This window comes from Pseudomonas sp. (assembly GCF_040514055.1).
Lineage (GTDB): Bacteria > Pseudomonadota > Gammaproteobacteria > Pseudomonadales > Pseudomonadaceae > Aquipseudomonas.
The window spans coordinates 1-90,881 of sequence record NZ_JBEVDL010000080.1 but is presented as its reverse complement, the minus strand read 5'-3'; the positions used below and the strand labels follow the sequence as shown (position 1 = coordinate 90,881).

Genomic DNA, 90,881 nt, shown 5'->3' with positions numbered 1-90,881 from the left:
CGAGCGGATGGGGGTTTGTTTTTGCCCGCGGAAAACGCCTCGGCCCGCGGGCGGCAGCGTAGGGCGGCCTCGGCGCGTCGTCCGGCGCCAGCCCGCCAACCGGGTATCGAGGGTATCGGCCCGAGACGGGCCTCCCACAACGCCCGCTCTTACCGTTTTACGACAAATGGTAGTTTTACCCTACCCTCGGTTAGAATGATTTTCCTTTGTCCGAGCCTACCGCCATGCCCGACACGGCCGAGTCCGGTGACCTGTCCGAGCTTCCTCTGGAAGCTTTGGTGGCCTGCCACGAGTGTGACCTGTTGATGCTCAAGCCGGCATTGGCCTTGGGTGAGCAGGCGCGTTGCCCGCGTTGTGGTTATGAGCTCTATACCCACCGACATCAGGTGGTCAAACGTAGCCTGGCATTGGTGCTGGCGGCGTTGCTGCTGTATATCCCGGCCAACTTTCTGCCGATCATCAGGCTGAACCTGCTGGGGCAGTCCACCGAGGACACCCTCTGGAGTGGTGTGCTGGCCTTGTATAACAGTGGTATGCAGAGCGTGGCCGCAGTGGTGTTTCTCTGCAGCATGGCGATTCCATTGCTTAAGTTGCTCTGCCAACTGTTCGTGCTGTTGAGTATTCGCTGGCAGTTCGGCCGCAGCTATGGCTTGCTGCTCTACCGTCTTTATCACCACATGCGTGATTGGGGAATGCTCGAGGTGTATTTGATGGGCATCCTTGTGGCGATCGTCAAGCTGGTCGATATCGCCGATCTCAGCGTGGGCGTGGGGCTGGTCTGTTTTGTCGCGTTGATACTGGTACAAGTCTGGTTGGAGGTCACCATGTCGCCGCACCAGATCTGGGAAGCTTTGGCAGGGGAGGATGAGCATGCGAGCGCTTGATGCGGGGTTGCTGCTCTGTCACGAATGCCATCAACTGAACCCCCAGGATGCCGACGTCGAACATGGCCAGACCTGTAGCCGCTGTGGTGCGCAGGTCCACCCCAGACGGCCCAATAGCCTCACTCGGACCTGGGCCCTGCTGTTGACCTCGGCCTTGTTGTATATCCCGGCCAACCTGCTGCCGATCATGTCGGTCAGCTCCTTTGGCAAAGGCCACCCGGACACCATCATGTCGGGTGTCGTCACCTTGGTACAGTACGGCATGTTACCCATCGCGGCCGTGGTGTTTATCGCCAGCATCGTGGTGCCGACCTTCAAGCTGGTGGGGATCGCCCTGTTGCTGTATTCGGTGCAACGGCATCAACCCATGTCGGCTCGCCAACGCATCCTGATGTATCGTTTTATCGAGTGGATCGGCCGCTGGTCGATGCTGGATATCTTTGTCATCGCCATCCTGGTGGCGCTGGTGAATTTTGGCAGCCTGGCGCAAATCGAAGCCGGTGTCGGCGCCGTGGCGTTTGCCAGCGTGGTGATCCTGACCATGCTCGCGGCTGTAACTTTTGACCCTCGCCTGATCTGGGATAATACGGAGTCGGATGCCGACCATGACTGAGCTGCCACGTGCGAAAATTCGTCCTGCTTCCAATTGGTCGGCCATTTGGGTGTTGCCGTTGGTGGCCTTGCTGATCGGCGGCTGGCTGGCCTGGCGCGCCTACGACCAGGCGGGTATCGAGATCCAGGTGCTGTTCCCGACTGGTGAGGGTATCCAGGTCAACAAGACCGAGGTGATCTACAAGGGCATGCAGATCGGCAAGGTGGTCGGCCTGGCGCTGGATGAGAAAGGCGAAAATCAGGGGGTGATCGCCACCCTGGAAATGAACAAGCAGGTCAAGCTCGCGCTGCGTGCCAACAGCCGCTTCTGGCTGGTCAAGCCCAGCGTGTCCCTGGCAGGCATCACGGGCCTGGAGACCCTGGTGTCGGGGAATTACATTGCCGCCAGTCCAGGCGATGGCGAACCCGCGACCAAGTTCAAGGCACTCTCCGAACCGCCGCCGCTGTCCGATACGCTGCCCGGCTTGCACCTGACGCTGAAGGCTGAACGGCTGGGCTCGCTCAACCGCAACAGCCCGGTGTTCTACAAGCAAATCCAGGTCGGTGTGGTGAAAAGTTATGTGCTCGGCGAGGATCAGCGCACGGTCGAGCTCAAGGTGTATATCGAGCCGCTCTACGCCAATTTGGTGCGTAAACACACGCGGTTCTGGAACGCCAGCGGCATCACGGTGGATGCCGATCTGTCGGGTATCAAGGTGCGTAGCGAGTCGCTGGCCAGCATCGTTGCCGGTGGTATCGCGTTCGCCACGCCGGAGCATCGGCAGGACAGCCCGCCCACCGATCCGAGTCTGCCATTCCGGCTTTACGAGGATTTCGACGCAGCCCAGGCCGGCATCAGGGTCAAGGTCAAGCTGAGCGATTTCGAAGGGCTGCAGGCCGGGCGCACCCCGGTGATGTTCAAGGGCATTCAGGCCGGTACCCTTAAAACCCTGAAAGTCGACAGCGACCTGACCTCGGCCACCGCCGAGTTGATTCTCGACCCACTGGCCGAGGATTATCTGGTGGAAGGCACCGAGTTCTGGGTGGTCAAGCCGTCGATTTCCCTTGCCGGTATTACTGGCCTCGAAGCCCTCGTGCGTGGCAACTATATTGCAGTCCGCCCGGGTGAGAAGGGCAGTGCGCCTAGCCGCGATTTCGTCGCGAGGACCAAGCCGCCACCCCTCGACCTCAGCGCACCCGGCCTGCATCTGGTGCTGTTGAGTGAGAATCTGGGATCGCTGGAGGTCGGTAGCCCGATCCTGTTTCATCAGCTCAAGGTCGGCTCGGTGCAGAGTTTCCAGTTGTCGCGAGATCGCCAGCAGGTAGCGCTCGGGGTGCATATCCAGCCGGAGTACGCCCAGTTGGTCAACAGCTCGACGCGTTTTTGGAATGCCAGTGGTATTACCCTGACCGGTGGCCTGTCGGGTATCGAGGTCAAGAGCGAATCCTTGCAAAGCCTGCTGTCGGGTGGCATCTCCTTCGAGACGCCCGACCCTCAGGCCGCGGTGACCGATCGCCGGGTGCAGCGTTTCAGTCTGTACGCCAGCCGCGAGCTGGCCTTGCAAAAAGGCGTACAGGTGCAGCTTCAGGTCGCCAGTGGCGATGGCCTGCGGGCCGGTACACCGATTCGTTTCAAGGGATTGGACGTCGGCAAGGTGGAAACGGTGGCGCTCAGCGAGGACTTGCAGTCCGTGCAACTGACCGCCCGCATCACCGAAGCCGAGGGGCGCATTGCCCGTGTCGGCAGTCAATTCTGGGTGGTCAAGCCGGAGTTGGGCTTGGCGCGTACGGCCAACCTGGAGACGCTGGTCAGCGGTCTCTACCTGGAAGTGCAACCTGCGGCCAAAGGCGCACCGGTGCAGACGCGCTTTAGCGTACTGAGCGCGCCGCCCACGGCCTCGAACCGCGAGCAGGGGCTCAAGCTGGTGCTCAGCGCGCCACGTCGCGGCTCGATCAAGCCCGGGGTGGTGGTCAGCTACCGTGAGGTGCCAGTGGGTAAGGTCACCCATTTCGAGCTGGGGCCGACCTCGGATCGGGTGCTGGTCAGCGTGCTGATCGAGCCCCGTTACGCACCGCTGGTGCGCAGCGGTAGCCGATTCTGGAATGCCAGTGGCATCGGGGTGGACGCCAGCTTGTTCAAGGGTCTGAAGGTGCGCACCGAGTCCCTGGAGGCCCTGCTCGAAGGGGGTATTGCCTTCGCCACGCCGAACAATCCGGAGATGGGCGGCCCGGCCCAGCCGGGTCAGACCTTCACCCTGTTCGACGAAGTCAGCGACGACTGGATGAAGTGGGCACCGAAAATCGCCCTGGAAAAACCCTGAGCTGAGCGCCGGACCCGCCAGGCTGCTGGCTGGGGCTATATAGTATCGGACCCGCGAAGGCGCGGGTCCGCAGGCCACCCCGGCCGTGATTACTTCTACGCGGGCTGCTCGACCTTCGCCGTTTCGTGGCGCCGGATATATTTCCAGTCGGCTTCATCGATATAGATACCGTTCGGGCCGCTGCCGCCCTCCAGGTCGATGGCCACATGGGCCGACACCTGGGGTTTCACGCTGGCCAGAATGGGCACAAAACCCAATTGCAGGCTGGTCTCGATCAACGCTTGCTGGTTGCGCTCGTCGATGTCCGCCGCTTCGTCCAGGTAGTAGGGCAAGCGAATACGCCCGGCCTGCTCACGGTCCATCAGGTGCAGCAACAGGTACATGTTGGTCAACGCCTTGATGGTCATGGTGGTGCCGTTGGACGCCGCGCCATCGATATCGGTGTGGACCACAGGCACGCCGCCGACCTTGGTGATTTCAAAGGCCAGCTCGAACAGGTCCTTTAACCCGAGCTGGTTGTGGTTGGCGGCCACCAGCCGTGCCAGGTACTCCTTGGCTTCTTCGTTCTTCACATCCTGGTCGGCGCTTTGCTGCAGGTCGAAGACCGACAGGGTCTCGCCTTCCTCATACTGGCCGGCGCTGTGGATGATCTGGTCGATGTGCTTGAGCGCATCCTTGTTGGGCGCCAGGGTGATACGGAAGCTTTCCAGGTTGGACACCTGACGTTTGTTGATCTCGCGGTTGAACAGCGCCAGCTGATGCTCGAGATTGTCGTAATCGCTGCGGATATTGCGCAGGGTACGCGCGATATCGGTAACCGCCGCGCGGCGCGCCTTACCCAGGGTCAGGGCTTCGTCCTGGCGGTGTGCATAGGCATTGACCAGCAACTGCAGGCGGCGTTCGACGTCTTCCTCGCTGTCGAACTTGGCCACGCCCTTGAGGCGAATCTGCGCGTAGAGCGCGTCGATCTGCCCGTCGATACGCTGCAACCCCTGCCAGGCGTCCTGGTAGTCGTTGAGCAACGGCAACAGGTTGTCCAGCGAGTCGTCCACCGGGTCCATAAAGGGCGTGCCGAAGGGCAGCTCGGCGGGCAGCAGTTGACGCCGACGCAGGGCGTCTTCCAGGGTCCGCTCCTTGGCGTCCAAATCGGCCAGTTGCCGGCCCACCAGTTGCAGACGGGCGGACAGTTGCTGGACCCGCTCGGTAAAGGCGTCGCTGGCACGGGTCAGGCTGTCCTGAGCGCCTTCCAGTGCGGCCAGGCGCTCGAGCTTGAGTGGCTCCTCGGCCGCCAGGGTTTGGCTGCGACGGAAGTCTTCCAGGGCCTTCTGCGCATCCAGTACCTGCTGGTAGAGGGACTCTGTCTGCGCCTTGCTGGCCGCACGATCGGCGGCCACGGCATGTTGGGTCCTGAGCTGGCGAAGCTCCTTGTCCAGGCGTTCCTTCTGGTCACGCAGCGCGGCGCGGTCGGCCAGGGCTTCGAGTGCCGGCGGTTCGATCTGGGACAGGTCGATGCTCAAGCCAGGCACTTCGAAGCGTTCGCCCTTGAACGATGCCAGCAGGCTTTCCAGCGAGGCGACCCAGCGGCCGTCTTCGTCCAGGCCGATGCCCTGCTCGCCGAGCGGCAGGCTGAACAGCGCACCGTTGAACAGGCGCATCAGGCGCTCGACGTCCTGCTGGGTGAACTCCTCGCGCAGGCGCGCGTAACTGTTGTTGTCGGCGTGTTCGAGCTGCAACTTCACCGCTTTCAAGCGTTTTTCCAGGTCGCGCAGCCGTTGGTCCAGGTCCTCGGCGGAAAACTGCCGGGATTGCGCCAGGGCGCCGGCCAATTCGTCGTGGGCATCCTTGGCGCTCAGCAGCTGCTGCTCCAGCACCTGGGCGTTATCGACCAGGGCGAAACGATTTTTCAGCACCGCCAATTCACCGAGCCAGCGCTGCAGCTCGCTGACCTCGCGCTCCAGGCGCATCAACTCCTGGGTGCCGCCGCGTTGTTCCTGCTGGAGGCCGTCCTGCTCGTTGCGGTAATGCTCGTGCTGGACCAGCAACTCCTCGCGCCGCGCACTGCTGTAGTCGTGCCAGGTGCCGAGCAGGCTGTCGAGCAGGGGCGACAGGCGATGCAGCTTGCCGCGCAGGCTTTCGCGCTGGGCCACACCCGCGGCCAGGGCCTCGACCAGCGGACCGGCGGCCACCAGCGATTGATAGTCCTGTTCCATGCGCCGCACGTCGCGGAAGGCTTCCTCGCAGGCGGCGATATAGTCGACGTTGCCCGAACGCAGGCTGTGCTCGAAGGCATCGAGGAACAGCTGCTTGAGTTTCGCCGCGGTGATCTCGCGCATGTGCAGCAGGTTGATAAACAGCGCGCGGAAGGTCTTCAGGCTCTGTTCGCTGGTCGAGCGCAAGGGGATCAACGTCAGGTCCAGCGGGATCGAGGTGTGCCCGCCGACCAGCAGCCGGCGCAGCTCCTCGGGTTTGATCTCGTAGGCCTTGAGGTTCTCCCGCTCCAGGTTGGCGAACAGCTCACGTTGGCGCAGGCAGGTACCGTTTTTCTGGTAGTGGGCCAGGTCCAGGGCGCCGGCGTAGGCGAAGAACTGGTGGCCGAAGCCTCCCCCTGGCCCACGCCCGGCCACGCCAATGACATGGGGGCCGTGGGGCAGGGCGACTTCCACCAGGATATAGCTGGTGTCGCTGGCGAAATAGAATTTACGCGACTGTTCCAGGCTGTACTTGCCAAAACTCATGTCCGACATGCGCGCCAGGATCGGGAACTGCAGCGCATTGATCGAGGCGCTTTTACCCAGGTTGTTGGCGCCGTAGACCGACAGCGGATGTTCCAGGGGAAACAGGCCCAAGCTGTAGCCGGCGGTATTGAGCAGGGCGAAGCGACGTATGCCGTAGCGTTCCGGGTTCATCGGTCGAGCTCCTGCAGGGCGCGTTCTTCGGCGAGGGCGCGGGTCAGCGCCTGCTCTTCGGATTCATCGGGGTATTCGGCGTCAGCTGTTGTGGTATCACGCAGCGCCACCGGGGGATCTTCGTCCAGCTGCTGCTCTTCAAGGACCTGGATGGCGTCGCCGCTGTCGTCGTCGATCAGCACCGGGCTCGGCAGCGGCAGCGCGCTGTGCAGGCTGGCGGCCAGGTCGCGGTCCTGCTGCACCGACAGACAGACGTCGAGGAAACGGTGCATCGGCGGCAGGAAGCGGTAGACACCGTTTTCTTCCGCGGCGAAGCCCAGTTGGCTGATGCGCCGCAGCACCTTTTCCTCCAGCTCTTCCAGGGTCTGCACTTCGGCTTGCAGAAACAAGTCGCGGTACTTGTCCAGCAGCGCCGGCAATTCGTCGCGGCCCAGGCTACCGCCGTCCAGCACGGCCAGCGGGTCACGGCCCTGGTCGGCGAGGTGTTCGACCAGGATAAAGGTGAACAACGCCAGGCGCTGGGCGGTCTTGTTCACCTGGGCGCCGCTTTGCTCGGGCACGAAGTAATAGAAACCACGGCTGTCGCACACCAGCTCGAAGCCCTGGGCCTTGAACAGGGCCCGGTACTGGTCCTGCAGGTTGGACAGCTGGCTGTACAGCTCGGTGTCACGTCGGCTGATGTGATAGCCCTTGAACAGCTCGCGGAAGATCGGTGCCAGTTGGGTCAGTTCTTTCAGGTCGATATTCATGCACAAGGCTCGCAGGCACTTTTTAAATAGGGGCGTTGGTCAGCGCTGGGCGCTGGGCGGGTGCAACCCGCGACGGCTCGCTTAGCCATTCGCCGGGCCCACCAGGGCGAAAGAGCTCAGGCTGACCTGGTGCTCGGCGGTCAGGTAGTCGCGCCGCTCCAGGCGTTCGCGGCGAAAGCGGCTGTCGCGGGACAGCCGCGAAAACCAGTAGAGCAATTCGTCGGTGGCGCCTTCCGGTTCCTGCTCCAGCAGCCAGCTCATCAAGTCCGGCAGCGGCAGGGCGTCCTGGCAGCGGTCGAGCATCTCGCGCACGGTGCGCGGCGCACGCGGCAACTCGCTCTTGCGCGTGCCACTGGCCTTGGGGAACTGCGCCGGTTTGGCCTCGAAGCGCGCCAGGGCGTAGACATAGGCCTCCACCTGGCTGGCGCTGCCGAGAAAGGCACTCTGTGGCCGGGTAAACAGCGCCAGGGTGGCCTGGGGCACCGCATCCAGGCCCTTGCGCCGGATCGCCGCCAGCGCCAGGGCGGCGCCGCGGGTCACGGCGTTGTGCCGACGCGCTTCTTCACGCAGCGGCAACAGCAGTTCACGGGCGCGGCGCAGGGTCAGCTGGGCGGTGGTCTGCATCTCCAGGATGCGCGCGTGGGTGCGCAGCAGCAGGTCGTCGTCGACCAACTGGCCCAGGCGCTGCTGTTCACTCATCAGGCGCAGCAGGACCTGCTCGACTCGGCTGACGCCCTGCTCGAAGGCGCCGTCGGCGTTGACCAGTTGGATCATCGGTTCGACGTACTCGTCCCAGGTTGCCAGCACCTCGGCATAACGCTGGCGTAAAGGGATTTGCCGGTCACTGGTCTTGGCCCGCTCGGCCACGCCGACCAGGGCCTGCTCGTCGTTGCCCAGCTTCTTCAGGACGTCGCGCACGCGCATGTCCAGCAGCCGCAGCTGGCGGGCCAGGTCGTTGGCGTCACGGATCTCGAAGGCATCCTGGATATGCCCGGCCAGGCGCTCCAGGTGGCGCAGGTAGGCTTCGATCTCCAGGCACAGGCCCAGGCGGTGTTCGCGGCGCAGGTAGGCGAGGAAATCGTGGATCTGCGCGTTGAGCTCGAAGCGGTTCGGACTCTTTGCCACCGGTACCAGGATATCCAGGCGGATCCACTGGTCCAGCAGTGCGGTCACGTCCAGCGGCGTCTGCAACTGGGCGGCCAGTTGCAGGCGCAATTCGGCCAGGCTCAGGGTGCCTTGGTCGAAGCGCTCGCACAGCGGCTCGAGCAGGGTCCAATGTTCGGCGAGGGCGCGCAACACGCGCTTGGGTTCGATCATCGGGGCACGGCTTCCGCAGGGTAAAAGCCGCGATTGTACTGAAAAGCCGGGAGGGCGTCAGAGCCCACTGATCAGGGGCCGGTTTGTCCGTGCGAGCACCGACCCCGGTGAGCGTCGTCCCGGCAGTCGCGGCCTCAGGCACCCTTGGCCAAGTGACAAAATGCGGCACATTGCGACTTTCGCCAGGTGTGCGCCACCGGCTTGGGCCCTGTCGGCGGGGTTTCTGGCGGGGAGCTGGAGTGATGGCACGGCTTCTGCAGTGACGCTGGACATGAGACTAGAGTTGAACCAACCCATGCCCACTTCCTCCGCCGCGTATGCCCAGGCTCGCTGGGCAGAACTGCAAGATCAGGACGATCTGGACTGGAACCTGGACGCCATTTCCGACCGTAGCGAGGCGATTGCATTCTTGCAGCGCTTCGAGAATCGGCTGTGCATCTATTCCGGTTATGTGGAAAAGCTCTACAGCAACTACAGCTTTGTGGTGCCCAGCGAAGCCCGGAGCGGTATCACCATCCTGCCGGACGAGCAGGCGTGGCACGACACCTTCAGCGATATTCCCGCCAGCGCCGTGGAGCCCACCGGCATCCATATCATGCCGGGCGAGACCATGGGCCAGACCGGGCTGTATCTGAAGGTGCCTGGTGAACATCGCCTCACCGCGTCCCAGGAGCTGCCTTTCCAGCAGGGCCTGCGCCTGCTGATCCAGCGCTACCTGGCCAAGGACGATTTTTTCCTGCCGGTACTGGTCAAGGGCGACCTGCGTGAGTACGAAGCCCGCATGCCGTCACTGCACCTGCACCGGATCAACCTGAAGAAACTGGTGAATTGCTCGCAGCTGAGCATCAACAGCCTGAAAAGCGCTGTCGCCGACCATTTGATCGGCCTGTTCCGCCAAGGAACCCCGGGCCAACTGGCGGGCTGAGGCCCGCTCGATCCGCCAGTGCGCGACCCGCGCCGGCCCTCCATCTGTCACGCCAGCGTTGCCTCCTTGCCCAGCTGGGGCCCTCGGTAACAGCTGCGTCTGCCTTTGCTCTGCAAAATCCCGGTCGGGCGCGGCATTACTCGACTATGGGTTGGGCCGCGCCCGGTCCAAGCTTTCTTATAGTGGCCACCTGAGTTGACGCGGCCAGCGCCCGGCCGCCATAAAAATAAAAGGAACTCGCCATGCGTGCCGCTCCTCGTCTGGTCGAACTGGTTCTCGCCGGGTTGTGCGCCTGTTGGCTGGCGCCGGCCCATGCCAGACTGGTGGAACTGGAGGACGGCGAGTTGTCCGAGGTAACCGGGCAGGCCTTTCTCAACCTCACCACTGACGCCTATAACGGCATGAACTTCACCCGGCTCAATTTCGGCATGGACGTGGCCACGCAGCTGAACATCAACAAGCTGCAATTGGGACTCTATCCGCGATCGGGCGAGGCGGCGGGCACGGCCGATATCGATATCAATAATTTTGCCTTGGGGTCGGTCAACGATACGACCGGACAAATCAACCCGTTCATGATCAAAAACCCGTTTCTCGAGCTGGCCTACAAGGACAACAAGGTCGTGGGTGTCCGTCTGGGATTTGCCGAGGCGCAAGGCCACCTGTCCGGGGATATCAATCAGGTGACCGGCAATATTGCGGTGGATTTGTACGGCAAAGGCAGTTACCTGGCGACCCAGATGAACTGTGCCTGGTTCGACTTGATCTGTGCCGGCGCCAAGGGACTGGTGGGTAGCGCCTACGCCAACAGCGATTTCAGCGCCCAGGCACAGTTGGTGAATAACGGCGGTGACAGCGATCCCGCGCGGGCTACCATGATCGGCATGATCGATGGGCAGAAGCTGTCCATTCCCGCAGGGTCCGGTTTCGACAATTTCCTGCTGAGCCTGTTTTCTTCCAGCAACTGTGAATTGCTGAGCACCACGACCTGTTTTCCGCTGAGCAATTACGGGTCTTTCCCGGTGGGCAAGTTCGACGCCACGAATCAGCAGTTCGTGCAGGCGGCCAAGGGCGTATTCCTGTCCATGCAGAGCCAGGACATGCAGTGGAAGGACCAGCAGGACGCGGGCAAATTCATCGTCGCCCTGGCCGGTGCCTTTATGAACCTGCCGCGCAATGCCGACGGCACCGCGGCGATCACCACCAGTTTTCAGGAAGCCTTCAACGGTATTCCACGGGTGGATACCTGCCTGGGTCCCGCCGGAAAAGGGTGCTGAACATGAACGTCGGTCGGTTGGGCGGGTTGCTGCTGGGGCTGGCGGGCGTTGCCCAGGCCGAGCTCAAGGTACTGGACGATACCGAGTTGGCCGAGGTCCAGGGCGCCGGCATCGGATTTGTACTGGAAAATGTGCTGATGGACGCCAGTCAGGCCACCATCACGGTCAACGACATCACCAACGCCGCGGGCCAGAACGTGCCGATCTCGGTCAAGGAGTTCTACTTCGGTGCCGCGGGCAGCAACAAGGGCGCCAACCTGATGCCGGTCAGCATTGGCCGCCTCAACCACCCCTTCGAATTCAACCTGGCCAAGGGCGAGGCCCTGCGTACCCTGCGTGACGATGGTCAGTGGGTGCAAACCACCCCGAGCAATGTGGCGGTGCTGGAATTCAAGTTTCCCGAGCGGCTGACCGGCGCGGCCGGGCAACCCTGTGTGGCGGGGTTCGCGGCGGCGGGCAGCAGTTGCTCCAGCCGTGCCAGCGAGAAGGTCGATCTGGGCATCCGCTACGACTTCCAGGTGGCGGCCGGGCGCACCGACGTGCTGAATATCGATATTCGCGAGCTGACCATGGATGGCTCGTACCTGCGCCTGTGGGGCGACAAGGGGCGGGCGCAACTGGTCGGTGAGATGCGCCTGAACCTGTTTGCCAAAGGCCTGGAAATCACCTCCTGTGCCACCGGCACCGCGGGCTGCAGCACGGCGGCGGAGCTGACCAACAAGACTCTCTACCTGGGCAATGGCTACGCCAACATCGCCCTGGGTTACGGCAAGTCGCAACCGCTGCTGTTCGACGTCAGCAGCAATGGTCAGTTCGTGCTGGAGCTGCCCAATCCGGTGGCCGGTGGCGCGTCGGCCAGTCAGCGTAATGCTCTGGCCGCGGATTTTTATGCCAATGCGCCGCGCACCTCGATCCTGATCGACAGCTTCAAGAACGGTACCGGTTTGCCCGCCAGCGGTGGCTACAACTTTGGCCGCAGCGAGATATCCGGGATGAGCTTCAACTACCTGAGGGTGACCAGTCGTGATCTCTAGGCGGGGGTGGAGCATCGGCTTGGCGGGGCTCGCCTGGGCCTGCGCCGCACAGGCCGAACTGCAACCGCTGGCCGACAGCGCGCTCGGCGAGTTCAGTGGGCGCGGTGGGGTCTACCTGTCCGGCGAATTCAGCATCAACAAGGACGGCGGCGTGCTTTGGAGCACCCCGTCGAGCAACTTGCCCAGCAGCTGGACCGCCGGTCAGCGCAGCTGCGCCACGGCGGGGGCCGCGACCGCACAGGGCTGTGGCATGCGCCTGGCGGTGCGGGCCGAGGAGGGCGGCGGCTGGTATGTGCTGGACAATATCAAGGGCATTTTCAGCTTCGAGGGCCTGACCCTGCGTACCCGGCTGGTCAACGGTGGATTTGGCGGTGACGGCCAGGGCTTCAACCGCGATGTGCTGGAATTCGGCTTGCCTGACGAGGTCAAGTTCAAGGACGCCAGTTTCACTTTCGCCGTGGCCAACCAGGGCGGCTGGCGTAACCGCGCCACCAGCCTGGCCAATGGTGGCGATCCCAGCTATCAGCAGACCAACCTGTTCTCCGCCAAGGTCGATGGCAGCATTCGCATGCAAGGCAACGTGCTGGTGTTTCCCACGCCATGAGGGGTCAAGGGTGGTGCGCGCTGGGGCTGCTGGCCGGGTGTTTCAGCGGCAGCGTGCAGGCCATGCAGCCGCTGGATGACGACAGGCTGTCGGCGGTGACCGGCCAGGATGGCATCAGCCTGGAGATCAGCGGCGGTGGCTGGTCGGCGGGCCGGCTGGACCTGACCCAGGACGGCCAGACCCTGAGCGCCACGGCCCTGAGCAACCGGCCGCAGAGCGGTGCCAGTAGCACCACCGCCATTAGCGTCGATGTGGTCGGCGATCACCTGCAGATCGACCACCGCTCGACCCCCCAGGTGTTCAGCGTGGGCAGCCTGGGCTTTGCCGGCAGCGACCGGAGCTTCGGGGCGTTTCGGGCGTTCTACACCCTGGGCGGCACCCTGCGTCTGCGCGGGGGCGGTGCCAGCGGCGTGACCGGCTTGGCGGTGGACGACAGCCGCCTGTCCCTGACCGACGTGACCTTCTACTACCGCGACAACGGCTACGACCTGATCGTCAAGGGGCTGTCCTTCGAGACTTACCTGAATGACGTCTACCTGGACGTGGTCTCCGGTGGCAGCGGCAGCGAGATCCAGCTGAGCCTGGGCACCTCACGGTTTGTCGGCTCGATCGCCGCCATTGGCCTGGACCTGGCCCAGGGGGATCCGACCCCCGGCGTGGCGGTCACCCCCAGCGCCCCGGACTTGCGCGACGCCAATGCCGGCCGCAGCTTTGGCCAATTCAATATGGACCTGCGCTTGGGCGGCAGTATTCGCCTGGGCAGCGGTGGGGCGAGCGGCGAGGGCCTGCGGATCAAGCCCGATGTCAGCATCGCCGACAGCCTGTTCCAGTACCGCGATGAGGGCGTGTTGCGCGCGGAACACTTCGCCGGCACGTTGCGCAGCATGGCCGGTATCACCTTCGACCTGGAGCAGGACGTGCGCGGCAGCTTCGTGCGCCTGGCGTTCCAGGACCTGCGGGTCAGCGCCAGCCTGGGCGGGCTGATCCTGGGCAACCCGAACAACCCTCGGCTGGGCAGCCTGGCCTTCGACCTGAATTTCCTCGACCAGGGCAATCGGCAGAATTGGCTGAAGCTGCGCCCGGGCGGCGACCCGCACTCGGGGACCCAGGGGCTGAGCGGTGACCTGAGCTGGAACCTGGTCGACAGCTCGGTCTCGCTGACCGATAACGGCAATAGCCTGTGGTTCAGCGGCTTGCGTACCCATGGTACGGGCCAGTTCAGCCTGGATGTCACCCGCGGTTGCGCCGGCGGGGCCAGCCCTGGCTGTTACGCCGGCACCCACGGCGACATGAGCCAAGGCAACTACGACGGCCATTTCGACGGCTTGCGTTTTGGCCTGAGCGGCATCAAGGGCAGTTACAGCTTCGATGGCCTGCGGGTGGGTCGGGTCGACGCGCCCCTGCAGGGGGGGACCGAGCTGCTGGTGCTGATGGAAATTTTCCCTGCCTATGATTTCACCCTCAACGGCCAGCTGACCCTGCAACCCGGTGGGCACAGCGGCGACGGCTTGCGCTACAACGCCGACTTCTATGTCAGCGAGGCTAATGCGGCGGTCACCGTCGACGAGAGTGGCAAGGGCCTGTGGCTGGCGGGCACCGACTATGCCATGCACTACCGCGACGGTACGCTGGATATCAGCAACAACGGCGTCGAGCTGCGCAAGGGCAGCTACTGGTCGAAGCTGGACGTGCATGACCTGCGCTGGGGCGATCGCGCCAGTGGTACCAGTCTCGGGCGCCTGGTGCTGCAACGTTACGAGCAGGGCTCGAGCATGACCCTCGCCTCGGGCGGCGCCGGTGCGCTCTGCGTCGGTGGCAGCGGTGCCTCCGCCAGTGCCTGCGCGGCCAATGGCGGGCGCTGGGAAGACCGCGGCAACGAGGGCTTGTCGGTCAAGTTGAAGAATGTCTTCGTCCGCGACACCAGCATCGAAACCAGCAGCAATGGCGTGGCCACCGACGAGAAGCGCAACCAGATCATCCTGGAAACCAACCGGGTCAACGGTGTGAACGGTACCGGCAGCCAGCTGGTGGTGGACAACTTTCACACCTCCGACGGCAACCCCGCCTCACCGGAGGCCAACAGCTACGGCTTCAACGCCGACCTGAGCCTGGACGTGGCGCCGACCCGCGTGCGCATCGAAAGTGGACCGAATGCCGGCGGCTACGTCACCCCCGATCCGTTGGGGTTTGCCGTAAGCGGCCGGGTCCACTTCAAGGAGATTAACGTCGACCGGGTGCAGCATGTGCATCCCACCGGCGGCGCCGTGACCGCCATGTACGGGCTCAAGGCGCAAAACGCCGATATCCGTGCCAACCTGACGGCCACGCCGATCAACTGATGCCGCGTGGCTGCCGACTGGCACGAATCTCCGGCAGGTCGCTGCGTTGCAGGTACAGGCGCAAGGGCTCGCTGATATTCAGCCGGTCGTCCAGGCGCTGGTCGAGCAGGATCTGCAGGCGCTCGCGCTCGAGGGTCATCACATCATGTTCGACCTGTGCCCAGACGAACTCGCTCGCCGGGGTGATGCTGTCGTCGGCCACGTCCATGCCAAACGCGTCTTCGCTGAATCGCACGATATAGCGGCCGATCTTGCGGTTGTAACCGACAAACCCCTGGAGGCGATCAGCCGCCTCGCAGATGCGCGCAGAAGTGATTGCCATGGTAATCCTCCCCAGGCGGTAATGGGATTGGGCAGCACCTGCGTGCTGACCTGAGAACGGCATGTTAGGGCCCTGCCAGGCGCCGATGCATTGCGCCAGGTCAATTTACCTGGGCTCTGCCTCTACAGAGTCGCAGGGAAAACACCGGTTCGCAGGCCGCCGCACTTACCCCCAAACCCGGTGCATGGAACTGTGGATAAACTGTGACGGGTCGGCGCCAGGTCAGGTGTCGCGGGGTGTGCGGCGTGTAGGTCGTTTTTTGAACATTATCAGCTACTTAAGAAAAAGTTGCGCACACAGGCGGTGCAGCGATCTGTGGATAACCTGTGGGCCTTGGTCGCCAGCCCGCCAATGGCGTGCGCTGCGGCGGTTTGGTTGTTTTCTGATCGATAGGTGAGAGGAATATTTCAACGGTGGGGGGCCCGAGTGATGCGCCCAAGGCGCTCCTCCGTCATTCCCGAGAAGGGGCTACGTCTCGGCCTCGGGAACACGTGATTCGTCAGCGCCGCGATGCCTCTCCTCCGTCATTCCCGCGAAGGCGGGAATCCAGGGGGTTGAGCGTGTCGGGAAACGGGTCCACTTCGACTGTCTCTCATGGGCCATCCCTGGGGCCGACGTGCCGTCAGATCTGGATACCCGCCTGCGCGGGTATGACGGGGTAGGGGGCGATACGTCTGGACAGGTTCACGGAGGCGCGCTGGCGGTGCTCTTTCGTAATTTAATAATCGTCCGCCCCCGCGAAGACCTACGCCTCGGCCTCGCGAAAACGCTTATTCGCCAGCCTCGCGCAGGCTCTCGTTCGTCTTCTCCACGAAGGCGCTTTTCCGTCAGCCTCACAAAGTCTCTCCACCGTCACTCCTGCGAAGGCGGGAATCCCGGGGGTTTAGCGTGTCGGGATACGGGTCCACCTCGACCGTCTCTCACAGACAATCCCCCGGAGCCGCCGTGTCGTCAGATCTGGATACCCGCCTGCGCGGGTATGACGGGGTACGGAAGACGTTACGTCGACACAGGGCGCTGGCAATCCCCGGCAAAACCCCCGGCTTTGTCCGGTCATTTCGGTGCCGGGTCTTTCCGGCTGCGCGGTTTCCAGCGACAATTCCCTTTCTAACGTGCCGGCTGCCACAAGCGGCCGGCACTATCAGCCTGACCCCGCTCGCACACACGAGGGGGCCGCGAGGAGCCTGGCATGAGCAGCAACGACCGCGTCATCATATTCGACACCACCCTGCGCGATGGCGAGCAGAGCCCCGGAGCCTCCATGACCCGGGAGGAGAAGCTGCGCATTGCCAAGACCCTGGAACGCATGCGGGTCGACGTGATCGAGGCCGGCTTTGCGATTGCCAGCCAGGGGGATTTCGAAGCGGTCAAGGCCATTGCCGACGTGATCAAGGACAGCACCGTGTGCAGCCTGTCGCGGGCCGTGGATGGCGATATCGATCGCGCCGCCGAGGCGCTGGCCGGTGCCAACTCCGGGCGTATCCACACCTTCCTCGCCACCAGCCCCATCCATATGCAATACAAGTTGCGCATGCAGCCGGACCAGGTGGTGGAGCAGGCGGTCAAGGCGATCAAGCGCGCGCGCAACCTCTGTGCCGACGTGGAGTTCTCCTGCGAGGACGCCGGTCGTTCGGAGATCGATTTCCTCTGCCGGATCATCGAGGCGGCCATCGACGCCGGCGCACGCACCATCAATATCCCCGACACCGTCGGTTACGCCATTCCGCACCAGTACGCGGCCATGGTCGGACAGCTGCTGCAGCGCATCCCCAACGCCGACAAGGCGGTGTTCTCGGTGCACTGCCATAACGACCTGGGGCTGGCGGTGGCCAACTCCCTGGCCGCGGTGGTGGCGGGCGCGCGTCAGGTCGAATGCACCATCAACGGCCTGGGCGAGCGCGCGGGCAACGCGGCGCTGGAAGAGATCGTCATGGCGATCAAGACCCGCGAGGACCTGCTCGGCGTGCAGACCCGCATCGACACCACGCAGATCCTCAGTGCCTCGCGCCTGGTCTCGAGCATCACCGGTTTCCCGGTGCAGCCGAACAAGGCGATAGTCGGCGCCAATGCCTTCGCCCACGAGTCGGGTATCCACCAGGACGGGGTGCTCAAGCACCGCGAAACCTACGAAATCATGAGCGCCCAGTCGGTCGGCTGGCACACCAACCGCATGGTGCTGGGCAAGTTGTCGGGGCGTAACGCCTTCCGCACCCGCCTCGAGGAACTGGGCATCCAGCTGGCCGGCGATGCCGAACTGAACGCGGCCTTTGTCCGCTTCAAGGCGCTGGCCGACAAGAAAAACGAGATCTTCGACGAGGACCTGCAGGCGCTGGTGTCCGATACCCTGGCCGCCGACGTGCCGGAGCATTTCAAATTGCTGTCCCTGGACGTGGCCAGCAAGACCGGTGAAGTGCCCCAGGCCCGCCTGGTGCTCAGCGTCGAGGGGCGCGAGCAGGACGCGGCGGCCCAGGGCTCGGGCCCGGTGGATGCCACCTTCAAGGCCATCGAGTCGGTGGCCCGTTCCGAGGCCAATCTGCAGCTCTATTCGGTCAACGCCATCACCCAGGGCACCGACTCCCAGGGCGAAGTGACGGTGCGCCTGGAAAAAGGCGGGCGCATCGTCAACGGCAATGGCGCCGACACCGATATCCTGGTGGCTTCGGCCAAGGCCTATATCGATGCGCTGAACCTGTTGCAGGCCGGCGGCAAGGCCCACCCGCAGGTGACCGGCGTTTGATCGGCGAGTCGCGGCGTCTGGCCTACCTGAGCGCCATGCAGGTGGACAGCTGGTTGCCGCGGGTGGTGCTGCCGTTCGCGGCGCCATCGCCCCTGCGTTGGCAAGCGCCGGACGAGCCGATCGAGGCGCAACCGCCAGCGCCGGCGTCAGTAGCGTCAGTTGGCACAGCGGCGCCGACTCCGATCGCTCCCCAGGCCACGGCGGCAGCGCCGGTCACCGACGAGCCGCGGCCACGGGTCGAGGTACCGCGTCCGGTGGCCAAGGTAGTCGCCACCCTGGTGGAGCAGACCACCGCCGCCCCGGCCAGAAACCCCGCCGTGGCGCCGCCGCGCTTTGCCCTGCAGTTGCTGCGCGCCGGGGATTGCGTGTTGTTGGTCGAGTTGCCCACCGGCGAAACATTCACCAGCCGTGATCCGGCGTACCTGCTGCTCAAGGACTTGCTGCGCGCCGCCGGCCTGCCGGACAGCCCGCAGCTGCTCGGCGAGCCGGTGCGCTGGCCGCTGCTGCAACGCGGCGCCCTGGATCAGGGCCCGCAGGCCGCGCTGGAGTATGTCCAGGGGTTTATCGGCGCGCAGCTGGAGCAGGCCGGCGAATGCCGCTGTTTGTGGCTGGTGGGCCTGCCTGCCGTGCGTTTCGCCGGCGAGGCCGATGCCGGCGCCTACCACCGTGAATTGCAGGTCGAGGGCCTGGGCAACGCCTGGGCCGTCCCTGGGCTGGAAGCCATGCTCGACGAACCCTTGATCAAAGCCGAAGTGTGGCAGGCCATGCGCCGTGTGATGCGCCGTTGGAAATCTGAAGAATGAGTGATGCGTTGTCGTTCCGCCCCATGACCGAGCAAGACCTGGAGGCGGTACTGAAGATCGAGTACGCCGCCTTCAGCCACCCCTGGACCCGCGGGATTTTCCAGGACAGCCTGAAATCCTATGACTGCTGGCTGATGTTCGAAGGCCAGCAACAGGTGGGCCACGGGGTGATCAATGTAATCATCGACGAGGCTCACCTGCTCAATATCACCGTCAAGCCCGAGAGCCAGGGCCGCGGCCTCGGCTTGCGCCTGCTGGAGCGGCTGATGACGCGCGCGCTGGAGCTCAAGGCCGGCGAGTGTTTTCTCGAGGTGCGGGCCAGCAATCAGGCCGCCTACCGCCTGTATGAACGCTACGGCTTCAACGAAATCGGTCGCCGGCGCGACTACTACCCGGCGCCCGGCGGCCGGGAGGACGCGCTGGTGATGGCCTGTACCTTGCTCGACTGAGCCCAGGCCGCGGGTTACTTCTCCACCGGACCGGGCTGGCGGTCGCGGCCCGAATTGACCGGTTCGTCGCTGGCCAGTTCGGCTTCCTCGGCCTCGTCGAGCCCATCACCGGCACCGATCTCGTCGAGCCCGACTATGTTCAGGTCCTGGTCCGCCGGGCGGCCCTGACCCGGCTCGTCGGGCGAGCGCGCACCGTCATCCCTGATCAGGGTTTCCGGTGCCAGGTCATCGGCCGTGGGCTGGTGATCAGCCACCGAGGCGGCGGTCAGCCCGGCCTCGCGCACCCGTTCATCATGGAAGTCCTCATCGATAATGGCCCGCTCCTGATCGGCCGGCGGATCGCCGATCCGGCCGCGGGGAGGGTCGTCGGGAAAGGACAGTTCGCGCATCGAGCCCATCTGATCCTCGAGGTCGTCGATAGGGGCGGGTTGTGGCGCGTGTGGGGCACGACGCGTGGTCATGGCAGGTCTCCGATTCCAGGGATACTGAGTGGTGGACCGGGTGGGAGGGGGATGATTCCGCCTTTTTCGCCGACGGCAGCCTGCTCGCCGAGGTGCAGGCGAGCGGCTACAGGCGCACAACGGCCCGATAAGCTACCGCGTTAGACGCGATCGGCCGCTGCCCCAGGCCCTCCCTTGTCGCATAATCCCGCTCCAGAGCCGCCCGCAGAGGCGTGCACCTGTTCGCGCCCGCCCAAGGACAAGCCGATGCGCCTGTTTTACCCCCTCTTGCTGGTCAGTTGCCTGTTCGCCGCCACCCAGGCCGGCGCCGCCGAGCGCAGTTTCACCATCCTCCACACCAATGACTGGCAATCGCGGCTGCTGGGGTTCGGGCCGAACAACGAATACAGCCCGGCGACCGCCAACGACGACGGGACGGTCGGCGGCGTGGCGCGCCTGTCGACCCTGCTCAAGGCCCGCCGGGCGGCAGCGGGGGACCAGCCGGTGCTGCTGCTCGACGGCGGCGACTTCACCATGGGCACCTTGTTTCACACCGTCACCCGGGAAATCGGCGGCGAGCTGCAGCTGATGACCGAACTGGGTTATGACGGCGCGACCCTGGGCAACCACGAGTTCGACTTCCGCCCGGCCGGGCTGGCCGCCATGATCAATGCCGCGCTCAAGGCCAAGGGCAGCGTGGTGCCACTGCTGTCGAGCAACCTGCGTTTCGACCCGACGCGCCAGGACGACGACAGCCTGCAGGCGCAGATGACGGCGGGGCGCATCCTGCCCTACAAGGTGTTGGAGCGCGGTGGCATCCGCTTTGGCCTGTTCGGTCTGCTGGGCGAAAATGCCGTGGCCGTCAGCCCGATGATCAAGCCGCTGACCTTCGCCGACCCGGTGGAAACCGCCGCCGCCATGGTCAAGGTCTTGCGCGAGCAGGAGCGGGTGGACGTGGTGATCCTGCTGTCGCACATGGGCGTCACCCAGCAGGCCGACGGCAGTTGGCGCGGCGAGGAAGTGGAACTGGTGGAGCAGGTGCCCGGGATCGATATCGTCGTCGGCGGCCATTCCCATGTCGCCCTGCCGCAGCCGATCCTGGTCAACGGCCATACCCCGGTGATGCAGGCCGGCTCGGAGATCCAGTACCTGGGCGAGCTGCATATGACCCTGGGCGAGGACGGTGCCAGCCGGGTGGTGGATTATCGCCTGCACCCGCTCAACGACCAGACGCCCGGCGATACGGCCATCACCGCCCAGGTCGACGACTTCAAGAAAGTGGTCGATACGCAGATGCTGGCGCCCAAGGGCTACCGTTTCGACCAACCCCTGGCCAAGGTCGACCAGACCCTGGGCCGGGCCTACGAGGAAACGACTCTGGCCAACCTGGTGACCGATGCGCTGCGTCTGGGCACCGGCAGCGACCTGGCTTTTACCGGCAACGGCACCATCCGTGACGACCTGATCAAGGGCCGCGACGGCGTGCAGGATGTCAGCGACCTGTTCCGTATCGCGCCTCTGGGCATCGGCCAGTACGATGACGCCCCGGGTTATCCGCTGATCAAGGTGTATTTCACCGCCCGCGAGATCAAGAGCATCCTCGAGGTATTGCTGCTGGCCTACCAGCTGCGTGACAGCGACAGTTACTACCCGCGGGTCTCGGGCGTGACCTTTAGCTACAACCCCTACCGGGTGCCCTTCGATCGGGTCAGTCGGATCGCCATCGGCGATGCCGTGAGTGGCTACCGCGAACTGGACCTGGACGACCCGCGGCTGTTCAGCGTTGGCGCCACCAGTTACGTCGGCAGTTTCACCTGGCTGATCGCCGACCTGACCCATGGTCTGATGCAAGTGGTGCCCAAGGATGCCCAGGGCCAGCCCCTGGCGGCGATCGAAACCGCGATTATCGATACCGATCCGCAGCGCGCGGGTATCCAGGAGTACAAGGAATGGCAGGCGCTGCTCGACCATATCCGCGCACTGCCGGACCTCGATGGCGATGGCCTGGCCGATATTCCCACCACCGGTGCGGCCGCCGAGCACCGCATGCTGAGAGCGCCCAGCTTCAGCCCGCAGGCGATGTTCGGCACCGCCGGCGCGCTGCAGTGGGGCGCCTGCGGGCTTGCCCTGCTGCTGGCCGGGCTGCTGCTGTGGTTGCTGAGTTGGCCGCTGCGCCGGCGCGTGAAGAGCGCCGCGCGGGCCACTGCGGCCATCCGGAATGCGTCCGGCAGGTCCGAGTAATCCACTGTGACCTCTGCCGGCAGCGACTTGTCATACCCCGTACGCGCAGCCTATGGTGGGCATCGGGTTTTCAAGGAGCATCGGCATGAGTGATCTGCAGCACCTCTTCGACAATAACGCGCGTTGGGCGGAAGCGATCAAGGAGGAGGACCCGGAGTTCTTCGCCAAACTGGCCAAGCAGCAGGTGCCGGAGTACCTGTGGATCGGCTGCTCGGATGCGCGGGTGCCGGCCAACGAAATCGTCGGCCTGTTACCCGGCGACCTGTTCGTGCACCGCAATGTCGCCAACGTGGTGTTGCACACCGACCTCAACTGCCTGTCGGTGATTCAGTACGCAGTGGACGTGCTCAAGGTCAAACATATCCTGGTCACCGGCCACTACGGCTGCGGGGGCGTGCGCGCCTCCATGCGCGACGGCCAACTGGGCCTGATCGACGGTTGGCTGCGTACGATTCGCGACCTGTACTACGAATACCGTGAGCACCTGGCCCTGCTGCCGACCGAGGAAGAGCAGGTCGATCGTCTGTGCGAACTCAACGTGATCCAGCAGGTGGCCAACGTCAGCCACACCACCATAGTGCAGAACGCCTGGCACCGCGGCCAGCCGCTGTCGGTGCATGGTTGCATCTACGGGATCAAGGACGGGCGCTGGAAAAACCTCAACGTCACGGTCAGCGGCATGGACCAGCTGCCGCCTCAATACCGCCTGCGCCCACTCGGGCAGAGCTGAGGCGCCGGCCCCGTTCAGGGCAGCGACAGCACCGGCAGGCCGAACTTGGCCAGCAGCAGGTTCAGGGCCCAGGCGCTCAGCCCCAGGGCGAGGCCGCCGAGCCAGATGCCAAGGGCGATCTGCAGTGCCAGGTTCTGCCCCTGGCGGGGCGCGCGGGCGCTGTGGCTGGCGCGGTAGAACGGGTCAGGGTCGACCTGATCGTCTTCGCGGGCGCTGAAGCTCTCGAGCCGATCCCGGTTGTCGCGTTGCATAGGGCGTCCTCTGAAAAAATGGTTGGCCATGGTGCACGCTTTGACGGGGGAATGCCCAGTTGGTTGCGTGCGGGCGCAGCCCATCAGCCCAGCAGCCGAACGTCGGGGCGGCGGCCATGGCGCCGCTTCAACGGCGGCACTTCGTCGGCCATGCCGCCGCCGCCATGGGGGGCTGGTGTAACGTGCCAGATCGGTCGAGCGCTTACGCCTGTCAGGCGCGGCTCGCCGTCGATCCACGGAGTCACTTCAGCACGGAGGTTGAATTCACCATGACCCTTAGCCACTGCACGCACCGCGACCATCTGATCATCGCCCACCTGATCGAGTACCCGGGCATCCCTACGCCCTGGGCCGGCGGATGCCGCATCACCGCCCCCAACGGCCGGCAGAGTCGGCGACTGCCACTGCCCCGCGCCGCCGCCTTTCTCGCCGAACTGGACAGCGCCAAGCGCGCATCCCTGGCCCACGGCAAATGGCTGGTCGATCAGAGCCTGGATCAGGGCAAGGTCTTGTTCTAAGAACAGGCTGTAGGGCCTGTGGACAGGGTGTGCATGGGTTGCACGCAGAGCGGCCCATGGGGTACCGCAATCCGTCTTCCACCACCAGCCCCCTGCCACCACGGTGGCAGGGGGCCGGTGTTTCGCGCCTTGCCTGGAACCCTTCTTCGCGGCACGCGCCTCGCGATGGTTAATGTCCACAGGCTCTAGGCGGTACTCGCCCTCGACAGGTGGTGGTCACCGCTAGCCGACATACCGGTCGCCGGGCCGGGAAATGTCAGGCACTCGCCGTCCGCCGGAATCTGCAGTCGGTTCCTCAGCCCGGCTGCCTGTGCTGCCGCGGCCAGCGCCTGGCGAGTGACCGGGCAATGGCTGAGCGCCTCCAGGTGGTTGGCCACCACCTGGCCGTGCGCCAAGCGGGTAAAGGCGAGCACTTCCTCGACGCCCATGATGATGTCGTGACCGAGGTCGAAGCGCGCGCCACCGGCCGGTACCAGGCAGACGTCCGGTTGGTGGCGCCGGACGAAGGCCTCCACGGTTGGCGTGAGCACGGTATCGCCGGCCAGGTAGAGGCTGGGTTCGTCCGGCAGTTCGATCAGGTAGCCGACGCCATGTTCCATCAGCCGGCCGACCCAGCCGTGCCCGTGGGTGCAGCGGACGGTGCGGATCTGGCCGCCGAGAAAGGCGCTGGGTTGTGCGTGGTCGTCGGGCAGCGGTTGTGCGTTCAGGCCACGCGTGCGCAGGTAGGGCGCGTCATGGGGCGTGCAGATCACCGGGGTCTGTCGCTCGCGCAACCAGCGCTTGGCACTGCGATCCAGGTGGTCGAAATGGCCTTTCTGGCAATGGGTGATCAGGCAGTGGGTGACCGACTCCAGTGCCGCGGGCGTCGACTCGGGCAATTCGACCCGCGGGTTGCGCTGGCGGGCGCCAAACAGCCGCAGCGGTGGCAGGCTGTCCTGGGGTGCCAACATGGGGTCGACCAGTACCCGGTGGGGGCCGAACTGCAGGATAACGGTGGCGTTGCGCAGGTGGTGGATATGCATAAGAGGACCTCTGTGAACCTGACCCCATGGTGTCAAGCCACGCTCCGCCTCATAATGGCAAGAATGGACATAATCAATTCATTTTCTGCCAAGGCTGGCTGCCTGCGCATCGGCCTGTTGCTCTATCCCGGGTGCATGCCTGCCGGTCTGCTGGCCTTTGCCGACCTGCTGCAGGCCGCCAACCGCCGCGCCGGGCGAACGCTGTTCGATCTGCACTACGTGGCCTTGCAGGTCGGCGCGGTCGAATGCGCCCATGGCGTCTCGCTGCTCGCCGGCGAATCCCTGGCGCATGCGCGCCTGGACGCCGTGTTGCTGCCCGGGTTCTGGGCCGAGTCGCTGCAGCAGGTCAAGGACTGCCTGCTGGCCGAGACGCCCCTGGTGCGGGCCCTGGCCGCCTTGCCGCGGCGCTGCCAGCTGTGGAGTTATTGCACCGGGGTGGTGCTGCTGGCCGCCAGTGGCCGCCTGGACCGCGAGCCCGCTACCGTCACCTGGTGGCTGGCCGACAGCCTGGCTCAGCGCTTCCCCAAGGTGCTCTGGCAGCCTGAGCACAACTGCCGGGTCACCCCTCGCCACGCCACCGCCACCGGGGTCAATGGCTACCTGCCGATCGCCCAGGCCCTGATCGAGCGGCATCTGAGCCAGACGCTGGTGCGCGACCTGAACCGGCTGATGGTGTTGCCGCGTCCAGCCCGCAGCCACGGCGCCTTTCAGGCACTGCACCGGATCGAGCAGGCAGATCCTTTGCTGGCGCGCCTGCAGGGGCTGGTCGAGCAACTGCCGGCCGACGGCATCACCGTGCAGGTGTTGGCCGAGCGCCTGGGAGTGTCGGCCCGCACCCTGGCGCGCAAGGTCGCCGCCGAAACCGCTTCCAGCCTGGCCGCCTACATACGCCGGATCAAGTTGAACCAGGCCAGCGAGCGGCTGCTGGGTACTCGTGCACCGGTCAGCCAGATCAGCGCGGAACTGGGGTTTAGCAGCGACTCCAACCTGCGGCGCATGTTCAAGCAACTGACCCAGCTGACACCCGCGCAGTACCGCCAGCAGTTTGGACGTGACTGAGGCAGGCCCGGTTAGGTGTCAAGCTGCGATCAGCCGCCATGCCTAAGCGCCGGGCTGCAGCTATTAGCGGATGGCCTTGGCGATGACCATTCCGGAGAAGCCTATGGCTGAGTCAATGCGCCAGGCCTTGTACCCCAATCGTTCCAATTCGAGCGCATAGCCCTGGGGGCTGCCATTCCACAGCGCCAGACCATGCCAGTGGTGCCATTGCGTCAGTTGGGTGCCCATCTCCTCGATAAACGGGGACAGGGGTACTTCGTCGATAGCCGTGAGAATGGCGCTGGCCGTATGGGTAAAGTTATACAGGGTCACCTCGGAAAAGGTGATCACTGACGCTTCTTTCTCTATGTCCGGGTAGTCATACAGCAGATGCAGGACGATGGTTTTTCCAGAGTCGGACACCTCATATCGGGTGAGGTGGAAGTCGTGGTAGCGCATGGTCACTCACCATTTGGGGCGATGAACGCGACCGGTCTGGCCGCTGCCGGGGCGAACCAGTACCAGGTCTGGGGCTGTACGCGCGTGGCTCAGCTGGTTGCCAGGGCGGTCGTGGCGGGGGGCAGCAGGGCTTCGGCCGGCAGGATCATGGGCACAAAGACCACGCCGTTCTTTTCCTGCGCGTCGCCCTCCTGGCGAAAGCCAAAGGCCTGATACACGGGCACCGCGAAGGGCGATGAGTTGACGGTGAAGGGGCTGGGCGGCTGCTGCTCCAGTGCTTCGTCCCGCGCCCGCCGCCAGAGCGTCCGGGCGATGCCCTGGCCCTGGGCCGCGGTGGCGACGAACAGGTGGTGGACATGGCGGCCGTCGCGCAGCGCGATCAGTCCCAGCAGCTGCCGCCCATCCCAGGCCAGGGTATAGCAGTAGGTCGGATCGGCCAGCACGCGGGTGATGGAGGCCTCGCCGAGACTGGCCAGAAAGGGCGCGCTGCGCGGGTCCGCGGGGTCGCTGAGGAAGACATTCGCCAGGCTGAGGATCAGCTGGCTGATGGCACCCGCATCCGTCGCGGTGGCCTTGCGGTAATCGATGGCCAGCATCTGCCGTACTCCTTGTGTGCCGTCGAAACGTGCTTGCTGAACGCAGCAGTAAAGGAGATATCGGTGTTGAGTTCAACCATCCGGTGAGCCGTTCACGGCGCTGGTTCCGTCTCGGCACTGGCGACACTATTCGCGCATTGGATTCGGCGGCTCACAGCCTGTCATTGAAGCCGCCCCGGGTATGCCGATCTCCTGCATAAACTCCTCGAAAAACCGCTGCAAACGCCGCTGCCTGATGGCGGCCAGGCGCGCGCCCTCGGTGGTCTGGAAACCGGCGCTAAGGGTCAACAGCTTGGCCGGGAAGTGTTCGATGGCATAGCGGCTGTCCTGGTAGTCGCGCCCCATTGCCCACGGGTTGCTCAGGTCATACAAGGCCGAACCCAGGCGCCCCGCCACATAAAAACAACGGGCCACGCCGAGCATGCCGAGGGCGTCCAGGCGATCGGCGTCCTGCAGGATTCGCGCCTCCAGGCTGGTCGGCTGGACCGCGGCGGAAAAACTGTGGGCGTGCACCGCATGGGCCACCGCGGCAACACGTGGCGCCGGCCAACCGAGCGCCGCCAGCATCTCGCTGGCCCGCTCGGCCGACAGGCGCGAGGCCTGGGCGCGCAGCGGCGAATTCTTGTCCACCGCCACGCAGTCGTGCAGCACCGTGGCGGCCAGCAGCACCTGCAGGTCGCCGCCTTCCTGGCCCTGGATCAGCCGCGCATTGTTCCAGACCCGCTGAAGGTGCGAGTCGTCGTGGGAGCCGTCGTCCTGGGGCTGCGGAGCCTGGCGCAACAGCAGCTCGGCGAGGGGCTGGTAGGGTGCAAACGGCTGATCGGTCATGGCGTAGCGACTCGGGGCAGGGGCGGCTGGCTATTGCCAGCTTCTGGTGGTGTTGCTGGACAAGCAAAACCTTGCCCACCCTACTGGCGTGGGCCAACAAGCTCTGGGCGATAACGCTGTGCTTATCCACCAAACTCCTGGGCGAGGATCTCGAAAGCGCTCGGCGTATCGTCTGTACGGGGCCTATGGGTATTACTGGCGTTGCAGGTGGAATACGCGCTGCTGGCCCCGTTCCAGCCAGGCGATACGCGGGCCGTCGACGGCGACGATATCCAGGGTCGACGGCTTGGCTTTTTCCAGGACAATGGTCTTGCCGTTGCAGCGGTAGCGGCTGTCCACGTCGACCAGGCCCATCTGGATATGCAGGCTGCCGTTTTTCGCGAAAGTGAACTCCGACGGCATGTCTTCGGCCACCTTGGGGCCGCCTGTGCTGGCACTGGTATGGGTAACGCGCCAGGTGCCCGGCAGGTCGACATCACAGGCGGCCTGGGCCGACGACAGCGTGAACAGGCCGAGCAGGGCGGCGGCGAGTCGGTTGATCGGCATGGTGGGTCCTCAAGTGATGCGCAGGTTGGCGCGAAATGGGCAGCCTAGCAAAATGCCAGTGCTGCACGCAGCTGTCGAGGGCGCCTTACCAGCTGAACAGCCCGGCCCGGAATGCGGCGTTGCAGCTGCCCAGGCGCTGGTCACGGATAAAACGCACCACCGTCCGAACGGCCTCCCGGCGCGCCACCTCAGGCCGTGCCACCAAGGCGAAGTGACGCTTGGCGGGAATCGGCAAATCGAGCACCGTGACCCCGGCAGGAATCGGAAACAGCGCCAGGCGCGGCAGGATCGAATACCCCAGGCCCTGCTGGACCAAGGCGGCGATGCTGCTGTCTGTTTTCAGGGTGCGCGATAACCGCGGCGCGAAACCCGCGGCCTGGCACTGCTCGAGCAGCAGCCGTGCCCCCGCACAGTCGAGCTGGATATAGGGCCGCTCGCCCAGCTGCGACCAGCTGACGGGCATCGCCAGCCCCCAGGCGGTGGGAGCCACCAGCACATAGTCATCGGCGGCCAGGGCATGGGCCACCCAGCCCTCGGCGATGGGCAGCTGGGCGATCCCGAGTTCCGCACGTCCTGCCTCGATGGCCTGGGTGATCCCGTCGCGGTCCTCGAAGCCGTCGTCGATGTCGATGCGTATGTTCGGGTACTCGCGGGCCAGCGCCGCCAGCGCTGGCGGCAGGATATGGGTGCTGACGCTGCGAAAGCAGGCGATGCGCACCTGGCCGCCAAGGGCCGTCGAGGCCTGCGCCGTCTCGACCAGACCCTGGGTCAGGCGCAGGATCTCGCGGGCGCTGTCGATCACCCGGTGGCCGGCGTCGGTGGGCACGCAGCCCGTGCGGGAACGCACCAGCAAACGCGTCCGCAGCGCGGCTTCGAGTTCCGCGATGGCATGGCTGATGCGCGACTGGGTGCAACCCAGCTCGGCCGCGGCGGCACTGAAGCCACCGGCATCGGCCACGGCCAGCAGCATCTGCAACTGGTTGAGTTTCAATCCCTTCACTACGATCGAAATCCTTCATGGATGCGTGGCCACTATAGGGTTTTTCGGTAGCCGCCACCACGCCGCCACCGCAGCATGGCGCCGGGTACTGTTGCCCAGCCCAGGATCTTCGTAAATGAACCGACTCGCGCGAAACGCTGTGTTGATGGTGATCGATGTACAGCAGGCCTTCGATCATCCGCGTTGGGGGGCTCGCAACAACCCTGCCGCGGAAGAGCGGATTGCCGCCCTGCTGCAGGGCTGGCGCGACAGCGGTCGCCCGGTCGTGCATGTGCAGCACCGTTCGGCCCATGCCGACAGCCTGTTCCATCCCGATCAGCCAGGGTTCCAGTTCAAGCCGCAGGCGCTGCCCTGGCCGGGCGAGCCGCTGCTGCACAAGGCGGTCAACAGCGCCTTTATCGGCACCGACCTCGAACAGCGGCTGCGCGCGCTGAAGGCCGACAGCCTGGTGATCGTCGGCCTGACCACCGACCACTGCGTTTCGACCACGACCCGGATGGCCGCCAACCTGGGGTTCGAGACCTGGCTAGTCAGCGATGCCACGGCGACCTTCGAGCGGCGCGGGCCGGATGACCAGCTGTTCAGTGCCGAGCAGATGCACGCCACCGCCCTGGCCAGCCTGCATCAGGAGTTCGCCCAGGTGTGTGGCAGTGCCGAGCTACTCGAACGTTTGTAGGGGGCCTGGCACGCCGACCATCTGGCCATCTGGAAAGACCATGGCCGTGGTTCAGGCGCAGGTGTCCGTGGCGGCGCTGGCCGTAGGACGACTCATGGCCCATTGCACCGCCAGGATGCTGCCGAGCACGGCGATCAGCCCCAGCAAGGGCAAGCCGCCCAGGGTTTGACCGAGCAGCGCCCAGCCGAGGATGACCGCCACCAGCGGACTCAGTAGCCCCAGCGAAGACACCGCCACCGGCGACAGCCGGGCGATGCCGCGGAACCACAGGACATAGGCCAGCAGAGCGCCAAACAGTGACAGGTAGAGGTAACCCAGGACCTGCGTCAGGCTCAGCGGTGGCAGTGGCGGATCGATCAGCAAGGCCACCGGCCCTAGCAGCAGCCCGCCGAGCAGCAACTGCCAGCCGGTGAAGGCCAGCAGCGGCAGTACCGGCCGCCAACGACGGGTCAGGTAGGTGCCGGCGGCCATGCAGGCGGTACCGGCGAACGCGGCGAGTATGCCGAGCGGATCCCAGCGCGAACCGGGCGACAGCAGCAGCGCGGCCATGCCCGCCATGCCCAGGGCACTGGCCCCCACGGCCAAGCGCGCCGGCGGCTGCCGATCGCAGGCCCAGAGCAATCCCATCACCAGCAGCGGCTGGAGGGCGCCAACCACCGCGGCCAGGCCGCCAGGCAGTCGATAGGCGGCGACGAACAGCAGCGCTTGGAAAAAGCCGATATTCAGCGCGGCGAGCAGGACCAGTCGTCCCCATTCCCCGCGTTTAGGCCGTTGTCGGCTGACTAGCACCAGCAGCAGGCCGGCGGGCAGGGTGCGCAACAAGGCGGCGGTAAAGGGCAGGCCGGGCGGCAGCAGCTCGGTGGTGACGATATAGGTCGACCCCCAGATGGCCGGTGCCAGTGCGGTGGTCATTATCGCCCACCAAGTCGAGCGGAGAGTCGAGGGAGGCATGCAGTTACCTTGCATTCAAGATAAAATACAAGGCTAACGAGCATTTGTCTTGAGTTCAAGATAAATTCAGGGAGGCGACTATGGTAGGCAAACGGCCCGCGGATGCCGTGGACGGGATACTGGCGCAGTGGCGCCGCGAGCGACCCGACCTGGACGTCGCGCCGATGGGCACCATCGGCCGGATAAAACGTTGTTCGGCGCTGTTGCAGCGGCGCCTGGATACGGTCTTTGCGCAGCATGGGCTGACGGCCTGGGAATTCGATCTGCTGGCGACCCTGCGTCGCTCCGGTGCGCCTTATTGCCTGGCACCGACGACGCTGTTCTCGTCCCTGATGATCACCTCCGGGACCATGACCCGGCAGCTGCAACAGCTGGAAGCCGCCGGGCACGTCAGCCGCCTGGCCAATCCCAGCGACGCGCGCAGCCTGCTGGTGCAGCTGACACCGGCGGGGCTGGCGTTGATCGATCAGGCGGTGACCGCCCATGTCGAGAACGAGGCGAATATCCTGGCGCCCATCGCGGCGGCCGAGCTGGCGCAACTCGACGCCCGGCTGTCCGAACTGCTGGCGGTGCTGGAGCCTTTGCCGAGGCCGGAATAGGGGGCGGTAGTGGCGTTTTCGGCTTTTTAGAGCCTGGCCCGCGCCAACGTGCAAGATACGGGCTCCGCGGCGCGCCGTGGACCGTCTCAGCTTACCTTGACCCCCGCCTGGCGCAGCGAGTTCTTGATATAGGCAATGCCTTGCGCATCGAGCGATTGCAGCGGAAGGCTGGTATAGCTGCCGCGGCGTAAGCGCAATAACAGGAAGTCCCGGCGCTGGTGCAACTCCGAAACGGCGGACCAGGGCAACTCGGCGACGCCCAGGGCGCTCTCGAGGCGTATGCCCGTCGTCGACAGGCCCAGGCTGGCACTGCTTTTTGCCATCTCCGCGGCAGCCTTGGCGACGCCGTCCAGGTTCGCCTTGACCAGGGCCGCCAGCATCAGCACGCAGACCAGCAGCGCACCCGAAAAGGCGCCCATCAGCCATGACCGGTCGCCGGCGTGGAACTGCCAGCCCAAGTAGCCGAGCAATCCCAGCAACACCAGCGGAAATACAGGCCCTACGACCAGGCCGAGATAACTGAAGGCCGCCGCGCGCAGGACCTTGGCGTTGTAGTGAAGGGAATAGTGGTACTGCATCGGGCACCTGAGAGTGGGGAGGTTATCGGCGCTGAGCGAACATCGATCAGCATTACCGAGCAGGGGCCGGTTGTCAGCGAACAGGTTCGCCTACTCTAGAAATTCCCAGGGTATTTCCTGCTTGAATACCGCGATGGCGTGCTCGAGCAGTTCAAGCGAAAGATCCTTTTGATACAAGGTCACCTCGCGGGTCTTTCTGGGGGCATCCCGGAAAATGTCCATCGCGGCTACCCGCATCGCTGGCAATCACAACCTGCAGGTCTTCAAGGAAAGGATTCATTGGTTCTCCGTGTTCGCGCAGTGCGTTCAGGCCTGCGCAATCGCGATCAGTTGTTCAATCACCGCGATAAAAATCACGCGTCATCACCAAGACGTTGTGCGACTGCGCAAGTGCTTCCCGCTCGCCCTGGAGCGGCTGGCGCCCGGCGACACCCACCGGCCGGCCCTTGCTCGGGCGCGCCGAGGCGAGCAATCTGTGCTTCGATACCCGCCATGGCGCCCTGGGCATGACCCAGGCGTTTGGCCGCGCACACCGCCTTCCGCGCGGATCGACGGCGCTACGGCCTGATTCGTTTACCCAAGGAGTGACCCCAGATGAGCCAGATCGACCGTTTCCAGAGCAATGCGCGCATGTCCGGTGTGGTCCGCCACGGCGACGTGCTGTACCTCGCCGGGCAAGTGCCCAGTGACACCCAGGCGGATATCCACAGCCAGACCGAGCAGGTGCTGGAGAAGATCGAGCGCCTGCTGGAACTGGCCGGCAGCGATAAGACCCGCCTGTTGAGCGCGCAGATCTGGCTCAAGCACGTCGACCGCGATTTCGCTGCCATGAACGCCATCTGGGAAGTCTGGCTGCCGGCCAACGCCGCGCCCGCGCGGGCCACGGTGGAAGCCAACCTGGCCTCACCCGAGGTCTTGGTGGAAATCATGGTGATCGCCGCGGCAGGTTAAGGGCGTATGGGCCCAGCAGGGGCACCCCCTGCGGATTCGCTTTTGTAGGGTGGGTGAGTCGCGTAACGCGCGCTCTTGCCAACCACGCCGCAAGCTCCGCGCGGCGTAACCCACGCGGACGGCCTTCAAGCGTCCAAAGCCGCGGATTTCACCCGCCCTACAGAGCAGGCACCGTCGCTTTATGTAGGATGGGTGAGTCGCGCAGACAGCGGACTGACAGACCACCCCGCAGCCTCCGCGCGGCGTCAGCCACGCGGCCGGCCGCACGCACGTGGACAAACCCAGCGTCAAAAGCCGCGGGTTTCACTCGCCCTACCAGAGCAGGGCCTTTGCTTTTGTAGGGTGGGTTAGCCGCGCAGACGGCGGTCCGACAGACCACGCCGCAGCCTCCGCGCGGCGTAACCCACGCGGACGGCCTTCAAGCGTCCAAAGCCGCGGGTTTCCCCCGCCCTACAGAGCAGGCACCGTTGCTTTTGTAGGGTGGGTTAGCCGCGCAGATAGCGGACTGACAGCTCACACCGCAGGCTTCGCGCGGCGTAACCCACGTGTAGGCATGAATGATGAGTTAAGCGGCCTGCATGCGCTGGCGACCGGAGGTCATGCGGCTTATGTAATTCCCAGCAAACACTCGCTCACCTCGTCGGAAAAACTGATCAGGCGGCCGTCGATCAGCAGCGCCTCCGAGCCTTGTGGGTCGGGCGCCGCGTGGGGCAGGCCGTGGGCGAGCAGGGCCTGGGCACAGCCGAGCCAGTCGCCGTCGTCGATCGGTCGATTGTTCGAGGCCCAGGACAGGGTGCCGCAGGCATTGTCGCCATAGCCGTGGCGTTCCTGCCAGCGGGCGCCGTGCTCGAGCAACCAGCGGGTGAGCTGCGCGTCGCCGCGAAACACCGCCTGGTTCAAGGCCGAGGCGTTCCAGTCGCCACCCAAGGTCGCGATGGGCCAGCCCAGCTCGACCATCAGTTTTACCGCACCCTGGCAACCCTGGGCCGCCAGCTCCGGCAGCAGCCGCAACTGGGGCTCGCTCAGGGCGCCTGGCCATTGCGGGTGTTCGCCGTGCAAGCGTCGGGCCGTGGTCGCGTCGCCACGGGCGCAGGCGGCGATAAAACCCTCCTCCGCCGGCAACGCCTCGGCATCGCCCGTGGCTTGTTGCAGCAACGCCGCCACCTCCTGCAGGCCATAACGCAGGGCCTGGATATAGGGAGTTACACCATCGTCCGCTTGCACCCGGGGATTGGCCCCCGCGGCCAGCAATGCCTGAATATGCGCGCCCGAGCGCCGACGGCGAATGGCCCAAAGCAAGGGTGTCATCCCCGCCGGCATCTGCACGTCGTCGCCGTTGGCATCGGCGCCCTTATCCAGCAGCAGGCGCAGGGTCTCCAGGTCATCGAAATCGAGAAGCCGATACAGGGCATTGGTGCCGGCGAGGCGCGCGCCAGCGGCCAGCAGCAGACGGGTGCAGGCTGGATTTTCCAGCGAGTGGTAGAGCGACTCGCCGTCGTTGGGGTTGGCCCCGGCGTCCAGCAGCAACTGGGTCACCTCGGGGTCGCGGTTGCGCCCGGCGGCGCCGTACAAGGCGGACAAGGGTTCGCTTCCATCCGCCTCTGCCACTGCGGTTTTGGCCCAGCGACTGCCCACGGCCTGATTGGGGTTGGCGCCCGCTTCGAGCAGAATGCGCGCGCAACCGAGCAAGGCGTGGCGAAAGGCCGGCAGTTGCAGCAGGCTGGAGTGGGTGACGGCCATCAGGGGTGGCAGGTTCAGCGGGCCACCGGGCCGATTGACCCAGCCTGGATCGCGGTCGCAGGTCAGGCGCACCAGGGCCTCGTCGCCGAAGGCGCAGGCCAGGTAGGGATCCTCGCCTACCTGGCTGCCGCGTTCCTGCAGCAGTCGCGCCGCCACCTGGGGCTTGGCGTTCGCGGTGCCGCCACTGATGTCGCCGGCGTAGACCAGGCGCAGCCAGTACAGGCGTGCGTGCAGCGGATCGTCCAGCTGCGCCCGCCGCGCGTCGACAAAGCCCTGCAGGTCGGCCCAGGAGACAAAACCATATTCGCGGGCCAGGCAGGATTGGGCATCGTGCAGGCGCAGGTTGAGCGCCTGCAGTGCCGGGTCGGACTTGCCGGCAGCGGCCGGTAGAAACGTGCGCAGGCGCCGCGCGGCGTCGGGATCGCCGCTGCGATAACCGGCCAGCAGGGTTTTGGCTTGTTTTTTCAGGTGGCCGAGATCCGGCCGGGTAGGCATGGGTTTCACAGGAACCTCCGTGCGGTGACGCCGATGGCCCGCAAACCCGGCTGCACAAAGGGCAGAAGATGGTTGGCTGCAATACCACTGCAAGTGGGTTGAACCCTTCCCGCGGACCCGGGCGCGGCTTGCCTCCGCGGCCTGGATGATAATGGTTTGCGTCTAAGAAGATCAATCCGGTTTATATATCCGGAGGTCGACCAGGGCAATCGACCTCGATAGCCGTAGCCCATTTCGGCGAAACGTCTAGAGCCGCGGTATCCCATGCAGCTGCTGCAGGCACAGCACGATGATGCGCGCCAGCGCCGCCACCGCTGCGTCGGCCTGGTCCTCCGGCAGATTGGCATAACCCAGCACCAAGCCGTTAAGTGGAGCGGTGCCCTCCCAAGGCGTCTGGTAGTGGCTGCTCAATGGCGACAATTCCAGGTGCTCGTCCAGCGCCCGCGCCGCCAGCTCGGTGTCGACCAATGGCACCTGCAGCAATACGATCAGGTGCATGCCGCCCGGCTCGCCGGCCAGCCTGAGCACGCCGTGCAGGCGGCGCTCGAGGGCATCCGTCAGGGCCACGCGGCGGGCGTCGTACAGGCGTTTCATCCGGCGCAGGTGGCGCCCATAGGCACCGCTGTGGATAAAGTCGGCGAGGGCCATCTGTTCGGCCAGGCGGCCGTGGCGACCCAGTTCGGTCAGGGCCTGGGCGGTGCGTTCGGCGAGGTCGGCCGGAACCACCATAAAGCCGATGCGCAGCCCGGGGAACAGGGTCTTGCTGAAGGTCCCGACATAGATCACCGGCGCGTCCTCGACCAGCCCCTGCAAGGCCGGGATCGGTGCGCCGCGATAGCGAAACTCGCTGTCGTAGTCATCCTCGATCAGGTAGGCGCCATGGCGGCGTGCGTGTTGCAGTAGGGTCATGCGCCGTTCGATGCTCATCACCGGCCCGAGCGGATACTGGTGCGAGGGCGTGACATAGATCAGGCGCGGCACGGCCAGCGGCAGCGCCGCATCGGGGGCCATGCCCTGGGCATCGACCGGCACCGGCAGCAGGCGCAGGTTGGCGGCGCTGAACGCGGCCCGCGCGCCGTCGTAACCTGGGTTCTCGAACCATACCCCGTCCGCGGGTTGGGTCAGCACGCGGATGCAGATATCCAGGCTGGTGCGGGTGCCGTCGGTGATAAACACCCGCTGTGGGCTGCAGCGCACGCCGCGGGCGACCCGCAGGTACTGCGCGATCACCTCGCGGAGCGGACCGTGCCCCTGCAGGCTCAGCGTGTCCAGGTCGGCCGGGACGATCCGTCGCCATGCCCGATTCATAAAGGCGTGCCAGCGGGCGAGCGGAAACGCTGCCAAGGCCGGGATGCCGGGCGCCAGGCACTTGGCAATGGGGACCGCTGAGGGGCCTTCCCGCGCGGCGCGAGACGCCAAGGCCGGTGACGGACCAGTCTCGCCCTGGCCCAGCCCAAGGCCGAGCGGGGCCACGCGGGTGCCTTGGCGGTCGCTGAGGGTAAAACCTTCGTCGCTCAGACGCTCGTAGGCGTACAACACCGAGTTGCGGGCAATGCCCAGCTCCTGGGCCAGCACGCGGGAGGCTGGCAGGCGGGTGCCGGTGACCAGCGTGCCGCTGAGCAGTGCCTCGCGCAGTGCCTGGTAGAGCCGCTGTTGCTGGCTGGTGTTGCCAGCAGGGGCACGGGCGGTGCAGGACGCAACGAGCAGGGCGATATCCATAGTGGCTCTAAGTAATTGCAGGATTGTGGCTCTTTGAAGAGGGCCACGCGGCCATTATGGTGTCGACCACCTAGCCCCTCAAGGACAGATGCATGAAGCCCATTTCCGGTCCCCATTCGAGCCGCACCCGGATCCGTCGCGAGGCGCAGTTGGCCGATTATCAGTACGAGACGCTGCTGGCGATCGTCGATGCCGCCTACTGCTGCCATATCGCCTTCGCCGATGCCCGTGGCACCCACTGCATTCCCACCGCCTGTTGGCGGGAGGGCGAGCACCTGTATATCCATGGCTCCAACGGCAGCCAGCTGCTGAAAGCCGCCGTGGCGGGCGCCCAGGTCTGCGTGACCATCACCCACCTCGATGGCCTGGTACTGGCGCGTTCAGCCTTCAACCATTCGATGAACTACCGCACCGCCATCATCTACGGGGTCTGCGAGGTGGTAGACGGGCCGGACAAGGCCCGCTCCCTGGACGCCCTGGTCGACAAGATCGTGCCTGGCCGTTCGGCGCAGGCACGGCCCGGCAATGCCCGGGAGCTGGCGGCGACCACCGTGCTGCGTATCGCCCTGGCGGAATTCGCCTGCAAGGTACGCACGGGCGGCCCCAAGGATGACGACGCCGACCTGGACCTGCCGGTCTGGGCCGGCGTACTGCCCTTGGAATGCCTGCCCGGGGCGCCCATCGCCGAGTCCGGCGGCGTTGCAGCCGGTCCCTATATCGCCGGCTGGGAACTGCGAGGGCCGTTATAGGCAGTTCAGTCCCCTGAACGGCGCGACGCCTGGCGCTCTGGGGTCAGGGCGTGGCAGGCGCTGGCAGCACCTCGAGTCGATACCGCACCGAACCGTTTTGACCGACGCATTGGGTGCCGTAGTTGCTGGCCGTCAGGGTCAGGTCATACACCCCGGGTTCGACCGCGGTACCGCTCAGGATGGCGCTGCTGTCGCCCCTGTTGAACGCCAGCTGCAGGCCGGCGGGTAAGGGGGTGGCGGGATCCACCTCGATGCGAAAGACCGGGGTGTAGGAGCGGATCACCCGGATCTCGGCGCGGTAGGGCGTGCCGCTTTCGGCGACCGGCAATTCGTCGGGTCCCAGTGTCAGGGCGGGGCGAAACCAGCAGCCGGGCAGTGGCGACAGGTTGCATCCGCCAAGCGACAGCGCCAGGCATACCAGCGGCAGTATCCGTAAGGTCTTCATGCGGGGTTCTTGTAAAGTTTGGGAGGCGTATTAACGCATGGGCCCTCCGGGGATTTCTGCCCACTACGGCGCAGTGCACGCGGGCCTGTTTAATCGAGTCAGACACGAGGAAAGGGTGTTGCAGGGCAGCTGGGAAGGCCCCGGGGAGGCTGACACTAACCGGCACTGTCCTTGGCATTTTTGCTGTCGACCTGCAGCGCGCCGTTGACCAGGCTGATGGCGTTGCCTGGGGCGTTGTACTGCCAGCCGAGGCCGATGGCGGTTTCGATCAGGGGCCGGATCATGCCGGGTGTCACGCTTGCGGGCGAGCTGTTGCCATAGCCGTAGGCGCGTGTGAAGCCAACAAAAACGAACAGCACCTGGCCGCCACCGCTGTGCTGAACCGGAATCGCGTATTCCACATTGTGGGCTTCGTCATGGGAGATTTTTCGTCTGATTTTCCAGAGGAAAATTTCTTTATGGACACTGATCTTTCGCATTCCCTTTAACGCAATGGCCATGGCGCGACGAGGCTCGTTTGTAGGTTGGGGTGAGGTCTTTATACAGCGGTTTCAAAGAGTTCGTCGCCGGCCCTGCAGGCCGCTTTTCGCGCTGCCTCACCCGCGGGCGTTTTCGCCCAGCAAAGACTGGTACACGGCCAAGTCCCGGTCCGAAAAACAGCAGAAGATCACCTCCCGCACGGCCTGGCAGGTGGGCAACGCGCTGCGTACCGATGCCACGGCGACCCGCGCCGCCGCCTCGATGGGATAGCCGTAGATGCCAGTGCTGATACTGGGAAAGGCAATGGAACTGCAGGCCTGTGCGTCGGCCAGTGCCAGGCAACGGGCGTAGCAGGACGCCAGCAACGCGTCCTCGCCCTGATCACCGCCACGCCACACCGGGCCGACCGTGTGCAGGATATAACGCGCCGGCAGGCCATGGCCCTGGGTCAGCTTGGCCTCGCCGGTCTGGCAGCCGCCGAGCAGGCGGCATTCGCGCAGCAACGCCGGGCCGGCCGCCCGGTGAATGGCGCCGTCCACGCCACCGCCGCCCAGCAGCGTGGCGTTCGCGGCATTGACGATGGCATCGACCTGCAACCGGGTGATATCGGCGCGTAATGCCCGTAGTTCTGCAGCCATGCGGGTTCTCCTTTGGGACAATGGAGCCGCGCGGCGCAAGAAAATTCCGTTCCCCATGGCGGGCGTCGCTCCAGGCGGCGACGCTCGACAATTCGGCGTTGCCGTTGGCACCCTAGGGTGCCAGGCTGGACCACGGCGTTTGAAACGCGGGGTATCGACGTAGCTGCCTTGCGCTTAGGCCCTGTGGCCCCCATGTGCTTGGGTAGACCTTGAGAGGTGATTCGATGAGCAGTTATGACGTGGTGATCATTGGCGGCGGTCCCGGTGGCTATAACGCCGCGATTCGCGCCGGGCAACTGGGGATGCGCGTGGCCTGTGTCGAGGGCCGGGCGACCCTGGGCGGCACCTGCCTGAACGTCGGCTGCATGCCGTCCAAGGCCCTGTTGCACGCCTCGGAGTTGTACCTGGCGGCCAGTGGCGGCGAATTCGCCAGGCTGGGCATCGAGGTGGCGCCCACCTTGAACCTGGCGCAGATGATGAAACAGAAGGACGAGAGCGTGGCGGCCCTGACCAAGGGCATCGAGTTTCTCTTTCGCAAGAACAAGGTCGACTGGATCCAAGGCTGGGGGCGCCTGGAGGGCCCGGGCAAGGTGCGGGTCGAGCACGCCGACGGCAGTCACAGCACACTGCAGGCCAAGGACATCGTTATCGCCACCGGTTCGGAGCCGACGCCCTTGCCCGGCGTGGCGATTGACCATAAACGCATCCTCGATTCCACCGGGGCCCTGTCGTTGCCGGAGGTGCCCAAGCACCTGGTGGTGATCGGTGCCGGGGTCATCGGCCTGGAGCTGGGGTCGGTGTGGCGGCGCCTGGGCAGCGAGGTAACGGTGGTGGAATACCTGGACCGGGTCTGCCCGGGCCTGGACGACGAAACCGCCAGGACCTTGCAGCGCACCCTGGGCAAACAGGGCCTGCGCTTCAAACTGGCGACCAAGGTCAGCGGGGCGACCGCCACGGCCGAGGGGGTGAGCCTTACCTTGGAACCGGCGGTCGGCGGCGCCACTGAAACCCTGCAGGCCGACTACGTGCTGGTGGCGATCGGACGGCGCCCCTACACCCAGGGCCTGGGCCTGGAAACGGTTGGCATCGTCCCCGACAAACGCGGCATGTTGGATAACCAGCAGCACCGCACGGCGGTGCCCGGGATCTGGGTGATCGGCGACGTCACCTCCGGGCCGATGCTGGCGCACAAGGCCGAAGACGAGGGCATGGCCTGTATCGAGCGTATCGCTGGTCACGCGGCGGAGGTCAACTACGGCGCCATCCCCGGGGTCATCTACACCCAGCCGGAAGTGGCCACGGTCGGCAAGACCGAAGAGCAGCTCAAGGCCGAAGGGCGCGCCTACAAGGTCGGCAAGTTCCCATTCACGGCCAACAGCCGGGCCAAGATCAACCACGAGACCGAAGGTTTCGTCAAAGTGCTGGCCGACGCGCAGACCGACCGCATCCTGGGCGTGCATATCATCGGCCCGAGTGCCGGCGAGCTGATCGGCGAGTACTGCGTGGCCCTGGAGTTCGGCGCCTCGGCCGAGGACATCGCCTTGATCTGCCACCCGCACCCGACCCGTTCCGAGGCCCTGCGCCAGGCGGCCATGAACGTCCACGGCCGCGCGACCCAGGCGTGAATCGCGGACCAGAAAAGCCGCCCCCTGTATGCGACACGGGGCGGCGCGGGTGCAGGTTTGCGGATGTCTGACTAGTTAACGACGCCGATCCTGGACTCGCTTTTGCGGAGCCTGTGATAACCAGACGACAGTAGATCGGGGAAAGTTTCAGCTGCGCCAAGGCCGAGCACCGTGATATTGGCTTCGTCCTCCTGTACGCGCTTGACGAGCAGCGCATTGTTGAAGCGCGGTGATAGCGATTCCGTATACAGGGTGATTTCCTGTGTTGCCACCAGTTCTCCTGCTGCATCACGCTCGAACAAGGCAAGGGCTTGCTTGAAGCCATCCTCCATACTCGCTTTCAACAATTCAGCTTCGCTCGAATCAAGGCCGGCGGTGACCTGCTTCAACGAGCGCTTGAAGTCGATGTGACTGGAGTACCGACCTATCCAGTGACCCGCTGTGGCCTCGATCGAGGTGGTAAAGTGCAGCATGTCGTTTTCGCCCTTGACGATCATCAGGTAGGGCGATAACTGAAAACCTTCCGCAGTGGTGCCTGCCGGTGTCAGATTAGGGCTCAATAACGCCAAGGCCTGTGTCATGTGGATAGGGTTGGGCGCGATTTTTCCTGCAAGTGCCTCGGCGTCGTTACGGGTATTGGCATCGATCATCGCCATATTGCCAAGTACACCCATCGGACCGAACATGAGACCGACTGCGACACCACCGCCTCCAAAATTCTGATAATAATAAATCGGCGCTGATGAGTGAATGGTTTTAGAACGGGATAGGATTGCTTCCTCGTGCTGAATATCAGGACGGATTGAATAGGTTATCATGCCGTTGCGAACGGTAGGAGGTGCCTCAGGGTAGGGCAATTTGGCTACGCAACCCGACAGCAGCATGCTGATATAAAGACTGCCTAGCACATTTTTGTAATTCATCGCAGAGCGTTCGTTGTGTGGAGGAGGGTAATTAAGGCCGACGCTGGCCTCGGCAGTGACGGTTCAGTCAAACGCGGCGCGAGAATTTAGCCTGTTATTTGAGTAGAGGCAATTTCCATTCATGGTGCCTCATTTATAGGTGCGAAATAGTGTGATCGTCAGCTATATGGAGCGGGGTGGAGATGGATATTTCTCACCGCTGAGAGGCGCCAGGGCGCATAAAGTGGAGCTGGCCTACCGTTACCCAAACCTGCTGCTGAAAGCTGAGTTTAATAAACGGTGGCGGACATCCGGCATATTTAGGCAGGCACTGATTGTTAATTGAATTGATAATTCAAGGCCTGTTGTATTATTTGCAATTCAAGAGCGAGGTTGTAGGTGCCCATGGTCAAGGCTGAAGAGAAACTAATGCAGACTTTTCGTTTGTTGTCGACGGAAAGTCTTTTAGAACGGCAAAGCAGTGGCGGGCTTACGGAAGTGGCCGAGACGGCTCTGGAGAAAATTCTAGCCGAGCGTAACCTGTCACCCACCGTACGCGAGAAAATCACCGCCGCGGTTCAGGAAGAAAAGCGGGCACAGACATTTCTCGCCGCGTTGGTGGTGCGAGCGCTGGCGAAGATCATCGATTTGGCTATTGCCGTGGCCTTTATTGCTCTCGGGTCGCTCGGTGGTCTGCCGCTGTCGAAGTACGCTGTAATTCCAATACTGAGCGGGATGCTGGTCGCCATGTTTTATATGCTTTTCTGTGACGGCTTAGCCAGGGGGCAGAGCGTCGGCAAACGCCTGATGCGGATTGCAGTCATCGATGAGTCAACGCACAAGCCGTGTTCCTACACGCAGTCCCTGGTGCGCAACCTGTTGCTTGGCGTGTTAGGCGTGATTGATTTAATAGCCATCGTGGGGAAAAAACGTCAGCGGCTGGGCGACAATGCGGCAAAGACGATAGTGGTCAATATTGGCTATATGCAGGGCAGAGGCAATTAGGTGACGGCGGTTTATCGGGCACCTAGGGAGCAGGGCCGTCCGATTGGCCTTTGCTACACGCGAAGCGTCCACGCAGTCCCCACGTGGGGTGTGGAAACCGCCGCCGCCGCCCCGCTCTGCTGAAACGGGGCGGCTTGGTCTTGGCGGTTACACCGAACCGACTCACAACGGGCAGAAGTGTCCAGCCAGTTCGATGCGGCCAAAGCGGCTGCCAGGGTCCAGCGGGGTGATCGCCCTTAGGCGGTCGAGCCGGATCGCCCGTTCGCCCTGGGCGCCTTGCAGGCAGAGAAACTCTTCCTGCTGCGCGCTGGTGCGGGTGGTCAGCGCCCGGGCGTCGAAACTCGGCCCGTCGAGCCACTCGACCTGCAGCCTGTAGCCATACAGGCAGGCGATCTCCAGGTAGTCGTGCAGGTCGCAATCGAGTGGGCGGTAGGCGTTCATCAGCGTCTCCTCAGCAGCCTTGTAGCGGGATAATGCAGTAACCCTGGGCGGCGATCGCGTTGGCGATGGCCGGCGTGGCCGGTGTGCCGTGGCAGAACTGGCACTGGCTCTGGACGATGTCCGCGTCCAGCAGGCCCTGCTCCGCCAGCCAGACGTGGGCCAGTTGCCCTGCCTGGTTCGAGTCATCAGCCTCGGTCAGCACGTCGAAATGCAGATAACGTCCGTCCCGGGTGTGCACATGGGTGTCGAAGACCTGGACCTTCATGGTGTCGGTGCCTCCCGGGTCCAGGTGGCGGGCAGCGACAGGTCGCCGGACGCGACATCCCAGACGCTGCTGACGCACAGCAACGGGTTGTGCAGGTCGGCATTGACCTGCAGCGCCGCTGTGACCCCGTCGTACTTGAAGCTCGTTGGAAAACCTAGCGCTGCCAGGGGCACGCGGATCCGCGCGGCGTCCTCGCCCACGCTGAGTTCGTACCCCGGTGAATCGATAAAGAGCGGCGCGCCCGGCCAGGTCGCCGGCAGCGGGGGGGTTTCCCCTGCTGGGATGTCACGCACCTTCAGGCCGCTGGGCCCACAGCTGGCATCCTTGCTCAGCACCACCCAGTGGGAATGCCAGAGACCGCCGTCGTTGTCCTTTAGACCGTCCTGGTTTTCGTCGCGCTGCGGCGTGTCGTCGAAGTCCGGGTGCGAGGTCAGCGCCAGGGCGAGGATGCCCGCGTCCGCGGCAAACCCCACCGCGCCGCTGTCCAGGCTGGTGGGCCAGACATAGCTGTAGACCTCGGCACCGGTAAAGCGGCCGTGGGCGGAGGGCGTCCGGCTGCCGGCCTGGCCGTCCACCAGTTGCTCGAAGACCAGGATGTCACCGTCCGTGGAAACGCGGGTGTGCACCAGGTCGAAGGCCGCCTCGACCTTGCCCGGGGCAGCCTTGGGTTGTTTTTCGCTGTGGATGCCGCCGGCGTCATGGGCGAAGGCCGGCGCGGCGAACAGGGCGGCCAGCGTCAGTGCGATGGGGGGGGTCATGGCGGGCTCCTTATTTCAGGTCGGTGAGGGTGGCGCCGAAGTTCAGGTGCAGCACCTGGCCTTCGACCACTAGGGCCGGCACCGATTGGACGCCGGCGGCCTCGGCTTCGCTGATGCGGCCGGGCGTATCGCCCAAGTGCACCCGTTCGACCCTGATCCGCGGATCCAGCAGGCCCAGCAAGGTGGTTTCGGTGCTGACGCAAACGGCGCAGCCGGCATGGTAGTAACGAGCGGTGGTCATGGCGTCTCTCCATATAGTATCGAATCGATACTGTTTTGAGATTAACCCCGGCGGCGCTTTTGTCAAAATAGTTTTTATTCGATACTATTTATCGAGAGGAATGATTCCATGAGCGACCTGGCTTTATTCGACCTGTTCGAGCGGCTCTCCAGCCTGATGCGCATCTGGTTCCGCCAGCAGCCGCTGCTCGCGGATATCCAGCCGATCCAGCTCAGCGCGCTGCTCTACCTGGCGCGCTGCAACCGCTACTCCAACACGCCGCTGGCCGTCACCGAATACCTGGGGCTGACCAAGGGCACGGTGTCGCAATCGCTCAAGGCGCTGGAAGCCAAGGGGCTGCTGGTCAAGCAACAGGACCTGCAGGACAAGCGCCGCGTGCACCTGCAACTGACCGACCAGGCCCGGGAGCTGGTGGCCACCGCACTGCCGCCGGCATTTTTCAGCCAGGCCACGGGGCAGATGGGCGCCGCGGCGAACCAGTTGGAGACCCTGCTGCGGGAAATGCTCACCGGCATTCAGCGCCAGCAGGATGTCGCCTCCTTTGGCCTGTGCAAGACCTGCCGCTTTCACCGCGAGGTCGATGGCGGTCCGTTCTGCGGGCTGACCGACGAACCCCTGGGCGCACCCGACGTCGAGCTGATCTGCCGGGAGCATCAGGTGTGACCGCGGCGCTGTGTAGGTTCAGCGCCGTGCGTGTAGCAGGGCAGCGCAGTGATCCGGTCCTCAAGCAGTCAGCGGCGATGGTGAGGACCTTATGTCCTGGTACCTGACGATCACCCCGCAGGCGGGCCAGCCGCCGGTGGTGGAGACCCACCGCCTGGTGCAGTTCCTGGGCAGCCTTGCCGAGCTGCGGCAGACCGGGCCCATCGCCTTCGAGTCGGTGCCGGGGCAGCCCTGGGTGTCGTTGATCCTGGCCAAGTGCGGGCCCAGCGGGGGGTATGCCAGCGAAGGTGAATTTATTGCGCAACTCGATATCGTCGAGCTGGTGTGCGCCTACTCGGCGGACAGCGCCTGGTGCGATGGGCTGGCGTGCCGCATTGCCCAGTTTCTGCAATGGACCGCAGTGGAGGAGCAGGAAAACCGGCGGCTGTGGCCGTTGGCTGCATCCTAGCGGCAACTACATCGGCTCGCTTCCGGTTGCGGCTATCGGAAATGACGTGCCATTGGGACTTCCAGGCCTGACCCGCGTTGGGCGGCTACTTGTTCAACAGTATATTGGTTGAGTAATTAGGGGCTTCCAACTTGATCGGGTCCCCGCTGATCCAGCTGACCTCGACCGTGCTGATAAAGTGGCGTGACGTGCCGCAGGCAGGGCTGAAGGGCACCGCGGCAAGGGTGTGATAGATTTTTTGATGATGTGCGTCGGCTCGGATGGCGGTACGTACGTAATCACCATAGTGCGTTGCGCAGGGCAGGCTGGCCGTAGCATCGGGCATCTGCAGCAGCACCAGGCGACTGTCCAGCAGCGTGCCGTATCGGTCAGGGCCAGGGCCCTGGGCATAGGCGTCGCAAGAACCGGTCTTTGCATAACAGCTGGTGACCTCAATATCACCCATCGCCACGACACTTGCCGCATTGGCTGCGCCTCGCCAGCGATTTGAACGCAATACATAACCTGACGTACCGGCCGGCAGGCCGGGTCCAAAGTGAATGTTCGTAATGGACGTGCCCGGTACGAAATTACTGTCCTTGTCAGCACTGGAACCCCACGCGTCACTTCCTTCGAGCGCATTAACGGTGTTGAGGCTGGTATTCGCCGCGCGCAGTGTCAGTTTATCCGACGCGGTAGCGCCAGTACCTCTGGCGCTCCTGGCAAGGAATTTACAAGTGTAGGTGCCGGTGGTAGGGGCTTTGAACAAATACCGGACGATCAGGGCAAGTTCACCATTGGAAGCTTGGTGGAAGTCGTTGCCCTCATGGTTGCGTGACGTCCAGAGGCTGCCGGAAGGGTTGGAGGCGGGTAGGCTGCATTCAACCTTGAGTGCCAGCATCAGGATGCCGGCCGTGCTGCTCGCCGCCTGACCCTTGGCGTTGATATAGATACTCTGGCCAGCCGCCAGCGTCCGCGTCTCCGATAAACCCGGTATTTCATGCAGCAGGTTGTCAGTGGGGATAATAAAGTCCTGCTGCAGGCCGATTTGTCCGGCAACGGTGCAGGGGGCCAATAGGGCTGCGAATAATGAAATTAATCCGTTACCTAACAGGTGCTGACTTGCTTTGGCGCGCATTGGCTAATTCCCTAATGGGGCGTAACGATGATGAGCTTGGCTGGCTGGACGCGAGAGAGAAGCGGGCAGGGCATGTGGCCGTAACTGGCGCGAGTTGGGTTGGGCGCCGAGCTTATAAGCGTTAATGAAACTGCGAAAGACGTGGGTGATTTGGGTCCACTGAGCGGTCTCTGGTGGCGCCCAACGGCGCGCCATGCTCTCGCGTCGTTGCTATACAGGAGCGGGTGTGTGGCCGCAGGTTGCCTGTTAAGTGCGATGGCGTCGGCGCAGGCACGTGTCGAGTCGGACGCGGAGCGTCCTGGGCGGGATTCCCACGCGGGAGCGTGGGAACCATCGAGGCGCGGGCCGTGTAGGATTTCAGGGTGTTCAGGGTGGCGTGGTTTAGAAACTCCAGCGCCCGGTCAACGTCAGGTTGCGCGGGTCGCCATAGAAACCGCCGCCATAAAAGCCCAGGTTGTTGAAGTACTTCTTGTTGGTCAGGTTGTTGCCGTTGAGGGTCAACGACAGGTCGTCGGTGACATCGTACTTGGCCATAGCATCGACCAGCACGTAGCTCTTCTGGGTGTACTCATAGTCCCCGTCAGTGGCCGGGTTGTAGAGGTTCGTCCAGATCTTGCTCTGCCAGTTCAGGCCGCCGCCGACTGTCCACTGCTCGAAATTCCCCGGCAGTTGGTAGGTGGTGGAGACGCGGAACAGGTCTTCCGGCGAGGTGGTGGAGATCTTGTCGTCGTTACCGTCGCGGGTGATGCGGTGGGTGTAGCCGCCCAGTACCTGCCAGCCCGGCGCCAGTTCACCGGAAGCTTCCAGCTCGAGGCCGCGGGTCTTGGCGCCGGCAATCGCCCGGTAGGCGAAGTTGGCGGTGCCGGGGATCAACTGGCCGGTCAGCTCGGCCAGGTTGTCCTGCTGGATCTCGAACAGCGCCAGGCTGGTGTTCAGGCGGCCCTCGAAGAACTCGCCCTTGACGCCCACCTCGAAGCTGTCGCCTTCTTCCGGCTCGATGGTGGTGTTGGTGAGGTCGCGTTCGGACTCGTGGGGTTTGAAGATGCTGGTATAGCTGGCGTAGACCGAATACTGCTCGCTCAGGTCGTAGACCAGGCCGGCGTAAGGCACCACCACGCCGGTTTCCTGCAGGTCCTCGGCGGTCTGCAGGTTGCTGACGTAATCGCTCTTCTCGGTCTGCAGGTCCCAGTTGGACAGGCGCGCACCGAGGATCAGCGACAGGTCGTCGGCGGGCTTGAAGCGGACGCTGGTGTAGGCCGCGCTTTCCTTGAGGTCGGTGTGCGCGCGGCTGACCGGTGAGCCCCAGTCCGGCTCGGCGAAGTCGCCATGCCAGTTGAAGATGTCCGGCACCGCCGCGCTGGTGAAGGAATAGTTGGTGTCATCGCCGTTGACGTTGCGGTGGGATACACCGACCACCAGCTCGTGTTCGCGCCCCAGCAACTGGAAGGGGCCGTTGGCGAACAGGTCGAGGCTGTTCTGCGCCGATTCATAGCGGTACTTGCCCAGCCACAGGTACATGCCGCTGCCGTCTGCCGCGTTCGGGTTACCGCTGCCGGCGGAGCCAAGCTCCATCGGTGCGTCGTTTTCGCTGCGCTCAAAGGCCAGCTTGAGCGACCAGGCGTTGGCCAGTTGCTGCTCGACGCTGGCGAAGTATGAGGTGGAGGTATTGCCCCAGTTGCTCCAGTCGGTGGCCGGGTTGAACGAGCGCGAGAAATCGGTTTCGCTGCCATCGCTGTGCAGCAGCGGGTTCGGACCCCAGGACGAGCCTTGCGGGCGGTTCTGCTGGCGGTTGATGCCGACGCTGAGCAGGGTGTCCGGCGTCAGGTCGAAGTCGAGTACGCCGTAGAGCACTTCCTTCGTGTTCTGGTAGTGGTCCTGGAAGGAGTGGCCATCTTCGTAGGCGCTGACAAAGCGGCCGCGCAGGTTGCCGCTGTCGGTCAGGCGGCCGCCGATATCGAATTCGCCCCGGTAGGTGTCCCAGCTGCCGGCGCTGGTCGAGACATAACCGGACAACTCACTGGTGGGACGCTTGCGCACCAGGTTGATGGTCGCCGCCGGGCTGCCGAAACCGCTGAGCAGGCCGTTCGCGCCCTTGAGCACTTCCACGCGGTCGAAGATCACCAGGTCGGTCTGGTCCAGGCTGTTGCCAAAACGGGTGGCCGCGGGGATGCCGTCGACCTGGACATTGTCGATATCGAAGCCGCGCGACTTGAAGGTGGCGCGGTTGGTATCGAGGTTGGTCACCGTGATGCCGGGTGTCTTGGACAGCGCATCGCTGAGGCTGCTGATACCCTGGTCATCCATCATCTGGCGGGTGATGACGGTCACCGACTGCGGGGTTTCACGGGGCGACAACGCCAGCTTGGTCGCCGAACGGGTGGCGCCGGTGGTGTAGGAGCCACTGCCTTCGGTGATCTCGGTCAACTGGTGGTCGGTGACCGACACGGCATCCAGCTGCAAGGTGGCTTGCGGGGTAGCCTTATCCTCGGCCTGGGCCAGGCCCTGCATCGCCAGGGTCACGCCCAGCACCGCGATCGCGAGCGGGTGACGGGCCGACGGCCGCGGTGTTCGGTTCAACGAGATGTCGAGTGTGTGCACGTGTGATTCCCCAGGTAATGCGAAGGGTGATGGGCCGGACTGTGCAATGCAGTCGTGTTGCGGCGATGGGCCTGAGCGGGGCAGACGCGGGTGCCCGTTCGGCTGCGGAGTCTACCGTTATGAAATTTATTCTCAAATGAAAATAATTATCTTTACGGAAAAGCGTGCGCGCTTACTCTGAATCGAGTGGGGGCAAATGCGGGTAGTCCGGGGGCGGGCGGCGCTTGAGAGGGAACAGGGGACGGCCGCAGGATGCCCGCCTGCGCGGGCATGACGAAAAAGCAGGGCGCGTGTGCTTGATCGCTCGCGCGGGTCATGATGCAGTGCCGCGCCGGGAGCTTCCGACATCTCCGGTGATCTCGCCACCGACATAACCACAAGGCGCATCGAGCCATGACGTCGACCCTGACCGCTGAACTGTTACTGGCGTTCGCCACAGAGGTTTCATGCCCGCCGCTGATGTCCCTGCGCGGCGGTGATGCCCTGGACGACTATGGGGCCGCCATGCCTTTCGATTCCCAGCTGGACCGTATCTGCGACGAGTACCTTGAAGCCTTCCATTGGGGCCTCGGTTACCTTGACGCGGGTTCGTGGCGCCATTACCTGCCCCTCTTGTTTCAATACGCCTTTAGCAGGATCGAGCAAGGCAGCGTGGTCACCAGCGCCCTGCTGCACTCCCTTTCTCCACCGGATCGACTGCCTCCCCGGCTGGGCTCCCTGTCCTATGCCCAGGAAGCAGTTGTGCGCCAGGCGCTCGAACACCTGGCCTTTGCCGAGGGGGCGGCACATAGCGAACAGGCGTGTCAGGTGCTTGAAGCGTGGTGGCTGCCCAACGCGCTCTACAGGCCTGTCGCACAGTGATACCGCACCTTATTGCCGGAAAGGCGCAGTACCGTCCACAGCGACGCTGTCTGGCTTGAAGACCCTGCTGTAGGTGCGCGGGGCGAGGGCACTCAGGCGCGGCGCTGGACCCGGGCACCGCCGAAGATCAGTTGCTGCACCAGGGGGCGGTTCACGAAGCGAGCAGGGAAGATCGGTTCGGGGGCACTGGCCTGGTCCAGTCGGGCCCGTTGCGTGTCGCTAAAACGCACGGCCAGGGCGCCGAAGTTGTCCTCGGCCTGGGCCAGGGTGCGCGCGCCGATCACCGGCGATACCACGGCGGGGTTGAGCAGCGTCCAGGCCAGGGCGACCTGGGCGGGCGTGACGTCCAGCTCGCGGGCCACGCCGCCGACCACTTCGGCAATGGCCAGCGCCGGGTCGTTCATATGGCCGCAAGAGGCTATCACCCCCTTGCGGGTGGCGGAGACGCCCGCTTCGCTCTGTTGCTGCAGGTCGGCGCGACTGTATTTGCCGGTGAGGATGCCGCCGCCCAGCGGTGACCAGGGCATCACGCCCAACCCCAGGGCCTGAGCCATGGGCATCAGCTCGTGCTCGACGCTGCGTTCGATCAGGCTGTATTCGATCTGCAGGGCAATCAGCGGCGACCAGCCACGTAGGTCGGCCAGGGTCTGCAACTGCGCCACCTGCCAGGCGGGGGTGTTGCAGATGCCCAGGTACAGCACTTTGCCGGCGCGCACCAGGTCGTCCAGCGCGCGCATCACTTCCTCGGGCGAGGTGGTGAAGTCCCAGGCGTGCAGGTGCAGCAACTCGATGCGGTCGGTGTCCAGTTGCCGGAGGCTGGTTTCCACCGAGCGCATCAGGTTCAGGCGGTGGTTGCCGCCGGAGTTGGGGTCGCCGGGCTCGCGCGCCATGCTGAATTTACTGGAGACTACCAGGCGGTCGCGGCGACCCTTGAGCAGCCGCCCGAGGATGCGCTCCGAGGCGCCGTCGGTGTAGTTGACCGCCGTGTCGATGAAATTGCCGCCGCGCTCGACATAGGCCTCGAAGATGCGGCGTGCTTCAGCCTCATCCGCGCCCCAGCCCCAGTCCGAGCCAAAGGTCATGGTACCGAGCGCCAGGGGCGAGACGCGCATACCGGATCGTCCGATCAGGCGATAGTGGTCGAGGGCGGTGAGAGAGGGCATAAAAGGAACTCCTGCCAGGTCGTGACTGTTGTACTGCCTGGCGACAGTCTGTTCCGGACAGCGCCGCGGCCTGTAGCCGGATCGTCCGGTATTCTTGTACGATCATCCGAATCGGTGCCGGCTGCCCTGTTCGGTACTTGCCCTGGGGAGTCGGGTTTTATGACTGTGCTTGAAAGGCTGGTGGAGCTTCTGGGCCGACACACCGGCGAAGACGGCCTGCACCGCTGCGCCATCGCGGGGGTAGGTCTGGTGCGTATGAGCACGCCGACCCTGGCCATGCCAACGGTTTACGAGCCGACCCTGTGCCTGGTCGCCCAGGGCAGTAAACGGGTGATGCTGGGCAGCACGGCCTATGTCTACGACGCGGCCAAGTACCTGATCGCCTCGGTCGACCTGCCGGTCATGGGGGCGGTGATCGAGGCCAGCCACGCCAAGCCCTACCTGTGCCTGGCCCTCGACCTGGACATGGCCGAACTGAGCGATCTGGCCCTGCGTCATCGCGTCCGGGAACCGGACCGCGGCACGCCCTCCGCGGGCCTGGCCTTGAACACCACCACGGCCGAACTGCTGGACGCCGCGGTGCGGCTGGTCGGATTGCTGGACCGGCCAGACGACATCGAGGCCCTGGCGCCGCTGGTGAAGCGCGAGATCCTCTACCGACTGCTGACCGGCGCGGGCAATGCCATCGTCCGGCAGATGGCCAGGGCCGACAGCCGCCTGAGCCAGATCGCCAGGGCCATTGCCTGGCTGCGCGGCCATTACACCGAGCCCTGCCGCATCGACGAAGTCGCCGATATCGCCGGCATGAGTCGGTCCACCTTCCACGCCCATTTCAAGGCTGTCACCGCCATGAGCCCCTTGGAATTCCGCACTCAGCTGCGGCTGCAGGAAGCACGCCGGCTGCTGGTGGCCGAGGCGATGGATGCGGCGGGGGCGGGTTTTAGGGTCGGTTACGAAAGCCCGTCGCAGTTCAGCCGCGACTACGCCCGCATCTTCGGCCTGCCTCCGGCCAAGGACGCCTGCCGGTTGCGTGGCGCGGTGGAGCTGGTGTCGCGCTAGCCTTGATGCCAGTGGCGGGAGGAGGGACCTGCGATGACTGGATCCCCGACTGCGCGGGTACGACGGGGGGAAGGCACTGGCAGTGCACGGCCTTTGGGCTCGCTACCGACCGCCCCTCTGGCGGCGGGGGAGGATTGGCGGCACCTGGATACCCGCCTGCGCGGGTATGACGGGGGAAGGCACCGGCCGGGCCCGACTTGACGCAGTGCACGTCCTTTGGCCTTGCCACGGACCGCCCCCTCTCCCGGCGGGAGAGGGTTGGGGTGAGGGCGCAACTTTACGGTTGAAATCCGGCGGTCTAGTGTTGTGCCAATGCCACTTTGCAAGTTGTCAGGAGTCAGGGATGGCCCGTCGTAATCGCCCCTCCGTATCCGTAATCCAGGCCGCAGTCGTCATTGCTTCGCCCCGGCTGATCCTGCCCCTTGTGCGTCCACGCTATCACCCTGCCAGTCCGCCGCTGGCGCCCGCGTGCGCTGCCCAGTCCTCCGTCCTGAGCTAATCAACGCCACAGCAACCGTACAGAAACAGGCTTGCGCTTTTTTGCGCGTCGACCCTACTCGGCCGGGGATCGAAATTCGCTGATCAAACAACGGCCGTTTTCGCACTTGAACAAGGAAGAGCATATGACCCCTGATAACCCCAATTTCAGTTCCAGCGACAACGGTCAGTTGAGCGGTTCTGCGTCGGGAGGCCCCTTGGGGCCGGACGACGGCAATATGATCATCAATGGCAGTACCAACCTGGCTGAGTGCATCTGCGGTGCAGCCAGCGACGCCTATGTTCAGCAGGTCTGGGTCGAAAACTACGAGGGCGCGCAATACCACTACAAGATCCACGCCCTGGGGCGCGGCCCCTCAGGCATCGGCAACAAACTCAATCTGACCTTTATCACCGCCGCCAATGAGAAGGTCACCTTGAGCCTGAGCAGCACCACGGAGGAGGACCATGACGTCAAGTGCGTGACCGCCGGCGTTATCCAGATGGAGTGGTACGTCGACTAGGCCTTCTGCGAGGCACGGGCCGCCTGGTTTGCCAAGCGGCCTGGTGGCGCCGGGGGGCACGCATACGCCCTCCCGGGACTGTGGCCGGGCCTAGGGCTGGAGAGGGAGAGCGGGGGGCGACTCGTTGCTGTACTTGTAGATGATGGGTTCGAAGGTGTTGGCGGCGTACCCACGGCGCAGGCACTGATTGAATTGTTCCAGGAACCAGCCCATTTTCAGGGATTTGGCGATGCCCATGTACTTGTGGTCGGTCTTGAAGGGCAATGGCAGGGTGACAAATGTACCGCCATGTAAACTCGTGCTGCTTTGGGCGAGTTTTGATATATCCACGCTGGAGCCGATCAGAATGGCATCGATGCGTTCGCGCAGAAGCATCGCCAGGCCACTGCGGGTGTCGTTGAAGCCGACGAGGGTGAGGGTGCCGTCGGCAATGGCCTCGTCGAAGTCGGAGCCATAGCTGGTGCCGATGGTCGCGCCGATCAGCTTGTCTTTCAGGTCGGGTATTTTCTCGTACGGAAACTCCCGTCCCTTCTTGACCACCAGCACGATGCGTTCGGTGAAGATGGGTTCGGAAAAATCGAAGAGCGTCAGTCGATCCTTGCTGATCGATAATCCGATGACGCCTCCCTCGCTGCGCTCGCCCATGGTATAGGCACGTTTCCAAGGCATCAGCTTGATCTGGTAGGGGACCTGCATGTCGTCCAGGCAGAGCTGGGTGATGTCCACCACGATGCCTTTGGCTTTGCCATCCTGCTCGAAATATTTGGGAAAGCCATCATGGGAGCCATACACCATAAAGGCCTCGGCCTGTGCGGTTCGCACGGCCTGCAAGGCCACTAGCAGGATCAGGCAGATCAGCTTTCTACCGCACATGGGGTAGAACCTCGCGCAAAGGCTGGAGGACGCCCCTTCACTCTAGCTTAAGCGTCGGTGGCTGCTCTCAATCGATTCAGCCCGATAACGGAGGCCGAGTCCTCCAGGCCTGAACCCTCGCCGGGCGAACATCACCAAGGGGTGAAAATGCCGACGCCCCGCCAAGGAGGGCGTCGACATGGGCCAAGGCCGGGGGCGAATTATGCCGCCCTTCCGATCCCCCCGCTGGGCGATGGGAGAAGGCCCTGCTTTGCAGGGGTAACGCTGCGCTGCACGACGCTGTAGCGTGAAGCCGGTGTGGAGCGCAGTCCATGCCATCACCCGCTGCGATGGCAAAAGCTGGCGCGCTTTATTCACCCGCAGGCGCCAGTCCCAGGTACTGCTGCAGCATCTCCCCGACCACTGCCCGTAACGCCCCCCGCGGGGGAATACCGTTGTCGTCGGTGGGGATCTGCCGCTCGGCGATCAGGTCGAAGTCACCGGTGTCGGCATTGATCGAGCGGTACTCGATATACAGGTGTCGCGGTGTGCCCTGGATCTGTTCGGTGATGCTGTATTTGAACTGCAGCGCGCCCTTGCGGCTGAGGCAGTTTTTAGTGGTCGACAGGTAAAACGACCGCCAGCCCTCGGTGGCATAGAGCGCCTGGGTCCACTGTGGCTCACCGATGGCCTGTAACAGCAGCAGTACCCCGCGCACTTCCTCATGCACTCCGGCGATGGCGGCTTCCCACGAGGCCAACTGGGCCGCACCTGAAGTGTCCTTCGGCTTGGCGGTGACTTGCCGGGCCTTGGCCTGGGGCAAGGCCATGGCCTGTTCAGCGAACTCGCTGCCCTTGAAGTTTTTCAGGTCGGCCCGGGTCAACTCACCACGCTGGGCCAGGGTCTGCGCCAGCGCGAAGGCAACGTCGAAACACTGGTTGCCCAGGGCAATGCTGAGTGCGCTGCGTTTGCGTTTGTTTTTCAGGCCGGGGTCCGCGCCCTGTTCCAACAGTATGCGGGTCACGCTTAACGTGTCGCCACAACGGCTCCAGGCGCAGCTGATGCCAGCCACGATCGAGGCCAACCCGTCGGCATCGCCGGCGGCGTACATCAAGGCGGTATTGCCGTCCCTGTTGACGGTGTGCGGATCGGCGCCGAGTTCCAGCAGCCAGCGCACCCCCTCGGCGGCACCGCAATAGGCGGCCATCAACAGCGGATTATAGAGCCCGCGGCGTTCGTAGGCATTGATGTCCGCCCCGGCGGCCAAGAGGCGCCGAACCGCCCGCTGGAACGCCTGCATGTCCTCGACGGGGGTGGGTGGCAGTAAGACGAAGCCGAAAATCTCACCCTTCAAGGAGCCATAACCGATCAGGCCGCAGATCGGCGAATCCTGTGCGTCCGCCGGATCCGCGCCGGCCGCCAGCAGCAGGGCGAGCAAGGCATCGGCCAATCGCGGGTTGGAGGAAAACCCTTGGCAAAGGATCGACAGCGGCGTGTGACCGCCGCGCAGACGCTTGTTGACGTTGGCGCCACGGCGGATCAGCTCGGCGAACAAGGCCAGATAGGTCTCGGTGTTGCCTTCGGAGGCCGAGCGCACCTCAGCCATGCAGGCCAGCAACGGCCACTTGTCCTCGGGACGAAGCAGCTTGTCGGGATGCACGCCGCGTTGCAGCAAGGCCTGCGCCTCGACCAGGTGGAGCGTGTCGCGCCTGAACAGGCGTGTAAGGGCCGCGCTGAGCTGATCCTTGTCCATAAACAGGCTCTGGAGAAAGTTGGGGCATAACGATATCACGCGCTGCAAACGCCAAGATCAATGCCCTGGTCGAGGAGGGCGTGAACAACGTGAATGGCAGATGGGCGTACTACCGGCCCTGCTTGCGCAACGCGATGCCACCCGCACTCACTTGTGCAGGAAGTTCAGCAGGCTCTGGTTCAGCCGGTCCTTGTGGGTGTCGGTCTGGCCGTGGGGCGCGCCGGGGTAGACAATCAGAACCGCCCCCGTGCTGATGACCGTCATTAGCACGGCTATAGCTGCGCCCTGAATGCCGTGTGCAAGGGGCATTTGGTGGGGCATTGCCCGTCGTGGTCGCTCGATTCAGCAGGTGCGAGGTGCACGCGCACAGGGCTTGTGGGCGTTGCTGTATAACCGTCGTTTGGTTATGCCGAGTCGCCAGGAGCTGCTGTGAGTATTTGTCGCCTGCCGGGCTCGCCTCTTTTTTCATGTGGTGCCGCTATCACCCGCTGGAAGACGCACAATGTTTGACCGCATCCGAAAACGACCCAAGCCCAGGGTCTACCTGGGGACTCTTACCGTGCTGCCCAGGAGCGACTTCAAACGTCACTTCGAAGGTGGCGGTTTCGTATCTGGCCAGCCCTTGGAAGCGCCTCTGCGGCTGCGCTTGGAGGAGATTTTCAATCTGCCCCTGGCCCGCGAGTGTGAGCATCCGGGTGCCACGGACCTGGCGGTCGATCTGGTCGTAGTGGGATTTCAAACCGGCACTAATCTGGCGCTGTGGGAGCTGGGCGTGCCACTGCTGTGGCGGCCGAAAATCGAACTGGCCGCTCGCGTGTATCGGCTGGGCGACGGCGAAACAACTTACCTCACCCAAGTCGTCACCAAACAGCCCTGGAGGGAATACAGGGCACGCCTTTTGACAGTACGCTCGATTCTGGGCCTGCGTCCCCTGTTCGACGCCGAGGATATGGCGGCACTGTTGAGCAAGGCCTGCCTGCAGATGCTGCCCAGGCTTATCCGCGCGGTCTAGGGCGTCTTGCAGCGCCGCCGAGCGGGTGCTCGTACAGAAGCCGTGAATGGCTCGCTTGGCCCTTGGCGGCCTCAGCCCGGATCCAGCTGCGCGCACAGATACAGCTGGCGGCGCAGCCACTGGTGACCGGCGTCATGTTGGCTGCGCGGGTGCCAAGCCAGGCCCAGGCGAATGTTCGACAGCGCCAGCGGCGGGTCGAACAGGTCCAGTTGGTGTTCGAATTGGCTGAGAAAGCGCGCGGGCAGGGTGCAGACCGCGTCGGTACGGACCAGGATCAGCGGCGCCAGGGCATAACTCTGGATCGAGATGGCCACGTTGCGCGAACGTCCCAGCGCCAGCAGCGCATCGTCGATCACCCCGGCGAAACGTCCTCCCTGGGCCGAGACTATCAGGTGATCGAGGGCGCAATAACCGTCCAGGTCCAGGGGCGCGGTGCCGCGCGGGTGCCCCTTGCGCTGTGCCGTGCGAAAGCCGTCCTGCCACAGCGGACGGTGCATCAGGTCGCCAGGCAACCCTTCGGGGCCGGTGATCAACAGGTCGATCTGCCCCTGTTCCAGGCGGTCGAATGCATCCTGCGGCGGGTGGATAAAGGCGATCTTTGCGGATGGCGCCAGTTCCAGCAGGCGCGCGCAGAGCTCCGGTGCCAGCACGGCTGCGGGGGTATCGAGCAGGGCCACGATAAAGGAACGGGTAGTCTCTGCGGCCATGAAGTCGCGGGGCGGATCGACCAGCCGCTTGAGGCCTTCCAGCACCTGCAGCAGCTCCGTTTCCAGGGTTTCGGCGCGAGGCGTCGGCACCACGCCGCGACCATTGGCCGCCGGGACGAACAGCGGGTCGGCGAAAATCTCGCGCAAGCGAGCCAGGCGCCCGGACAAGGCTGGCTGGGTGATGCCCAGGTGGGTGGCCGCCCGCGTCACATTACGTTCTTTAAGCAGGGCCTTGAGGGCGAGCAGCAATGCCCCGTCCATTTGCGCATAGCTCATCCAGGTTATCCCGCTCGGACTGCAATCCAGGGAGGATACCGCGCGGGGCGGCAGTTTTTCACCTGTGGCAGATGCCCCTGGCCGAGCCTGGTGAGTGGAAACGGCCGGCCTAGGGAGATCGAACGCCGCGCTAGCATCGACCCGTATGGGTCAGGACGACCCAGCCGCTCCCTCAGCCCGTACCGCCATGCAGCGTCTGACGCATGCACCTCGGTGAAGCCCGCCAGTGGGGCCTGCCCCGCTCATCGCGTGTCACGCCGTATCAATCCCGGTTGCGGTACTCGGCGGGCACCCACTGGTAGTGCGCGCCCTCGGGGCGCATATAGCCCACGCCGGGGAAGGGCAGGTGAGCGGCGGCCACGCGCTTGCGGCCCTGCGCCGCGGCGGCGAACTGCTGGAGGCGCTGTGCGCGGGCGGCATTCTGGTCGACGTCGAACTCGATGGTTACCTGCGGCTGCGCGAACTGGACCAGGCCGACGTGCAGGATATCGCCCCAGAACTCGATGGATTCGCCTTCGCTTTCCACTGAATAGAAGGCGTGGCCCGGCGTATGCCCCGGTGTCGGGATGGCCATGATGCCGGGCAGGATCTGGGTGGTGCCGGAAAACGTCCTGACCTTGCCCGCGTCGAGGTAGGGCCCGACGGTGTTCTGCGCTTCTTCGAGGTGCTTGGCTTTCAGGCCCTTGCCCAGGTTGGCCGGGTCCAGAAAGAAATCGATATCGGGCTGGCCGATGTGAACGGTCGCGTTGGGAAACAGCCGTTGACCGCCGCGGATCAGCCCTCCGGAGTGATCGGTGTGGATATGGGTGATCAGCACATCGCTGATCTGTTCGGGCCGGTAGCCAGCCGCGGCTAGGCTTCGCAGTAGCTGGCCGCCGACGGCACCGAACAGCTCGCCGGCGCCGGTATCTATCAGGGCGATATAGCTGCCGCTGTCGACCACATAGGCATTGATTGAGGTCTCCAGCGGGTTGCGGGCAAACCCTTTTTGCAGCAGCGCGTCGATTTGCGCCGGGCTGATGCCCCTGAGCAGCGGGTGCAGGTCGAGTGGCAGGGTACCGTCGCTCAAGGCGGTGATGCGCACCTTGCCCAGGTTGAAGCGATAGACACCCTGCAGCTGTGACGCGCTAGCCTTGGTCGCAGCGGCTGGGCCGGTACCGGCCTGCAGGGGATAGGCCGTGGCGACCCACAGCAATGCGCCAGCCAACGCCGCGAGTGTCAAACGCACCTTGCCGTTCATCAAAAGCCTCCAGGGTCTATTGGCGCGACCCTCGATGGCCGCGGGTTCTACCTTAGGGGCAGGCCGGGTCGGCGAGAAGCGCAGTGGCGGTTATGGGAGCCATAGGTACGGCTGATGGGGGGTATAGCGGCGTCGGCTTCGTGCAGAGACGGGCATCAGGTGTGGAGATCGAACGCAGTCGCTTTCCAGCGTGCCGCATTAGGACTGCCGGAATGAAGCGCTAGGGCCTGTGGACATTGCGAGTCGCGTTGCCCGTCTGGTGGCGGTGCAGCCTCGCGCCGAGGGGGGTTACCTGGGCGTTGCACTGTCATCACTCCACTAGGGCGTCGGCCCGGGGGCGGTCCTCCAGCACATGGGTAGAGGGCATGCTCATCCCTTGCCAGGTCTTGCGCTACCGCATAGGCCGTTGGGCGTGCAACCCATGCGCACAGTGTCAACAGGCCCCAGCGTGACGCAGATGGCTTTTTTCCAATAAAAGCAGTTTTCACATAAACTCAGGCGGTCGGGCGGCCGTCGCCGTGCGCAAGGAACAGAGGGTTTTCATTTTTGCCAGATTTTTCAATAATTTATTTATGCTTTTAGTGCCCGCTTGGGGTGATTTCCAGGGCTGACGACTGATGAGTTATTGAGAGATTTTTGTATGCGTGTTTCAAATGGAAAAAGAGTGCTTATTACCGGCGGCGCCGGTTTTTTGGGCTCTCACCTCTGCGAACGGCTGCTAAATGACGGCTGTGATGTCTTGTGCGTGGACAATTTCTACAGCGGGACCAGGGACAATGTGGCTCATCTCTTGAGCAATCCCCGATTCGAGTTGCTGCGCCATGACGTCACGTTTCCGCTTTATGTCGAGACAGACGAAATCTACAACCTGGCATGCCCTGCATCACCTATTCACTACCAACGAGACCCCGTGCAGACGACCAAGACAAGTGTGCATGGGGCCATCAATATGCTTGGTTTGGCAAAACGGACCAAAGCAAAAATTCTTCAAGCCTCAACCAGCGAGGTCTACGGCGACCCTGAAATTCATCCGCAACGCGAGGGCTACTGGGGACATGTGAATCCTATCGGGATTCGCTCCTGCTACGACGAAGGCAAGCGCTGCGCCGAAACCCTGTTCTTTGATTACCACCGCCAGCATCAGTTGGAAATCAAGGTGGTGCGCATTTTCAATACCTACGGACCGCGGATGCATCCCAACGATGGGCGTGTGGTGAGCAATTTTATTGTTCAGGCCCTGTGCGGAGAAAATATCACCATTTATGGCGATGGTTCGCAAACGCGGAGCTTCTGTTACGTAGATGATCTTATCGACGGCTTTGTTCGCATGATGGCCAGCCCCTTCGACCTGACAGGACCGATCAATATGGGCAATCCCGTGGAGATCACCATCAAAGAACTAGCTGAAACCGTCCTGAAAATGGTGGGCGGGCCGTCCAAGCTGATCTTCCAGGCATTGCCGCAAGATGATCCGAAGCAGCGCCAACCCGATATCACCCTGGCACATGAAACGCTGGGTTGGCAGCCCAATATCAAGCTCGAGCAGGGGCTCGAAAAAACGGTCGCTTACTTTCGGGCGCGCCTGGAAATATGAATTGCGCAGAGCGTAAATTGATCATTGTCACCCCTGTTTACGAAGACGTTGACGCAAGCAGCCGCCTCTTTCAGGAGCTGGCATTGCAGTTTAAGAACGATCTTTTCGTGGTGGCCGTAGACGATGGGTCGGTTATCCAGCCCCTGGAAATATCCAGCCTTGAGAAGGCGGGAGTCGACGGGGTGGTTTTGACACTGCGCCGTAATGTCGGGCATCAGCGAGCCATTGCCATTGGCTTAGGCTACGCCTCGGAGATCATGCGGCCGGATCAGCGCATTGTTGTGATGGATTCAGATGGGGAGGATTTGCCGTCGACCATTGCCGATCTGTTGTTGGCCTTGGCCGATACGGGTGTCGATGTAGTCGTCGCGCAGCGTGAGAGTCGGGTGGAAACCTTGAGGTTCAAGGTCTTCTATGCCGTCTACAAACGTTTCTTCCGGCTGATGACCGGTCGCTCCATCAGTTTCGGGAATTTTATGGTGCTCACGCCGGGCGCAGTAAAGCGCCTGGTGGCCATGCATGAACTGTTTATCCACGTTGCCGCTGCTGTTCTGGCATCGAAACTGCGAACCGGCAGGTGTTCCATCGACAGGGGGCCGCGTTATGCCGGGCAATCGAAGATGAATTTCGTTGGGTTGGCGTTGCATGGCTTCAAGGGGCTGATGGTCTTTGCCGAGGATGTGCTGGTGCGGGTAGGGATCGCCTGCGCGCTGATCGCGAGTTTATCCGTAGTGGCCGCGGCCGCCGCAGTGGTGCTCAAACTGCTGGGCATTGCGACGCCCGGCTGGTTTTCCGTTGCCTTGGGCATCCTCGTGTTGATGTTCCTGCAGACGGGGGCGCTCGCGCTTATGACCTTGATGCTGACCGGGTTGGTGCGCGGTGGAACGGTCACTGCGACTATTGCATACCATGATTTTGTAGAACGGGTGAGCGAGACGAAACAGCCAGTAGGCTCGGCATGAACATAATGGCTCTCCCCGGCTTCAGGGCTGTAGTCGCCACAGGGGCGCATTATGCTGCCCTGGCATTCAACCGGAGTAGACGTACGTTAACGTCTGCGGGCGCGCCGCAAAATCCGCAGTGTTATCTGGGCAGTCCATTGGTAATGTTCAAGTCATGAAATTCATTAGCGCGGCCGCCGCGACGCTGCTGTTTGTTAGTGTCCTGGTCATAGTGTACTGCGTGCATATTTCGTACTTTAGGGTGGGCGTGGTGTTCTATGCCGCCATTGCAGATGGCGTTATTTCCGCAGCCTTGACGGGCATCGTCTTGTGCGCGGCCAAAGTCTTCAGGTCGCTGGGCAGCTTTGAAAAGGTGCAGTTGATTGTTATTTGGCTGTTGCTCGGCTATGCGTTAGCCATCTCAGTGCCGACAGTGATTGATCGTTCATTGTCTTTTTACCTACTGGAGAAGCTTCAGCAGCGTGGTGGTGGCATTGCCCAGGCAAGTTTTGAACAGCTGTTTGCCCAGGAATATATGAGGGAGCACCACTTGGTTGAAGTAAGGCTAACTGAGCAGCTCGAATCAGGGACCATCGAAATTGTAAATGGGTGCGTTAAACTTACAAAAAAGGGTGCGCGTCTGGCAAGTTTTGCTCGCTACTTTCGGCAACATTGGCTGCCTAAGCAGCGATTGCTGATGGGAGATTATTCGGATAAGTTAACTGATCCTTTCAGGAATAGCCAAATAGCCTTCAATTATCTTTGTGACTAGTCGTTAAGGCGGAATCCGCGTTGAGGTCAGTGGTCAGCGTTCTTTGAGGTCTGAAATGGAAGTTGTCAGTCAAGGGAGGGTTAGGCTGACAGCGACCGAAAATAATGAGGTTGGCGTAAGGCTCACCCTTTGATCCCGGCAATAACATTACCACTGTAAAAGGTTTAGACATGAAGATTGCGATTGCCGGAGCAGGGTATGTGGGCTTGTCCAATGGGATTTTGCTTTCGCAGCACCATGAAGTGGTTGCTCTGGACATCGTTCCAGAAAAGGTGGCCATGCTCAATCGTCAACAGTCGCCGATCATTGACGCCGAGTTGGAGGATTATCTCAAGAATAAATCGCTGAATTTTCGTGCGACGCTGAACAAGCATGAAGCCTATGAGGGCGCCGACTACGTCATCATCGCAACGCCGACGAATTACGACCCGGCGACTAACGGCTTTAATACCCAATCCATTGAAGAAGTGATTCGGCATGTAATGGCGATCAACCCCAGCGCTGTCATGGTGGTCAAATCAACCGTCCCCGTTGGCTTTACCGCCAAAACCCGTGAAGCGTTTGGGTGCGATAATCTCATTTTTTCGCCTGAGTTTCTGCGGGAAGGTCGGGCCTTGTACGACAACCTCTATCCCTCAAGGATTGTCGTAGGCGAGCGCTCAACGCGGGCCGAGGTCTTTGCCCGGCTACTCCAGGACGGTGCCATCAAACAGGACATCCCGCTACTGTTCACGGATGCTACGGAAGCTGAAGCCATCAAGCTCTTCGCCAACGCCTACCTCGCCATGCGGGTGTCGTACTTCAACGAGCTCGACACTTATGCCGCCTCCCATGGCCTGGATAGCAAACAGATCATTGACGGCGTTGGGTTAGACCCGCGCATCGGCGCGCACTACAATAATCCCTCTTTTGGCTATGGCGGTTACTGTTTGCCTAAAGATTCCAAGCAGTTGTTAGCCAATTATCAGGATGTTCCGCAGAATTTGATTAATGCAATAGTTACGTCGAACAGTACGCGTAAGGACTTTATTGCGGATGACATCTTGCGGCGCAATCCGAAAGTGGTTGGTGTTTATCGTCTGAGTATGAAGGGCTGCTCGGATAATTTTCGCTCCTCAAGTATTCAAGGCATTATGAAGCGGATCAAGGCGCGGGGGGTCGAAGTTGTAGTTTTCGAGCCTGCCCTGAGCGATTCAGCGTTTTTTCATTCGCGGGTGATTCAAGATATCGATGAATTCAAGCGTGAGGCCGATGTGATCATCAGCAATCGCAACTCCGATGAGCTCGCTGATGTTCTGGATAAGGTCTATACCAGAGACTTGTTTGGGCGTGATTAATGGAGGGGTGACCTGCTCATTGCCGGTTTCGGGACGATACACATGATCAAGCAGCGGCAACTGCCTCGGGCTGCAGGGCAAGACAGGTTCGCCGTATCTCAGTTAGAATCCCGGGATTTTTTGTGGCAGCGCAGGCGCCCTTCGCGCACTGGCATGACATAACCGAATTTTTCATTGCTCCGTCGACTTGCTGGGTGGACGCGGCCAACTCCCTATTCTGGACAGTGCTTTGGAGTCGTATGCAGGCAAGTAGGCTCACCCCTGAGAAATGGAGGGCACATTCCGCGGGTTCGGGCGTTTTATCCAACGCTTTCCATGGCTCATGGCGTTGGGACCTTGCGGTCTGCTTGCTGCTAGGGCTGGTTTTTTTCCTGATCTACAACGCCAACCTGAGGTCCATTGGCGCCGCCGATACCTATCCGGCGCGTTACCTGCCGTTGTCGATCTGGAAGCACCACAGCCTGGCGCTGGACCCAATCGCATCGCTCGTAGCGCAAGGCAAGGAGGTTCCGACCGAGCCAGGCAAATCGACCAGTGCGTTCTGGATGATCAAAAGCCCCACGGGCAACGTCGTCTCGTTATATCCCATCGTGACCCCCGTGGTCGTCGCGCCGTTGTACCTGCCAGCGGTGGTCTATCTCGACGCCCAGGGCTGGAGTCCGCAGCGAGTCGAGTATGTAGCCCGGATCATGGAGAAGCTCAGCGCGGCGTTCCTGGCATCGGCGTCAGCGATGCTTCTTTACCTGCTGCTGCGACGCCGCAGCCCGCCCGCCACCGCCGTGCTGCTTACAATCGCGTATGCGCTGGGCACGACGACCTGGGTTATCAGCAGCCAGGCTCTCTGGATGCATGGACTCGGCGAGCTGCTGGTGGTTGCGCTGCTGTACGTGCTCACCGGGCCCAGCACGCCGCTGCGCGTGTTCGGGGCCGGTCTTTTTTGTGCGCTGCTGGCCTGCAATCGACAGCCTGATGCAATCCTTGCCGCGGGCTTCGCGCTCTATGCGATCCGGTGGGCGGGGCCCCGCCTGCCATTATTCATTGCCGCGGCCGCGCTGCCCGTCGGGCTGATGCTGGCCTACAACCTGTTGGTAGTGGGGCATATCGTCGGGGGCTACGGCCTAATACCTTCCCTGGGCAAAGAGGTCTCGCAATTCGGCGAGGACACGCTCTTCGGCATCGGCGTGCTGCTGTTCAGTCCAGTCTTCGGGCTTTTTGTGTTTTCGCCGTTCCTGCTGTTCGTGCCATTCTTCCTGCGGTCGGTGCTGCGCGATCGGAGCACGCGCGGACTCACCCTGGCGATCGGTGGAGCCCTGGTAGTGCAGTTGCTGTTCTACGGCGCGACGCATTGGGAGCAGGGCCTAAGTTGGGGTCCACGGTATCTCACGGAGTTGCTCCCCATCCTCGTGTGGATGCTGGCTCCGATTTTCGAGCGACTGCGCGCGACTGGTCGCGTCGTGTTCGGCTTGGCATGCGTTGTGGCGGTGGCCATCCAGGCGGTGGGTGCCTTCTACTACACGGGCAGGGCCTTCGGGGCGGTTATGGCCACCAAGGGGCCGGTCGTGACTCGCGATACATGGAAACAGCTGGTCTGGGATTTCGGCAACACCCCCTTTATCTCTGAGCTGAAGCAGGGGCGAGCCGCGCCCGACCTCGGGGCGTTTCAGGGCAATATCGACGTAGCCGGCGCGCGCGACAAGGACGATGACAGCCGCATGGTGATTTCCGGCTGGGCACTGGTGAACGGCCACACGCCGTTGGACATCGCGTTGATCGTGGACGGCCGGGTTGTGGTCGGCGGCACCAAGACCTTCTTCGAGCGTCCCGACGTTGCACGTACGCTCGGCGAATTGGCTCCAAGCGGTTGGCAAGTGACGTTTCCCGCCAGCGTCCTGGCGCCCGGGAAGCATGTGGTGACCGCCATCGTGCGCGCCCATCTCGGTGGCCAGCAACGCGTGCTGGCGGTGCGCGAATTCACGGTCACGAAGAGCGCCTCGGAGCTCGCGGGAATCGCCCGCCGCGCGGCGGAGATCCTCGCCGAGCGCCAGGATCGCGCCGGCTACTGGCTCAGCGAGTTCTCCAAGAGCACGCAGTTCGTGCTGCAAGGACAGGAGCTGAACATATTCACCAACGCCGCGCTGATTGATGTCGTTGCACCCGTGGCGCAGCAGAGCGGTCTTACCGGCAGCATGGAGCGGGCGCGTGCGTTTCTGGCGAACCAGATCGAGGATGACGGCCTGGTGCGCTACCACGGCCGGCCGGACCTGCCGACCATGGGCGTGATGGGTTGCGTTATCACACCTGATGCCGACGACACGGCGCTGGCGTGGCGAATCGCGCCTAGCGCTCGCTCGGAGTTGCTGCCGCTGGCGCTGTCCACGCTCAAGCAGTTCCGCACGCCGGAGGGCCTCTATCAGACCTGGCTCGCGCCCAGGGATCGCTTCAGGTGCATCGACCCGGGCAAGAACCCGAATCCGCCCGACATCGGCATCCAGCTCCACGTCTACCTCTGGCTGACGCAGGTGGACCCGCCAGCGGCGCGTGCGCTCTGCAGCGCGTTGCAGCAACGTTCGACCGACGAGTCCCTCTGGGTCTACTACCGCAAGGCGCCGCCCATTGTGCTGCTGCGCCTGAACGAGGTGAGCGAGGCGGGCTGCCCGTTGCAACTGCCAGCGTCGCAGTTGCAGACCACGGTGGCGGGCCAGGAAGTGTGGCTCGAGCTGCTGGACCAGCTGAGCCATTACGAGCGGGGAGAGGATCTCACCGCGAGCCGCTCCCAGGCCGTGGCGCTGTTGCTCGGCACGCTTGCCACCGACAACTTCGCGTCCTTGAAAGGCAATCCGCCGCTGCTGTATCACAATGACCTGAGTGCCAGCGTAAGCCGGTTCTACTGGTCCGAGTCGTTCGCCTATGCCCTCTGGCTCAGGCTCTACCACGAGAACGAACGCGCACGGCTCGGCAATGGGGATGGCGGAACAACGTCCGAGACGGGCAGCGCCAGGCCATGACCGACACCGCTACGTCGAGCCTGCGTGTGCACCCGCTGCGGCAGCTGCTGCGCTTGCTGTCGTCCATCCGCTTCGACGAAGTCCTGGTACTGCAGGGAACGCCGATGATCGGGGCGATCCTGGCGCTCGGTAGCCTGACGCTTCACGACGCCATCCGGGCCACCATCTTTATAGCCGGTAGCCTGTGCCTGGTGGGGCATGTGTTCGTGATCAACGATTGGGCGGGGATCGAGGGTGACCTCCGCGACCCGCACCGCGCGACCCGCACCTTTGCGTCGAAGGGCGTGAGCCGCTTCGCCGTCGGCGTTCTCGCCGCCGCGCTGCTGGGTATAACACTGCTCCTGTTCGCACTGCTGGGCCCGGTCTCGCTTGCCGTGGCGATTGCCATCCTGGGGCTGAGCACGCTCTACTCCGCCCCTTCGATTCATATGAAGGGCCGGCCGATTCTGGGCTCTGGCCTTCATCTGCTGGGCGGCACACTGCACTTCCTGCTCGGCTACGCGACCTTTTCCACCGTCGACACCGGCAGCGTGATGATTGGCTGCTTCTTCGGGCTGATCTTCGCTGCCGGTCACCTGATGCACGAAACCCGTGGTTACCAGGGAGATCGGCTTAACGGTATCCGTACCAACGCGGTCGCCTTCGGCAAGAGGCAAAGCTTCGTCGCGGGCATGATTCTGTTCTCCGCGGCCTATGCGCTGCTGATCGCGCTTGCACTGTGGGGCCTGCTGCCGCGCCTGCTGCTGCTCACCGCCGTGCTCTACCCGGTGCATCTCCGTGCCTCCTGGCGCGCCGCGCGTGCCGGCCTCAGCGTCGAGAGCCTGCTTGAGTACCAACGATGCTATAGGCTGCTCTACGGCCTTATTGGCGCCATGCTGGTCGGGTCAGTCTTGATTGAATGGGTGAGCTAGTCCCATTGGCCCGTTAGGCCCACCCTGCATCAGCACTCTTCCAACCCTAAACGCCCCTGAACCCAGGCGCGCCATTGCGATCGGCATCGACAACCTCACACACAGCGGCCCGTCTCCGACATGAAACTACAACTACCCATCAGCCTGGATCCCCGCGCCACCGAGGTCGGACGCTTTATCATCAACGGCCTGTTTGCCGCGGTGATCCACTACGCCGTGCTGAGCTTCAATCTGCGGGTGCTGGAATTCCCATCGGCAGGCCTGGCCAATTTTGTCGCTGCCTGGTTCGGCATTGCGGCGTCCTTTATCGGCAGCCGCTTCTTCGTCTTCCGCCGCGGGGACACACCGGTGGCGGGCCAGGCCCTGCGCTTTCTGGCGTCCTATGCCGCGATCGCCTGCCTGCACGGGCTGTTGCTCTACATCTGGACGGACCGACTCCATCATGACTACACCCTGGGGCTGATCATCGCCTCGGTGATGCAGGCCGTGCTGAGCTACCTGGGCAACAAGTTGTTGGTGTTCAAAACCGCCTGAAAGTGGCTCTGCTCCGAGGCCTAAAGAGCAACAGCTGGGGTGGTTTAGTCGCGCCGAAAGCCGGTCTGGCAAAGCACGCCGAACTCCCTGCGCGGCGTAACCCACGCGGACAAGCGCCCAAGTGCAGGCAGACTTTTCCTGAACAATGCTCGAGCAGAGGTGCGGTGGCAGTGGCATTGACCGGTTTTGCCGTTGGCGCCCGGTGGAGGCATTGTGAGGGGCCGCCTCAATTTCAGACGATTGGACACGTTGCTGTATCGCGGTTTGCTATGGTCTGAGGTAGGCTGTAGGCCATAGCAATCTGCGATATCGGGGCCGCTATGCACGTCATCACTCAGAAGCGTATCTGGGAAGCCAAGGCGAGATGGCCGCAGGCGGCCACTGCCCTCGCTACCTGGTATCGACTGGTCAAGGCTCACAGCCCCAAGGACTTCGCCGAAATGAAAGGCCTGTTCCCGGCCGTCGACAAGTTGGGGACGCAACACGTCTTCGATATCGGTGGTAACAAACTGCGCCTTATCGCAGTGGTGCATTACCGGGCGCAGAAGCTGTTTATTCAGCAGGTGCTGGACCATGCGGAATATGACAAAGGCAAGTGGAGGGAATGACGATGACCTCGCTCATAAAACAGGCCAGTGAGCATTGGCGCTATGTGGCGCCCTTGCTCGCCAAGCCCGGCAATGAAGACGATTACGACGCGCTGGTCAGCGCCCTGGATGAACTGCTGGGCATGGTCGGTGAGGATGAAGACCATCCGTTGGCCAGCCTGGTCGTGCATCTGGCGGACCTTATCGAGGCGTATGACGAAGCCCGCCGGCCCATACCCGCGGTGGGGGGCGTCGAGGTCCTGCGCTACCTGATGCAGGAGCACGGCCTGAGCCAGGCGGATCTACCGGAAGTGGGCGCTCAGTCCGTGCTCTCGGAGATTCTGGGCGGCAAGCGCCAACTCAATGTGCGGCAGATCCGCGCCCTGGCCTCACGCTTTGGCGTGTCGGCGGAGGTGTTTTTCTGAGCTAACCCGGAGAGGACATCTGGGTGTGGCGTTCGACCGCGCTCGATTTCCAGCATGTCGCTTTACGACTGCCTTCATGGAGCGCTAGTGTGACGGAGATGGCATTTAGCCAATAAGGGCAGTTTGGAGTCATGGATGGCCCGTCGTAAACGAACCTCCGCTTTCGAAGACCTGATCACCCTCATCAGTCGCCTGCCCTGGTGGGTGGGTGTGCTGCTCGCTGTAGCGGCCTGGTTCATTCTGCATCCCATTGCCATCAGCCAGCCGGCAGCCGTCAAGGACACTCAACAGCTCGGTCAATTGGTGGTTGGCCAGATGTTTCGCACCCTGGCCATGGGCGGTCAATACATCCTGCCAGTCGCCTTTGGGCTCGGCGCTATCGGCTCGGTCATCGGCCGTATACGGCGCCGCAAGCTGCTGTTCGATGTCGCCAGCGCTACCCAGCCCGGCAAGACCCTGGACGGCATCAGCTGGCAGCAGTTCGAGCTGCTGGTCGGCGAAGCCTTTCGCCGCCAGGGCTTTACCGTCAGCGAACAGGGCGGCAGCGGCCCGGACGGCGGCATCGACCTGATCCTGCATAAAAGCGGCGAGAAACATCTGGTGCAATGCAAGCAATGGCGAGCGCTTAAGGTCGGCGTGACCGTGATCCGCGAGTTCTTCGGCGTGATGGCGGCCGAGGGCGCCGTGGGCGGATATGTGGTGACCTCGGGCACCTTTACCGCCGAGGCCAAGGCCTTTGCCAGCGGCCGCAATATCCACCTGGTGGATAACAGCGAACTGAAACGCTGGATAGCCGCTGCGCGCAGTCAGACGCCCAAGCCCGCCGTTTCTGCTCCTGTATCAGATCCACCAACATCAGCCCCCGCGTCGGTTATTCAAACCGCTGCGCCGAATTGTCCGATTTGTAATTCCGCCATGCAGCAACGCACGGCCAAGCGGGGAGTGAATACCGGGAATCTGTTTTGGGGTTGTTCGACGTACCCGAAATGCCGGGGTACGCAGTGACCTGAACTCGAGTCTGAAGCCCTTTGTTTTAGGGGCCTCTACGGATATATAAATTTCGGGGATACATGCTGGGATACATGGTGGGGCTCGCTGGTCCGTTTTTAGCGGCTCAGGCCTGGAAATTGCGCGAAGGATTCAGCGCTGTCCTGGTTATCCGAATATTTTTTGGCTTCATCAGCTGCTGAGGGAGGGCATGCACGGATTTCGTTGCGCGCCCTGAAACGGTTCTGAACTGCAAATGAACCGCTTAACGGGGCATTTTGGTATTCACCCTTTGAGGTTCTTTAGAACTTCTCGCGCTCTATTCGATAACGGTTTGGTGGAAACAGCCTCTTTTTCAAGAATCTCATTTAGGCTGGTAGTGCCGCTGAGCTCAATTGCGTCAATTACTGCACTTGTAATGTCGATTGTACTACTGTTTAGAGCATCTGCTCGAATCTCAGGCTGAATATCCACCTGTAGCGTAGTCTCGGCTATAGATTCGGACTGATCATAAATTCGTTGCAACACTGGATTCGCATAAGAAGGGTCAGCGGCCCCCAGTAAATAAATTAATTGTGTGATTCTGGTAGTGGACCGCGTTGTATTAGAAAAAACAGCTTCCTCTACGCTAGTCGAAAGATCCCACCCTCCAATATCCGCAATGTGAGATTGCAGCTCAACTTTTCTCTGTTTGAGCTGGTTATTATAAGACTCAATTATTGCCTCTGGCTTCTGGTCTTTTTCTTGATTGCCGTCGTTTCCGCATAAGTAGCCTATGCCATCAATCAGTTCGTTTAATTTTTGTTGCGTTACCTCTGAACCGAATACAACGAAAGGTGTTAAGGTGGATGTTGCCAGTAGTGTAATTAAAAATATAGTCTTCATGCGAAATTCCTTGTTCACGCTTGATAAGCGGGGTAAGTAAACTAAATTAACGGGTCGGAGTGAATAGGAGTAATTACCCTGATCGCTTTAGCTGATTAATCTTCGAAATCTTCAGGATTCGCAATATAACATTCGGCTATGTGGAGTGCTGAAATATGCATATCATGCACAGCGGAATTTCCACAAGAGCACTCCTGTTCGTTAGGCTCTCGTATCCATAGGCCATTGGGTTGCTTCCGATAATAAATACCATGGTTGACTCCGGCTCTGGTGGTTTTTTGACCTGGATGTTCAACCAGCAGTTCACATAGCTCATATAAATCGGGGCCGCGAGCCATCACGCAAATTCCCTTTTGATATAGGGCGAGGTGTCCCATGTTTACATGCTGAATTAGTGCGTCAATTTCGAATAAGACAGCGTTATGTTCATTGACTAGTGCCTCAACGTGAGGAAAATTCATGGGGGTATCTATGTTGGCTGATCCGAACAGTACTATTTCGGGCACGTTAATTGAAATTCCGCCGTTAGTAAGCCCGTCTACTGGAATCAATGTTTCGGATATTTTTTCACCTCTAAAAAAAGCAGTGTTCGGCCACGCGATTTTTACGAAACTTGGGTGGTACTCTGGCAATTCCAAAGCTCGCTTGAATGCAGGTATGGAAATTCTTGACCCTTGCGCACTTGGGATTTCACTCCATGGCAATCCCAAGAGAGCTTTGAGGATAGGATCTTCCGCAACAGGTGGGAACAGGGAGTTAGTATCTGTGAGCCCATGAGACGCTGCAAAATCGCGAAGAATCGCTCTATTTGCCGAAATTTGAGCGAGAAAACATCCATGCGGCACAGGTTTGTTACGAAGAGGTCCCAGTAGCCATGCTGCTTGTGCGGTCGTTCGAGGTCGGCTCCCTTCAATTGTTAGAGCTGCCAAATCAACCAATCCAACCTCTGCTGCGATGGTTTTATCGAGTACGTAGATGTAACCATTACCTTCCTCGAATTCGTACCGTGCAGCACGTTTACGTAACATGACAGGTTGCTCTTCACAATCCTCACTAATTTCGACTGTGATGTTATCTAGATATTTATGGCTGGCGAACCATGCGCCAACTGCCGGATTAGAAGAACAGTCAATATAGAACGAGCGCCAACCGTAATGCTGTAGAAGCGCTTGTTGGAATCCCAAATCGTCCATGTGTCCTTCTAGGAAAACTCGCAGAACGTTTTTTGCATATCTGCTCCACTTCAACATTTCGCTTGGTATACATCCCTGTCGGTCAAATGAGGTGACAATAGAGGGTCTATCAATTTCGCCATAGCGTGAGTTCTGGCCGCGAAATAGGACCTCGTCACCAAATTGAGCTATTAGGTTTTGTAGTTCCTCAATGGTATTTGCATTAAGTTGCTGCAAGATGTCTCCAGGAATCAAATGAGTTGATGAGATGGGTTGAAGTAGTTGTTGTAAAGTACTCCGCTCCCCTTTTGCTGTAAACGACGTGATTATAGTTTAGTTGCTCTGGTATTGTATGGAATACAGTCTGGCCATTTAGAATGTTTGCTAGATTAAGTCCCGGGACGCTCGGAATGTGCTGTATTTGTAGAGTGTTCACTTTCTTGTCAACTCCCAGAGAGTGCAGAGCGCACCATGTCTGGTTCGACAACCGAGTTTACTGGTCGGGGCCATACGAGAATCGCTGCCCTCAACATAGACCTGGCACGCTCCGCGATTGCATCTTCATTCCATACTGAAATACCGATTTTTTGGAAATAAGTATTAATCAACAATGCGCTATCGCCAAGTTGAGAACGTTTGTCCGGAAGTTTCTGGCCAATTTTGCTGTTTTCATTAACAAAAGGGAGGTTGCTAAGGCTGCTGTTCAATGGCTGAGTCAGTAGAGTAAGGTTGCCGAATCCTTGTAGAGCAATTTCACGAAGCTGGGCCTGGTCATTTGTCATGTTTAAGATTTGGTAAGCCGGGACTCTGTTCCAGCTCTGTGGCATTACATGCTCAATTGTTAAAGTGCACGGGACATGACTGCAGCCCTGCTTGGAACCACGGGCAGCATATTCCAAGGCCCGCAAAATTCCAATAACTTTGGTGGGGCGTAGTTGCGTATAGGCTGGGCTTTTGCACCAATGGTCGCCAAAAATATGATCGTCAGGCCATATTTCACTAGAAGTGGTAGCTGTCAATAATACTTGCCGTAATGCCACGTGCGGATCTGTCGTGGTTTCCGTTATAGCCCGCATTACACGCATAAAAAAATGACCGTAACTTTTGCTGCTCAGTCCGCAAACAGCGCGCCGCGTCAGATAGGAAGCTAAGTCTCCCAGCGCCTGCTTCATTTCCAGACTGTCGGCGTCCAGTCGTTCGCGTAAGGCGAGATACACTGGCGCGATAGTACCTACGTCCAATGATTTTATGAGTCTCGCGAACTCTGAAAGATACTCTGGGCCGTTAGGCGAAACTAATTCTTGAAAGTGCTTGCTGGATTTTACCAGGTGCGCTAATTCCTCGTTCAGGTCGCGTTGTTTCTTTTGCCACCACAATTTAAATGACTGAAATACATGGCTGGTCAGTACTCCATCCTGACTACGAAGAATCGTGTAGTTATAGAAGAAAAGGTCAATTCGGGGGGATGCGAGTCGCCCTAGTCTTTCCTTTTCTCGCCAATAGGTATTTGCTCCCTTTCCACCATTATTTGTAGTGATATCGAACGGACTCCAATATTTATCGTAAAGATTTTGAACGGCTTGTCCGTGACGTGCGGCCTCCAAAAAGACAAAATTTCGTATTAGATCAGATGCCAGTAACGGTTCGCCACGCGCATTCAAGGTCTCGAAAATAACTTGCGGGTCATCTTCGGGTTCAAGAGTCAGTGTCATTATTTGAACTTGATCAGACAGTGCCATATATAATGATTGGGCGCGTTTTGGATCAGAGGCAAGGTGACTTTCCAAGGCGTTTACACAGTCGTTGCGTCGTATCTCTGAAATGAGAATATTTCCGAATGTCGAAGCTCCAGCATTGGTGTTTGTTTCATCGGCGAGATCAACTCCTCTCATGTAGGCTAAGCAAGCGTGATATAGATATATGAAGGTTTGTACCATTAATGGGCGTTCGATTTTCTTGCGGCCATCACGGGCGGGATATTTATCGTATAAATCACCAATGCTCAGGCTCTGGTTATTTAGATATCGAATTTCATCTTGCCCGGCTTGGGTTGGCCATACTTTATAGTAGTCCTCAGGGCGATCGTACGGTCCATGATTACGAACTGATGGGCTGAGTCTTTCCGAAATGTAAGCTTCGTTAAGCTCCATCGCAGCATGACGAAATGCCAGGAGCAGAATTTGTAGAGTGGTGGAACGCTGCTGGCCGTCAATTACTTCAAAGGCCGAAACTTGACCGAAGCTACTCGGTATCGGTGTCATCACAATAGAGCCGAGAAAATGTTTTTGGAGTGATACGTTCCCTGTCGATGCACCGATATCTATCGGTACAAGTTGTTTGAAAACGGCATCTGCACGATCCTGAATGTCTGCCCATAATGGCCCGACCTGTTTTTCCAATGTCCAAACGTAGCCCCGCTGAAAAATAGGAATCTGATACTGCTGAGGCGTGCTGAATAGTCCAATGACTGTAGTCTTATTAGGTTGCATATAGGCACCTTGATCTTGATTGTTGTGGCCGGAGTCATGGCTATTCAATGGCATGCATTAAAAGTATAGCTCCCAATTTTACGCGGGAGTGTAAATGCCAGATCAAGACTGGTGGCTACGTTAATGACCACGGGGTGATGAAAATTTATATTCACTCCTTCAGGGCATGCTTCGCTTGGGCCACATAGTACTCCCGATTACTACTTTAGCTTCGTCGATACGGAGGAGATTATTGCTGAGCCATATTTGTCAACAAAAATATCGCCTTACCCCCCTTGTTCACACCTGACTAGAAAAATCCGAGGGATTCTGGCCCTGAGGGCACAACCGCTCTATCTCGGGCTTTTCAGCCTGGTTGCCTGTGCCCCCGCTTTTTCAGCAGGGAACAAAAACGCGATTAATTTGTAACAGAGCTATTTTCGGTCGGAGGCCAGGCCCTCTATAACTAAGATCTGTGTTCCCTTGTTCCCTACATCTGTTTCTTAAAGGGATCGCTGCAGCCCGCATGGTTGCTGGGCTGTGTCCTTGTTCCCTGGTTCCCTCGGCAAATTGCATTCACTGCAACGGTAGACGCTGGCTAAACGATTGCAACGCGGGCCTGGTTTTGGGTTTCGTCAGGGGCAAAGGTCAGTGCCCAGGGTCTGCTCGGTGGCGGGTGCTGCGGGCTGGGTTCGGAGCTGAATTGGCCCCTTGTTTAAGCCTGCCTCGGCCCGCTCAAGCCTGCTCAGGAATGCCTAATCGCCCCGCCGAAGGTGCTGGGCCGCGATGCACGTCCACCCCATCCCCTGGCGTGCGCTTTTAATGGCCCTACCTGCAGCAAAACGCATGATTTTTCAGGGTGCCTCGCTGGCAGCCGGCGCCAGGCCTGGCTAGCTGTTCAGGCCGGCATTTGAGTGCATCAAAAGCACTCGATTTAGCGGGCAGGTGAGGAGGGGGGATGACTGCGCGCGCCCGATGCTGGCCAGGCCCAGCCACGACCATTTGCCGTCAGGTTTTTTGTAGCGCAGCTGCCAGGACTTCTGGCCATCAGCTTTGACCCGGAAATACAGACCATTGCCATCCAGCTCGCGGTACTCGCTGGCATCCGGCTCCAGCCCAGCAAGGGCGGTGTCTGAGAGGGGGCGACGCTTGATTTCTGAGCGCTTCACGACCGTGTATCCCTTCGGTTCAATTATTTGCTAAGGATACACGCCAGGATACATGCTGGGTCGGGATAGGGGGATACAGGGGGAGACAGCCAGAAACAAGAAAGCCCGCACGGGGCGGGCTTCTTGGGGTGTTTCAGAGACCGTCAGAGACAGGCTGAAACAAGGTTTTGGTGGCTACGCAGGGACTTGAACCCCGGACCCCAGCATTATGAATGCTATGCTCTAACCAGCTGAGCTACGTAGCCAAGTGGCGCGCATTATTCTCGGAGCCGGCGCACCTGTCAAGCTTAACTTTCCAGATTTATACGTGCGATCAAGCGCTTAGGCGCCGCCTGGGGTTCAGTCGGGCCGCGCCAGGCCGCGTGGCGACTGGCCGCCCTGCGGCGGCGGGACCCGTCAGGATGGGGCGTTGGGCTGGCAGCAGGGCAAGGTGCGCATCACCTCGACCAGCTGCTCCTGGGGCAGGGGCCTGGCGAAAAAATAACCCTGGGCCTGGCCCGCGCCCATCTCGCGCAGCAGCTCGAAGGTCGCGACGTCTTCCACGCCCTCGGCCACCACCGTCAGCCCCAGGGATTCGGCCATGCGCACGATCGCCTCGACTATGGCCCGGCTGCGTGGGCTGCGGGTCAGTTCGAAAATAAAGGACTTGTCGATCTTCAAGCCGCTGAACTGGTACTGGTGCACATAGCTGAGCGAGGAAAACCCCGCGCCGAAATCATCGAGCACCACCGACATGCCGGCGTCGGCCAGTTGCTGCATGGTCAGGCGCGCCAGCTCCGGTTCGGCTACCAGCGCGCCCTCGGTCAACTCCAGGCACAGCCGGGCGGGGGCGACGTTGTGCCGGCTCAACACGGCCAGTACCTCGTCGGCGAATTCCGGGCGGGAGATGCTGTAGCTGGAGCAGTTGACGTGCACCGGTGGCCAATCGGCCTGGGCCGGCTGGGCGAGGATGGTCGCCACGGCGTCGAGCATATAGAGGTCCAGCCGACCGATCAGGCGCAACCCTTCCAGGGCAGGGAGGAACTGCCCTGGGGCGATCACGCTGCCGTCGGCCTGGTGCCAGCGGATCAGGGCTTCCAACGCGACCAGTTCGCCGCTTTCGAGGCAAACGATGGGCTGGAAATACGGCCGCAGTTCGTCGTCGCGCTTCAACGCATTGCGCAGCGCGCCTTCGCGGTCGACCTGGCCGGAGACTTCGCGGCGCAGTTCCTGGTGGAACACGGCAAAACTGTCGCGCCCACCGTTCTTCACCCGGTACATGGCCGTGTCGGCGTCGCGCAGCAGGTCAGCGGGTTCCTGGTGCAGCTGCTCGTCGGCACTGACGATGCCGACGCTACAGGAGGAAAACACCCGGTGGCCCTCGATCAGAAAGGGGTGCTCGAAGGCGCCGAGGATACGCTCGCCGATGGCGATCGCGACCTCCTGGGTGGCGTTGGGTGCCAACACCGCGAACTCGTCGCCTCCCAGGCGGGCCAGCAGGTCGCTGCCGCGCAGGCACGCGCGCAGGCGCCCGGCCGTCTGCATCAGCAGCAGGTCGCCGAAGTGATGGCCAAGGCTGTCGTTGACCAGCTTGAAGCGGTCCAGGTCGATAAACATCACTGCCAGGGGGCTGTGCTGGGTCTGGAATTCGGCCCAGGCGGCGTTCAGTCGCTGCTGCAGGTGGCTGCGATTGGGCAGGCCGGTCAGCGCGTCGTGGCTGTTCTCGTGCAGCAGGCGGGCATTGGCGTGGTCCAGGGCGCGGGTGCGGCGTTCGACCCGCGCCTCCAGTTCCAGGTTGGCGGCCTGGATGGCCTGAGCCGCGCGGCGCCGCGCCATGGCCGTGTCGATATGCCGCGAGACGAAGGTCAGCAGTTCCTGGTCGCGCGGGGAGTAGCGCACCGCCGACGAATAACTTTGCACCGCCAGCACCCCGCGCACCGCGTCGTCATCGAACAGCGCGATGCCCAGCCAGGACTGCGCACGCACGGCTTCCTCGGCGTGGTCGATCTCGCCCGCAGCCATCAGTCGCGAGGCTTCGTCGTAATCGACCAGGCAGGGGCGACGCTGGCGGATCACGTATTCGGTCAGCCCGTGGCGTCCACGGCGAGGTTTCGGCGCTTCGGACATCTGCTCGTCGACGTAATAGGGAAAGGTTACCTCCGCGTTCGCGTCGTCGAACAGGGCGATATAGAAATTGCGCGCGAACAGCAGCTCACCGACGATGCCGTGCAGGTGGCGGAACAGCTCGGCCATGTCGCCCGGCTGGCTGGACAGCTCGGCGATTTGGAACAGGGCATTCTGCAGGTGTTCGGCGCGCTCGCGTTCCGCCACTTCCTGGCGCAGGGTGCGGTTGAGCTCCGAGAGCTGTTGGGTGCGGCGGCTGACCGTGGCCTCCAGGTCGACGCGGTGCAGGATACGATCCAGGGCCATGGCGACATGGCGGGCCACCACCAGAAACAGCGTGCGGTCTTCGACGCTGTACACCCGCGCAATGTCGTACACCTGCATGGCGAGCATGCCAAAGACCTCGTCGGCGGCGTTCTTCAGCGGCGCGCCCATCCAGAATTCCGGCCGGTCGCCCACGCAATAGAAACGCCCCTGGGCCTGCGCCGCTGCGATGCCGGCCGCGTCGACCATCAGCGGTTGGCCGCTGGTCAGCACCTGCGCCGTGAGGGACAGGTGGCTGCGGTCCAGGTATTCGTAGTTCTCGGCCTCCAGGGCGTCGACGTCGATGGTGTCGACATAGTAGGGGTAGGTCATGCGGCCGCTCTGGCTGTCGAAGAGTGCCAGGTAGAAGTTCTCGGCATCGATCAGGCTGGCGAGCTGATGGTGCACGCCCTCCAGGAAGTCCGAACGGTTGCGCGTGGAGCTGGCCAGGTAGGTAATTTCATACAGCACCCGCTGGGTCGCCTGGGCCCGTGCCAGGGTCGCGGTCTGTAGGTGCGCGCCCAGGCCTCGGGCCAGCTCGGCGAGCGCCGGGTTGTTCGCTTCCCTGGCGGGCGCGAGCAACCAGCCGAGTACCGTTTCGCCGTGGCCGGTGGGCCAGCGGTGCAACGCTGGCGCCTGGCAGAACGCCTCGAAGGCCTGGTTGTCGATATGCGCCGGCCAGGCGAGCGGCGATGCACCCTGGCCGCCCAGGTGCAAGGCCTCGGCGACACGGTACCAGCCCCAGGCCAGTGCCGGGTGGTGCGTGCGCGCCTCGGCGAGCAGCCGCTCGATGGGGTCTGGCGCGGTCCCGGCAGGGGCCGCGGACGCCGTGCTGAAAACGGCGTTGGCGGGAGCGTTCGGGGCAGCTGTGTCGGGGGGCGAGGCCGGTGATTGCATTACTACTCCAGGACCAGACGCTGACCAACCTCATCTTCGGGGTAGAGCAGGGATGCTGGCAAGTTGCTCGGCCAATCCCGGAGGGGCGCCAGTGAGCATAGCGGAGCCGCTGGGGGAGGGGTCGGAATGCCCTCTGGCTCGGCATCCCATCGATCAATAAACAACCGCCGGGCCCTAAGCACCGGCCAGACAGGCCTGGGGCGATAGCCGCACAGCTTATCCACAGTTCGCTGCACAGCCAGTGTGCGCAACTTTTTTTCTAACTCGTTGAAACTGATCAAAAAACCAGCGTATCTCGGCAGGCCGCAGGGTTACCGGCCTGCAGCGCCTGCTGTACAGCTTATCCACAGCTCCATGCACGCCGAATGGGGGTAAGTGCCCGGGACCGCGCCTGGGCTGTGGGCGAGGCCTGAGAAAAAGCCTCATGGGCGCGTCCGCGAGGCAGGAACCGGTGCTGTCTGTGGAGGCGTATCGCGGCGCAGCGCCCGCTGGTGTTTTCGCCAAACGCCCTATTGGCAGCGTGCTTCAGCGGGGCGATGGGTGCTACATAAGGCACTGGCCATTTACTTGGTAACGATCGCTGAGTTGATCAAAAAAGCATCAGTGCCTTGCAGCGCCCGGCCGCGCTGGGCTGTGGCGGGGGCCGCACAGCTTATCCACAGCTCGCTGCACAGCCAGTGTGTGCAACTTTTAGCTAAGTGACTGAAACTGCTCAAAAAACCAGCGTATCTCGGCAGGCCACGGGGCTACCGGCCTGCAGCGCTTGTTGTACAGCTTATCCACAGCTCCATGCACGGCGAATGGGGGTAAGTACCTGAAGCGGTGATTAGGGGACAGACAGAGGCTGGCCAGCGCATGGTTTTTACCGTCGGTTTGGCCGGGTTGGGCCTTGCCCGCTGTCTCGTTATCCGGTTGTCGGTGCTGTCTATCGAGCCGCCCGCCGGCCAGTTGTCGGTTGGCCAAGGGGGCAGGGCGCCGTGGCGTAAAGCGCTTTTACTCCTTGGTCATATCGGCCGCTGCGCTGGTCAAAAAAGCATCAATGCCTTGCAGCGCCCGGCCACGCTGGGCTGTGGCCGAGGCCGCACAGCTTATCCACAGCTCGCTGCACAGCCAGTGTGCGCAACTTTTAGCTAAGTGACTGAAACTGCTCAAAAAACCAGCATGTCTCGGCAGGCCACGGGGTTACCGGGCTGCAGCGCTTGCTGTACAGCTTATCCACAGCTCCATGCACGCCGAATGGGGGTAAGTCCCTGAGGCTCCGTCTGGGATGCAGGCCAGGGCCGGCCGGCGCGTGGTTTATACCGTCGTTTTGGCCCGGGAGGAGATCTTCCGTGGTGGTCTTTCAGGTTTACGGACTGTGCAATCGCTTCGTCCGCTGGCGAGTTCTCGGTGCGCAGTAGGGAATGAATGCGGTGAAACCAGGTGTTTTTAACAAAGGCTAAAACCACTGCTGCGCTGGTCAAAAAAGCATCAATGCCTTGCAGGGCCCGGCCGTGCTGGCCTGTGGCGGAGGCCGCACAGCTTATCCACAGCTCGCTGCACAGCCAGTGTGCGCAACTTTTAGCTAAGTAACTGAAACTGCTCAAAAAACCAGCGTATCTCGGCAGGCCACGGGGCTACCGGGCTGCAGCGCTTGCTGTACAGCTTATCCACAGCTCCATGCACGCCGAATGGGGGTAAGTCGATGCAGCGGGCCTAGGCGCACCTTTGGACTGCCTTGGGGGGCGCAGTGGAGGGGCAATCCCGGGAGGCGCCGACTCTGGTTTGCGCCAGCGTCGGGTGCCCCCGCAGCGGGTCGGTGCCTCGGTCAAATCCACAGGTCGTTGGTGGCGGTGCGCTCGCCGCCCTGGTCGCCGGTATTGAGCACGCCACGGGGTTCTATCAGCATGACCTGCACCTCCTGATCGGCGCAGGGTTTGTGCTCGACGCCCTTGGGTACCACGAACAGCTCCCCGGCATTGAGAATCACCGGGCCGTCGCGCAGTTCGATGCGCAGCTGGCCGTGGATCACGATAAAGGTCTCGTCGGTGTCTTCGTGGGTGTGCCAGACAAAGTCGCCGTGGAATTTCACCAGCTTGAACTGGTAGTCGTTCATTTCGGCGACCACCCGCGGCGCCCAGTGCTCATGAATCAGCGCCAGTTTGCCGGCCAGGTTGATGGGGGAGCGGACGGCGGGAGAGGGTGAAGTGGACATGGGGCCGGACCTCGTTGGCTTGAACAGGATGAGTAGGCTAAGGGGACAACGACTTGGGCGTCTTGGATGATCGTGCAGGCGGGTAGGGGGCATGAAACTGCGGGGTGGTCTCGGTGTGCTGTTCAGCGACAGCCCACCGTCTTTTTTTCGCGTGGGTATCGCTGGCCTACATCCACGGCATGGGTATCGCTCCGCTACGCCACAGCATGGGTATTGCTTCGCTACGCCATGGGTATCGCTTCGCTCAACCACCGCATGGGTATCGCTTCGCTCAACCCATCCTGCGGTTTACGGTTTTTGCGATTTTTGCGATTTTTGCGGTTTTGCGGTTTTAGGCTTGCACCGGTGCGCGGTTGAGGGCGCGTAGCCAGCGGGCGGGGGAGAGGCCGTAGGCCTGGGTGAAATGACGGGTCATATGGCTCTGGTCGCAGAAGCCGGCGTCGGCGGCGGCGTCGGTCAGGGACACGCCGCAGAGGATCAGGCGGCGTACCAGGTCCAGGCGGCGCAGGGTCAGGTAGCGGTAGGGGCTGGTACCGAACAGCGCGCGAAAATCCCGTGACAGGGCAAACCGGTCGCGACCGCTGGCCACGGCCAGCTCTTCCAGCGTCACCGGCCGCTGCAGGGCATCGTGCAGGTACTCACGGGCGGTTTGCGCGGCGCGAAAATCGAAGGACTGCCGCCCCGGTGTCTGCCCCGCCGAGGCGCTTAGCGCCTGGGCCAGGTCGAACAGCGCGTCCTGCTCTTCCAGTGGGTCCAGCGGGCGATCCAGGCCTTGCAGCAGGGCCTGGGTGGCGCGCAACAGGCGTGGATCGGTGGACAGGCCGCCCTGGATAAAGGGCAGCGCCTTTCCGCCCAAGGCCTCCTGCAAGCGCGCCGGCTCGACATAGAGCATGCGGTAGCGAAAGCCATCCTCGGTTCCCGCCTCGCCGTCATGCAGCTCGTCCGGGTGCAACACCATGGTGACCCCGGGCAGGCTGTTGCATCTGTCGCGCCTGTACTGGAAACGCTGCACCCCGGCCAGGGTACGGCCGATGGCATAGGTGTCATGCCGATGGGGGCTGTAGGCGTGCCCGCCGAAAAAGGCCTCGATCCGTTCCAGGCCCGAAGGCTGTACGTGGCGCTGTAGCCAGTCGCGGTCATGGGTAGTCATGTGCTCGCCACGCAGGGTTAATGGGCGGAAGGTGGGCCGACTATACCCCAGGCGCGCGGGTGGAAATCGCCGCCCACCTCGATTGATGTGGGTGTTTACCTGGCGTCGGCCGCCGGCCGGGCCTGTTGCTCGCCCGCTCTCCACGCCAGACCGCCCAAGGCAATCCGCCACAAAACGGACATAGGTCATTGACCTGCGGCGCCAGGCGCCAGGGTCTTGCTCAGGTAAGTCGCGGAGGCGGGGCACAGGTCCTGGAACTGTGTGGTTCCGGCGATGGCCAAGGGGGCCATGGCGCGGGGCTGCACCCGGTAGCCACAGGACTCGAAAAAGGCTGTGGCGCTGGTCGTCAGCAGGTGCAACTGCAGGATGCCGGCTGCGCGCGCCAGGGCTTCGATTTCGGCGGTAACCTGCATGCCCCAACCCTGGCCGCGGTGCGCCGCCTCGATCACCAGGGACCGTAGCAGGCCCTGGTCGCCATAACGTTCGAAGCCCCCATAACCCAGCGTTACACCCGCGCGGTCGAAGCGGTAAAACGTCCTGCCCGGCAGGCGAATGTCCTCGCTCGGCAGCCCGGCCGAGACCAAGGCCGAATGCAGCTGGGGGTAATCCTGGTCACTGAGCCGGCGGATTCGAAGGGTGTGTGGCTGATCCATAAACCTCTCCTGTCGATTGCGGAGGACCCACTGCAGGTGCGGGGGAGGCCAATATCCTCTCCTGTACGGGAGCAGCGTTATATTAGTTTTTTCATATATATGTATATTCGTATATCCTGTGTCTCATCTGCAACGACGCCGCCCGTTGGCCGTCCTCGCGACAGGCCAACGGACCCTGGAGGCTTCCATGGGCGAGCTTATAAATCCCACGGCACTGTTCAAGTGCCTGGCCGACGATACCCGTACCCGCATGACGTTGCTGATCGCCCGCGAGGGTGAACTGTGCGTATGTGAGCTGACCGCCGCCCTGGCCCAGAGTCAGCCGAAGATCTCCCGTCACCTGGCCGTGCTCAGGGCGGCGGGTGTGCTAGCGGATCGGCGCCAGGGGCAATGGGTGTATTACCGCCTGCACCCCGAGCTGCCCGCCTGGGCCACTGAGCTGCTCAAGGGGGTGGTCGAGGCCAACCAGGCCTGGCTGGAAAACCAGGCACGGCGGCTTTGCGAAATGGACGGCCGCCCCGTCAAGCAGGCGCTGTGCTGTTGACGCCCGTTCCTTGCTCAACTGAGTGGTTTGCATGTCGATCGCGCTGCTGATTTTCCTCGTCACCCTGCTGCTGGTCATTTGGCAGCCCCGTGGCCTGGGGGTCGGCTGGAGCGCCAGCTTCGGCGCGGCGCTAGCCTTGCTCAGCGGCGGGGTCAGTCTGGGCGATATCCCGCTGGTGTGGCACCTGGTGTGGAATGCCACGGCGACCTTTATCGCGCTGATCGTCATCAGCCTGCTGCTGGACGAGGCCGGTTTTTTTCAGTGGGCCGCCTTGCACCTGGCCCGTTGGGGCGCTGGTAGCACACGCCGGCTGTTCGTGTTGATCATCCTGCTGGGTGCGGCGGTTTCGGCGCTGTTTGCCAATGACGGCGCGGCGCTGATTCTTACGCCAATCGTTATCGCCATGCTGCTGACCCTGCGCTTCTCGCCGGCGGCGACCCTGGCCTTCGTGATGGCGGCCGGTTTTATCGCCGACACCGCGAGCCTGCCGCTGGTGGTCTCCAATCTGGTGAATATCGTTTCCGCCGATTTTTTCGGGATCGGTTTCGGTGAATACGCCGCGATCATGCTGCCGGTCAGCCTGGTCAGCGTCGCCACCACCCTGGGCATGCTGCTGTGGTTTTTCCGCCGCGAGCTGCCCGTCACCTATGAACAGGGGCAGCTGCTGGCACCGCAGCAGGCGATCCGTGATCGCGCCACCTTCGTCGCCGGTGGGTGGGTGCTCGCCGTGCTCTTGCTTGGCTGTTTTGTCATCGAGCCGCTGGGTGTGCCGATCAGCGCCATTGCCGTGGCCTGCGCGGTGGTCCTTTATGGCATCGCCGCCCGTGGCCATGGGATCGACACCGGCAAGGTGCTGAAGGGGGCGCCCTGGTCGGTGGTGATTTTCTCGCTGGGCATGTACCTGGTGGTCTACGGCCTGAAGAACGCCGGGCTGACCGACCGGCTCGCGCAATTGCTGGAGGTCTTCGCCGGCTACGGTGTCTGGGGCGCGGCGCTCGGCACGGGGCTGTTGAGCGCGCTGCTGTCCTCGCTGATGAACAATATGCCGACCGTGCTGGTGGGGGCCTTGTCGATCCAGGCGGCGGAGGTGGACGGGCTGGTGCGCCAGGCCATGGTGTACGCCAATATCATCGGCTGCGACCTCGGTCCCAAGATCACCCCCATCGGCAGCCTGGCCACCTTGCTCTGGCTGCATGTGCTGGCGCAAAAGAACATCCGCATCGGCTGGGGCTACTACTTCCGGACCGGCATCGTGCTGACGCTGCCGATCCTGCTGGCCACCCTCTGTGCGTTGGCCCTGCGCCTGAGCCTGTGACGGCCAGGCTGTCGGCATTCCCTTCCCAGGCGCCAAGGAGCTCCCATGAAAATCCTGTTTATGTGCACCCACAACAGTTGCCGCAGCATCCTCTGCGAGGCGCTGTTCAACCACCTGGCGCCCGCGCACCTGGTGGCGGTCAGCTCCGGCAGCTTTCCCAGCGGGCGGGTCAACCCACGTGCGCTGCAGACCCTGGCCGCCGCGGGTATCGCCATCGAGGGTTTGAGCAGCAAGGCCTCGGAGGCGTTCGAGGACAGTCCCCCGGACCTGGTCATCACCGTCTGTGACCGCGCCGCGGATGAAGCCTGCCCGCTCTATTTCGGCCCCGCGCTCAAGGCCCATTGGGGCCTCGTCGACCCGTCGCTGGTCAGCGGGTCGGAGGCTGAGATCGGCGCCGCGTTCCAGGCGGCGCTGGCGACGATCCGGCGGCGCGTCACGGCCTTCCTGGCGCTGCCGTTGGCGGACTTGAGCCGCGATCGCCTGCAGGTCGAGCTGATTCGCATCGGTACCCTTTGAACCCCGCAAGGCCACGCCTGGAGCCCCTGACATGCACGACAGCCTGCCCAATATCGATCCCGAACTGATCGACCTGCCCGACTTGGAGCAGCTCGCTACCCCTGAGCCGACGGGGCACCCGCCGAGGATCCTGTTGCTCTACGGCTCGACCCGCGAACGGTCGTTCAGCCGCCTGCTCACCCAGGAGGCGGCGCGCCTGCTGCAGCATTACGGTGCGCAGACGCGGATCTTCGACCCCTCCGGCTTGCCGCTGCCGGACGATGCGCCCAGCACGCACCCCAAGGTGCTGGAGTTGCGCGAGCTGATGCAGTGGTCCGAGGGCCAGGTCTGGTGTTCGCCGGAGCGCCATGGCGCGATGAGCGCGGTGTTCAAGGCGCAGATCGACTGGGTGCCCCTGGCCCTGGGCGCGATCCGCCCCACCCAGGGCAAGACACTGGCCGTGATGCAGGTCTGCGGAGGCTCGCAGTCGTTCAACGTGGTCAATCAACTGCGGGTGCTGGGCCGCTGGATGCGCATGTTCACCATCCCCAACCAGTCCTCGGTGGCCAAGGCGTTCAACGAGTTCGACGCGGCGGGGCGAATGAAGCCCTCGGCCTACTACGACCGCCTGGTCGACGTGATGGAAGAGCTGATGAAGTTCACCTTGTTGCTGCGGGACCGCCAGGACTACCTGGTCGACCGTTACTCCGAGCGCAAGGAGTCGGCTGAGGCCCTGTCTCAGCGCGTCAACCAGCCGTCCCTTTAAGCCTTATTGCCTGCGGGGGAGGGCATTCGCCTGGTCGTGCGTGAGCGATCGCGCCTGACCTGGGCCGCGCTGGCCGCCCTCCAGGCTGGCCGGTGCTAGCCTTACGCCGGCAGTCCGTAATAGCCCAGGAACATATCCACAGTGGCCTCCACCACCTGCGCCTGTTCGGCCTCGGACAGGGCCGGCTGGCCCATGGCGATTTGCGGCCAGAAGGCGAAGCCCTTGACCAGGCCCTGCAGCTGGTGGGCGGCGAACACCGGGTCGACCGGCTTCAGGCGACCATCGGCCAGGGCGGCGCGCAGCCAGACGATCACGCCCTCTTCCTTGTCACCCAGGCGCGCCATCATCTCGCGGCCGCGCTCCGGCGACAGCACCATTTCGGCCACCAGCACCCGGGCCAGGTCGAGGAAGCAGGGGTCGTTGAGCATGCGCATTTTTTGCCAGGTGAGCTCCAGCAGCTGTTCGCGCAACGGGCGCGCGGCCTGGTAAACCAGGTCGACCTGGGCGGCGCGGCGCCAGAGTTCCATCAGGATTTCGCCGAACAGCGCTTCCTTGCTGGCAAAGTGGTTGTAGACGGTGCGCTTGGACACCCCGGCCGACGCGGCAAGGCGGTCCATATTGGTGGCCCCGAAGCCGTGCTGGCGGAATTCGTCGATGGCGGCCAGCAGGATGGCCTGGTGCTTGCGGTCGGTCAGGCGCTGGGGAGCGGTCATGGCGGTGTTCCGAGGGAGTCGATTTTATTTTACACCGATAAGTTTACTTTTCAAAAAAGCAAAACTACACTCGCCAGTGTAATTTAGCCCAGCCGGCTGTGCCGGGGAACTGCCATGCAACGCCGCACGCTTACCCTTCTGCTTCTAGGTAGCCTTATGACCTCCTGCCTGTTTGCCACGCCGTCCCGTTCCGTCGCCTACCCGCAGTCCGCCCAGTTCGTGGAGGATCGCTTCCAGAACAGCACCCCGACCACTCCGACCGGCGTGTTCAAGACCCTGGGCATCCTGTGGAATTTTCTCTTCTACAAACCGGCCGACAGCGTGCCGTCGGCGCCCGTGCCGGTGCTGGCCCTGACCCGCGCGCAACTGGAGGCGGCGCCTGACCGCAGCCTGTTTCGCCTGGGCCACTCCACGCTGCTGCTGAAGCTGCAGGGCGGCTACTGGCTGACGGACCCGGTGTTCTCCGAACGTGCCTCGCCGGTGCAATGGGCCGGTCCGCGGCGCTTCCACGCACCGCCGATTTCCATCGAGGAGTTGCCGCCACTCAAGGGCGTGGTCCTCTCCCACGACCATTTCGATCACCTGGACGAGGCCAGCATTCGCGCGCTGGCGGCCAAGACCGAGCATTTCGTCACGCCGCTGGGCGTCGGCGATACCCTGATCGGCTGGGGCGTGGAGCCGGCGAAGGTGCACCAGCGGGACTGGTGGGAAAGTGTCACGCTCGGCGGGCTGCGCCTGGTCGCGACGCCCTCGCAGCATTTCTCGGGGCGTGGCCTGTTCGATGCCAATAAAACCCTGTGGGCGTCCTGGGTCATACTCGACGGCGATTTTCGTCTGTTCTTCAGTGGCGATACCGGTTACTCCGACGCCTTCAAGGCGATCGGCAAGCGCTTTGGTCCCTTCGACCTGACGCTGATGGAAACCGGTGCTTACGACGCCCAGTGGGCGCAGATCCATATGTTGCCGGAGCAGACCTTGCAGGCCCATATCGACCTGGGCGGACGCTGGCTGCTGCCGATCCACAACGGCACCTTCGATCTGGCCCTGCACCCCTGGTACGACCCTTTCGAGCGCATCAGCGCGCTGGCCGGCGCCGCCAATATCCCCTTGGCCACGCCGCGCATGGGTGAGCAGTTGGACATGCGTCGACCGCAGCCCGGCGCCCCCTGGTGGCGTGAGCTGCGCGCGGTCGAGCTGGCAGCCGAACCTGCACGTTAGGTTGGGGCGCCCTCGGACACCTCGCCGATCTGCAACCAGGCGGAACTGCCGTCGGGATGGATATCGGCGAATCCAATGACGGTTATGGCCGCTCTCGTTCGACGAAAATGAGCGGATCCTGGGCGTCGGATGCTGGCCAGGCAACCAGGTCAAAGGGCGTCGTTGCAACCATGATGCAAGGCGCCTCCAGCCCCCACTCGGCCCTGTCCTCCGGGCTCTCGATCACGGCATGCACCCGTCCGGGTGTGCGTCCGTGCTCGATCATCACCGAGTCACCGACCGCTACCTGTTCGCCACTGATGTAATTCATTTATCCCTATCCCGGTTGTTCGTGGCGGCGCCTACCACAGCCTCTGGCGCTTGAACCCTGCAAGCGCTGGCAGAGCGACGGTAAACCTACATAAGCCCCGTCCTCGGGACGAAATGTTTCGGGCGCAGCGACTTGTAATGGCCGCGAGGTTGTCCAGCTTACCCCGGGGGACGTTCGGGTCGTGAAGCACCCCGCATTTCCCCGCCTTTTAGTAATCCCGCTTCCTCCTGTTTTTATCAAGCCGGGGCCCCCCCCTGGAGCCGCAATCCCCGTCTGCTCCGCGCCGGTTAAACAGCAATGGGCCAAGAGGGCCGCGAACAATGAAAACCTACCTGAATCGATGGACCACCTGGGCCCTGCTGTCGCTGCTGGCGGGCCTGGCCGGCTGCTCTTCCAAGGGCGCTGACCTCGGCGGTGGGGCCGCCGAATCGATGGCCGGGGCACCGGCGAGTACGCCGATGCAAGGCAAGGCCTCTGGGCGCCTGCTGGTCTGGCGCGCCGATTTCACCCTGGAGGTGGCGGACCTGGCCAAGACCCGCGACCGGCTCAGCGAACGCATGCTGGCGCTGGGCGGCTATGTCGAGGAGAAAAATGACCGCGGCGACTTCAGCCAGAACTTCGTCTTCCGCGTGCCGAAGGAGGCCTTCGAAACGGCGCTGGGCAGCGTCGAACAAAGTGGCAAGGTGCTGTCGCGCCATATCAAGGGCGAGGACGTCACTGAACAGTACGTCGATGTGGAAACCCGCCTGCAGAACAACATCGCCTTGCGTGACCGGCTCAAGGCGCTGCTCAGCAAGGCTCGGGACATCAAGGACATCCTGCAGATCGAGACCGAGCTGAACCGCATCCAGTCGGATATCGACTCCATGGAAGCGCGCATGCGCATCCTCAAGGACCTGATCCAGATGGCCACCGTGCGCGTCGAACTGCACCAGCAGGAGGCCGAGAAACCGGCGACCATCTACGGGCCGCTGGGCTACCTGTATAAGGGCACCGAGTGGTTCGTCACCAAGCTGTTTATCATCCGCGAGTAGGCGGCAGGCGGCTCACCGGGGTGTAGGAGCGGCCTCTGGCCGCGAAGCCTGTCCCGGCGCGTATCGCACAGTGGCGCTCACGCGCAGCGCCTCGACTACCCGCGCGAAGGCGGGCGAGGGTTGCCGGCGACCCGGGTAGTACAGGGATAGCCGGAGAACGGCGGGCACCCGTCTTCGAGCGCCCGTTGCAGGCGTCTTATTCTTGCTGCTATTAAACCGGAACTAACGTCCGTTTAAATAACAGCCCCTCCCCAGGGTTTTGCGTGTACAGCCTATTTTCAAATAGTGTCAGAAAAACGACGGCAATAACTTGCCGCCGGCTATTGATTCACATATCGATCCGGAACTAACGTCCGTTTAAATAATGCGCTATTTCGCTTTCGCCAAACCATTGTGACGGGAACGTCAAATACGCTGTCGGGTCTGTCGCAAATGCATTTTTGTTCTGTAATGCTGCCTTGATAATTAATCTGCCCTGGCTACTCTGGCGACGTTGTCAATTCCTGACGATTGAGCAGCAGTACTCAGAGGGATAGATTTATGAGCAGCAGTAATGGTATTAAGCCCGCTTTGGCATTGGCTTCATTTGTTCTCATTGAAACGCTGAGTTTCTCCGTCGGCGCGACAGAACTCACTCAGCCTGCCTACAGTTTTACGGCCCAGGAAGTGCAGAAGTTAGCGCCCGCCAGCATTGAACAGCCTTTTAGCAATGAGCTATTTCTGTACGCCGCGGATGCGGAAGCTTTCGATCTGGAAACTTATCTGGCGGTCAATGCGCCGTTTCTGCGGGATAAAAAAGAGCTGATTGCCCATTGGAGTGGTTACTACAGCATCAGCCCGAAAGTCGTGCTGGCGTTGATGGAGCAGCAATCCGGCCTGCTCTCCGCACCCAACGCGCAGAAGCTGAAGGCGCCCTTTGCCGGGCTGTCCAAGAAGCGCGGTTTCGAGAAGCAGTTGCGCGACGTGCTGGCCCAGCTGTCGCAGCGCTTCTATGGCTTCGAGGAGTATCAACGGGGCAGCCGGACACGTGTCCCTGAAAAGGCGATGAGCCGCGATACGGGAGCGCTCAACGCCGCGACAGCGGCCATTCAGGGCGTACTGCAACAGTCCCAGGAACAATCCCGGGAGAAGTCGGCTGCACTCACTCAAGCCGCCGCGCCGCTGTCGACCTTCAATCAGGAGTTTGCGCGACTGTTCAATGCCAGCGCCGAGCAGATGTCCAGGTCTCAACCCGTCCCGCAGAAAGCGTTAACGGCGGCGAATATTCCGCCCTCGACCATGATGCAGTTGCCCTGGTATCAAGGCTATTCGTGGACCTCCAACGGCGCGCATTCCCATACCGGTTCCGGTTCCCCGTACTCGTCGCTGGATGTGTCCTATGACTGGCCTCGTTGGGGCGCGGCCACCTATAGCGTGGCAGCCGCGCATGCCGGGCGGGTAACGGTAATGTCCCGGTGCCAGATC

Annotated in this window: 84 protein-coding genes, 1 tRNA gene and 3 pseudogenes; 44 read left to right on the top strand and 44 right to left on the bottom strand. The window is 62.7% G+C overall.

Annotated features, from left to right (window positions below; genetic code table 11):
- The first annotated feature begins 224 nt into the window (after window positions 1-224).
- From ABWY06_RS22300 to ABWY06_RS22290, 3 genes are read left to right on the top strand one after another with little or no spacing between them, the layout of a single operon-like run.
- Window positions 225-884: a paraquat-inducible protein A gene (locus ABWY06_RS22300; protein WP_353927782.1), complete on the top strand. Its 660-nt coding sequence runs from the start codon at window positions 225-227 to the stop codon at window positions 882-884.
- Window positions 871-1,497, top strand: coding sequence for a paraquat-inducible protein A (locus tag ABWY06_RS22295; protein ID WP_353927779.1), 627 nt, complete (start codon window positions 871-873; stop codon window positions 1,495-1,497). The genes ABWY06_RS22300 and ABWY06_RS22295 overlap by 14 nt, the downstream gene beginning before the upstream one ends.
- Window positions 1,490-3,796, top strand: coding sequence for a PqiB family protein (locus ABWY06_RS22290; protein WP_353927778.1), 2,307 nt, complete (start codon window positions 1,490-1,492; stop codon window positions 3,794-3,796). The genes ABWY06_RS22295 and ABWY06_RS22290 overlap by 8 nt, the downstream gene beginning before the upstream one ends.
- A gap of 95 nt (window positions 3,797-3,891) precedes the next feature.
- Here ABWY06_RS22290 and mksF read toward each other — a convergent pair whose 3' ends face one another.
- The 3 genes from mksF to mksB all read right to left on the bottom strand — a co-directional run bounded on the left by mksF (window position 3,892) and on the right by mksB (window position 8,768).
- The gene (gene mksF, locus ABWY06_RS22285) at window positions 3,892-6,702 is read right to left on the bottom strand and encodes an Mks condensin complex protein MksF (RefSeq protein WP_353927777.1); all 2,811 of its coding nucleotides are present in this window, start codon (window positions 6,700-6,702) and stop codon (window positions 3,892-3,894) included.
- Window positions 6,699-7,451: an Mks condensin complex protein MksE gene (mksE, locus tag ABWY06_RS22280; RefSeq protein ID WP_353927776.1), complete on the bottom strand. Its 753-nt coding sequence runs from the start codon at window positions 7,449-7,451 to the stop codon at window positions 6,699-6,701. The genes mksF and mksE overlap by 4 nt, the downstream gene beginning before the upstream one ends.
- A gap of 81 nt (window positions 7,452-7,532) precedes the next feature.
- Complete coding sequence (gene mksB, locus ABWY06_RS22275) at window positions 7,533-8,768, bottom strand: Mks condensin complex protein MksB (protein WP_353927775.1); 1,236 nt, start codon at window positions 8,766-8,768, stop codon at window positions 7,533-7,535.
- 295 nt (window positions 8,769-9,063) lie between these two features.
- On the opposite strand from mksB, the gene ABWY06_RS22270 reads away from it, so the two are divergent.
- The 5 genes from ABWY06_RS22270 (at window position 9,064) to ABWY06_RS22250 (ending at window position 14,947) form a co-directional block, all read left to right on the top strand.
- Window positions 9,064-9,693, top strand: coding sequence for a hypothetical protein (locus ABWY06_RS22270; RefSeq protein ID WP_353927774.1), 630 nt, complete (start codon window positions 9,064-9,066; stop codon window positions 9,691-9,693).
- 242 nt (window positions 9,694-9,935) lie between these two features.
- Window positions 9,936-10,970: a hypothetical protein gene (locus tag ABWY06_RS22265; protein ID WP_353927773.1), complete on the top strand. Its 1,035-nt coding sequence runs from the start codon at window positions 9,936-9,938 to the stop codon at window positions 10,968-10,970.
- A gap of 2 nt (window positions 10,971-10,972) precedes the next feature.
- Entirely contained in the window at window positions 10,973-12,004 is a 1,032-nt protein-coding gene (locus ABWY06_RS22260; RefSeq protein WP_353927772.1) for a hypothetical protein, read from the top strand.
- 19 nt (window positions 12,005-12,023) lie between these two features.
- A complete protein-coding gene (locus tag ABWY06_RS22255; RefSeq protein WP_353927771.1) occupies window positions 12,024-12,608 on the top strand; it encodes a hypothetical protein in 585 nt (194 codons plus the stop codon).
- Window positions 12,605-14,947: a DUF6160 family protein gene (locus ABWY06_RS22250; protein ID WP_353927770.1), complete on the top strand. Its 2,343-nt coding sequence runs from the start codon at window positions 12,605-12,607 to the stop codon at window positions 14,945-14,947. Before ABWY06_RS22255 ends, ABWY06_RS22250 begins: the two co-directional genes overlap by 4 nt.
- Here ABWY06_RS22250 and ABWY06_RS22245 read toward each other — a convergent pair.
- Complete coding sequence (locus tag ABWY06_RS22245) at window positions 14,940-15,269, bottom strand: DUF2025 family protein (protein ID WP_353927769.1); 330 nt, start codon at window positions 15,267-15,269, stop codon at window positions 14,940-14,942. The genes ABWY06_RS22250 and ABWY06_RS22245 overlap by 8 nt on opposite strands.
- Before the next feature lie 1,189 nt (window positions 15,270-16,458).
- On the opposite strand from ABWY06_RS22245, the gene ABWY06_RS22240 reads away from it, so the two are divergent.
- From ABWY06_RS22240 to rimI, 3 genes are read left to right on the top strand one after another with little or no spacing between them, the layout of a single operon-like run.
- Window positions 16,459-18,006, top strand: coding sequence for a 2-isopropylmalate synthase (locus tag ABWY06_RS22240; RefSeq protein WP_353927768.1), 1,548 nt, complete (start codon window positions 16,459-16,461; stop codon window positions 18,004-18,006).
- Window positions 18,003-18,809: an energy transducer TonB gene (locus ABWY06_RS22235; RefSeq protein ID WP_353927767.1), complete on the top strand. Its 807-nt coding sequence runs from the start codon at window positions 18,003-18,005 to the stop codon at window positions 18,807-18,809. The genes ABWY06_RS22240 and ABWY06_RS22235 overlap by 4 nt, the downstream gene beginning before the upstream one ends.
- Window positions 18,806-19,258, top strand: coding sequence for a ribosomal protein S18-alanine N-acetyltransferase (rimI, locus tag ABWY06_RS22230; protein ID WP_353927766.1), 453 nt, complete (start codon window positions 18,806-18,808; stop codon window positions 19,256-19,258). The genes ABWY06_RS22235 and rimI overlap by 4 nt, the downstream gene beginning before the upstream one ends.
- A 14-nt stretch (window positions 19,259-19,272) precedes the next feature.
- Here rimI and ABWY06_RS22225 read toward each other — a convergent pair whose 3' ends face one another.
- Window positions 19,273-19,719 (bottom strand): serine kinase/phosphatase, encoded by a 447-nt coding sequence (locus ABWY06_RS22225; protein WP_353927765.1) that lies wholly within the window; start codon window positions 19,717-19,719, stop codon window positions 19,273-19,275.
- A gap of 246 nt (window positions 19,720-19,965) precedes the next feature.
- Here ABWY06_RS22225 and ABWY06_RS22220 point away from each other — a divergent pair, with 246 nt between their 5' ends.
- Together ABWY06_RS22220 and can are read left to right on the top strand one after the other, a co-directional pair.
- Window positions 19,966-21,939 carry a bifunctional metallophosphatase/5'-nucleotidase gene (locus tag ABWY06_RS22220; protein ID WP_353927764.1) on the top strand — a complete coding sequence of 658 codons (1,974 nt, stop codon included), beginning with the start codon at window positions 19,966-19,968 and terminating at the stop codon, window positions 21,937-21,939.
- A gap of 85 nt (window positions 21,940-22,024) precedes the next feature.
- Complete coding sequence (gene can, locus ABWY06_RS22215) at window positions 22,025-22,669, top strand: carbonate dehydratase (protein ID WP_353927763.1); 645 nt, start codon at window positions 22,025-22,027, stop codon at window positions 22,667-22,669.
- Window positions 22,670-22,683: 14 nt separating this feature from the next.
- Here can and ABWY06_RS22210 read toward each other — a convergent pair whose 3' ends face one another.
- Entirely contained in the window at window positions 22,684-22,920 is a 237-nt protein-coding gene (locus ABWY06_RS22210) for a hypothetical protein (RefSeq protein ID WP_353927762.1), read from the bottom strand.
- A gap of 269 nt (window positions 22,921-23,189) precedes the next feature.
- On the opposite strand from ABWY06_RS22210, the gene ABWY06_RS22205 reads away from it, so the two are divergent.
- Window positions 23,190-23,438, top strand: a complete 249-nt coding sequence (locus tag ABWY06_RS22205) for a hypothetical protein (protein WP_353927781.1) — start codon at window positions 23,190-23,192, stop codon at window positions 23,436-23,438.
- Window positions 23,439-23,623: 185 nt separating this feature from the next.
- Here ABWY06_RS22205 and ABWY06_RS22200 read toward each other — a convergent pair whose 3' ends face one another.
- Window positions 23,624-24,460: an MBL fold metallo-hydrolase gene (locus ABWY06_RS22200; RefSeq protein ID WP_353927761.1), complete on the bottom strand. Its 837-nt coding sequence runs from the start codon at window positions 24,458-24,460 to the stop codon at window positions 23,624-23,626.
- Window positions 24,461-24,523: 63 nt separating this feature from the next.
- Between ABWY06_RS22200 and ABWY06_RS22195 the strand changes: the two genes are divergently transcribed.
- Entirely contained in the window at window positions 24,524-25,519 is a 996-nt protein-coding gene (locus tag ABWY06_RS22195) for a GlxA family transcriptional regulator (RefSeq protein WP_353927760.1), read from the top strand.
- A gap of 63 nt (window positions 25,520-25,582) precedes the next feature.
- On the opposite strand, the gene ABWY06_RS22190 is transcribed toward ABWY06_RS22195, so the two are convergent.
- From ABWY06_RS22190 to ABWY06_RS22170, 5 genes are all read right to left on the bottom strand, one after another.
- Window positions 25,583-25,957 (bottom strand): hypothetical protein, encoded by a 375-nt coding sequence (locus ABWY06_RS22190; protein ID WP_353927759.1) that lies wholly within the window; start codon window positions 25,955-25,957, stop codon window positions 25,583-25,585.
- 89 nt (window positions 25,958-26,046) lie between these two features.
- A complete protein-coding gene (locus ABWY06_RS22185) occupies window positions 26,047-26,553 on the bottom strand; it encodes a GNAT family N-acetyltransferase (protein WP_353927758.1) in 507 nt (168 codons plus the stop codon).
- A 126-nt stretch (window positions 26,554-26,679) separates the two neighbouring features.
- Window positions 26,680-27,381 carry an HD domain-containing protein gene (locus tag ABWY06_RS22180; protein WP_353927757.1) on the bottom strand — a complete coding sequence of 234 codons (702 nt, stop codon included), beginning with the start codon at window positions 27,379-27,381 and terminating at the stop codon, window positions 26,680-26,682.
- Window positions 27,382-27,573: 192 nt separating this feature from the next.
- Window positions 27,574-27,927: a hypothetical protein gene (locus tag ABWY06_RS22175; protein WP_353927756.1), complete on the bottom strand. Its 354-nt coding sequence runs from the start codon at window positions 27,925-27,927 to the stop codon at window positions 27,574-27,576.
- A gap of 85 nt (window positions 27,928-28,012) precedes the next feature.
- Window positions 28,013-28,927 (bottom strand): LysR family transcriptional regulator, encoded by a 915-nt coding sequence (locus ABWY06_RS22170; protein WP_353927755.1) that lies wholly within the window; start codon window positions 28,925-28,927, stop codon window positions 28,013-28,015.
- Window positions 28,928-29,042: 115 nt separating this feature from the next.
- Here ABWY06_RS22170 and ABWY06_RS22165 point away from each other — a divergent pair, with 115 nt between their 5' ends.
- Window positions 29,043-29,603 (top strand): cysteine hydrolase family protein, encoded by a 561-nt coding sequence (locus tag ABWY06_RS22165; protein WP_353927754.1) that lies wholly within the window; start codon window positions 29,043-29,045, stop codon window positions 29,601-29,603.
- 51 nt (window positions 29,604-29,654) lie between these two features.
- On the opposite strand, the gene ABWY06_RS22160 is transcribed toward ABWY06_RS22165, so the two are convergent.
- Window positions 29,655-30,515, bottom strand: coding sequence for an EamA family transporter (locus ABWY06_RS22160; protein WP_353927753.1), 861 nt, complete (start codon window positions 30,513-30,515; stop codon window positions 29,655-29,657).
- Window positions 30,516-30,634: 119 nt separating this feature from the next.
- On the opposite strand from ABWY06_RS22160, the gene ABWY06_RS22155 reads away from it, so the two are divergent.
- Window positions 30,635-31,153, top strand: a complete 519-nt coding sequence (locus tag ABWY06_RS22155; RefSeq protein WP_353927752.1) for a MarR family winged helix-turn-helix transcriptional regulator — start codon at window positions 30,635-30,637, stop codon at window positions 31,151-31,153.
- Between the two features lie 86 nt (window positions 31,154-31,239).
- On the opposite strand, the gene ABWY06_RS22150 is transcribed toward ABWY06_RS22155, so the two are convergent.
- Window positions 31,240-31,731 carry a YcxB family protein gene (locus ABWY06_RS22150; protein ID WP_353927751.1) on the bottom strand — a complete coding sequence of 164 codons (492 nt, stop codon included), beginning with the start codon at window positions 31,729-31,731 and terminating at the stop codon, window positions 31,240-31,242.
- Window positions 31,732-32,325: 594 nt separating this feature from the next.
- Between ABWY06_RS22150 and ABWY06_RS22145 the strand changes: the two genes are divergently transcribed.
- Window positions 32,326-32,682: a RidA family protein gene (locus ABWY06_RS22145; protein ID WP_353927750.1), complete on the top strand. Its 357-nt coding sequence runs from the start codon at window positions 32,326-32,328 to the stop codon at window positions 32,680-32,682.
- Window positions 32,683-33,288: 606 nt separating this feature from the next.
- Here ABWY06_RS22145 and ABWY06_RS22140 read toward each other — a convergent pair.
- Both ABWY06_RS22140 and pdxR read right to left on the bottom strand, forming a co-directional pair.
- Window positions 33,289-34,917, bottom strand: a complete 1,629-nt coding sequence (locus tag ABWY06_RS22140; RefSeq protein ID WP_353927780.1) for an ankyrin repeat domain-containing protein — start codon at window positions 34,915-34,917, stop codon at window positions 33,289-33,291.
- A gap of 246 nt (window positions 34,918-35,163) precedes the next feature.
- The gene (gene pdxR / locus ABWY06_RS22135; RefSeq protein ID WP_353927749.1) at window positions 35,164-36,636 is read right to left on the bottom strand and encodes a MocR-like pyridoxine biosynthesis transcription factor PdxR; all 1,473 of its coding nucleotides are present in this window, start codon (window positions 36,634-36,636) and stop codon (window positions 35,164-35,166) included.
- A 92-nt stretch (window positions 36,637-36,728) separates the two neighbouring features.
- Between pdxR and ABWY06_RS22130 the strand changes: the two genes are divergently transcribed.
- Window positions 36,729-37,385 carry a pyridoxamine 5'-phosphate oxidase family protein gene (locus tag ABWY06_RS22130; protein WP_353927748.1) on the top strand — a complete coding sequence of 219 codons (657 nt, stop codon included), beginning with the start codon at window positions 36,729-36,731 and terminating at the stop codon, window positions 37,383-37,385.
- Between the two features lie 43 nt (window positions 37,386-37,428).
- Here the strand turns inward: ABWY06_RS22130 and ABWY06_RS22125 are convergent, their stop codons facing one another.
- From ABWY06_RS22125 to ABWY06_RS22115, 3 genes are all read right to left on the bottom strand, one after another.
- Window positions 37,429-37,830: an Ig domain-containing protein gene (locus ABWY06_RS22125; RefSeq protein ID WP_353927747.1), complete on the bottom strand. Its 402-nt coding sequence runs from the start codon at window positions 37,828-37,830 to the stop codon at window positions 37,429-37,431.
- Between the two features lie 155 nt (window positions 37,831-37,985).
- A complete protein-coding gene (locus ABWY06_RS22120) occupies window positions 37,986-38,330 on the bottom strand; it encodes a hypothetical protein (RefSeq protein WP_353927746.1) in 345 nt (114 codons plus the stop codon).
- Between the two features lie 96 nt (window positions 38,331-38,426).
- Window positions 38,427-38,948, bottom strand: a complete 522-nt coding sequence (locus ABWY06_RS22115; protein ID WP_353927745.1) for an O-acetyl-ADP-ribose deacetylase — start codon at window positions 38,946-38,948, stop codon at window positions 38,427-38,429.
- A gap of 224 nt (window positions 38,949-39,172) precedes the next feature.
- Here ABWY06_RS22115 and lpdA point away from each other — a divergent pair, with 224 nt between their 5' ends.
- Complete coding sequence (gene lpdA, locus ABWY06_RS22110; protein ID WP_353927744.1) at window positions 39,173-40,573, top strand: dihydrolipoyl dehydrogenase; 1,401 nt, start codon at window positions 39,173-39,175, stop codon at window positions 40,571-40,573.
- A gap of 71 nt (window positions 40,574-40,644) precedes the next feature.
- Here lpdA and ABWY06_RS22105 read toward each other — a convergent pair whose 3' ends face one another.
- Window positions 40,645-41,496 (bottom strand): hypothetical protein, encoded by an 852-nt coding sequence (locus tag ABWY06_RS22105; protein WP_353927743.1) that lies wholly within the window; start codon window positions 41,494-41,496, stop codon window positions 40,645-40,647.
- A gap of 384 nt (window positions 41,497-41,880) precedes the next feature.
- Between ABWY06_RS22105 and ABWY06_RS22100 the strand changes: the two genes are divergently transcribed.
- Window positions 41,881-42,480, top strand: coding sequence for an RDD family protein (locus ABWY06_RS22100; protein WP_353927742.1), 600 nt, complete (start codon window positions 41,881-41,883; stop codon window positions 42,478-42,480).
- Between the two features lie 162 nt (window positions 42,481-42,642).
- On the opposite strand, the gene ABWY06_RS22095 is transcribed toward ABWY06_RS22100, so the two are convergent.
- The 4 genes from ABWY06_RS22095 to ABWY06_RS22080 are packed head-to-tail and all read right to left on the bottom strand — an operon-like array spanning window position 42,643 to window position 44,185.
- A complete protein-coding gene (locus ABWY06_RS22095; protein ID WP_353927741.1) occupies window positions 42,643-42,921 on the bottom strand; it encodes a Rho-binding antiterminator in 279 nt (92 codons plus the stop codon).
- A 10-nt stretch (window positions 42,922-42,931) separates the two neighbouring features.
- Window positions 42,932-43,186, bottom strand: coding sequence for a DUF2024 family protein (locus ABWY06_RS22090; protein WP_353927740.1), 255 nt, complete (start codon window positions 43,184-43,186; stop codon window positions 42,932-42,934).
- Entirely contained in the window at window positions 43,183-43,944 is a 762-nt protein-coding gene (locus ABWY06_RS22085; RefSeq protein ID WP_353927739.1) for a hypothetical protein, read from the bottom strand. Before ABWY06_RS22085 ends, ABWY06_RS22090 begins: the two co-directional genes overlap by 4 nt.
- A 10-nt stretch (window positions 43,945-43,954) precedes the next feature.
- Window positions 43,955-44,185 carry a thioredoxin domain-containing protein gene (locus ABWY06_RS22080; RefSeq protein WP_353927738.1) on the bottom strand — a complete coding sequence of 77 codons (231 nt, stop codon included), beginning with the start codon at window positions 44,183-44,185 and terminating at the stop codon, window positions 43,955-43,957.
- Window positions 44,186-44,293: 108 nt separating this feature from the next.
- Here ABWY06_RS22080 and ABWY06_RS22075 point away from each other — a divergent pair, with 108 nt between their 5' ends.
- Together ABWY06_RS22075 and ABWY06_RS22070 are read left to right on the top strand one after the other, a co-directional pair.
- On the top strand, window positions 44,294-44,848 hold the full coding sequence (locus ABWY06_RS22075; RefSeq protein ID WP_353927737.1) for a MarR family winged helix-turn-helix transcriptional regulator: 555 nt from the start codon (window positions 44,294-44,296) through the stop codon (window positions 44,846-44,848).
- Window positions 44,849-44,939: 91 nt separating this feature from the next.
- Window positions 44,940-45,296: a hypothetical protein gene (locus ABWY06_RS22070; RefSeq protein ID WP_353927736.1), complete on the top strand. Its 357-nt coding sequence runs from the start codon at window positions 44,940-44,942 to the stop codon at window positions 45,294-45,296.
- An 85-nt stretch (window positions 45,297-45,381) separates the two neighbouring features.
- Here ABWY06_RS22070 and ABWY06_RS22065 read toward each other — a convergent pair whose 3' ends face one another.
- On the bottom strand, window positions 45,382-46,413 hold the full coding sequence (locus ABWY06_RS22065) for a hypothetical protein (RefSeq protein WP_353927735.1): 1,032 nt from the start codon (window positions 46,411-46,413) through the stop codon (window positions 45,382-45,384).
- 381 nt (window positions 46,414-46,794) lie between these two features.
- Window positions 46,795-49,011 carry a TonB-dependent siderophore receptor gene (locus tag ABWY06_RS22060; protein WP_353927734.1) on the bottom strand — a complete coding sequence of 739 codons (2,217 nt, stop codon included), beginning with the start codon at window positions 49,009-49,011 and terminating at the stop codon, window positions 46,795-46,797.
- A gap of 393 nt (window positions 49,012-49,404) precedes the next feature.
- Between ABWY06_RS22060 and ABWY06_RS22055 the strand changes: the two genes are divergently transcribed.
- Complete coding sequence (locus ABWY06_RS22055) at window positions 49,405-49,872, top strand: DUF6714 family protein (protein ID WP_353927733.1); 468 nt, start codon at window positions 49,405-49,407, stop codon at window positions 49,870-49,872.
- 92 nt (window positions 49,873-49,964) lie between these two features.
- Here the strand turns inward: ABWY06_RS22055 and ABWY06_RS22050 are convergent, their stop codons facing one another.
- Window positions 49,965-51,035 carry an aldo/keto reductase gene (locus tag ABWY06_RS22050; RefSeq protein WP_353927732.1) on the bottom strand — a complete coding sequence of 357 codons (1,071 nt, stop codon included), beginning with the start codon at window positions 51,033-51,035 and terminating at the stop codon, window positions 49,965-49,967.
- 159 nt (window positions 51,036-51,194) lie between these two features.
- Here ABWY06_RS22050 and ABWY06_RS22045 point away from each other — a divergent pair, with 159 nt between their 5' ends.
- Window positions 51,195-52,094: an AraC family transcriptional regulator gene (locus ABWY06_RS22045; protein ID WP_353927731.1), complete on the top strand. Its 900-nt coding sequence runs from the start codon at window positions 51,195-51,197 to the stop codon at window positions 52,092-52,094.
- A gap of 623 nt (window positions 52,095-52,717) precedes the next feature.
- The gene (locus ABWY06_RS22040; protein ID WP_353927730.1) at window positions 52,718-53,095 is read left to right on the top strand and encodes a hypothetical protein; all 378 of its coding nucleotides are present in this window, start codon (window positions 52,718-52,720) and stop codon (window positions 53,093-53,095) included.
- A 90-nt stretch (window positions 53,096-53,185) separates the two neighbouring features.
- On the opposite strand, the gene ABWY06_RS22035 is transcribed toward ABWY06_RS22040, so the two are convergent.
- The 3 genes and pseudogenes from ABWY06_RS22035 to ABWY06_RS22025 form a co-directional block, all read right to left on the bottom strand.
- Complete coding sequence (locus ABWY06_RS22035) at window positions 53,186-53,968, bottom strand: substrate-binding periplasmic protein (protein WP_353927729.1); 783 nt, start codon at window positions 53,966-53,968, stop codon at window positions 53,186-53,188.
- 349 nt (window positions 53,969-54,317) lie between these two features.
- Complete coding sequence (locus ABWY06_RS22030) at window positions 54,318-55,700, bottom strand: ankyrin repeat domain-containing protein (protein ID WP_353927728.1); 1,383 nt, start codon at window positions 55,698-55,700, stop codon at window positions 54,318-54,320.
- Between the two features lie 147 nt (window positions 55,701-55,847).
- A pseudogene (locus ABWY06_RS22025) lies at window positions 55,848-55,946 on the bottom strand (alpha/beta fold hydrolase); the annotation flags it as partial.
- 256 nt (window positions 55,947-56,202) lie between these two features.
- Between ABWY06_RS22025 and ABWY06_RS22020 the strand changes: the two are divergent.
- Window positions 56,203-56,712, top strand: a complete 510-nt coding sequence (locus ABWY06_RS22020; protein WP_353927727.1) for a hypothetical protein — start codon at window positions 56,203-56,205, stop codon at window positions 56,710-56,712.
- 71 nt (window positions 56,713-56,783) lie between these two features.
- On the opposite strand, the gene ABWY06_RS22015 is transcribed toward ABWY06_RS22020, so the two are convergent.
- Together ABWY06_RS22015 and ABWY06_RS22010 are read right to left on the bottom strand one after the other, a co-directional pair.
- A complete protein-coding gene (locus ABWY06_RS22015; protein WP_353927726.1) occupies window positions 56,784-57,695 on the bottom strand; it encodes a LysR family transcriptional regulator in 912 nt (303 codons plus the stop codon).
- 262 nt (window positions 57,696-57,957) lie between these two features.
- A complete protein-coding gene (locus ABWY06_RS22010) occupies window positions 57,958-58,935 on the bottom strand; it encodes an MBL fold metallo-hydrolase (RefSeq protein ID WP_353927725.1) in 978 nt (325 codons plus the stop codon).
- Window positions 58,936-59,599: 664 nt separating this feature from the next.
- Between ABWY06_RS22010 and ABWY06_RS22005 the strand changes: the two genes are divergently transcribed.
- The 10 genes from ABWY06_RS22005 to ABWY06_RS21960 all read left to right on the top strand — a co-directional run bounded on the left by ABWY06_RS22005 (window position 59,600) and on the right by ABWY06_RS21960 (window position 70,046).
- Window positions 59,600-60,529, top strand: coding sequence for a UDP-glucuronic acid decarboxylase family protein (locus ABWY06_RS22005; RefSeq protein ID WP_353927724.1), 930 nt, complete (start codon window positions 59,600-59,602; stop codon window positions 60,527-60,529).
- Between the two features lie 17 nt (window positions 60,530-60,546).
- Entirely contained in the window at window positions 60,547-61,491 is a 945-nt protein-coding gene (locus ABWY06_RS22000) for a glycosyltransferase (RefSeq protein WP_353927723.1), read from the top strand.
- Window positions 61,492-61,645: 154 nt separating this feature from the next.
- On the top strand, window positions 61,646-62,242 hold the full coding sequence (locus ABWY06_RS21995; RefSeq protein WP_353927722.1) for a hypothetical protein: 597 nt from the start codon (window positions 61,646-61,648) through the stop codon (window positions 62,240-62,242).
- Window positions 62,243-62,412: 170 nt separating this feature from the next.
- Window positions 62,413-63,579, top strand: coding sequence for a nucleotide sugar dehydrogenase (locus ABWY06_RS21990; protein WP_353927721.1), 1,167 nt, complete (start codon window positions 62,413-62,415; stop codon window positions 63,577-63,579).
- 347 nt (window positions 63,580-63,926) lie between these two features.
- A complete protein-coding gene (locus ABWY06_RS21985; protein ID WP_353927720.1) occupies window positions 63,927-66,584 on the top strand; it encodes a prenyltransferase/squalene oxidase repeat-containing protein in 2,658 nt (885 codons plus the stop codon).
- On the top strand, window positions 66,581-67,495 hold the full coding sequence (locus ABWY06_RS21980) for a UbiA family prenyltransferase (protein WP_353927719.1): 915 nt from the start codon (window positions 66,581-66,583) through the stop codon (window positions 67,493-67,495). The genes ABWY06_RS21985 and ABWY06_RS21980 overlap by 4 nt, the downstream gene beginning before the upstream one ends.
- 120 nt (window positions 67,496-67,615) lie before the next feature.
- The gene (locus ABWY06_RS21975; RefSeq protein ID WP_353927718.1) at window positions 67,616-68,029 is read left to right on the top strand and encodes a GtrA family protein; all 414 of its coding nucleotides are present in this window, start codon (window positions 67,616-67,618) and stop codon (window positions 68,027-68,029) included.
- 320 nt (window positions 68,030-68,349) lie between these two features.
- Window positions 68,350-68,637, top strand: a complete 288-nt coding sequence (locus ABWY06_RS21970; RefSeq protein WP_353927717.1) for a type II toxin-antitoxin system HigB family toxin — start codon at window positions 68,350-68,352, stop codon at window positions 68,635-68,637.
- A 2-nt stretch (window positions 68,638-68,639) separates the two neighbouring features.
- The gene (locus ABWY06_RS21965) at window positions 68,640-69,041 is read left to right on the top strand and encodes a helix-turn-helix domain-containing protein (RefSeq protein ID WP_353927716.1); all 402 of its coding nucleotides are present in this window, start codon (window positions 68,640-68,642) and stop codon (window positions 69,039-69,041) included.
- Between the two features lie 135 nt (window positions 69,042-69,176).
- Window positions 69,177-70,046: a restriction endonuclease gene (locus ABWY06_RS21960; protein WP_353927715.1), complete on the top strand. Its 870-nt coding sequence runs from the start codon at window positions 69,177-69,179 to the stop codon at window positions 70,044-70,046.
- A gap of 267 nt (window positions 70,047-70,313) precedes the next feature.
- Here the strand turns inward: ABWY06_RS21960 and ABWY06_RS21955 are convergent, their stop codons facing one another.
- The 9 genes and pseudogenes from ABWY06_RS21955 to arsN2 form a co-directional block, all read right to left on the bottom strand.
- Window positions 70,314-70,913 carry a hypothetical protein gene (locus ABWY06_RS21955; protein WP_353927714.1) on the bottom strand — a complete coding sequence of 200 codons (600 nt, stop codon included), beginning with the start codon at window positions 70,911-70,913 and terminating at the stop codon, window positions 70,314-70,316.
- 95 nt (window positions 70,914-71,008) lie between these two features.
- Window positions 71,009-72,322, bottom strand: coding sequence for a hypothetical protein (locus tag ABWY06_RS21950; protein WP_353927713.1), 1,314 nt, complete (start codon window positions 72,320-72,322; stop codon window positions 71,009-71,011).
- 206 nt (window positions 72,323-72,528) lie between these two features.
- The gene (locus ABWY06_RS21945; protein ID WP_353927712.1) at window positions 72,529-74,574 is read right to left on the bottom strand and encodes a DUF262 domain-containing protein; all 2,046 of its coding nucleotides are present in this window, start codon (window positions 74,572-74,574) and stop codon (window positions 72,529-72,531) included.
- A 935-nt stretch (window positions 74,575-75,509) separates the two neighbouring features.
- Window positions 75,510-75,722 (bottom strand): annotated as a pseudogene (locus ABWY06_RS21940) (integrase arm-type DNA-binding domain-containing protein); the annotation flags it as partial.
- A 168-nt stretch (window positions 75,723-75,890) separates the two neighbouring features.
- Window positions 75,891-75,967, bottom strand: a tRNA-Met gene (locus tag ABWY06_RS21935).
- A 151-nt stretch (window positions 75,968-76,118) separates the two neighbouring features.
- Window positions 76,119-79,025 carry a bifunctional diguanylate cyclase/phosphodiesterase gene (locus ABWY06_RS21930; RefSeq protein WP_353927710.1) on the bottom strand — a complete coding sequence of 969 codons (2,907 nt, stop codon included), beginning with the start codon at window positions 79,023-79,025 and terminating at the stop codon, window positions 76,119-76,121.
- Between the two features lie 1,807 nt (window positions 79,026-80,832).
- Complete coding sequence (locus ABWY06_RS21925; protein WP_353927709.1) at window positions 80,833-81,219, bottom strand: cupin domain-containing protein; 387 nt, start codon at window positions 81,217-81,219, stop codon at window positions 80,833-80,835.
- A 331-nt stretch (window positions 81,220-81,550) separates the two neighbouring features.
- On the bottom strand, window positions 81,551-82,369 hold the full coding sequence (locus ABWY06_RS21920; protein WP_353927708.1) for an AraC family transcriptional regulator: 819 nt from the start codon (window positions 82,367-82,369) through the stop codon (window positions 81,551-81,553).
- A gap of 185 nt (window positions 82,370-82,554) precedes the next feature.
- Entirely contained in the window at window positions 82,555-83,022 is a 468-nt protein-coding gene (gene arsN2, locus ABWY06_RS21915; RefSeq protein WP_353927707.1) for an arsenic resistance N-acetyltransferase ArsN2, read from the bottom strand.
- Between the two features lie 187 nt (window positions 83,023-83,209).
- Here arsN2 and ABWY06_RS21910 point away from each other — a divergent pair, with 187 nt between their 5' ends.
- Genes ABWY06_RS21910 through arsH form a run of 4 tightly spaced genes read left to right on the top strand, consistent with a single transcriptional unit; the run spans window position 83,210 to window position 86,142 of the window.
- On the top strand, window positions 83,210-83,566 hold the full coding sequence (locus ABWY06_RS21910) for a metalloregulator ArsR/SmtB family transcription factor (protein WP_353927706.1): 357 nt from the start codon (window positions 83,210-83,212) through the stop codon (window positions 83,564-83,566).
- 31 nt (window positions 83,567-83,597) lie between these two features.
- Window positions 83,598-84,881 (top strand): arsenic transporter, encoded by a 1,284-nt coding sequence (locus ABWY06_RS21905; protein WP_353927705.1) that lies wholly within the window; start codon window positions 83,598-83,600, stop codon window positions 84,879-84,881.
- 45 nt (window positions 84,882-84,926) lie between these two features.
- Window positions 84,927-85,397, top strand: coding sequence for an arsenate reductase ArsC (locus ABWY06_RS21900; protein ID WP_353927704.1), 471 nt, complete (start codon window positions 84,927-84,929; stop codon window positions 85,395-85,397).
- Window positions 85,398-85,428: 31 nt separating this feature from the next.
- On the top strand, window positions 85,429-86,142 hold the full coding sequence (gene arsH, locus ABWY06_RS21895) for an arsenical resistance protein ArsH (RefSeq protein WP_353927703.1): 714 nt from the start codon (window positions 85,429-85,431) through the stop codon (window positions 86,140-86,142).
- Between the two features lie 101 nt (window positions 86,143-86,243).
- Here the strand turns inward: arsH and ABWY06_RS21890 are convergent, their stop codons facing one another.
- Window positions 86,244-86,855 (bottom strand): TetR/AcrR family transcriptional regulator, encoded by a 612-nt coding sequence (locus tag ABWY06_RS21890; RefSeq protein WP_353927702.1) that lies wholly within the window; start codon window positions 86,853-86,855, stop codon window positions 86,244-86,246.
- Between the two features lie 156 nt (window positions 86,856-87,011).
- On the opposite strand from ABWY06_RS21890, the gene ABWY06_RS21885 reads away from it, so the two are divergent.
- Window positions 87,012-88,073, top strand: coding sequence for an MBL fold metallo-hydrolase (locus ABWY06_RS21885; protein ID WP_353927701.1), 1,062 nt, complete (start codon window positions 87,012-87,014; stop codon window positions 88,071-88,073).
- 82 nt (window positions 88,074-88,155) lie between these two features.
- Here ABWY06_RS21885 and ABWY06_RS21880 read toward each other — a convergent pair whose 3' ends face one another.
- Entirely contained in the window at window positions 88,156-88,383 is a 228-nt protein-coding gene (locus ABWY06_RS21880) for a hypothetical protein (protein WP_353927700.1), read from the bottom strand.
- Window positions 88,384-88,703: 320 nt separating this feature from the next.
- Between ABWY06_RS21880 and ABWY06_RS21875 the strand changes: the two genes are divergently transcribed.
- Entirely contained in the window at window positions 88,704-89,417 is a 714-nt protein-coding gene (locus tag ABWY06_RS21875) for a DUF4349 domain-containing protein (RefSeq protein WP_353927699.1), read from the top strand.
- Between the two features lie 12 nt (window positions 89,418-89,429).
- Here the strand turns inward: ABWY06_RS21875 and ABWY06_RS21870 are convergent.
- Window positions 89,430-89,611: pseudogene (locus ABWY06_RS21870) on the bottom strand (hypothetical protein); the annotation flags it as partial.
- A 346-nt stretch (window positions 89,612-89,957) separates the two neighbouring features.
- On the opposite strand from ABWY06_RS21870, the gene ABWY06_RS21865 reads away from it, so the two are divergent.
- Window positions 89,958-90,881, top strand: a 924-nt coding sequence (locus ABWY06_RS21865) for a LasA N-terminal domain-containing protein (protein WP_353927698.1), incomplete at its 3' end; no start/stop codon positions are given.

Excerpts from the sequence above, each read along its gene's own strand:
- ABWY06_RS22300 (WP_353927782.1), top strand. The coding sequence starts at position 225 with ATGCCCGACACGGCCGAGTCCGGTGACCTGTCCGAGCTTCCTCTGGAA.
- ABWY06_RS22295 (WP_353927779.1), top strand. The coding sequence starts at position 871 with ATGCGAGCGCTTGATGCGGGGTTGCTGCTCTGTCACGAATGCCATCAA.
- ABWY06_RS22290 (WP_353927778.1), top strand. The coding sequence starts at position 1,490 with ATGACTGAGCTGCCACGTGCGAAAATTCGTCCTGCTTCCAATTGGTCG.
- mksF (WP_353927777.1), bottom strand. The coding sequence starts at position 6,702 with ATGAACCCGGAACGCTACGGCATACGTCGCTTCGCCCTGCTCAATACC.
- mksE (WP_353927776.1), bottom strand. The coding sequence starts at position 7,451 with ATGAATATCGACCTGAAAGAACTGACCCAACTGGCACCGATCTTCCGC.
- mksB (WP_353927775.1), bottom strand. The coding sequence starts at position 8,768 with ATGATCGAACCCAAGCGCGTGTTGCGCGCCCTCGCCGAACATTGGACC.
- ABWY06_RS22270 (WP_353927774.1), top strand. The coding sequence starts at position 9,064 with ATGCCCACTTCCTCCGCCGCGTATGCCCAGGCTCGCTGGGCAGAACTG.
- ABWY06_RS22265 (WP_353927773.1), top strand. The coding sequence starts at position 9,936 with ATGCGTGCCGCTCCTCGTCTGGTCGAACTGGTTCTCGCCGGGTTGTGC.
- ABWY06_RS22260 (WP_353927772.1), top strand. The coding sequence starts at position 10,973 with ATGAACGTCGGTCGGTTGGGCGGGTTGCTGCTGGGGCTGGCGGGCGTT.
- ABWY06_RS22250 (WP_353927770.1), top strand. The coding sequence starts at position 12,605 with ATGAGGGGTCAAGGGTGGTGCGCGCTGGGGCTGCTGGCCGGGTGTTTC.
- ABWY06_RS22245 (WP_353927769.1), bottom strand. The coding sequence starts at position 15,269 with ATGGCAATCACTTCTGCGCGCATCTGCGAGGCGGCTGATCGCCTCCAG.
- ABWY06_RS22240 (WP_353927768.1), top strand. The coding sequence starts at position 16,459 with ATGAGCAGCAACGACCGCGTCATCATATTCGACACCACCCTGCGCGAT.
- rimI (WP_353927766.1), top strand. The coding sequence starts at position 18,806 with ATGAGTGATGCGTTGTCGTTCCGCCCCATGACCGAGCAAGACCTGGAG.
- ABWY06_RS22225 (WP_353927765.1), bottom strand. The coding sequence starts at position 19,719 with ATGACCACGCGTCGTGCCCCACACGCGCCACAACCCGCCCCTATCGAC.
- ABWY06_RS22220 (WP_353927764.1), top strand. The coding sequence starts at position 19,966 with ATGCGCCTGTTTTACCCCCTCTTGCTGGTCAGTTGCCTGTTCGCCGCC.
- can (WP_353927763.1), top strand. The coding sequence starts at position 22,025 with ATGAGTGATCTGCAGCACCTCTTCGACAATAACGCGCGTTGGGCGGAA.
- ABWY06_RS22210 (WP_353927762.1), bottom strand. The coding sequence starts at position 22,920 with ATGCAACGCGACAACCGGGATCGGCTCGAGAGCTTCAGCGCCCGCGAA.
- ABWY06_RS22205 (WP_353927781.1), top strand. The coding sequence starts at position 23,190 with ATGACCCTTAGCCACTGCACGCACCGCGACCATCTGATCATCGCCCAC.
- ABWY06_RS22200 (WP_353927761.1), bottom strand. The coding sequence starts at position 24,460 with ATGCATATCCACCACCTGCGCAACGCCACCGTTATCCTGCAGTTCGGC.
- ABWY06_RS22195 (WP_353927760.1), top strand. The coding sequence starts at position 24,524 with ATGGACATAATCAATTCATTTTCTGCCAAGGCTGGCTGCCTGCGCATC.
- ABWY06_RS22190 (WP_353927759.1), bottom strand. The coding sequence starts at position 25,957 with ATGCGCTACCACGACTTCCACCTCACCCGATATGAGGTGTCCGACTCT.
- ABWY06_RS22185 (WP_353927758.1), bottom strand. The coding sequence starts at position 26,553 with ATGCTGGCCATCGATTACCGCAAGGCCACCGCGACGGATGCGGGTGCC.
- ABWY06_RS22180 (WP_353927757.1), bottom strand. The coding sequence starts at position 27,381 with ATGACCGATCAGCCGTTTGCACCCTACCAGCCCCTCGCCGAGCTGCTG.
- ABWY06_RS22175 (WP_353927756.1), bottom strand. The coding sequence starts at position 27,927 with ATGCCGATCAACCGACTCGCCGCCGCCCTGCTCGGCCTGTTCACGCTG.
- ABWY06_RS22165 (WP_353927754.1), top strand. The coding sequence starts at position 29,043 with ATGAACCGACTCGCGCGAAACGCTGTGTTGATGGTGATCGATGTACAG.
- ABWY06_RS22160 (WP_353927753.1), bottom strand. The coding sequence starts at position 30,515 with ATGACCACCGCACTGGCACCGGCCATCTGGGGGTCGACCTATATCGTC.
- ABWY06_RS22155 (WP_353927752.1), top strand. The coding sequence starts at position 30,635 with ATGGTAGGCAAACGGCCCGCGGATGCCGTGGACGGGATACTGGCGCAG.
- ABWY06_RS22150 (WP_353927751.1), bottom strand. The coding sequence starts at position 31,731 with ATGCAGTACCACTATTCCCTTCACTACAACGCCAAGGTCCTGCGCGCG.
- ABWY06_RS22145 (WP_353927750.1), top strand. The coding sequence starts at position 32,326 with ATGAGCCAGATCGACCGTTTCCAGAGCAATGCGCGCATGTCCGGTGTG.
- ABWY06_RS22140 (WP_353927780.1), bottom strand. The coding sequence starts at position 34,917 with ATGCCTACCCGGCCGGATCTCGGCCACCTGAAAAAACAAGCCAAAACC.
- pdxR (WP_353927749.1), bottom strand. The coding sequence starts at position 36,636 with ATGGATATCGCCCTGCTCGTTGCGTCCTGCACCGCCCGTGCCCCTGCT.
- ABWY06_RS22130 (WP_353927748.1), top strand. The coding sequence starts at position 36,729 with ATGAAGCCCATTTCCGGTCCCCATTCGAGCCGCACCCGGATCCGTCGC.
- ABWY06_RS22125 (WP_353927747.1), bottom strand. The coding sequence starts at position 37,830 with ATGAAGACCTTACGGATACTGCCGCTGGTATGCCTGGCGCTGTCGCTT.
- ABWY06_RS22120 (WP_353927746.1), bottom strand. The coding sequence starts at position 38,330 with ATGGCCATTGCGTTAAAGGGAATGCGAAAGATCAGTGTCCATAAAGAA.
- ABWY06_RS22115 (WP_353927745.1), bottom strand. The coding sequence starts at position 38,948 with ATGGCTGCAGAACTACGGGCATTACGCGCCGATATCACCCGGTTGCAG.
- lpdA (WP_353927744.1), top strand. The coding sequence starts at position 39,173 with ATGAGCAGTTATGACGTGGTGATCATTGGCGGCGGTCCCGGTGGCTAT.
- ABWY06_RS22105 (WP_353927743.1), bottom strand. The coding sequence starts at position 41,496 with ATGAATTACAAAAATGTGCTAGGCAGTCTTTATATCAGCATGCTGCTG.
- ABWY06_RS22100 (WP_353927742.1), top strand. The coding sequence starts at position 41,881 with ATGGTCAAGGCTGAAGAGAAACTAATGCAGACTTTTCGTTTGTTGTCG.
- ABWY06_RS22095 (WP_353927741.1), bottom strand. The coding sequence starts at position 42,921 with ATGAACGCCTACCGCCCACTCGATTGCGACCTGCACGACTACCTGGAG.
- ABWY06_RS22090 (WP_353927740.1), bottom strand. The coding sequence starts at position 43,186 with ATGAAGGTCCAGGTCTTCGACACCCATGTGCACACCCGGGACGGACGT.
- ABWY06_RS22085 (WP_353927739.1), bottom strand. The coding sequence starts at position 43,944 with ATGACCCCCCCCATCGCACTGACGCTGGCCGCCCTGTTCGCCGCGCCG.
- ABWY06_RS22080 (WP_353927738.1), bottom strand. The coding sequence starts at position 44,185 with ATGACCACCGCTCGTTACTACCATGCCGGCTGCGCCGTTTGCGTCAGC.
- ABWY06_RS22075 (WP_353927737.1), top strand. The coding sequence starts at position 44,294 with ATGAGCGACCTGGCTTTATTCGACCTGTTCGAGCGGCTCTCCAGCCTG.
- ABWY06_RS22070 (WP_353927736.1), top strand. The coding sequence starts at position 44,940 with ATGTCCTGGTACCTGACGATCACCCCGCAGGCGGGCCAGCCGCCGGTG.
- ABWY06_RS22065 (WP_353927735.1), bottom strand. The coding sequence starts at position 46,413 with ATGCGCGCCAAAGCAAGTCAGCACCTGTTAGGTAACGGATTAATTTCA.
- ABWY06_RS22055 (WP_353927733.1), top strand. The coding sequence starts at position 49,405 with ATGACGTCGACCCTGACCGCTGAACTGTTACTGGCGTTCGCCACAGAG.
- ABWY06_RS22050 (WP_353927732.1), bottom strand. The coding sequence starts at position 51,035 with ATGCCCTCTCTCACCGCCCTCGACCACTATCGCCTGATCGGACGATCC.
- ABWY06_RS22045 (WP_353927731.1), top strand. The coding sequence starts at position 51,195 with ATGACTGTGCTTGAAAGGCTGGTGGAGCTTCTGGGCCGACACACCGGC.
- ABWY06_RS22040 (WP_353927730.1), top strand. The coding sequence starts at position 52,718 with ATGACCCCTGATAACCCCAATTTCAGTTCCAGCGACAACGGTCAGTTG.
- ABWY06_RS22035 (WP_353927729.1), bottom strand. The coding sequence starts at position 53,968 with ATGTGCGGTAGAAAGCTGATCTGCCTGATCCTGCTAGTGGCCTTGCAG.
- ABWY06_RS22030 (WP_353927728.1), bottom strand. The coding sequence starts at position 55,700 with ATGGACAAGGATCAGCTCAGCGCGGCCCTTACACGCCTGTTCAGGCGC.
- ABWY06_RS22020 (WP_353927727.1), top strand. The coding sequence starts at position 56,203 with ATGTTTGACCGCATCCGAAAACGACCCAAGCCCAGGGTCTACCTGGGG.
- ABWY06_RS22015 (WP_353927726.1), bottom strand. The coding sequence starts at position 57,695 with ATGAGCTATGCGCAAATGGACGGGGCATTGCTGCTCGCCCTCAAGGCC.
- ABWY06_RS22010 (WP_353927725.1), bottom strand. The coding sequence starts at position 58,935 with ATGAACGGCAAGGTGCGTTTGACACTCGCGGCGTTGGCTGGCGCATTG.
- ABWY06_RS21995 (WP_353927722.1), top strand. The coding sequence starts at position 61,646 with ATGAAATTCATTAGCGCGGCCGCCGCGACGCTGCTGTTTGTTAGTGTC.
- ABWY06_RS21990 (WP_353927721.1), top strand. The coding sequence starts at position 62,413 with ATGAAGATTGCGATTGCCGGAGCAGGGTATGTGGGCTTGTCCAATGGG.
- ABWY06_RS21980 (WP_353927719.1), top strand. The coding sequence starts at position 66,581 with ATGACCGACACCGCTACGTCGAGCCTGCGTGTGCACCCGCTGCGGCAG.
- ABWY06_RS21975 (WP_353927718.1), top strand. The coding sequence starts at position 67,616 with ATGAAACTACAACTACCCATCAGCCTGGATCCCCGCGCCACCGAGGTC.
- ABWY06_RS21970 (WP_353927717.1), top strand. The coding sequence starts at position 68,350 with ATGCACGTCATCACTCAGAAGCGTATCTGGGAAGCCAAGGCGAGATGG.
- ABWY06_RS21965 (WP_353927716.1), top strand. The coding sequence starts at position 68,640 with ATGACCTCGCTCATAAAACAGGCCAGTGAGCATTGGCGCTATGTGGCG.
- ABWY06_RS21960 (WP_353927715.1), top strand. The coding sequence starts at position 69,177 with ATGGCCCGTCGTAAACGAACCTCCGCTTTCGAAGACCTGATCACCCTC.
- ABWY06_RS21955 (WP_353927714.1), bottom strand. The coding sequence starts at position 70,913 with ATGAAGACTATATTTTTAATTACACTACTGGCAACATCCACCTTAACA.
- ABWY06_RS21945 (WP_353927712.1), bottom strand. The coding sequence starts at position 74,574 with ATGCAACCTAATAAGACTACAGTCATTGGACTATTCAGCACGCCTCAG.
- ABWY06_RS21930 (WP_353927710.1), bottom strand. The coding sequence starts at position 79,025 with ATGCAATCACCGGCCTCGCCCCCCGACACAGCTGCCCCGAACGCTCCC.
- ABWY06_RS21925 (WP_353927709.1), bottom strand. The coding sequence starts at position 81,219 with ATGTCCACTTCACCCTCTCCCGCCGTCCGCTCCCCCATCAACCTGGCC.
- ABWY06_RS21920 (WP_353927708.1), bottom strand. The coding sequence starts at position 82,369 with ATGACTACCCATGACCGCGACTGGCTACAGCGCCACGTACAGCCTTCG.
- arsN2 (WP_353927707.1), bottom strand. The coding sequence starts at position 83,022 with ATGGATCAGCCACACACCCTTCGAATCCGCCGGCTCAGTGACCAGGAT.
- ABWY06_RS21910 (WP_353927706.1), top strand. The coding sequence starts at position 83,210 with ATGGGCGAGCTTATAAATCCCACGGCACTGTTCAAGTGCCTGGCCGAC.
- ABWY06_RS21905 (WP_353927705.1), top strand. The coding sequence starts at position 83,598 with ATGTCGATCGCGCTGCTGATTTTCCTCGTCACCCTGCTGCTGGTCATT.
- ABWY06_RS21900 (WP_353927704.1), top strand. The coding sequence starts at position 84,927 with ATGAAAATCCTGTTTATGTGCACCCACAACAGTTGCCGCAGCATCCTC.
- arsH (WP_353927703.1), top strand. The coding sequence starts at position 85,429 with ATGCACGACAGCCTGCCCAATATCGATCCCGAACTGATCGACCTGCCC.
- ABWY06_RS21890 (WP_353927702.1), bottom strand. The coding sequence starts at position 86,855 with ATGACCGCTCCCCAGCGCCTGACCGACCGCAAGCACCAGGCCATCCTG.
- ABWY06_RS21885 (WP_353927701.1), top strand. The coding sequence starts at position 87,012 with ATGACCTCCTGCCTGTTTGCCACGCCGTCCCGTTCCGTCGCCTACCCG.
- ABWY06_RS21880 (WP_353927700.1), bottom strand. The coding sequence starts at position 88,383 with ATGAATTACATCAGTGGCGAACAGGTAGCGGTCGGTGACTCGGTGATG.
- ABWY06_RS21875 (WP_353927699.1), top strand. The coding sequence starts at position 88,704 with ATGAAAACCTACCTGAATCGATGGACCACCTGGGCCCTGCTGTCGCTG.